This window comes from Bradyrhizobium sp. USDA 4454 (assembly GCF_054822705.1).
In genome coordinates this window covers 7,385,001-7,498,573 of the sequence record NZ_JBTRCN010000001.1, presented here as the reverse complement: position 1 = coordinate 7,498,573, position 113,573 = coordinate 7,385,001, and the positions used below count along the sequence as shown (strand labels likewise).

Here is a 113,573-nt window from a genome sequence, read left to right as displayed (position 1 = left end):
AGGCCGCAGATCGCAGCGCCGGCGTCGCCGCGCGCGCTGCCGCAGCCGGCACGCGGCGATGTCGGTTTCGACAATGTCAGCTTCGCCTATCCGACCCGGCCCAATGCGCTTGCGGTCGACGGCGTGTCTTTGCAGGTGCGTTCGGGCGAGAAGGTCGCGATCGTCGGCCCGTCCGGCGCCGGCAAGAGTACGCTGTTCCATCTGCTGCTGCGATTCTACGATCCGAAATCCGGCACCATCTCGCTCGACGGCGTGCCGATCCGGCAGGCCGATCCGGCCGAGCTGCGCGCGCGGATCGCGCTGGTGCCGCAGGATTCCGTGGTGTTCGCCGCGAGCGCCCGCGAGAACATCCGGTTCGGCCGGCCCGATGCCACCGACGCCGAGGTCGAGCGTGCGGCCGATCTTGCGCACGCCACCGAATTCCTGCGCCGCCTGCCTGAAGGCTTCGACGCCCAGCTCGGCGAGCGCGGCGTGACGCTGTCCGGCGGCCAGCGCCAGCGCATCGCGATCGCCCGCGCGATCCTGCGCGACGCGCCGCTGCTGCTGCTTGATGAAGCGACCTCCGCACTCGATGCCGAAAGTGAGACGTTGGTGCAGACCGCGCTCGAGGAATTGATGCGCCACCGCACCACGCTTGTGATCGCGCATCGGCTGGCGACCGTGCTGTCCTGCGACCGCATCCTGGTGATGGACCAGGGCAGGATCGTCGAGCAGGGCACCCATGCCGAGCTGGTCGCCGCGGGCGGCCTCTATGCGCGGCTGGCGCGGCTGCAGTTCGAGGGCATTTGAGCGCGCAAAAAGATCAAGCCGATTGACGCCGCCTTCGCGCATCGCGCGAGAGATGATCGCGCTACACCACGTCGCAACGATCCGGTCGGAGCGTCGCGATGGAAGCGATGCATTTTTGGCTGTTGGCCCGACGTCGGAGGGGACGTAAGCCTTGATTGGAGCGGCCGGCCGGGACCGCGGCTCTGGACAAGGCGGAGAGTGACGAGATGAGTGGTTTGGTGATCAGCGGCGGCCGGGTGGTGGATCCGGCCAGCGGGATGGACGCGGTCGGCGATGTCGCTGTCGTCGACGGCAAGATCGCCGCGGTCGGCACCGGGCTCGGTGGCGCCGAGCGGCAGATCGACGCGACCGGGCTCGTGGTGGCGCCGGGCTTCATCGACCTGCACGCGCATGGCCAGACCATTCCGGCCGACCGCATGCAGGCATTCGACGGGGTCACCACATCGCTCGACCTCGAGGCCGGCGTGCTGCCGGTGGCGTCCTGGTACAAGCGCCAGGCCGAGCAGGGGCGGGTGCTGAACTACGGTGCCGCCGCCAACTGGGCGTTCGCGCGGATCGGCGCGATGACCGGATCCAATTCGGAAAGCTCGCTGGAATCGTTCGGCGCCGCGATGCGCGATCGCCGCTGGATCGAGAACGTCGCGACCGAAAGCGAGGTCGGCGGCATCCTCGAGCGTCTCGCTAATGGATTGAACGAGGGCGGCATCGGCATCGGCATCCTCAACGCCTATGCGCCGGGCGCCGGCGTGCAGGAATTAACCGCGGTGTGCCAGCTCGCCGCCAATCATGCGGTGCCGACCTTCACCCACGTCGCCTACATGTCGCGCATCGACCCCGAGAGCGCGGCCGAGGCCTATATCCGCCTGATCGGCTATGCCGGCGCCACTGGTGCGCATATGCACATCTGCCACTTCAACTCGTCGAGCAAGACCGACATCGAACGCTGTGTCGCGCTGATCGCCAAAGCGCAGGCGCAGGGCCTGCCGATCACGGTGGAAGCCTATCCCTACGGCACCGGCTCGACCGTGCTGGCAGCGACCTTCTTCAGCGATCCGAAGTTCGAGGAGCGCAACGGCCTCGGTTACGATTCGGTGCAGCGTGTGACCGACGGTCACCGTTTCGGCAGCCGCGAGGAGCTGCTCGCTGCGCAAGCCGCAGATCCCTCGGCGCTGGTGCTGTGGCATGTGCTCGATATCGAGAACAATTCGCATCACCGCGACCTGCTCGACATGGCGGTGCTGTATCCGGGCGGCGCGATCGCCTCCGACGCGATGCCGTGGACGCTGTCGGACGGCCGCCCCTACAGCGGCGATGCCTGGCCATTGCCGGATGATGCCACCTCGCATCCGCGTTCTGCGGGCTGCTTCACCCGCTTCATCCGCGAATGGGTGCGCGAGCGCAAGAAGCTGTCGCTGCTCGAGGGCATCCGCAAATGCGCGCTGATCCCGGCCGAGATCCTGTCGGCGAGCACGCCGGCGATGCGTGCCAAGGGCAGGCTGCAGGCGGGTGCCGACGCCGATGTCGTGGTGTTCGACTACGAGACGCTGAGCGATCGCGCGACCTTCTCGGCGATGAACCGTCCGGCAGAAGGCGTGCGCCACCTCGTGGTCAGCGGCCAGCCGCTGATCAATGATGGCGTGCTCGATGTCGCGGCGCGTCCCGGTCGGCCGGTGCGCCGGCCCGTCACCGGGGGCTGAGGTGCCGGTCCCGATCCTGCTGGTCGCGGGCTTTCTCGGGGCGGGCAAGACCACCGTCGTCAACCATCTCTTGGCGCATGCGCAAGGCAAGCGCATCGCCGCCGTGGTGAATGATTTCGGCGCCATCAACATCGACGCCGAGCTGATCGCAGGCAGCAGCGATGGCGTGGTCAGCCTGAGCAATGGCTGCATCTGCTGCACGCTGGAAGGCGACCTGCTGCGCACGCTCGCCAATTTGCTGCGGCGTGATCCGCGTCCCGAATTCATCGTGATCGAGACCAGCGGGATCGCCGATCCCTCGGACATTGTGCGCAATCTGATGGATCCCGTGATCTGGCGGGAGGCGCCGCTGGAGACCGTGCTGTGCGTGGTCGACGCCACGCAGCCGGTGGCCGCGCTGGACGATGCGCTGCTGCGCGCGCAGCTGCGGGCCGCCGATGTGGTGGCGCTGAGCAAGGTCGATCTGGCCGATGCAGCCGCGTGCGCCGCGATCCGCGACGCCGTGCGCGCGGTGCGTCCGGCGGCGGTGATCGTCGATGCGCTGCACGGCGAGGTGCCGACGGAGCTGCTGTTTCCCGCGGATCTCGATCCGGCGCCGCGCGAGACCGCACCGCGACGGCCGGTGTCCGATCGGTTCGAGACGCTGAGCTGGACATCGGAGCGGCCGGTGCGGCTGCCGCGCTTGCAGCAGGCGATCGGCAAACTGGCGCCGAAGCTGGCGCGCGCGAAGGGATTGTTCGAAACGGTCGAGCAGCCCGGACGGCTGACGGTATTTCAACTCGCCGGCGGCCGCGCGACCTTGGCTGCCGGCGGCGTGCCGGCAGCAGGCGTGCCACGCACGCGGATCGTGTTCATCGCCGAGATGGGTGCGCTCTCGCGCGCCGAGATCGATGAGGTGATGCAGGGATGCGTCGAAGCGGAGTGAAGCGGAGTTTCCCGTCATCCTGAGGAGCCGCGAAGCGGCGTCTCGAAGGATGCACGGCCCACCAATTGACAGCCCATCCCGCACCACCTATCGTTTTTGCCGACGGTTCCCTTCGGGGATCAAAAGGGAATGCGGTGCGGGGGTGCCCCAATGCCGCAGCTGTCCCCGCAACTGTAAACGGCGAGCCTTTCGTCAATTTGCCACTGGGCTGTTCAGTCCGGGAAGGCGTCGACAGGCGATGACCCGTGAGCCAGGAGACCTGCCGTCAGTCGTGGTCACACGCGAGCACATCGGGCGGGGGCGTCCTGGTGGGATCGGAGCACTGCCCTTTCGGCAAGGCCCTGTCCGCGTTCGCGGTGACGTGCCACGTTACCGCGAGTCGTTTTCATGTCTCCGTCCGCTCCCGTTGCGCGCAAATGGCGCCTCGGTCTCGTTTGCTCCCTGTCATCGCTGCTGCTGCCGGCCGAAGGCTCAGCACAAACACCGCCACCCACCGCGCTCGATCCGATCGAGGTCGCACCCTCGGCCTCAGCGAAGCCGAAGCCTGCGGCGCGAGGCCAGAACCTGGCGGCGGCGTCGCGGCCGCGCGTCAGACCCGCGCCGTCAGCGGCAGCGGACGGCCCACCGCGTGCTGCAGCGTCGGGCACATCGGGGACGGCATCGCCGACGCTCAACGCCACCACGCAAGGAAGCACCGGCAGCCGCCTCAACCTGACGCCGCTACAGACGCCGGCCAGCGTCGAGATCGTCACGGCGCAGACCATCGCCGAACGCGGCCAGCATAATGTGCTCGATGCCGTTACCCAGAACGCGGCCGGGTTCATCGCAACACCGGCGCCCGGCAATGGCGGCCTGTCATTCAGCACCCGCGGCTTCGCCGGCAGCAACTCGGTGATGACCTTGTATGACGGCACGCGCTTCTATATCGGCTCCGGCACGCTGACGTTCCCCTACGACACCTGGTCGACGCAGCGCATCGAGGTGCTGCGCGGCCCGGCCTCTGTGCTGTACGGCGAAGGCGCGATCGGCGGCGTTATCAACGTGATCCCGAAGAAGCCGCAGAGCACACCTTACAACGAGGCCGAGGTCTCGCTCGACAGCAACATGACGCGGCGGCTTTCGGTCGACAGCGCCGGTCCGGTCAATCCCAATGTGTCCTATCGCATCAACGCCACCGGCAACATGTCGGACGGCTGGGTCGATCGCGACAAGACCGTGAACGCGGTGGTCTCCGCCGCCGTGCGGGTGCAGGCCTCGGACAATCTCGCCTTCACGCTGGCCGAGGATTATGGCGACCGCAGCCCGTCGCGCTATTTCGGCACGCCGCTGGTTGGCGGCGCGATCCAGGACGCGCTGCGCTCCAAGAACTACAACGCATCGGACAGCGCGATCCGCTACCAGGACAGCTGGACCCAGTTCAAGACCGAGTGGGACGTCATCGACGGCATCAAGCTCAACAACACGCTGTATTACCTGACCAGCGAGCGGCACTGGCGCGACATCGAGAACTACACCTGGAATCCGAACACCCGGCTGATCGATCGCACGAGCTATATCGAGATCTTCCACGACCAGGAGCAACTCGGCAACCGGATGGATGCAAGCTTCAGCGGTCATGTGTTCGGGCTCGCGAATCAGTTCGTCGCCGGGTTCGACGTCAACCGGATCGACTTCACCCACACCAACAACTCGCCCTATGGCGGCGCGTCGGCGGTCAATCCTTACGTGTTCGATCCCGGGTCGTTCTTCGCGACCACGACGGCGACCACGCCCGGCTTCAATGCGATGGTCAATCAGTATGCGTTGTTCGCCGAGGATCGTCTGTCGCTGACCGATCAATTGTCGCTCGTGACAGGCGTCAGGTACGACCGCCCCGAAGTCGACCGGACGGACTACAAGACGCCGGCGAACAGTTTTGAGACCACGCTGTCGGGCACCAGCTGGCGCGCTGGCCTCGTCTATGAGCCGATCAAGAACCTCGCGTTCTATGGTCAGTATGCGGTCGGCGTCGATCCGGTCAGCAACCTGATCTCGCTGTCGACCTCGCAGAAGACCTTTCAACTCGCGACCGGTAAGCAGACCGAGATCGGGGTCAAGCAGTCGTTCTGGGGCGGCCGCGGCGAGTGGACGCTGGCGGGCTACGAGATCGTCAAGACCGGCTTGACGATTCCCGATCCGAGCAATCCGACCGCCGGCCTGGCATTGCAGATCGGCCAGCAATCATCCCGCGGCGTCGAAGGCTCGATCGGGCTCGCGCTGAACGACGGCTGGCGCGTCGATGCCAATCTTGCGCTGCTGCGCGCCCGGTACGACAACAACAGCCAGGTGGTCGGCGGCAAGATCGTCAGCTACAACGGCAATGTTCCGGTCAACGTGCCGCAGCAGGTGTCGAACGTCTGGCTGACCTGGGATTTCGCGCCCAACTGGTCGGTCTATGGCGGCGTGCAGATCGTCGGCGCCATGTACTCCGACCTTGCCAACACCCAGTTGCGGCCCGGCTACAACGTCGTCAACGGCGGCATCAGGTGGAAACCGGATGACCGCACCACGGTCGCGTTCCGCGTCTACAATCTGTTCGACAAGGTCTACGCGGTCACCGCGAACGGCACCGGACAGTGGCTGCTCGGCATGCCGCGCACCGCCGAATTGTCCGTCAACGTGAAGTTCTGATCATGCGCAACGCTCTGATCCGGCGCGGGCGGCGATGGCTGTATGTCATCCATCGCTGGATCGGCATTGCGACGTGTCTGCTGTTCGCGATGTGGTTCATCTCCGGCCTCGTCATGATGTATGTGGCGTTTCCGCGCCTCACCGACAGCGAGCGACTTGCCGCGCTCCCGGTCATTTCGTGGGGCAAGGTGCAGGTCACGCCGGATCGGGCGATGGCGATCGCGGAGATGGAGCATTATCCCCGCGATCTCCGTCTCGCGATGATGGATGACACGCCAGTCTATCGCGTGACCGGCTGGAAGGGAGGCGCCGTCACCATTTCGGCGATCGACGGTGCTGTCATCGACCATGTCACGCCGGATCAGGCACTCGCGGTCGCTCGCCATCATCCGCATGCGGTGCGGCCGCAATTGCGCGATACGGTGACGCGCGACCAATGGTCGGTCACCGCACGCTTCGATCCGATGCGGCCGCTCTATCTGATCGGCCTCGGTGATCCCGATGTCACCGAGCTCTACGTCTCCTCGCCCAGCGGCGAGATCGCGCTCGACACCACGCGGCGCGAGCGCATCTGGAACTGGCTCGGCTCGATCCCGCACTGGATCTATCCGACCGTGCTGCGCAAGGACGGCCCGCTGTGGCGGGACGTGGTGCTGTGGATCTCGGGCGCGTGCCTCGTCGTCGCGGTCACCGGCTTCTGGATCGGCATTCTCCGGTTGCGATTGGTGCGTCGCTACGCAAGCGGCGCGATCTCGCCGTATCGCGGCTGGATGGCCTGGCATCACATCGCCGGTCTCATCGGCGGCATCTTCGTCTTAACCTGGATGCTCAGCGGCTGGCTGTCGCTCAATCCCGGCGGTGCGTTCTCCGCTCGCGGCGTCACCCGGGAGATCGCGGTGGCCTATAGCGGCCATGACGCGCCCGGCATCGTCGCGGACTTCCGGTCGTCGCCGTCGGTGCCGGCGGCGGAGGCGCGCTTCGTCTGGATTGGCGATCGCAAGCTGATGATGCTCGACGACGGCAAAGGCCGTCGCAGCCTCGCCGATCCCTCGACCGGTGCGCCCGCGACGCTCGCGCGGGACGAGATCATCGCCGCCGCCCGGCGCGCGATGCCCGGCGCCGCGGTTACCTCGGTGCTGCAACTCGATGAACCCGATGCCTATTGGTACACGCTGCACCAGGCGCGCGAGCTTCCCGTGCTGCGGATCGGCTTCGACGATCCGGCGCAGACCTGGCTACACATCTCCCCGGTTACTGGTGAAATTCTCGACCGCAGTGACGACAACCGGCGGTCCTACCGTTGGCTGTTCAATGCGCTGCACAGTCTCGACTTCCCGCTGCTGCTGTACTACTGGCCGGCGCGCGATGCTGTGGTCTGGCTGCTGTCAGCGGTCGGCACAATTGTTTCGATCAGCGGCATCGTGATCGGCTGGCGTCGGCTGCGCCGCGCTAAGGAGACCCGTGTCACCCGCGCCTGGGGAGCTACTTGACCGTCAGGTGCACGTCTGCCGCCGGCCGGTCGGGAACCCATCCCAGTGCAAAGCGCTGACCGGCAATGATCTCATAGGTCGAGAGCTTTGATGCGACTGCATCGCGGAAGCGGAGATAGGCATCGCGTTGCCGCCCGTTCGCGCGGGCCGCCGCCAGGTTGAGCCATTTGTAGGCCAGCACGAAATCCACGGGAACGCCGTGGCCCTTGTCGTAGGTCAGGCCGAGCATGGCTTGAGCGAACGGGTCGCCCTGCACGGCGCCGCGGTAGTAGCAATCGGCGGCGGCGTCATAGGCCTGCGGCACGCCAAAACCGTGCTCATACATGAAGCCAAGCAGGCCGAGGGCGCGAGCATTGCCGCGCTCGGCGGCCGGCGCGAGCTCGCGGGATGCCCTGACGTAGTCGCCGCGATGGAAGGCGGCGGTTCCGCGCGCCAGGCTGTCGGCACTGGCGCCGGAGGCACTCATGGCCCAAAGCGCGACCGCAAGCGAAGCGCAGAGGCCTTTCCGTGGCGCACGCATGCGGCGCATCCTGTCGCTCCGCTTAGTGGAAACTGGTGGTGATCGGCGCATTGGTCGATGTCGTGGCGATGCTGCCGCGCAATTTCGATCGCAGCTCCTCGGCCACGACCTGGGCGTCGGTGCCGTTGCGGATGATCTGCGGGCGGATGAAGATGATCAGCTCGGTGCGCTGGGTGCCGTTGCTCTGATGCCCGAAAGCGTCGCCGAGGCCGGGAATCTGGTCGAGCACCGGAAGCGCATTGCGGGCGCCGCTCTGCTGTTCGCTGATCAGGCCGGCCAGCAGCACGGTCTGGCCGTTGGCCACCGAGATCTGGCTCTTGACCCGCCGTTCCGACACCGTGGGCGTCAGGTTGACCGTGCTGCCGTTGCTCTGGGGAACGTTGCTGATCTCCTGCTCGACGTCGAGCCGCACCGTGCCGTTCACGCTGACGCGAGGCGACACCTTCAGGATGATGCCGGTGTTGCGATAGTCGATGGTGTTGACCACCGTGTTGCTGGTGGTCAGCACCGTCGCGCTGCCGGTCGACACCGGGACGACGTCGCCGACCTGCAAGGTCGCGACCTGGTTGTTGATCACGACCAGCGAGGGATTGGACAGCACCTTGACGCTGGTGACGGCGTGCAGCGCATCAAGGATCAGGCTCGGCTGCGTCGCGTTCCCGATCAGGAAGTTGAACCCGGGAAAGGCCTGGTTGATGTAGGCATTGGTGAGCGAGCCTGCGGCGCTGACGATCCCGGTGGTCGCGTCCGTGGTGGTCGCGGGCGCCGCGGTGGCCTGGGTGTTGAGGATCGAGCCGGTGTTCGGCTTCAGGCCGAGGTTCTGGCTGGTGAGATAAGTCTGCACGCCATAGGACAGGGTGTTGTTGAGTGTGACCTCGGCGATCGTGGCGTCGATGGCGACCTGCAGCTGCGGCTCGTCGATCTGCAGCAAGGTCGACTCGATGATGCGGTAGTTGGCCTGGTCGGCATAGATCAGCAGATTGTTGTTCACGACGTCGGGCGTGATCCGGACGTCCTGCATGACCGGCTGGCCGTTGCCGCCGCCGGCACCGCGGCCGCTGTCCAGCGCGGCGTTGTTGCCCTGGCCTTGATTGTTGGGATTGTTCGATTGGCCGCCGGCGCCAAATCCCTGGCCGAGGCCCTGGCCCGTCGAGCCGGTCCCTGACGCGCCGCGGGATGCGAAGCCGCCCATGCTCGAATTCGAGCCATTGTTGTTGAGTGACAGGCGGTCGGCGACGCTCGAACTCGACGAGGTGCCGGAGCCGGGCGCGAGCTGGCTGTCGGCGCTGTCGAGCAAATTGCCGGACGAACCGCCGAGGAACATGTCGGTCAGGACCCGCGCGATCTGGCGCGCATCGCCGTATTTGACGCGGTAGACATGGACCGTGGTGCGCGCGGTGTCGTTGCGGTCGAGCCGCTTGATCCAGGTCGCAGCCGTGTGCAGCATGTCCGGCTTCTTGGTCACGACCAGGATCGCGTTGAGGCGCGCAATCGGCATGAACTTGATGACGTTCTGGCTGAGGCCGTTCTCGCCGGAATCGACGATCTTCTCCAGCTCGGCGATCACAGGCGCGGGCGAGCCGCTCGAGATCGGGAAGATGCCGACCGATTGGCCGCGCATCCAGTCGACGTCGAAGCTGAGCACGGTGTCGACCGCGGTGCGGCGCTCGGCGCCTGTGCCTTGGATCAGCAGCAGGTTGCGGGTCGTGTCGGCGCGGATCGCGCCCGCCCTGGTGGCGAAGCTGTCGGTCAGCTTCAGCAGCGTCTGGGCGGAGACATACTGCAGGGGAACCACCGAGATGCCGAAGCCGGGCTCGGGATTGGCCGCTGCGGCATCGACGCGGCCGCCGCCGACGGCGTCGCCGAGCGGCGTCAGTCGGTAGCCTGCCGTGTCCTTGAGCAGCACCACGCCACTCAGGCGGAGCGCGTTCTCGAGCACGAAGACCATGTCGGATTTCGGCACCGGGCGGACCGACACCAGGCTCACCGTGCCCTGCACCCGCGGGTCGATGGTGTAGCCGACGTGCAGGATGTCGCCGAGCACGACCTTGGCGACGGTCGCCACCGGCGTGCTCTCGAAATTCAGGTCGAAGCCGTTGCCGTTCGACGCCGGTTGCGGCCGCGCATCGACCACCGCGGTGACTTCGCTGCCCTCATACATCGACGCGCGGACGCTGCCGTTCTGGCCGCCCTGTGTCGCCGCCAGCGCGTTCACCTGCTGCGGCTGGCGCGGCAGCAAATCCAGCGAGCGTACCTTGTCGCTGACGTCGAGCTGGGACGCATCGACGCTTTCGCTGACCGTCGCGGAATTGCACGACGCCAACAGCCCCATTGACGCCAAGGCAAAAATGGCTACCAGGCCGCCACGGATCGTCGGGCAGCGGCCCACTGTGCCTACGCGTTGCATGAAGGCCCTTCGCTTTTACTAACTGATATTTCGATTGTCCGCGACGATCGGTCCTACCCCGCAGGGACTCTTAGCGATCGAACATGACAGAAATAAATTGGTTACATGATTGTCGTTCGCGACCCTCCCCACGCATCGCACCAAGATCGTGCACCGTGTCCGCGATGCCACGTCAAGGTTTCTTGAGCGCGGCGAGCGGTGTGACTTCGCACAGCTGTCACACTTCGGATCGATAACCGCAGAACTGCCGGGAGCCGAACGTGGCGGCGCGCAGCAGCCCCTGGCACGGACTGATCCGGGATAGTGTGGCGGGATATAGGGAATGGCCAAGGACCTGTCCGTTCGGTTCGTGGATTATCTGCGTCAGAACAATCACCTGGCGCCGCTCGACGGATCGGCCGAGCGGACCGGGCCGGGCGCCGACGTCAGGCAGCTGAAGCTGTGGGAGATCACCAGTCTCTCGCCGACCGAATTCGCCGACGAGGCCGCGCGCTTCTTCGCGCTCGGCCGCCTGACGCTTCAGCACATGACCTCTGCCGAGCCGCTGGTCGGGTCGTTCTCGCCGCGTTTCCTGCGCGAGACCATGGTCTATCCGTGCCGGACGGCCGGCGGGGTCACCGTGCTCGCCGTCGTCGATCCGACCGATCAGGCAACCTTGCGGGCGGCACAGATCGTGCTTGGCGCCGGCATCGAGGTGAAGGTGGCGTCGTCGGAAGACGTCGCCATCGCGCTGAACAACTCCTCCAGCGCCGAGGAGGCGGAAGGCGCCGATCCGGCGGCGGCGCTGCCCCGCGAAGACGACATCGAGAGCCTGCGCGATCTCGCCAGCGGCGCACCGGTGGTGCGCGCGGTCAACGACCTGATCGAGAAGGCCGTCGAGCTCCGCGCCAGCGACATCCATGTCGAGCCGTTTTCCGCGGGCCTCATGGTGCGGTTGCGGATCGACGGCCTGCTGCGGCCGGTTGCGGCGCTGTCTGGCGTACTGCCGCAGGCGGTGATCTCCCGCATCAAGATCATCGCCAACCTCAATATCGCCGAGCGTCGCCTGCCGCAGGACGGCGCGGCGCGGCTGCGGGCAGGGCGGACCGACATCGATATCCGTGTCGCGATCATGCCGACGCAGCACGGCGAGTCCTGTGTCATTCGCATCCTGCCCAAGGATCGCGGCCTGCTGGTGGTGGAGAAGCTGGGGTTTTCGGGGCCTGACGAAACCAAGCTGCGGCGGCTGTTGAAGCTGCCGCACGGCATGATCGTGATCACGGGACCGACCGGCAGCGGCAAGACCACGACCTTGGCGACGATCCTGTCGATCCTCAACGAGCCGAGCCGCAAGATCCTCACGATCGAGGACCCGGTCGAATACGAGCTGCCGGGCGTCAATCAGTCCCAGATCAAGCCGGCGATCGGCCTGACCTTCGCGACCGCCCTGCGCTCGTTCGTTCGCCAGGACCCTGATGTGATTATGGTCGGCGAAATCCGCGACACCGAGACCGCGCATGTCGCGGTGCATGCGGCGCTGACCGGGCATCTGGTGCTGACGACGCTGCATACCGAGACTGCGGCGGCCGCGGTGCCGCGGCTGCTCGACCTTGGGGTCGAAGGCTATCTGCTGCGCTCGGTGCTGCGCGGCGTCATCGCGCAGCGCCTGGTTCGGCAATTGTGCGAGCGCTGCAAGACGGCGCGGCCGCTGGCAGCGGCGGATCTTACCGAGGATCCCCGGCTCGCGGCGATCGGATTTAAGGCCGGCGAGATCATTCACGAGCCTTGCGGCTGCGAGCGGTGTGGTGGGACGGGCTATCGCGGCCGCCTCGGCGCATTCGAATTGCTCGAGCTGTCCAATGAATTGCGCGAACTGATCGGGGAGCGGACCGACGGGCTGAAGATCGACACCATGGCGATCGAGGCGGGCATGACCACGATGCTCGACGACGGGGTCGCCAAATGCCGCGCCGGATTGACCTCGCCCGCCGAGATCCTCCGCGTCGCGACGGTGCGGTGACGCCGTGCCGAATTATCGCTACCGCGCGTTGACCCAGGCCGGCGAGATCGTCAACGGCACGATCTCCGCCCCGACAGCGGCCGAGGTGGCACGGCGGATCGAATATCTCAAGCTGCTGCCAATCGAGACCACCGAGGACAGGCGCGCATCCAGTGCAGCCGGCGGCCGCAGCCTGTTCGGCGGGCCGAGCGCCGCCGAGGTCACCACGTTCACGCGCGATCTCGCGCTGCTGCTGAAAGCCGGCGCGCGTCTCGACGATGCACTGGAGCTGCTGTCCGGCGATGCCGACGTCGGCCGGATGCGTCCGGTGGTGGCGAAAATCCGCGCCGCTTTGCTCACCGGCGAGAGCTTTGCCGACGCGGTGGCGGATCATCCGACCCTGTTCCAGCCGATGTACATCGCCCTCGTCCGGGTCGGCGAAATCTCCGGCACGCTGGACTCCGTGCTGGAGATGCTGGGCACCGAGCGCGCACGCTCCGAGCAGATGCGGCGCAAGCTGACCGACGCGATGCAGTACCCGGCCTTCGTGCTGGTCGCGGCATCGGGCGTGATGCTGTTCTTCCTGCTGTTCGTGCTGCCGCAATTCTCGACCGTGCTGGGCGATTTCGGCGGCAAGTCGGATACCGCGCTTGCCAGCTTCATCGCGGTGTCGGACTTCCTGCGCGCCAATGCGACGGCGGCAGGCCTGATCAGCGCGGCGACGATTGCGCTTGCGTGGTGGCTGCTGCGGCAGGCGCGGGTGCGCGCGGCGCTGGTCAACGGCATTTCGCGGGTGCCGGGCATCAGCAGCGCCTTCCAGTTCTATCGCGCCAGCCTGTTCTGCCGCAATCTCGGCGTCCTGCTCGGCAGTGGCGTCAATCTCACGGCCGCATTGCGCATCCTGGTCGACATCATGGCGGTGACCGGGAGCGAGGCGAACTGGACTGCCGCCGCCGACCGCGTCCGCCATGGCGGAAAATTGTCGGAAGCGCTCGCGGTGGCCGACAGCCTGCCGCCGATGGCGGTCCGCATGTTGCGGCTCGGCGAAGAGACTGGCCAGTTGCCGGTGCTGGCCGGGCGGGTCGCGGAATTCTACGAAGCAAAATTGCAGCGCAGCCTCGACCGGGTCGTCGGCATCGTCGGTCCGCTGGCGATCATCACGATCAGCACCGTCGTCGGCGGATTGATCGTGTCGGTCATGACAGCGCTGCTCTCGGTTACGCAGCTAGTCGGTTAGAGCAGAGGTCGTCGGTCATGATATCGCGCAACAGCATCATCGAGGCATTTTCCACGCGAGCGGCACGCGATCAGACCCGATCGCAAGCGGCAAGGCGTTCGGGCGAAGCGGGCTTCACCCTGGTCGAGATGCTGGTGGTGATCGCGATCATCGGCCTCATCATGGGGCTGATTGGGCCGCGCGTGCTCAACTATCTCAGCGAATCCAAGGTCAAGACCGCGCGCATTCAGCTGCAGAGCTTCTCCAGCGCGCTCGACCTGTTCTATCTCGACGCCGGGCGCTTCCCGTCGACGGCGGAGGGACTTGCCGCGCTGGTCAGGCGCACCCCGGGCGTGGCCGCCTGGAACGGCCCGTATCTGAAGGGCGGCAACGTCCCGAACGATCCGTGGAATCACCCTTATCTCTATCGCTCGCCCGGCGAGCACGGGCCCTACGACATCGTCTCTTATGGCGCCGACGGCCAGGAGGGCGGCAGCGGCACCTCAGCCGATATCTCGCTCGAGAAAACGACAGCCGCGAACAATGACCAGTAAGGACGCATGGCGCGCATGAATGACTGGACGCAACGTGGCTTCACCCTGCTCGAGATGGTGTGCGTGCTCGCCATCATCGCGCTGCTTTCGGCCGTGCTGCTTCCGTTCATTCCGCACCAGACCTCGCGGTCGCGCCTGCAGGCCTATGCGCTGCAGACCGCGACGCTGCTGAAGGCCGACCGCAATGCAGCCATCGAGCGCAGCACCAGCGTCGCGACGCTGGTCGACGCGCCGAGCCGGGTGATCCATTCGGGGGCGTCGCGCATGACGGTGCGGATTCCCGATGACGTGCGGTTCGACGCCGTGCTGCCGCAGAGCTGTCAGCGCCACGCGGCACTGTCGACCATTCGCTTCTTCGCCAATGGCGGTTCCTGCGGCGGCTCCATCGCGCTGACGCGGCTCGATGCGGGCTATGAGGTCCGCGTCAATTGGCTCACCGGAAGGGTTGAAATCGTTGCTCGCGACGTCGCCGCCAACTGACCGCGCGGATGCGGGGTTCACCATCATCGAAGTGCTGGTGGCGCTGGCGCTGGTGGCTGTCTCGATCGTTGCGATCGGCGCCGTGATGGGCGTCAAGACGCGCGGCGTGCGGGCCATGGAGCAGCACGTCGCGCTGATGCAGGCGGTGCGCACCTTGATGACGGTAGGCATTCCGCCGCGCGCCGAATTGCAGCCGGGCAGCTCGACCGGGCAGGCCGAAGGCTACCGCTGGACCATCGACATCAGTCCGCTCGGCGGCGACTGGACGGTGCCCGAAGGCAACGTGCCCTGGGCCCCGGAGCTGGTGCGGATTCGGGTCAAATCGCCGGGCGGTGCCTTGTCCGACATCCGCACCGTGCGCCTGATGCCGAGGTCGTCGGAATGACCCGCGCCAGCACGGCACAGCGCACCGGTGAGCGCGGCTTCACGTTGATCGAGGCCATCGTCGCGTTGGCACTGATGGGGCTGTTGCTGTCGGCCCTCGCCAGCATCACGGCGCAATGGCTGCCGAGCTGGAACAAGGGGCTCGACCGGATCCAGCGCAGCGAATTGATCGGGATTGCGCTGGAACGGATCGGCGCCGACCTCGCTGCGGCGGAATTCGTCGCCGCCAACCGCGATACCCACAAGCCGCTGTTCGACGGATCGGAGCTGTCGGTCACGTTCGTGCGGACGTCGGTGGGACCGAACGCGGGGCCTGGCCTCGACGTGGTGCGCCTCGGCGAGGTCAGGGATCGCGACGAGTTCGTTACCGTTCGTACCCAGATGCGCTTCACGCCGCTTGCCGACGGGGTGTCGCTGTCGGAGCAGGTACATCTCGGCAGCCCGGTCGTGCTGCTGCGCGCGCCCTATCGGCTGTCTTTCGCCTATGCCGGGCCTGACCGGGCCTGGAAGGGCGCGTGGAAGGATGCCGAGAAGCTGCCGGCGATGATCCGGCTGACCGTGCGTGACGCGGCGAGCCAGCGCGTGCTGTCGGTGTCGACCATCGCACCGCTTCACGTCCAGATTCCGAGCGACTGCACCAAGCCGGACGGCAATTGCGGCGACAAGCCGAATTCCGGTGCTGCTGCGACCGATCAGGGGAAGACGTGATGGGCGCGTCCGGCAACAGCGGCCGATCGCCGGCCGATCGCGGCTTCGTCATCGTCGCGGTGCTCTGGATCCTGCTTGCGCTGTCGTCGCTCGCGATCATCTTCGCGGCCTATCTGGCCGCCTCGGCACGCGCACTGGCGGCCAGCGACATCTCGTTGCAGACCGAGGCGCTGGTGTCGGCCGGGCTCGAGCTCTCCGCCTATCAGCTGACGCTGACCGACGACAAGACGCGGCCGCAATACGGCGCGTTTCATTTCGGGCTCGACGACGCCAGCGTCAATGTCAGCTTCACGTCGGAGGCCGCCCGGCTCGATCTGAACTACGCGTCGAAGGAGATGCTGAGCGGGCTGTTCGTCGTGCTCGGGGCCCGCAAGGACGTCGCCGGCGAATATGCCGACCGGATCGTCGGCTGGCGGACCCGGCCCACGCCGGGCAGCGAGAATGTCGAGACCGCACGCTACAATGCGCTGGGCTATGCGCCGCGGCAGGGGCTGTTCACCCATGTCAATGAGCTGGCGCTGGTCTCCGGCATCCCCAAGGCCTTTGTCGATCGCGTGCTGCCGTTCGTGACGGTGTTCAACGGCAGTCCGGATGTCGATCCGGCCATCGCCGCGCCGGAAGTCGCGTTGGCCGTAGATAAGGTATCGGGCAAGCAACAGGACAGTTTCGGGTCGAGTTCGCTCGGCTCGGCTGGGCCCTCGCCGAATGCCGGCCTCGCCGCGGGCGCGCAGGCGCCGAGCCCGCAGAGCGCGGCGTCGACCGCGCAAAGCCCGTGCTACCGGATCGCCGTGTCGATCCGGTTCCGCAACGGTCACCGCACCAATTCGGAGGCGGTGATTGCACTCGGCGACAAGGCCGAGCCCTATCGTGTGTTGTCCTGGCAGAACGATGTCGAACCGCGCGTGACGGTTCTGCCGCGGGGGAGAGGTTGATGGCGATACTTGCCGAAGCACGGCATTGGTTCGAGCAATGGATTGGCGCGGTTGCGACGGCCGTCGACGGCGTCGCGGGCAGGTTCATGCGCCGGCGCAGCGTCGCGCTCGACGAGAATGGTGACGGCAGCTTCACCGCCCGCCTTGCGGCGGCGAAGGACGGCTCGCCCTCGGCTCCGGTTTCGTTCCGGCTCGATCACGACGCGCCGCAGCCTGCGTTGCCGGCGGAGTGGAAGACCGCCTTCGACGGCAGCCGCATCGAGGTGCGCCTCCGCTCGGATCACATCGTCAGCCGTGTGCTCGATTTCCCGAGCCAGGCCGGCGACTTCCTGGACGGCATGATCCGCGCCCAGGTCGACCGGCTGACGCCATGGACCGCCGCCGATGCGGTGTTCGGCTGGGGCGCGCCGCAGCCGATCGCCAACGACCGCATCGCGGTCGCGTTCGGTGCGACCGCGGCGGCCAAGGTCGACCCGCTGGTCCGGATGGCGCGACTGCTCGGCGCCGCCTCGATTGCAGTTTCGGCGCCGGCGGTCGGCAGCGACGGCGCGACGCAGCAGGTGACGCTGCTCGACAAATCGCTGCGCGGCCTGGCCGGACCTCAGGTTCCCCGCCTGTTGCGCATCGGGCTGATCTCGACGGCGGCAGCCGCGGCGATCTCGCTGCTGCTCAACGTCTATCTCGGCGGCTGGCTGCAATCAGAGCAGGAGGACCTGCAACACCGGATCTCGCAGCGCCGCGCCGCATTGCGTCTCGATGCCAGTGGCGACTCGTCCGGGCTTGGGCTGCTGGCCAGGCGCAAGCAGACCACGCCGTCGAGCGTCATGGTTCTGGAAGCGATCTCGCGCGTGCTGCCTGATGCGACTTATGTGACGGAGCTCCGCATCGAGAACAATAAGGTGCAGGTGGTCGGATTGACCCAGGATGCGCCGTCGCTGATCCGCTTGCTGGAGCAGTCGCCGCAATTCACCCGCGCGACCTTCTTCGCGCCGACGACGCGTGCGGCCAATGAGACGGCGGAGCGGTTCCACGTCGAAGCCAACATCTCAGCCTATTTCGGGTCCGGCTCATGAACGCAGCATCCCGATCGCTGACCGCCGTCAGCACCTCGCCGCTGGTCGCGAGCGCGAGCTATCTCGGCCTGTTCGTGCTGCTGCTGTTCGTCGTCATCTCGTCGCTGTCCGATCTGATCGGCCTGCGCAGCGATGTGGCGGCATCGGCCGGAATGCTGGAACAGCTGGAGGGGCGCTCCAAAGCGAACACCGCGCCCGGCCAGCCCGCGATGCCGACCGGATCGGCCTATCTCGAGGGCGCGACCGTCACCGTCGCCGGCGCCACCTTGCTGCAACGCGTGTCGGGCGCGGTGATCAAGGCCGGCGGCAACGTGCTGTCGACGCAGCTCGACGTTCCCAACGCGCCGGCCAAGGCCGGCTTCATCAGCATGGTCGCGAACTCCGAGATCGAACAGGCGCAGTTGCAGCAGGTACTCTACGATCTCGAGGCCGGCATGCCGTTCCTGTTCATCGACCAGTTGGTCGTGCAGCCCGTTGCCGATGAAGCCGCCAAGGGCGCCGATCCCGGCAAGCTGCGCGTGCTGCTCGGCGTATCCGGACAATGGCGAGGAGCCAAATGATGCGACGCTTTGCAGCGACTATCGTGCTGTTGGCGGTGTCAGCCTCTTCCGCGCCGGCGGCCGTGCCGGACCGGGCCGGCGACGCCCTGGACGCCGGCATGCTCGACGACACCCGTTTGGGCGGACCGGTGCTGAGTTCGCCGCCGCCCTCCGAACCGGTGACGTCGGTCCGGGTTGCGCCCGCACCGGCCCCGACGCCGCGGCCGCTCAGCGCAAATCCGCTGTGGGGGATTCCGCTCAAGACACTGTCCAACACGCGCGACCGCCCGGTGTTCTCGCCGTCGCGGCGGCCGCCGCCAGCCGTGGTCGCGGAGCCGGAAGTCAGCAAGCCACCGCCGCCACCGCCGCGCAAGGTCGCGGCCGAGCCGCCGCCGTTGTCGCTGGTCGGCACCATCGCCGGCGGCGATGAGAGCTTCGGGATATTTCTCGACCAAACGAACAGGACCGCGTTGCGCCTGAAGCTCGGCGACGAGTTCCAGGGATGGAAGCTGCGATCGATCAACGGACGCGAAGTTACGATGCAGAAGGACGAGCAGGCGGCCGTGCTCACATTGCCGGAGCCCGGCGGCGACGAGAACGGCGATGCACGCATCGTTCCGGTCAGCACCGAGAGGATGCCGCTTGCCGCGCGGCGCCAGAAGTAATTGCGTGAGCTAGCTCAACCCGAGCCAGCTTTGCTGGGCCGGCGTCACGAGCAGCCCAAGCGCGAGAAACGGACCGAACGGAAGTGAGGTCTGGCGCTTCATTTCACGTCCTGCAAGCTGCAGGCCGCCGACAACACCAAGGGCCGCGAGCGCCGCGATCAGCAGCAGGGTCGGAATGCCCAAGGCACCGACCCAGATCGTCGCCGCGGCGAGAAACTTGACGTCACCCAGTCCCAACCCATCGACATGCCGCACGGCGAAGTAAAGCCGCTGCAACAGAAAGAACAGCAGGCCGACGAGGGCGGCGATCGCCATCGCAGGGATGGCGGCGGTCGGGCCTCCCGTGATCACGACGTTCGCCAGCCCGAGAGCCGCGATCGCAAGGTTCAGCCAATTGGGAATGATGCCGTGGCGCAGATCGATCAGCGCGACGGCACAGCAGAGCGCGCAAAGCGCGCCATAAGACGTAATGAAATAAAGAACTTCGCGATCGATCTGCATGGTGGCGGGACAAGTGTGCGGCGTGCCGGCCCTGTGTTGCAACAATACGTGCGCGTTGAACAGTGCATTTTCAATCGACCAAGCACCACGCGATATTTTGCGCGATTGTGATCGTCAACCGCGATCGCAAAGCGGAAAAGATGCGACAAAAAGTCTGCGCTGTCACAAATCCGCAGTGGATACCGACAATAGTTCGCTCCGCGACGTGCCGCGAGCCCTTCGTGGCAGATGAGTGGGTTGACTATGTACAAGATGCGAGTGGCGGCGTGCCTGGCTTTGCTGGCAGCGTCGGCAGGCGTGCGCGCCGCGAACGCGGGCGCTCTCGAGGACGGCGCCGAGCGCTATCGGCCGTATCTGATCGAGGGCGTTGCCAGCGCGCTGGCAGGCGCGCGCGCGTTGCGCGAGCGCGCCGCTGCGGCCGATCTGCCCGGCGCGAAGAAGGCCTGGCTGTCGGCACGCGCCGGCTGGGAGCGCTCGGAAGTGTTCACCGCGGGCTTCGTGCCCGAGCTCGATGCGCAGATCGACGCCTGGCCGAACGCAGACAGCGGGTTCCATGCGATCGAGGCGAAGCTGTTCGGAGCCGGCAACACCGAGGTTGCCGCCGACGCCAGCGGCCTCGTCGAGCACCTCTATGATCTTCACGGCAAGCTCAAGGATATCAAGCTGACGCCGCAGGGCCTGCTGGATGGCACCGTGCGGCTCGCCTACGAGGTCGGCGAGAGCAAGGCGGATGGCGGCGAGTCGCGCATCAGCGGCACCTCGCTGGACGATATGCGCAACAACATCGCGGGCATCGACTTCGCCTACCACACGATCTTCTCTGCCGCGCTCAACACCGTCGACGGCAAGCTCGACGAGATGGTGACCAACCGGATCGAGCAGCTCGAGGCGATCGTCGCGACGCCCGATCTGCCGCATGTCAATATCGCCGATCTGCGCCAGACCAGCGAGGAGCTGGTCGTCGCGTTGCAGAGCGCGTCCGCAAAACTCGGGCTGCAGCGCCCGACCCTGGAGGCCCAGGCGCGATGAGATCGCTTCACCTGCGTCTGGCTGCGCTGCTCTCCGCTGCCTTCGCCCTTGCGCTGCTCGGGCGTGTCGCGGCGTTTCCGGTCGACGGTGACAAGACCGTGCTGCCGGTCACGACCGAGCTGAACGAGGATGCGCTCGACAAGCCACGCGAGGTGTTCCAGTCCGAGCGGACCGGCGCCAAGTCGTATCTGGTCAATCTCGGCGATCTCGCGTTCAATTCGCCCGGGCTGCTCGGCGAGGTGGCGCGGCAGGCCGGCGTGAGCTGCGGCACCTGCCACGTCAATGGCGCGAACAACGCCAAGTTCTTCATGCCAAAGATGTCGAGCCGGCCCGGCACGTTCGACACCACGGGTCCGCTGTTCAATCCGAAGGCCAACAACCTGGCGTTCGATCCGGTGCGGATCCCGAGCCTGCGCGGCGCGCGCTATCTGGCGCCCTACGGCGCCGATGGCCGCTTCGCCTCGCTGCGCGACTTCGTCCACAACGTCATCACCAACGAGTTCGCGGGTCCCGAGCCGTCGCCGGCAACGCTCGATGCCGTCGTGGCCTATCTCCACGACATCGACTTCCTGTCCAATCCGAGCCTCGGTCCCGCCGGGCGGCTGGCCGGCAGGATCACCGACGCGGAGCGTCGCGGCGAAGCATTGTTCGCAAAACCGTTCCCGCACGATGCGGCGCTGAGCTGCGCGGGGTGCCATGTTCCATCGTCCGGCTTCGTCGACCACCAGCAGCACGACATCGGGTCGGGCGGCCTGTTCAAGACGCCGACGCTGCGCAACGCCGACTTCAACGCGCCGTACTTCCACGACGGCCGCTTCGACAATTACAACCAGGTCGTCGACTATTTCGACCGGACTTTTCAACTGGAGCTCTCGGCGCAGGACAAGGGCGACCTCGTCGCCTATCTCACGGCGATCGGCGATGGCGTGCAGCCTTACGAGCGTGACGGGGCCGGTGCGACGCTGAAGGAGATCAACGATTTCTCGTCGGTGCTCGCGACCGCGATTCCTGCCGGCGACAAGGATATTGTCGCGCTTGCGGTCGATACGATCGGGCGCGAACTACGCGAGTTGACCGAGCAATATCCCGACCGCAAGAACACCAGCGTATCCGGCGGCGAGCAGCAGCGCGTGCTGGCGCGCAACAGCCTCAAGGAGCTCGTGCTGACGCTGCGGCGCATCGAGATGGCGGTCACCGCCGGACGCAGCGCCGATGCCGCGAACGAGTTCAGGAATTATCGCAACCTGATGGCCGCCGCGGTGCCGGCGCTTTTGGCGAGCGCCGAGCCGTGGTCGCTGTTCAATCAGGATGTGCATGACCAACATTATGCTGCGCTTCGCCAGGTGATGCGCTCCAGGCATATTGCGCATTGATCGAGCTTCGCTTGCGGTGCATTTGCGATCCGCGTCGCCGCGCGGATCGCTCGATCAATTTCGATCATGGGTTGAAATGCTGACTCGTGGCCAAGCCGCGCGCGGTTGCGGCTGTCTCCACAAAAAATCTTTGAACGTTTCGAAATTTCTCGCGGCTTTCACGTAAGCGAAAAGCATGCGTCATACTGCCGCACTAAGCAGGGTGCGTTGCTAACCGCAAAACACCCTGAGGTCGACAATGAGTTTGAATTACAAAAAGCACTGGCGAACCAGCACCGCGCTCTGCATCGCGTCAACGGTGCTCGTCGCAACAGCCGCATATGCCGCTCACTATCCCGGCGGTCGCAGCGATTGGGACAAGCGGTCTCATCACAATCACCAGGCGCACGAAGAGGGCGAACGTGCAAAGCATGAGGACCATGGCCATCATGGCGACGGCGATCATGGCGTGAAGACGGCTTCGCCGATCAAGCACGTCATCATCCTGATCGGCGAGAACCGCGGCCTCGATCACACGTTCGGTGTGTACAAGCCGAAGGGCAAGGGGCAGACCATCTCCAACCTGTTGTCGAAGGGTATCGTCAACGAGGATGGAACGCCGGGACCGAACTTCGCGCAGGCGCAGCAGTACTCGGTTGCGGGCCAGAACGCCTACTATATCGGCGCGCCTGCGATCTCGAAGTCGCCCTACAACGCGACCAATTTGATGCCGCAACCGAACACCAACGGTACGCCGACCGCGCAGAGCGACACGTCGCCTCCGTTCAAGACGATCGCCGAGGCCAGCGTCGAGAAGGACATGGACCCGGCCGATCTCGATATCCTCACCACCGGCTTCAGCGGCCTGCCGACTGGTGTGCTTGATACCCGCGTTCCCGGCGCCGGCGGCCTCAACGGACCTTTCCCGCTGCAGGGCGAGCAGATCAGCGACGACGACTACACCGGCGATTCGACGCATCGCTTCTATCAGGATTGGCAGCAGGAAGATTGCAGCGCCGCCAATGCCACCAAGAAGAACAATTCGGGCTGCTTGAACGATTTGTTCCCGTTCGTGATGGCGACCTATTCGGCGTCCAACAAGAGCATGGCCAACTCGATGGGCTTCTACAACGCCCAGCAGGGTCAGGCTCCGGTCCTGAAGATGCTGGCCGACCGCTTCACCCTGAGCGACAACTTCCACCAGTCATTCCACGGCGGCACCGGCGCGAACCACTTCATGCTCGGCACCGGCGACGCGGAGTTCTGGAGCGACGGCAAGGGCAACCCGGTGACGCCGCCGGCCAACCTGATCGCCAATCCGAATCCGGTCGCGGGCTCGGTCAACCGCTACACCGTCGACGGCAATTGGAGCAATTGCTCCGATATCTTCCAGCCCGGCGTGAAGCCGATCGTCACCTACCTCAACAACCTGCCGTACGCGGCGGAGCCGAACTGCAAGCCGAACCACTACTACATGCTCAACAACGTCAATCCGGGCTATCTTCCGAACGGCGCGCTGTCGGGTGGCAACAACGTGCCGCCGTCGCCGGTTCGCACGATCGGCGATGCGCTGATGGAGAAGAACATCTCCTGGGCGTACTATGGCGGTGCGTTCAACGACGCCGTGGCGCTTTCCAACGCCGCGGTTGCCGCCAATCCGTCGAACCCGAATCTCAGCGCCGCTGCGGTCGCCGATCCGGCGCACGCGCTCGGTGTTGCCTACTGCCAGATCTGCAATCCGTTCCAGTATGCGACCTCGATCATGGCCAACCCGGCCGTGCGTCAGGCTCACATGAAGGACACTGCGGATCTGATCACGGCGATCCAGGGCAACACGCTGCCTGCGGTGTCGTTCGGCAAGCCGGACGGTCTGCTCGACGGTCACCCGCAGAGCTCGAAGGTTGATCTGTTCGAGGCCTATGTCCTGAACGTGCTCAACGCCCTGGAGAACAATCCGGAGCTCAAGGCTGAAACCGCTGTCTTCATCACCTGGGACGAGGCCGGCGGCTATTGGGACTCGGGCTACACGCAGTCGATCGACTTCTTCGGCGACGGACCACGTATCCCGACCCTGATCCTCTCGCCCTACTCGACCGGCGGCAAGGTCAACCACAACTACGCCGACCACGTTTCGCTGCTGAAGTTCATCGAGCGCAACTGGGGTCTCCAGCCGCTGACGAACCGCAGCCGCGACAATTTGCCAAACCCGAGCTACGCCAAGAACAACGAGTACGTGCCGACCAACAGCCCGGCACTGTCCGACCTGTTCGACGCGTTCGACTTCAGCAAGCCGGTCACGTTGTCCTATACCGAGTGATCGAGCGCTCGTTCGCAGCGAGCTCTTGATCCGAACCAACGCCGGCGCCGATCGAACCGATGGTTCGGTCGGCGCCGTCATGTTCTGCCCATCGACCACCCGATCGACTGGAAAACTTCAGATGAAGCGTCACGCGAAGACGAGAGCGGCACCCGGCCTGCTTGCCATAGCCATTTTGGCGAATGCCGCGACGCAGGCCGTGGCGCAGCAATTTTCCGCCGACCTCGTTGCCAGCAAAGACGGCGCGGCAACCACCGTGGGAGCCTTGCGGGTCCTGGACGGAAGGGTGCGCCTGGAGACGAGCGCGCTGCCGGACGGCTTCTTCCTGGTCGATGCGGCCAAGCCTGTAGCGGTTTTCGTCCGTCCCGGCGCACATGTTTTCATGGACGCGAGGCAGTCCAGCCCCCTGACAGGGATGTTCGTTGTCGTCGATCCCGACGATCCGTGCCGGCAATGGCAGGCGATCGCGCAGCTAGCTGCGCCGGTCGATCCTGCGACCTGGCACTGCCAGCGCGACGGCGCGGAAGCCATCGCGGGCCGCAATACGGAGGTTTATCGAATCGCGGCGCCGTCCGGTGCCGGCTTTGTCGGCTGGATCGACCGCGCGCGTCGATTTCCGGTGCGGATCAAGACCGCGGAAGGGACCGTGATCGCCGCCGATCACATCCGCGACGAGCCGCAGCCGGCGCAGGCGTTCGAAATCCCGGCAGGTCTGCGCAAGTTCGATCCGCAGGCGCTGATCCGCAGGATCCAGCAGAGCGATGTGTGGGTCGCGCCGCCGGCCTCGCAATGAGCATGCGCTGCGTCATTGCGATTGCTGGCTGGTCGCCGGCAGCATCCGACCGAGTGCGGAGTAGTGCGCCTGATGCACGTTGCTGTTGAACAGCGACCAGGGCTCGGCCTTTTTCAGGGCGACGGGAACGTCGAAATTCACCAGCTGGGCAAACTTGCGATATTCGGCCAGCGCTTCGTCGGTATGGCCGGCCGCGACTTCGAGATCGATGCGGCGCAAAGTGAGGACGAGATCCTTGAGGATCGCGCGCGCCGCCAGCCGCTCGTCCTTGCCGCCGACCGTCGCGTTCCTGATGTCGGGGATATGCTCGGTCAATTCGCGCAGTTCGGCGCCTACCCCGGTCACGGCCAGTGACACCACCGCGGTATCGGCGGCCGCGATCGCGACCTCGAGCACGCTCGAGAGCTCGAGCACTTCCTTCATCCGGAGCACGACGCCGTCCTTGTCGAAGGGGCGTTCGCCGTCGCCGACCGCATTCAGATAGGCCACGAGGTCCCGCGTGTCCTGGGCCGACAGCTCGAGGTCGAACACCCGATCGAAATGCTCGATCACCTGTTCGTAGGTGTCGTAGCGGCCGTCGTGGAAGTAGGGCGCATTGAAATTGGCGTTCAGCAAACTGGGGGTCTTGACCAGTCCGCCAGAGCCGACGTCGTGACGCAGCTGGTCGTTGAAGGTGCCCGCGGGGACATGACAGCCGGCGCAGCTCAGCTCGGCCTGCTTCGGAAACGGCTTGAAGAACAACTGCTCGCCGCGCCGTTCCTCGACACTGGCCTGCGTGCCGAGCCTGCCGCCTGGAGCAAGCTTTGGATTGGGCAGAAAATCGATGTCGTTGATATAGGCGACAAGGCCGTCGAGCACCTGGTCGCTCGGCTTCGGGCCCGAAAATTCATTGACGATGACATTATATACGAACTCGCGCAGCGAGGTGATGCGCCCGTCATGTCCGTAGGGGGCGAGGAAGCGGGCACCCCGCAGGCTCGGAATCCTGACCGGATCGAGGATGCTGTTGAATGTCTTCGCGTTGAAGACAAGGCTCGTGGTGTCGAAGGTGCCCGGGCGGGAGGATGCGCCCGGAACGAACAGCTTTGGGTTCGATGCGCCGTTGACGTGGCAGGTGCCGCAGCTCATCTCGGCCTGGCGCGCATTGCCGCCCAGGATGGAGGGCGAGTTGAACGCGAGATCGCCGAGATTGACCAGATAGGACTTTCGCCCGCCCATCGCTTCCGAATGAAACAGCTCGCGGCCGCGCCAGCGCCTCTTCGGACAATTCGGTGCCGGCCGGCAGCACGGTCTGGTCGCCGCCGAGCGGGAAGGCCATCGCGCGCAACGGAAGAAGGGAAACGGCGAGTGCCAGCAAGACGACCCGCGCCGGTCTTGCGCGATCGGCGGATGTGTCACGACATCTTCCGATGTCGGACGCCAGAATATCCCAAGCCATTGCGAGATGAATGCCCCCGTCACAATGCATATGCGCCGCCGTGCCTCGGAAGATGTCACGCGTGTGACAGTTTCCTGTCGGCAGGATCAATGACCGTCTGATTGAATAGACGACCGTTGATTGCGGTTTGATGACGGCAACCAAGCAGAAACCGATCTGCACATCTCATCGGGCAAAATTTTATCGGCGCGAAAGCGCTCCGGTGATGGGTTTGTGCGCGCGTCGAAAAACGGTCATCCCAGCGAAATGTGTTTTGCATAGCGTGTAACTCCATTTCTATTTCTTTCTGAAATCAGGAGAGCACTATGCGGCTTTGGGGAGCCATTCCGGCGCTCGCGATTGTTGCTGGCGCCGTTGCCATCTCGCCGGTGGCAAACGCCGAGAATTTGGTCGAGAAGATCGTTGATGAGTTCAAGCACGAGGTGCGGGACGAATTGCGTGACCTACGCGACCGCGGCCATGAAGGCGTGCATCAGTACAAGCACATCGTCGTCATCTATCAGGAAAACCACAGCTTCGATAACCTCTACGGGCACTGGGGCGATGTCGGCCGTGACCGGATCAACGGCACCGCCGACGCCGACCAGGCCCACACGCTGCAGGTCCGGCAGGACAATCAGACCGTCTATGCCTGCCTGCTGCAGAACGATGTCAACCTGACCTCGCCGTCGCCGCAGCCGACCACCTGCACCGACAATACGGGCTCGGTTGCGATTCTCAGCGCCTTCAAGAACAAGCCGTTCGAGATCAACGATTTCATCCCGACCTCGGCGACCACCTGTCCGAAGCCGCTCGGCGCTTTCGCGGCGCACGGCTTCCTCAACGGCACCGGCGCCCCCGGCGGCTGCACCGCTGATATCGTGCACCGCTTTTACAGCGAGCAGTACCAGCTCAATGGCGGCCGGCAGAACCGCTACATGACCGGCAGCGATGCTGCGGGCCTGGTGATGGGCTATTACGACACCAAGAAGCTGCCGATCTACACCTATCTCCACGGCCACGGCGCGCCGAACTACGTCATTGCCGACAGCTTCTTCCAGGGTGCGTTCGGCGGTTCGTTCCTCAACCACCAGTTCCTCGTCGCGGCTGCGGCGCCGCAGTTTGTCGGCGCCTTGAACGACGGCAGCGCCAACGACTTCCACTCGATCGTCGATGCCAACGGCATGCCGACCAGCACGCCGCTCTATACCCCGCTCTCCACCGTGAAGGATGCGCAGCTGACCGCCAAGTGCAACCAGACCGGTCTGCCGGCCGGCCTTGCCTGCGGCGACTACGCGATCAACACCACGCAGCCGACCTACCAGCCCTATTCTCCGGGTACCCCCGACATCAAGCGCCTGCCGCCGCTGCATACGCCGAACATTGGCGATCGGCTGTCGGCCAAGCATGTTGATTGGGCCTGGTATTCCGGCGGCTGGTCGAACGCCAACGGCGACGTCGGCGCCTCCGGCTGGACCAACGGCAGCGGCACGACCTGCACCGATCCCAACCATGCCTCCACCGCAGTGTTCCCGAACTGCCCTGACGTGGACTTCCAGTATCACCATCAGGCGTTCAACTACTTCGCCAACTATGCGCCAGGTACGCAGGCTCGCCGGGATCATCTGAAGGACGAGGCGGAGTTCATCCAGGCGGCCAAGAACGGCCGGCTCAAGCAAGTCAGCTTCATCAAGCCGATCGGCGAGGAGAACGAGCATCCCGGCTACACCAGCGAGTCCGAAGGCAGCCAGCATCTCGTCGATCTGGTCAAGGCGATCGTCGAGGGGCCGGACGGCAAGGACACCCTGATCGTCATCACCTATGACGAGTTCGGCGGTCAGTGGGACCACGTTCCGCCGCCGCCGCACAACCGCCATGGCGCCGAAGCCAGGGCTGCGGACCAGTGGGGCCCGGGCACCCGCATTCCGGCGCTGCTGATCGCCAAGCGCTTCAACAAGTCGGGCGTCGCGCATGAGGACTTCGACACCACGTCGATCCTCAAGATGCTCGAGAAGCGCTTCGACCTTGAGCCGCTGGTGACGCGCCCTGTGCGCAGCCTCTCGGCGGCGCTGAAGGCCGGCGAGGGCTGGCACTGATACGACAATGGTCTCGAGACAAAATCCTGGCCCGCGTCAACGTCTGGCGCGGGCCAGGACCTTCTGCCAGGCTTCAGGGCCTCTACAAAATCAGATCGTGCTGCACGTGCGTAACCGGGTCTGAAATGCTGCTGCCGCCCATTGCGATGATGGGCGCGGGCGCCGCGGTCGTGGTGCCCAGAATATCGACCTGAAGGCCGGCGGCGGCTGAATCGCCATCCTTGTCCGTGGCGAGCACGTCGAACAGAAGATCGGTGCCCGGAATGGTCGTCTTCTCGATATAGGTGATGTTGTTGATCGTGAAGGTGGCGTTGCCGCTTGCCGCCTGATCGTAGTCGATCTGGACCTTATTGAACTCCCCGCCAACATAGAGCGTGTAGGTCGATGTCGCGCTGTCGAAGGTGGACGTGTTGATCAGCGAGGTATCCGACGTTTCCTGCACGAAGACGGTGGCGTTGCCGCTATGTGGCTTTGGAATGTCGATGCTGAAGTCGTGTACGTCGGAGCTGCCGTTAAGCACCTTGAAGACCACGCCTGCCGTGCCATTGCCTTGCCACTGCGTCAGCATGAAGCTGATCTGTGGCTGCTCGTTGGAGAATGCGAGGTTCAACTGTTCATTGGGATCCATGCTCAGCCCGGTATCGCCGACCGCAATGCCATTGCTTGACGCCTTGACATCGATCGGATGACCGCCGTTGTCGGATCCGGTGATGACAAGCACTCCATCCGGAGCCGTCAGTGAGGGCGTGCCGCTGCCCGAGGCGCCGAACGTGGAACCGGCCACGGTCACCTGCTTCAGCACATCGACGCTCTCCAGATTAAAGGAGAAGGTCCCGTCCGGATCCATCAGCAGCTTGAAGTAGGGATCAGTCAGCGCGCCGCTAGAGTCCGACAGGTAGGCGTCCATTTCGACGCCGCCGCCCACCGCGTGGGTCGTGTAGTAGAAATTGTAGTCATCGCCATTTCCGGTGACATGCACCGAGGTGATGCCGCCGCCGAGGCTTGAGGTGGCCAGATTATAGCCGGTGTTGCCGACCGCGCCGTTGTGGACCGCAACGGACATCCCGCCGTCGCCATCCGCACCGAAATTGATGGTGTAGGTGCCGTTGACGGTCTGGTTGTCCTGAGCGGCGATGTCGGTGTCCGAGAAGCCGCCAATCGACGGGCCGTCGTCGGTGATCGTCAGCTGCTTGCCGAGGTCGAGGCTCGCGCTCTGGAAGTCACCGTCCTTGTCGGTGACGGTCGCAACCAGGTTGACGGTTCCGGCATTCAGCGCGACGGCTTCGCCGGTATCGGGGTCGGTCCCGAGCGGTTGCGTCACCGGGCGATACTCGGTGAAGGTCACGGAACCCGTCGCCGGGTCAACTTCGATGGTGAATGCCAGCGTACCGGTGGTCGAGCCGACATGTCCTTCGATCTTGTCGCCGTTCAAAACCAGTACATCGGCGAGACCGGTGTGCGAGTCGATCAGGCCGGAGGCGGTGCCGTTGCCGCCGGTGATCGTCAATGCGTAGCCGATGGATGCACCATCCGCGCCTTGAACAGAGGAGAATGCCGTCGAGAAGTCGGTCGACGTCGTCGTCAGCGACGCATTCGGCGCCGAACCGGCCGTGTTGTCGTCGAACGCTGTGGCCGTCAGATTGGCCTCGCTCAGCGTCAGCGATGGCCTGGTCCCGCTCAGCCTGATGCTCGGGCCGTCGTCGGTGATGGTCAGCTGCTTGCCAAGATCGAGGCTCGCGCTCTGGAAGTCGCCGTCCTTGTCGGTGATCGTCGCCGTGAGGCTGACGATGCCGCTGCCGAGCGAGATGCCTTCGCCGTTGTCCTGGTTGGTCCCGAACGGCTGCGTTACCGCCCGGTACTCGGTGAAGGTGACGAACCCGGTCGCCGGATCGACTGTAATGGTGAAGGCCAGGGTGCCGGTGGTCGTGCCGACGCGGCCCTCGATCGTGTTGCCATTCAGAACCAGCACGTCGGCGAGGCCGCTGTGCGAATCGATCAGGCCGGACGCGGTCCCGTTGCCGCCGGTGATTTTCAGCGCGTAGCTGATGGTCGCGCCGTCGGCGCCTTGAACCGAGCTGAACGCGGTCGAGAAGTTGGTTGATGTCGTCGTCTGTGACGCATTCGGCGACGAACCCGCGATGTTGTCGTCCAGCGCGGTCGCCGTCAGATGCGTCTCGCTCAGTGACAGCGCCGGCGTCGTCCCGCTCAGCTCGATGCTCGGGCCGTCGTCGGTGATCGTCAGCTGCTTGCCAAGGTCAAGGCTCGCGCTCTGGAAGTCACCATCCTTGTCGGTGATGGTGGCCGTCAGGCTGACGATCCCGCCGGCGAGCGTGACGCCTTCGCCGTGATCCGGATCGGTGCCAAGCGGCTGTGTCACTGCCCGGTACTCGGTGAAGGTCACGCGCCCGGTCACCGGATCAAGCGTGATGGTGAACGCCAGCGTGCCGGTGGTGGCGCCGACATGGCCCTCGATGGTGTTGCCGTTCAGGACCAGCACGTCGGCGAGGCCGGTGTGCGAATCGACCAGGCCCGACGCGGTGCCGTTACCGCCGGCGATCGCCAGAGCGTAGCTGATGGTCGCCCCATCGGCGCCCCGGAACGAGGTGAAGGCGGTCGAGAAGTCGGCTGATGTCGTGGTCTGCGCCGCGTTCGGCGCCGAGCCTGCGATGTTGTCGTCGAATGTCGTCGCCGTGAGGTGAGTCTCGCTCAGTGACAGCGATGGGGTCGTGCCCGATGTCCCGATGCTCGGGCCGTCGTCGGTGATCGTGAGTTGCTTGCCGAGGTCCAGGCTCGCGCTCTGCGCATTGCCGTCGTTGTCGGTGATCGTCGCCACCAAGTTCACGATTCCGATGCCGAAAGCGACGCCTTCGCCGGTGTCCGGGCTGGTGGCGAGCGGCTGCACCACCGCGCGGTATTCGGTGAACGTCACGCGTCCCGTCGCCGGATTGACCGTGATGGTGAACGCCAGCGCGCCGCCGGTTGTGCCGACATGGCCTTCGATGGTGTTGCCATTCAGGACCAGCACGTCGGCAAGCCCAGTGTGCGAGTCGATCAGGCCCGAGGCGGTATTGTTGCCGCCGGTGATCGTCAGGGCGTAGCCGATGGTCGCGCCGTTCGCGCCCTGAACCGAGCTGAACGCCGTCGAGAAGTCGGCAGACGTCGTCGTCAGCGCCGCGTTCGGCGCCGAGCCTGCGGTATTGTCGTCGAGCGCGGTTGCAGTCAGATGCGTCTCGCTCAGCGTCAGCGAGGGAGTGTTGCCATTGGTCTTGATGCTCGGGTTGTCGCCCGTGATCGTGAGCTGCTGGCCGAGATCGAGGCTCGCGATCTGGAAATCGCCATCGCTGTCGGTGATGGTGGCGACCAGGCTTACAGCTCCGGCGCTCAACGTAACGCCGCCCTCGGAGCTGGTGCCGGACTGCTTCACCGCGCGGTATTCGGTGAAGGTGACCCGGCCCGTAATCGGATCAAGTGCGATGCTGAACGCCAAGGTGCCGGTGGTCGTGCCGACATGGCCCTCGATCGTGTTGCCGTTCAGGATCAGCACGTCGGCCAGGCCGGTATGCGAGTCGATCAGACCTGACGCCGCGCCGTTGCCGCCCGCGATTGTCAGCGAATAGCGGATTGCCGCACTGTCCGCGCCCTGGACCGAGGTGAAGGCCGTCGAGAAATCGGCAGAGGTCGTCGTCAGCGACAGGTCCGGAGCCGAACCTGCAATGTTGTCGTCCAGCGCCGTTGCGGTCAGATGTGTCTCGCTCAACGTCAGCGACGGAGCTGTTCCGTTGGTCCTGATGCTCGGGCCATCGTCGGTGATGGTCAATCTGCTGCCGAGATCGAGCGTCACATCCTGGAATTCGCCGTCCTTCGTGACGGTCCCGATCAGGGTGACGGCCCCGGTCGCAAGCGCCACGCCTTCGCCGCCATCCGGGCTGGTGCCGAGCGGCTGTGCGACCGCGCGGAATTCGGTGAAGGTCACGCGTCCCGTGACCGGATCGAGCGCGATGGTGAATGCCAGCGCGCCGTCGATGGCGCCGACACGGCCTTCGATGGTGTTGCCGTTCAAAACCAGCAGGTCGGCGAGGCCGGTATGCGAATCGATCAGTCCCGATGCGGTACCGTTGCCGCCGGTGATCATCAGCGCGTAGCTGACTGTCGTGCCGCTCAAACCGCTTGCGGTGACGAATGCAGCCGAGAAGTCGGCCGAAATCGTCGTCAATGCCGCGTTGGGCGCCGAGCCTCCAATGTTGTCGTCCAGCGCGGTCGCCGTCAGATGCGTCTCGCTCAGCGTCAGCGCCGGCGCCGTCCCGGCCCCGATCAGCGGGCCGTGAATGGTGATCGTGATGAGCTGCGGGGTCCCGCCGATCGTGGTCACCGTGAAGCTGTCGGTCAGCACGTCACCGACCCCGAGGGCCTGAATCGTGCTGTTGTCGTTGTCGAGCGTGTAGGTCCAGACGCCGTCCGTGGTGATCGTGAACGAGCCATAGCCGCCCGCGCTTGTCGTCGGCGTGTTCACTGCCGTGAAAGTGTTGGCGGGATCGTCGACGTCGGTATCGGTCAGGGCGCCGCTTGCGATAAGCAGGTTGGGCGAGGCACCGTTGACGCCGACCGCGCCGACCACCGAACCATTGGTGACGCCGGAAATGATGGACGCGTCATCGACGCCGACGATCGTGATGTTGAAGCTCTCGCTGGAGATGAGCGTGCCGTCCGATACCGTGACGACGAAGCTCTGGATCGCGTTGACCTTCAGCGCGTTGATCGCATCGTTGTTGGGAACGAAGGTATAAGCGCCGCTCGCGCTGTTGAGGTAGAACGTGCCAAACGTGCCGACGCTCGAGACGTCGTAGTTCTGCGCGCCCCGCACCATGTTGCTTGCGACGCCGCCGACGAGGCCGAAGGTGAGTGCGCCGCCGTTGGTGGTGGAGGCGGCGAAGGTCCCGTGCGCGCTGCTGAAATCGTCGAATATCGACGTATCGACCTCCATCGGCGCCGCGCCAAGGTTCAGCTTCGGTGGCTGCGGCGGCGGGTGGTAGATGATGACATAGGGGAGGACAGCCCCGGGGAGCGGCCCGAGCTGGTTTGGCACCGGCGGGGGGTCCGGGTCGGAAAAATTGATCGGCTGCAGCAGCGGCGACCCGTTGTAGGTGGGCGCGCCGGATCCCTTTGCCCATACGCCTTTCGCGTAACCGGCAAGCGCCTCCTGTTGGGCGTAGCGCAAATCCTCCATGTGGGAAGGGCTGTTCGAGACCTGGCTCACACTGACCGACGACCCTCTTGTGGTCAGGATGACCGTGACCCCGGGGTCGTCGACGACGATATGCCGGGGGTTCGCCTCCTTGGTCACCAGTTCGAACACGCCGTGGTGCATGTCCTTGTAGGCGATGTTGTCGTCGTCCAGGAAGGTGACGTTGGGCTCGGCGGCCCGGGCGTCCTTCGCGAGGGAGAAGGTCAGCGCAGCGAACGACAGCAGGCTGAAGCCGCTGGCCCTGACGGTGCCAATCGGCGTGTCCGCGGTCAGGACACCTGGCCCGGCCAGCCGGCTGCCGATCAAGCGGAAGATGCTTCTGGTTTTGGCAAACAGGCCCCGATGCGAACTACTGCCGGAGCCCTGCGCGAAGTCGCCTAACTCCAGCCGGCTGCCGGCTGGCAGGTCGAGCATTGCCCCATCGTTCAAGCGGATTTCGACCCGTCCGCCGGCCGCGACCTCGATGATGTCGCCCTGGCAAACCGGATCGCCGGCCACGGCTGAAAGGGCGATGTCGCGCGCACGCATAATGGTGCCGCGACCGATCACCGTATCAACAATACCAACCACTCGGGGCAGCTGGCCTAAAACGGCCGAGCTCGCGCCCCCGAACGTTACGCCGGACGCGACTAACATTGGCTTTTCGCCTGCTGAACGCTCAGGCGGTAGGTGCTGCCGTCGTTTTCTTGGTCTGGCTTGCGCGCGCTGCGAGGTGAAAAAACCTCGCACCCGCAGCCATAGGCTTGCCCGCCGAAACGTCCTGATTGAAACTGTATTCGGTAGAGAAAAATCGGCTTCCAATGCGGCGGGGAGCCATCGCGGAAATGACAGACCAGCTGTCCATTATCGCGGGTGCAGCCCCACGAAATTTAGTGTATATTTACCATGAAAATTGTCCACTTATTAATTTTTAGTCGAGCGACACCAGGCCCTTAGGCCTGTTTTTGCGACAACTCGTTTGGCGGTAAAGGTCCTGCGGTCCCGGCCCGGCGGTCCAGATCATCATCGCGCCGTGACACGACAAGATCTTCTCAACGGAGGGGATCGTGCGCATCCGTTTGATTGCTCAATTGCTTACAAGTCTCGTTTTGGCGCTCGTGACGCTGACGGCTGGTCCGGTGCGGGCGCAAACCGAGCGCGCCCAACCCGCGGTTCAAACGTCCTCGGCGAACTTCATCGGGACAGTCGTGACGGCCACGGGCTCGGTCACGATCGAGCATCCGAGTGCTGTCGTCGTGCAGGCCGCTCTGTCGGATCAGCCGTCGCAGGCCAAGGTCGGCGACCGCATCTATATGGGCGACGTGGTGCAGACCGGGGCCGACGGACGGGTCGGAATCAACTTCACCGACGGCACCTCGTTCAATCTGTCGAGCAACGCCAAGATGGCCATGACCGAGTTCGTCTACGACCCGAACGGCAAGTCGAATTCGACGTTGTTCAAATTGGCCAATGGCACCTTCACCTTCGTCGCCGGCAACATCGCCAAGACCGGCGACATGAAGATCGACACGCCGGCCGCGACGATGGGAATTCGAGGCACCACGCCGCGCATCGAGATTTCCGACGATGGAACGGTCAGGTTCGCGACGCTGGTCGAAGAGGGCAAGAGCAAGCTCGTGAGAAAGCCCGCGACACGCGCGACGCCGCAATCCGAACAAAACACCTACCACAGGTTCAACCCCGGGATTTGTCGAGGGTGCTAGGCAAGCAAGGCGTCGGTCTTGTGCGGCTACTCACGGAAATCGGCGGCTTCGCGTCATCAAGACCGGAGCCAGACATGAAGCCTCGTGCGGGTCCCGCTGCGAGTGGCGGCTTGGCGGCGCTGTTGCTCCTGCTGCCGCTCGCATCGCCGGCGGCCGCGCAGAATCCGAAGCCAAAGGGCAACTATCTGCAGAATATCGAGCTGTGCAGCAGCCACGATCGCAAGGCGGTCGACGCGCGCATTGTTGCATGCACGGCGCTGATCGATGCCGCCGAGGACATGACGCCGGCTGGCCTCGCGATCGCCTACAATGATCGCGGCAACGCCTATGCGACCAAGGGGGATTACGACCGCGCCATCCGGGATTTCAATCATTCGATCGAGCTCAATCCGACCTACACCAAGCCGTTCAACAACCGCGGCGTGGCCTATTTGGGGAAGCGCGACTACGATCGCGCCACCAACGCCTTCGATCAGGCCATCAAGCTCAACCCGAACTACGGCGAGGCCTTCGCCAACCGCGCCGGCGCCCATCTGAAGAAGCATGACTATGCCCGCGCAGCCCAGGACTATGATCAGGCCATTCGCCTCGAGCCGAACCTGGACGGGGTGTGGAACGGACGCTGCTGGAGCCGGGCCATCCTCGGCGCGTTGCAGCAGGCGCTGGAAGATTGCAACAAGGCGCTGCAGTCGGAACCGGCCAACGCTGCCACCTATGACTCGCGCGGCCTGGTCTATCTGAAGACCGGCGCGCTTGGCGCGGCGATCGACGACTACAGTTCGGCGCTTCGCGTCGACCCGAAGCTCGCCAGTGCACTCTATGGACGCGGGCTCGCGAAGCTGAAGCAGGGCGACAAGACCGGCGGCAATAGCGACATCGCAGCCGCCAAGGCAATTCAAGCCGGCATCGGCGACGACTTCAAACGTTACGGCGTGCAATAGACGCGCTTGGCGAAGGAAGCCACCGTAAGCAAGGACAGCCGGCTTGCTGCCGTTGGCGCCTGCGTGGCCCGGCAGGCTAGTCCATGATCTCGACCGTCGCCGAACGGCCGGCGACCAGCGCAATGCGATCCGGCAGATGGTCGAGCGCGATGCGCACAGGGACGCGCTGCGCCAGCCGAACCCAACTGAAGGTCGGATTGACGTTTGCGAGCAGGTTCGCGCCTTGGCCGCGGTCGCGATCCTCGATGCCGGCCGCAATGCTCTCGACATGTCCGGTGAGCCGGACTGGCTCGCCCATCAGCCGGACCTGTGCCTTGTCGCCCACGTGAATGCGCGCCAGCTTGGTCTCCTCGAAATAGCCTTCGACATGCAACGTGTCGCTGTCGACCAGCGCCATCACGCCCTTGCCCGCGGACACGTAGGCACCGGGCCGCAGATCCATATTGGTGATGGTACCGTTGACCGATGCATGCACTTCGCTGCGCTCGAGGTTGAGCTGCGCCACGGCGCGATCGGCGACCGCCTGGTCGTAGGCGGCCTTGGCCTGGAGCTGCGTGGCCAGCACCTGCTCCTGCTTCTGCTGCGACACCGCATCGGTGGTCAGCGAGCTGTAGCGCTTAAGATCGGATTCGGCCTGATCCAGCGTCGCGCGATGGCCGGCGACCGCGGCATCGGCCTGCTGCAACGCCAGGGCAAAGCGCGCGCGATCGATCCGGAAAAGGATATCGCCGCGATGCACCGGCTGGTTGTCCTTGACCAGCACGTCGGTGACGAAGCCGGACACGTCGGGAGCAACCTGAACCACATCGGCGCGCACCCTGCCGTCGCGGGTCCACGGCGACTCCATATAATAAATCCAGAGTGCGCGCGCGACGGCAATGGCCGCGACGAGCGCGACCGCGGTCAACGCGACCCGGCCGAGCCAGGCGAAATTCCCTTTCATGGCAGAAACTCCGAAAGATAAACGACGCCGCCCAGGAGGCATACGTACAGTGCGAAATTGAACAGCGCGCGGTGCCACACCAGCCGGTACAGCCCGAAGCGCTGCATGATCCGGCTCACCACCGCGCTCAGCGCATAGGCGACGATGAGCCACAGCAGCAGCGCCGGGACCAGGACACCGTAGATGTCGAGCTCATATCTCATGCCGCAAAGCTCTCCTCGGGCTGCGATCGATACGCGGGCGCATCCGGAAACAGGCCGCGGCGGATGCCGACGAGGCCGAGCAGCGCATCGTCCCGTGCGCGCTCATTGGGATCCTTGATGACCGCGGTCACCGCCGCGTCGACGCGCGACAGCAATTCGGCCCGCATCTCCTCGCCGGTACGGGCGCGAAACGCCGCAGCGAGATCGTCCAGCATGTCGTCGATGGCGCGTACGGTCGAGGCAGCGAGGCCGTAGCGCGCCCGCCTGAGGTCGATGATGTTGAGCCCGATGCGCAGCTGGACCAGGCTGTCGGCATCGCGACGGTCGCTCTCGGAGATGAAGGCGATGCGCTGGACCAGCAGCCCGAGCCGATGCAGCATGAGGCCGGCAAACTGCGCCCGATCGCCGCGGCCGCGCCGCTCGGCCGCGTCAGCGAGCGTCTGCCAGGTCGATATCATCAACCGCTTGGCGATCCATTCGGCGCCGACCCCGCGCGCGATCCGCGTCACGATCTCGGCGATCACAATGCCGAGCAAGAAGGCGACGGAGCTGTTGGCGAAACTGGCGAAGTCTGCGCTGTAGGTCGATTGCAGCGCGAGCAGCGTCGCGGTGTTGACAGCGAGCGCCATGCCGATCGGCGCGGTTTTCGGTTGCGCGATCAGGACGCCGTAGGCGAGGAAGGTCGGCGCCAGCGCGGCGATCAGGACCTCGACATGGGTGATGCCCGGCACCAGCGCGAACTGATAGATCGCGACGACGACGATCGCGACCAGCGAAAACATGCCGAAGGCCCGGATGCTGCGCGCCGGTTCATCCTGCGCGGCGAAGAAGGAGCAGGCGACCGCCGCCATCATCGGCGCCGAGGCGCCATCGGGCCAGCCGGTCGCAATCCACAGGCCGCAGCAGATCAGGATCGCCACCGCCGCTCCCGCGGCCGACCAAAGCGCCATGCCGTGGTCGCGATGACGGACTGGTGCTGCCCCCGACTCCGGACGGAACGCCAGCGGGACGGTCGCGATATCCCGGCCCGCGGCAATCGCATCGCCCACCGCGCGGCAATCGGCCGAAATGTCGACAAGCTCGCGCAGCCGCAGCAGCAGGCTGATCGTGATGATGCGCTCCCGCGGTGCGAGCCCGTCGAGCGCGGATTGCCGCTCGGCGATCGCAACCCTGATCTGTTCGCCGGATTGCCGCTGGCGATCCTCTTCCACGATCCAATCGGCGAGATTGCCGAGCAGGCGCCGCAGCTCCGGCTGCCTTTGCAGTGCCGCCTCGCCGAGAGCGAGAAGCCGGTCCTCGATCGACGTGATGATCGGCAACAGCATCAGCATGCGCAGCCGGACCTCACGCAGGCCGCGCACAAGGCCGGCGTCGGCCAGCCGGTCATAGGCGAGATGGGTGGCCAGGGTATCAAGCTCGACGATGTCGGTCGCAAGGCGCAGGCGTTCGGCCCGGCGCGTCTCGGTGCTCCCGCGATCAAGCAGCACATCGCGGGACAGGCGGCGCGCATCCGCCAGCCAGCTCCGGACCCGGCCGCCGACTGCGGGTGCGACGCTGCGGGGAAACACCACGGTCGACACCAGGCTCGCACAGATGATGCCGAGCGAGATCTCTTCGACCCGCGCCAGCGCGATATCGAAGATGCTGCCCGGGGCGGATACCGACGGAAAGCCGATCAATGCGACGGTGTATCCGGCCAGCATGAAGACATAGCTGCGCGGCGTGCCGTCGAGCAGCGACAGATACAGGCAGAGCCCGACCCAGAGCGCGACCGCGAGGCACAGCAGCTCCGGCGCATCGATCAGGCTCGGCACCAGCGCGACCGTCATGCTGGCGCCGACCAGCGTGCCGATGACGCGGAAGAACGCTTTCGAGCTGGTCGCGCCGGCCAGCGGCTGCGAGGTGATATAGACCGTCGCCATCGCCCAATAGGGACGTGGCAAATCGATCATCAACGCGATGACGAGCGCCAGCATCGACGCGGCGAACGTCTTCAACGCGAAGATGAGGTCCGCGTGGCGGACCAGGAACGGCTCTTCCGCGCGCATGACTATTTCGCCTCTTGGGCAGTTGCGGCCGGAGTCGTCTTGGCGTCCTGCAAGCGGCTCGCGCGCTGCTCGATGCGCAGGAGCACCTCGAAGGTTACCGCAAGTTCCTCGCTGCCGATATCCTTCAGCAGGCTCGACCGCACGCGGCGCAGCACCCTGTTGGTTTCCTCGACCTTGGCTGCGCCGGTTGGGGTGAGATGCAACGTCTTGGCTCGCCGGTCGGTCGGGTCCTCGCGACGCTCGACCAGACCTTCAGACTGCAGCAGATCGATCAACCGCACCAGCGACGGCCCCTCGATCCCCAACTCGTCGGCCAGCACGCCCTGACGGACGTTCGCGCCCTGCCGCGACAGCACCAGCAGCGGAATCGCCGTCGCGTAGGACAGGCCGTGATCCGACAGCGCCCGATCCGACTCGCGGCGCCAGATCCGCCCAAGCCGGGTGATCAGGCGGCCGATCTCGGCGTGGATATGGGACTGCGACGGAGGCATGGAAAATTAGATAGGATACGAACTATTAGGATGCAATAATAGAATCCCGATCGGCGCGGGTGCTCACGCAAATGCGATCGTGGTCGTCAGTATTTCTGCACGGTCGACCGGAAGACGATCCAGATCGCGACCGACAGAAATCCCAACCCGCCGAGCATGAGGAAGGCTGGGCCATAGCCGACCCATTGCGCGATCCAGCCGCCGAGCGCCGGGCTCAGTGAGGCACCAATGCCTTGAATCGTGATGACCGCTCCCTGTCCAAGGTTGACGCGGCCGGTTCCGCTGAGCGAGCGCGCCACCATTCCCGGCACCGCGACGCTCTGCAGACCGGCACCGATGCCATCGAGGATCTGCACAGGGAGAACGCCCCACCAGCCCGAGAGGAAGAAGGCGAGCACGCCGCGCGCCGGCAAGGCCAGGAACGACAGCAACAGGACGGACCAATAGGTCCGGCGCTCGGCTGCGTGCATGCCGGCGATCGATGCCAGGATCATCACCGCCTGCGCAACCACGATCGTCGTCGCGACGAAGCTCGGACCATTGGCATGATGGCCGGCGACCGCGGCAAGGCCGTAAAGCGGCACGATCGCCGCGTTGCCGAGATGAAACGCGGCCAATGCGACCGCGAGCACCAGCAGCGGCCTGTGCCTGACCAGCACGGAGAAGCCGCTGGGCTGGCTGTCCGGATCCTCTTCCTTGCCGCGTGCGGCACGGTGGTCGATGCTGTCGGGCGGAATCAAGAGAACGCAAGCGATCGTGACCGCGCCGAACAAGGCGGCGAGCGCGAAGACCGCCACATAGCCATACTGCCAGCCGAGATAACCCGATGCCGCGGCGCCGACCATGTTGCCGGCGTGGTTGAAGGCCTGGTTGCGGCCGTTCTGCCGATTGAACCCGCGCTGCTTGACGATGCCGAGCGTGATACCGGTGACCGCCGGAACGATCGCGGCCCCCGCGATCGACGTCGCGACCTGGGACAGTGCCACGGCCCAGAAGCTTTGCGACATCAGGATGACTGCGGATGCCAGCACGACCGCGACGCCGGGCGCGATCACCCAGGCCCGCTTGTGGTTCGTCGTGTCGATGCAGCCGCCGATCGGCGTCGTGATCAGCATGCCCGCGATGTTACCGAGCGTCAGCGCGGTCCCGATCAGGCCGCTGGTCCAGCCGTGCAGTTGAAGGAAGACGCCGACGAACGGCCCGATTCCCGACTGCATGTCTGCCATGAAGAAGTTCACGGCCAGCAGCGGCCAAAGGCGCGCAGGCGCAGAAGATTTTTTTGCGTTGCGATCGGGCATGTTCCATGAACGCGCGGGAATGCCGAACGGACTGGTGATGAGTTGATATTTCTGCGCAACCGGCAGCGGCGCAATTTGCATGGCGCAGGCCGCTTGCTCCCACGCCTCTGCGAGGCGGAGTGGGACAGACGTTCGCCTCCTTACCGCATCAGCGTGTAGGCGAGCACGATGACCACGAGCGCGATGATCGCAGAGGTGATCATCATCCCATAGGGACGCGCCCGGATCCCCTGCGTCGTCTCGGCGGTGCTTGCGGGAGCTGGTTCAGCGGGACCTTCTCGGACCATCTTTGGCGTCCTGCTTGTCACAAAATATTCCGACACATAGTCCGACGCGACCGGTGCAGCTTCGTTCCTAACTGTGCGAGGGCCGAACCGAAGCGGCTTAGGAACCTCTATCCGAGGGCATTGTTGAAGCCTCATTCGGAGGCATGCAGATGCGCAGCGCAGCTTGCGCAAGGAGCAGACGATGGGACTGGCTCAATATGCGGTGATAGCAGCCGGCGAGGAATGGGGCGTCCTGCACGACGGCAATCTCAATGCGGGATACGCCACCAAGGAAGCTGCATTCGAGTCGGCCGCCGCTGCCGCGGCACTGGCAATCAGGCTGGGGCACGAGGTCCACGTCAGCGTTCCCGGACGCGAAGAGGGCGAGGCGGCCCTCACCAAGCGTCCGACATAGCGCGTACAAACCGCAGCGCGCGCGACGACAACGAGCATCGTCGCCGCGCGCTATTTATCACAAGCTTTAGCAGGACGTCTGCTCAACGCGCCTTACGGATCGAGCTCAGTATCCCAGTAGAGATAATCGAGCCAGCTCTCGTGCAGATAGTTCGGCGGGAAGAGCCGGCCGTTGCGATGGAGCTGATGCACGGTGGGTGCATAGGGCGTCTGCTTCGGAAACATCTTGGCCTGCTGCGGAGTCAGATTGCCCTTGCGCAGATTGCAGGGCGAGCAGGCGGCGACGACGTTCTCCCAGGTGGTCTGGCCACCCTTGCTGCGCGGAATGATGTGATCGAAGGTGAGGTCGTCGCCCGACAGGCAATACTGGCAACTGAATCGGTCGCGAAGGAAGACGTTGAACCGGGTGAAAGCGGGGTGGGTGGTCGGCTTGACGAAGGATTTGAGGGATACGACGCTCGGCAGTTGGATTTCGAACGAAGGACTTCGTACCGCGCGGTCGTAATATTCGACGATGTTGACGCGATCGAGGAACACCGCCTTGATCGCGTCCTGCCAGGACCAGAGCGACAGCGGGTAATAACTCAGCGGCCGGAAGTCCGCATTCAAGACCAGCACCGGCCAACCGCCTTGCGAGACATGTGCGTTCAAATAACGCTCCTGACTCCCATTAGCTGCGAAGCAGCATGCACTCACATACTACAGGCAGCGTGACGGGATTGTGAAGAGCAATGAGCGGCTTATCCGCCGTCCCCTGCCATGTTCCTGCCCCGATTGCCTGCCGCCCGCGAGGCCCGTAAAGGGAGCCGCAAGCCCCTCGGCCAGTGACGGACCCTGCCGATGACCGCGACATCACGCTATCTCGAGGCGCCGCGCCGGTTGCGCGCATTCGTGCGTGCGCACGAGACCAGCCTCGTGGTGCTGGCGGTGCTGATCGGCGCCATCGGCGGCCTGGTGGTGGCGGTCATGAGCGGCCTCGTCACGGTGTTGCATTCGGTGCTGTTCAATCTGCCGCTGGGCGACCGGCTGTCGAGCCAGCCCAGCATCGATCCCGTGCGCGCGCTGCTGGTTCCCACAATTGGCGGCCTGCTGCTGGGATTTGCGTTCCTGCTGCTGCTCCGGGTCCGGCCGGCCCGCGAGATCGATCCGATCGAGGCCAATGCACTCTATGGCGGGCGGATGTCGTTCCGCGGCAGCGTGATCGTGGCGCTGCAGACGATCTGGTCGAGCGGCGTCGGCGGCTCGGTCGGGCTCGAGGCCGGCTACACCCAATTGTCCAGCGGACTCGCCGCCTCGCTCGGCCGCGGCTTCCACCTCCGTCGCAACGACCAGCGCATCATGGTCGGCTGCGGCGCGGCGGCGGCGATCGCCGGGGCCTTCAGCGCACCGCTCGCGGGTGCGTTCTATGCTTTCGAACTTGTGATCGGCGGTTACACGCCGGCGAGCCTGACCCCGGTCGGCGTGGCGGCGGTGACCGGCTACTTCGTCGCCCATGCCTTCGAGCCGCTGCCGCTCGGGGTCGGCGTCGGAACCGTCGGCGACGTGCTCGGGCGCGATCTCGCGATTGCCGCGCTGCTCGGCACGGTCGCAGCGCTGACCGGGATTGCGATCATGCGCGGGGTGACGCTGTGCGAGGCGCTGCTGACGAAGACCCGGCTCTGGCCGCCGCTGCGCCCGGCGCTCGGCGGGCTTGTGGTCGGCGCGATGGCGCTGCTGACGCCGCAGGTAATGTCGTCCGGCCATGGCGCGCTGCGCTTCGCCGGCATCGTGGCGATGCCGCTCGCCTTCATCGCCGGCGTGTTCGTGCTGAAAGCGGTGGCTTCCATCATCTCGCTCGGCTCCGGCTTCCGCGGCGGCTTGTTCTTCGCCACGCTGTTCATGGGCGCGCTCGGCGGCCGGCTGTTCGCGGCCGGCGTCGACATCGTGTGGCCGGGGCTCAACCTCGATCCCAACGCCTATGCCGTCATCGGCATGAGCGCGCTGTCGGCCTCAGTGATCGGCGGTCCCTTGACGATGTCGTTCATCGCGCTGGAATCCACTGGGAATCTTTGGCTCACCACCGCAGTGCTGGTCGCGGTGATCATCTCGACCACCATCACGCGCGAATTGTTCGGCTATTCGTTCGCGACCTGGCGGCTGCATCTGCGCGGTGAGACCATCCGCAGCGCCGCCGACATCGGCTGGATCCGCGATCTCACGGTCGGCAAGATGATGCGGCAGGACATGACGACAGTGAGTGCCGCGATGTCGATCGAGGCGTTCCGCGAGGAATTTCCGCCGGGCTCGAAGACCCAGGTGGTCGCGGTCGACGGCGACGGAGGTTATGCCGGGCTGGCGCTGGTCGCCGAAGCGCATGCGCCGGATCTCGAGGCCGACAAGGGACTTGCCGGCATCCTGCGCTACGCCGACGTCGTGCTGCATCCCGGCATGAACGTGCAGGAGGCGATTGCGGTGTTCGACGCCGCCGAAGCCGAATCGCTCGCCGTGATCGAAGGCGATGACGACCGGCGGCCGATCGGCCTGCTCACCGAAGCGCACGCCATGCGGCGCTACGCGGAAGAATCCGAGCAGCGCCGCCGCGAGGTGGTCGGCGAGATTTGATGTTCGGCGTAGTCGCTTTCAACCCGTCATCCCCGCGCAAAGGCTTTGCCTTTGTCGCTGGAGGAGCGCGTAGCGCGTCTCGAAGGATGCACGGCCACCAGCCGGGCCGTGGACCCTTCGAGACGCGCGCGATGCGCGCTCCTCAGGGTGACGGGGTGAGAGTGGTCTCGACAGCTACCCCGTCACCCGCTCCAGCTTCTGCAGGCACCGCGTCACGCGCACCGCGGCCGGCATCTCGGTGTCCGGAAAGCTGGTCTTCCAGTCGGTGACGCCGACCTCGCCGACATAGATGTCGCCGCGGGAATCCAGCGCGAGGCCATGCGGCGCCAGGAATCTTCCGGTCTCGACGCCGGGGCCGTGCTCGCCGCCGAGCCGGGCGATGCGCTTGCCGGTGTGATCGACGATCGACAGCCGCGGACCGAGATTGGGCACCTTGCGGTTGACCGCCATGCCGGGGCCGAGCTCGCCGATCACGAAGTTCGGCTGCTTGCCGCCGCCGCAACAGCACAGCGCGCAAGGCCGGTGCAGATTGTTCCACTGGGTCTCGTATCTGCCGTTGCCGTCGAACACCTGGACGCGGTGGTTCTCGCGGTCGGCGACGTAGACGAAGCCGTCGGCGTCGGTCGCAATGTTGTGCACGATGTTGAACTGGCCGGGATCGGTGCCGGGCTCGCCCCAGCTTTTGATCAGTCTGCCGTCCGGCGTGTATTTGTGGACGCAGGCATTGCCGTAACCGTCGGAGACATAGATCTCGCCGTTCGGCGACAGCGCGGTATGGGTGCAGCGGTGGAACGGCTCGCCGCTCATGAACAGCGCCGGCTTGTGCGGGATGCCGATCGTCAGCAGCACCTTGCCGTCGACGGAGCATTTGCGCACGGTGTGGTCGCCATCATCGGTGCAATAGAGGTTGTCGTCGGCGTCGATATGCAGGCCGTGGGCGCGCGTGAACACGCCTTCCCCCCAGCTTCGGATGAAGTTTCCGTCACGGTCGAGCACCACCATCGGATGGTCGCCGCGGTTGAAGACATAGATGCGGTCCTTGCTGTCGACCGCGACGGAGGCGACATCGGTCAGGCTCCAGCCGTCGGGCAGCTTTGCGAAGTTCTCCACGACCCGGTAGCGGTGCTCGCCGGTGCCCAGGATGGTCGGCATTTGGCCTCTCCTCTCGGGTGTCGTTCCGGGGCGCGAAGCGAACCCGGAATCTCGAGATTCCGGGTTCGATGCTGCGCATCGCCCCGGAATGACGGTGATGGCTATGGTAGCTTCGCCACCGGCCCGACGTCGCGCGGCAGCAGGCCTTCCTCGATCGCCTTGATCTGCAGCGCGAGGTAACGCGAATTGATGCGGCATTGCGCGAGGCTGCCGGCGATGAACCACAGGCCGGGCTGCGGCGTGCGGGTGTACATGTTGCGTAGCTCCTGGCCGTCGCCAAAGCCCCAGATCGGGCCGACGCGCGCGGCCATCGCCTCGCCGAACAGCTTCTTCACCAGCTCCTCCTGCGGCCGGTAGCCGGTCGCGAGCACGATCAGATCGGCTTGCACGGTTTCGCCGGTCTTCAGTCGCGCGCCTTCGGCCACGAAGGTCTCGATGTCGGCAAACTGCTTCAGGGCGATCGCGCCGCTTGCGACGAGATCGGAGCAGCCGACATTGAAATAGTAGCCGCCGCCGCGGGTCAGGTATTTGAACTGCCAGCCGGTGCCGCCGTCGCCGAAATCGAGCTTGAAGCCCTTGCGCGCCAGGCCGTCGAGCAGCGTCTTGTCGAACTGCTTCGACTGCTCGGTTATCAGTACATGGCTGCGTTTGGCGAGCGTCAGCGGCATCGAGGTCGCAATCAGATCATTGTCCTCGAGCGAGCCTTCATTGTAGGCGGCATAGGCCAGCTGCGCCGACGGTTCGATATTGGTGACCAGGGTCGAGGAGCGCTGCACCAGCGTGACCTCTGCGCCGGAGGAATGCAGGTCCTGCGCAATGTCGTGGCCGCTATTGCCGGTGCCGATCACCAGCGCCCGCTTGCCCGCCCAGTGCTCGCCGTCCTCGTAACGGCTGGAATGCATGACCTTGCCGGAAAAATTCTTCAGGCCGGAGATCTCGGGCAGATTGGGGATGCCGCTGACGCCGGTTGCCATCACGACATGGCGCGGCTGCATCGTCCGTGTCGTGCCGTCGGCGCGGCGCAGCTCGACGGTCCAGCGTCCGTGTGCGTCGTCATAGCTGCCGCCGAGAAATTCCGTGCCGGTCCAGAAGTTCAGCTCCATGGCGTCGACATAGGATTCGAACCAGTTGGCTAGCTTGTCCTTCGGGATGTAGGTCGGCCAGTTCGGCGGGAATGGCATATAGGGCAGGTGATTGACCTGCACCTGGTTGTGCAGGGTCAGCGCATGATAGCGCTTGCGCCAATTGTCGCCGACCCGCGCCTCGCGGTCGACGATCAGCGCGTCGATCTTGAGCTGCTTGAGCCGCGCGGCAATCGCAAGCCCGGCCTGTCCGCCGCCGACGACAAGCACATCGGGGTCGCGGCCGGCATACTCGGTGGACGCCTTGCGCAGGTCGAGCCAGTTGGGGCCGCGGAAGTCGCGGGAATAGGCCTGTCCGCGCGGCCGCGTATGGCCTTGCTGCTCCTCGAACCCCTTCAGCTCCTCGAGTGCGGTCAGTAAAGTCCAGGCCTTCAGCCGGTCGCAATCGGCGGCATCGGGGATCAGCCGCACGATGCCGTGGCCGCGGCCAACAGCGGTCTCGAACTTGAAGATCGCCTCGATCGCTTCGGTGCCGGCGCGCGTCACGTGCCTCGGTGCGGCACGCTCCGCATCGATGCGGAAGTCGTGCGGCGTGCTGCGACGCGCATGCGCGGGCAGTTCCTCGATGATGGCGAAGGCGCGGTTGACGGTCTGGATGTTCCAACTCAGCGCCAGCACGTCACGCCAATAGCTGTCGGGGTGGAACAGCGGCTTCAGCAGCACATCGTCGGGGCCGGCCAACGCATCCTCGAACTGCACGAGCCAATTGTCGGCGGCGACCGAAATATCGTCCGTCTTGTCGAGCATCGAGCGTTTCTCGTCATCGGCCGCTTGGTGAGATTTTCTTGGCGGCGTTCCCTGGGCTGCAAGCCTATACCCATCGGCAAGGCCGCAGAAAGGGCGTGACGGAATAGCGCCTATTCGGCGAGCGACAGGATCAGGCCTTGATCCGGCGGCACGCGGCCTTGCAGGGTATCGAGATAGGCCTCGCGCACCGCGGCCGGGCCGCGCCGCTCGACGACATCGAGCCAATCCGGCAGCTGCGGCACGAGTTCGGCCCAGGCGGCGCCAAAGCGTTGCTCGACGCCGCCGGGCCCCCATTCCTTGGCGCGCTTGCGAATCTGGTCGGGCGCAAAGAACCACACCGGCCTGGCGCCGGGCAGCGTCGGCTCGTCCGGCTCGCTCGCGCGATGGGTCAGGCCGACCCGGCCGGAATAGACCATCTGCGCGCCGAAGTGCCGGTGCAGGCTCTCGCGCAGTGCGCTGTTGCCGGCCATGTCGACATAGGCGACCGGCTCGGCCTGCGGGATCGCGGCGACCTGGTCATAGGTGACGACCTCGTCATAGCAGCCGAGCGAGGAGACGAAATCGACATTGCCCTTCGAGGTCAGCCCGATCACGTGGATGCCCCGCTTGTGCAGCAGATGCGCGAGCCCGAACGCGGTCTTGCTCGAGGCTGAGGACAGGATGACGCGGCGCGCACCGTGGAATTCGTTCTCGGCGAGGGCGTCGTCGACCAGGAACGACAGCATGAACAGCGGCAGCATCAGTGCGCGGAAGTCGCCCTGCCGGCCGGCATAGGTCGGGTCAGCGGAGACGCGGGCATAGGCGTTGTAGACCGGTGCGACCTCCTGCCGGTGCGCGGCGCCATCACGCAGGCCGCGCTTGCTGACGTCGGCCGCCTCGATCACCAGATGGGTCGCCATCGGGAAATAGCCGAACAGCGTCTCGCCGACCGCGATCATGGGATGTTTCGAGGCCAGCACCTCGCCAAAACCCCACACCGGGATGATGCCGTAGCCGTCGGGCGCCGGGAACAGCTGCCAGTATTTCAGCTGCTCGCCGATCACGGCGTAGGTGATGTTGTTGGCGGTGAAGGCGAAGCGGGTGACCTTGACCAGCAGCGCGTCGGCGGGCAGCGTCGCGGTATCGGGCAGCTTCGTCTCGATCAGCTTGCACTGCTGCAGATCGTTGCGGATGACGATGAAGTCGGTCGCGTTCATGGCGATGATCCCAGCTTCTGGATGCGGGCGCATCGTTGCGTCGATTGCCGGCCTTTTGCAACAGCAACTAAGTTTCAAACGCCGTTCGCTTCACCGCCACCCGTTCAGCCGAGCTGTCCTTCGCGGTAGAGGTCACGCAGCTTGCGCTTGAAGATCTTGCCCGTGGCCTCGCGCGGCAGCGTGTCCATGAAGCGGATGTCACGCGGCACCTTGAAATTGGCGAGCTTGCCGCGCAGGAAATCCTGGATCGCTGCAGCCGACAGCGTGCTGCCGGCGTCCGGCTCGACGCAGGCGAACAGCCGCTCGCCATACTCGTCGTCGGGAACGCCGAACACCGCGCAGTCGCGGACGCCGTCCATGCCGATCAGGGTGTTCTCGATCTCTGCGGGATAGATGTTGACGCCGCCCGAGATCACCATGTCGCGCTTGCGGTCGCACAGGAACAGATAGCCGTCGGCGTCGAGATAGCCGACATCGCCGACGCTGATCAGGCCGTCGCGGTCGGCCTCCGTTCGCGCCTTGGCGTTGCCGTGGTAGTCGAAATCCGAGATCAATGTTTGACGCATGAAGATTTCGCCGGGCTCGCCGACGTCGCATTGCGTCCCGTCCGGCCGGAAGGTCTTGACGATGCCGCCCTCGATGGCGCGCCCGACCGTGCCGGGCTTGGCCAGCGCTTCGGCTGACGAATGCCAGACCGGGATGCCGGTCTCGGTGGAGCCGAGATATTCGTTGATCACGGGTCCCCACCACTCGATCATCGCGCGCTTGACGTCGACCGGGCAGGGCGCCGCGCCATGGACGATGAAGCGCAGCGACGACAGGTCGTAGCGACGGCGCGTCTCCTCCGGCAGCCGCAGCAGCCGCACGAACATGGTCGGCACCATGTGCATGTGCGTGACGTGGTGGCGCTCGATCAGTCGCAGCAGATCCTCGGGATCGAAGCGCGGCTCGAGCACGATCGCGCAGCCGCTGCGGAACGCGAGCATGCCGTAGGAGTGCGGCGCCGAATGGTACATCGGGCCGTTCATCAGGATCACCTGGTCCTCGTTCGGCTTGACGCCGTAGGTGAGAGCGCCGACCCGCGCGGCCGCCGCCTGCTGCTCCGGCCGCATCGGCTTGCGCCTGACGCCCTTCGGCAGTCCGGTCGTGCCCGAGGTGTAGAACATCGGCGCTGCGCCGATCGGCGCGTCGGTCAGCGGCTGATGCGTCTCGCGCCAGATGTCCCAGTCGGTCATGCCGTCTGGCACAGCCGTGAGCGCCGGCGCCACGCCATAGGCCGCGGCGATCTCCGGCGGCGTCGTCACCACCAGCAGCTTTAGTCCAGCAGGCAACCCGTCGCGGATCTGCGGCAGCAGATCGGCGTGGCAGACCAGCGTGTCGGCGCCGCTGTCGGTAAGGATGTAGCCGACCTCGTCGGCCTTCAGGTGCCAGTTGATCGGCACCACCGGACTGCCGAGCGCGGCGGAGGCCGCGACCACCTCGAACAGCGCGAAATCGTTGCGCAGCATCATGCCGATCGGCTTGCCGCCCTGCACGCCGAGGGCGCGGAAGCCGGTGGCGGCGCGCGCGATGCGGGCGTGGATGTCGGCGTAGCTGATCTGTCGGTCGCCGCTGATGATCATAATGGGCCTCCCCAGGCGGTCGTCCGGACCTCAGGCGCTGGCCTGAAGGAACTCGCTGCGTGCCGCATTAAACTCCGCTTTCAGCCGCGCCACCAGTTCGGCGACCGGCGGGGCGTCGACGATCTGGCCGATGCCCTGCCCCGAGCCCCAGATGTCGCGCCAGGCCTTGACCTTCATGTTGCCGCCAGAGCCGAAATTCATCTTGGACTTGTCGGCGACCGGCAAATTGGCCGGATCGAGCCCGGCCGCTGCGATCGACGGTCCGAGGTAGTTGCCATGCACGCCGGTGAACAGGTTCGAATAGACGATGTCGTGCGCGGCGTATTCGGTCAGCGCCTGCTTGTATTTGAGATCGGCATTGGCTTCCTCGGTCGCGATGAAGCGGGTGCCGATATAGGCGAGGTCGGCGCCGAGCGCGAGCGCGGACGCGATGCTCCAGCCGTCGGAGATCGCGCCCGACAGCAGGATCGTGCCCTTGAACCATTGCTTCACCTCGCGCACCAGCGCGAACGGCGACAGCGTGCCGGCATGGCCGCCGGCGCCGGCGCAGACCAGGATCAGGCCGTCGACGCCCTGCTCGGCGGCCTTGCGGGCATGCTTCACATTGATGACGTCGTGGAACACCACGCCGCCATAGGAATGCGCGGCCTCGACGATCTCGGACGGCGGACGCAGCGAGGTGATGATGACGGGCACCTTGTGCTTCACGCAGGTCTCCATGTCGCGCATCAGACGGTCGTTGGAGGCGTGGCAGATCTGGTTGACCGCGTAGGGCGCGACCTTCTTCTCGGGATGCAGCGCCTGGTACTCGCCGAGCTCGTTCTCGATCTGCGTCAGCCATTCGCCGAGCTTCTCGGCCGGGCGGGCGTTCAGCGCCGGGAATGAGCCGACGATGCCGGCCTTGCACTGCGCGATCACGAGCTCCGGCCCCGAGACGATGAACAGCGGGGAGCCGACGACCGGCAGTTCGAGCTTGTTGGCGAGCGACGCGGGCAGCGGCATTGTTCGGATCCTCCATGGGTGGACCGCTCGGCCGGTGGCCGGAGCGGTTCGCGATTTGTTGTGATGGCTGGAGCAGCGGCTCTCTTGCGTCGCAATATAGGGCTGGACGGCCGCGCGATGGCGTTCAATATTGAACAGTCGATTGCCCAGAAATGAACATAGGCGGACGGGCGGCATGGATTGGGAGCTTTGCAAGACCTTCGTCGCGGTGGCGGAGACGCGCAGCTTCGCCGCCGCGGCGCGGCGGCTGCGCATTAGCCATCCGACCGTCGGCCGTAACGTCGCGGCGCTCGAGAAGCAGCTCGGCACCCGGCTGTTCGCGCGGTCCAATGACGGCTTGTCGCTGACCTCGCACGGCCGCAAGTTCCGCGAGCACACGGAGGTGATGGCCGCAGCCGCCTTGCGCGCGGAAGCCTCGGCGTCCGCCACCGGCGAGCAGGCCCGTGGCGTGGTCAAGCTGTCGATCGGCGCGACGCTCGCCGCACACTGGCTGATGCCGCGGCTCCGGCCGTTCCTGCGCGATCACCCCAACATCCAGCTCGAGATCATCACGCATCCGTTTCCGGCCAGCGTGCGCCGCCGCGAGGCCGATGTCGTGCTGCGGCCGGTCGATGCCGGGGACGAGAACCTGATCGGGCGCAGAATCGGACGGCTCGGCGCCGGCTTCTATGCCTCACGTGCCTACGCAGCCGGGCGCAAGCTTCCGGAGCGGCCGGATGAATGGAAGGGCCATAGCGTGATCGGATTTGCCGACCAGGCCTCCAACGTGCGGCTGGCGCGGTGGAGCGATGTCATCACGCGGCAGGGCACGCTGGTGATGCGCTGCTCCTCGCAGGGCGACATGCTGGCAGCGGCGCGGGCCGGGCTCGGGATTTGCGCACTGTCCTGCCTGGTCGGAGCCGATTATCCCGATCTGGTTCGGGTCGCGCCGCAGAAGCTCGCAAGCCTCTCCGATCTGTGGCTGCTCGCCCATCCGGATCTGGTGGAATTGCCGTCGGTGCGCGCCGTGATCGGCTTCGTCACCGACTGCGCGCGGGAAGATCGCGTCAGGCTGCGCGGCTAGAGCGTTTTCGAGCGAAGTGGATACCGGTTCGCGTTAAGAAAACGCGTCAAAACAAGAATCTAGAGCGCCGTTCCGATTCAATCGGAATGGCGCTTTGGGCACCGTCTCAGGCGCGCGCCCGCCACAGCGTTCCCGCAAGCAGGACAAAGACTGCGCATGTCCACAGCGCCTGCCAATTCTCAACTCCTTCGTTGAGGAGCGTATAGATGGCAGCTCCGACAAAGATGCCGGCAAACATCGATTCCGCCAGCGGGCGGATTCCCTTGGTCGGCGGATTGAGCAGCGTCATCGCCGCAAACGGCACCGCCGCCATGGTGAGCGGCGCAAACGGGAAATCGATGAAGCGCGGGTCGAACACCAGGCCGATCGCGGCCGCCGTGCCGACCACAACGGTGACGATCAGGGCCAATCCGTGCAAGGTTACCAGCACTGTTTCGGTGTGGTAGCCCTGCGGTCCCAACAGCTCCTGGAAACTGGGCGGTGCGCGGCCCGATATCAGGGCGTTGGCGGCGAACAGCGGTGACGCCGTCGCTGCCACCAGAAGCGAGCCCCAAATAAGCCAGCCTCCCGTTCCGTAGCTTTCAGAGATCATTCGCTGGGCGGCGACCCCAAACAGGATTCCGGCCGTGGTCGCCGATACGCCGACCGCAAGCCATGAGGCGAGTTCGGGTGTCGTCGGCTTGCGGCGCAAGCCCAGCCATGCCGCGCCGAACACCAGGATCGCCAGCGCCATTCCGCCAGCCATCTGCAATTTCCAGGACGGAAAGTTGCTGATCGGCATGCCGGCCGGATATTTCAGCGTGCGCTGTTCGGAATCGAACAGGCCCCAGGATCCGCCAATGGTGCCCTCGATCTCGCGCTTCCAGCCTTCGTCATAGGCCTCGAACAGGTTGACGCGGAACTGCTCGCGGCGGGCGAGGTCGAGCACTTCCGAGACCACCCGTGCCTGGTTGATGCGCGACGGCAGCGCGGATTCGCGCATGCGTCCCTCGCTCGGCCAACCGATTTCGCCGATGAATATCTCCTTGCCCGGAAAAACCGCGGCGACCTGCCGGCGCATCTCGTCGGCGTGCGCGGCGGCATGTTCCGCGGCGATTGGAATATTCTCCCAATAGGGCAGGATGTGAATCGTGACGAAGTCGACGGCGTCGGCCAGTTCGGGGTTGCTCAGCCAGAACTCCCAGACGTCGGCATAGGTGACGGGGACGGCGACCTGCGCCTTGATCGCGCGGATCGTGGCGGCGAGGTCGGACGCCGACATTTCCTTGCGCAACAAAACTTCGTTGCCGACTACGAGTGCGATGATCGTGTCCGGATACTGCCTGGCGAGGCGGATCGCCGTTGCGACCTGCGTCGCGTTCTTCTTGCGATCCCGGTCGAGGAAAATGCCCTGGATGACTTTCAGGCCCGCCTTGGCTGCGAGGCCGGGAATCTGATCGAGACCGAGATCGGTCGCATAGGTCCGGATGCAATGGGATATCTTGGCAAGCTGGGCCAAATCCTCCGCGATCTGTTGCGGCGAGACCTGCGTCGCCGGCGAAAGTGATGTCTGATTGTTTCGGAACGGCGCGTACGAGATGCACTGCACCTTGTCGTTCGGATCGATCGGCGCGCGCGCGAGGTTCACCGGGATGCCCAGCCACCACCACGCAGCGGCGATGGCGCCCAGCGAGATCGCGAGCAGCGTCAGCGGGATACGGGGAGAAACCAGGTCCGTCCTCCTTGCCGGAAGGATGTGCTGGGCGTGCTGAATGGGCAGGGCCGGCAAATTGAAAAAGTATCTGTCGGCTGATGCTATATCACGCGATCGCGTGACGGTATGTTTTTCTTGGTGACAGCTACTTCGCCGCGGCGATCACGCCCTCGCGGTTTTTCAGCACGCGATAATACGCCCACCACAGATGGGCGGCAGCGCCGCGCAGCGGACGCCATGGCTCGGCGAGCGGCGCCATCTGCTTCGGCGTCGGCCGCTCCTTCAACCCGAGCCCGACCTTGATCGCCTCCTGCACGGCGAGGTCGCCCGCCGGCCATGCGTCGCCATGGCCGAGACAGAACAGCAGATAGACGTCGGCGGTCCACGGGCCGATCCCGGGCAGCGCGGTCAGCGTGTTGTGCGCGGCATCGGCCTCCTCGTTGGCGAGCACGTCGAGGTTCAGCCGCTCCTCGGCGAGTTCGCGCGCGATGTGCTTCAAGGTCTTGATCTTGGCCGCCGACAGCCCGAGGCGGCCGAGCCGGTCGGCGCGCGCCTTGCGGATCGCATCATGATGGAACGGGTCGATCGCCTTGCTGACGCGCGCCCAGATCGCCGCGGCGCTTGCGGTCGAGAGCTGCTGGCCGCAGATGATCGCGGCGAGCCCGGCAAACCCGGGCTCACGCTGCCGGATCGCCGGCATGCCGGTGGCTTCGAGGATCGGGCGCAGGCGCCGATCCTGGTCGACCAGTTTCTGAACCGCGTCGTCGAGGTCGGCTTGGGTTTCGAGATGAATCAGCATTGCGGGATGCTTCCTCAGACGGGCGCTCGCAGCAGCTCGGGCTCCACGCCTTGTGGACGGTTCAGGGGGGGTCAGAGTATGACAACACTAGTTGATTTCGGAAGTGCTCGATGAGCTTGAGAAGCATTCCTGCCGACATGGACGCAGGAAAGGTCGCGGCGATCGATGCGATGCTCGACGGCATCGCGGATGAACACCGGGTTTTCTTGCCGCTGGCCATCGAGAGTGGAAGCCGGGCGTGGGGCTTTTCGTCACCCGATAGCGACTACGATTGCCGCTTCGTTTATGTCCGCCGCGCCATCGATCATATTACGCCCTGGACCGTACGGGATGTGATCGAGCTTCCGCTCGAAGGCGATCTGGACGCGAATGGCTGGGATTTGCGCAAGGCGCTTCAACTGCTACTGAAGGGCAACGCGGTCATCGTGGAGTGGCTCTGTTCTCCGGTGGTCTATCGCGGGCAGGTCTGGTTCCGCGACAGCTTTCTCGAATTTGCGCGGCATGCGGCGAGCCGGGAAGCGATCTGCCGTCACTACCTGCATCTCGGCGAACGGCAGCGCAGGGTCTATTTCGGCGACGAGAGCAGTATTCCGCAGAAAAAGGTGTTCTATGCGCTCCGGCCGGCGGCGGCGCTGCGCTGGTTGCGGATGCATCCGACCGAGGCTGTGGCTCCGATGCATTTCCCGACGCTGATGGCAGAGTGCGCGCCTCCGGCCGAGTTGGCGGAGGAGGTAGGTGACCTGATGGCCCGCAAGGCCGTCACGCACGAACTGGGAACCACGCCGTTGTCGCCTGCGGTTGCGAGCTTCATCGATTCAGAGTTTGAAATTGCACGTAATGGGTTCGAGAACGGTGCGACAGAAACCCCTGAGGAGATGATGCTGGAGGCTGGACGGTTCTACCGAATGGTCGTCGAGCGGTTGGAACGGGAGACGGGAACCCCATCCGAGGTGTTTCGTCACGCCGGCTCGGTCTGATGCCGCCACCCGTTTTCCGTTTTGCGCCGAGTCCGAACGGCTATTTGCATCTCGGCCACGCCTTTTCGGCCTTGCTCAACCATGACCTCGCACGGCAGACCGGCGGGCGCTTCCTGCTGCGGATCGAGGACATCGACCCGGCGCGCTGCCGGGTCGAATTCGAGCAGGCGATCTATGAGGACCTCGCCTGGCTCGGCCTCGCCTGGGAAACTCCGGTGCGCCGGCAGTCGGAGCATTTCGCCGCCTATGGCGCGGCGATCGACCGCCTGTCGGCACAGGGGCTGGTCTATCCGAGCTTCGAGAGCCGTGCCGAGATCGCGCGGCTGGTCGCCGAACGTGAGGCCAATGGCGCCTGGCCGCGCGATCCGGATGGCGCGCCGCTCTATCCGGGGACGGCCAAATCGCTCTCGGCCGGGGAGCGCGACCGGCTGACCGCGCAGGGCGCGCCGTTCGCGCTGCGGCTCGACATGGCCGCGGCCGGCGCGAGCGCCGGTGGCCTGCGCTGGCACGAGGCGGGCGAGGGGCCGGCCGGCGAGAGCGGCGACGTGATGGCCCGGCCGGAGGCCTGGGGCGACGTGATCCTGGCGCGCAAGGAGACCCCGACCAGTTACCATCTCTCCGTCGTGATCGACGATGCCTTGCAGGGTGTCACCGATGTGGTCAGGGGCGTTGACCTGTTCTGGTCGACCAGCGTGCATCGGCTGTTGCAGCGGTTGCTCGGCCTGCCTGTGCCGGCGTACCGGCACCACCGGCTGATCCGGGACGCCGCCGGCCAGAAACTGTCGAAATCGACCCGGGCGACCGGACTGCGCGAATTGCGGGCGGAAGGCGCGAGCCCGGCCGATATTCGCCGCCTGGTCGGTCTGCCGTAACGCGGCTGGTGACGATCATCGCGCTTTGCGGCGGACGGGACCGCAAACGCCGCCGTGACTCCGGGACGCCTGGCATGCCATGTTGTCGTCCGGGGCGGGGATCACGGAAACCATGGCGTCAAAATCGCGCGCACGGCGCAGCAAGCGGCCATCCAAAAGGCCGCCGCCGAAGACCCGCGCCGCCAAAACGCGCACGGCCAAGACCAGCGCCAAGACCAGCGCCAAGACCGGCGCCGCGAAGCCGGCAACCAAGCCACGGCGTAAGCGAGCCGCACCAAAGGCGGCCGCGAAGGCCAGTGCCGGCATGGTCGAGACTGCGCTTGCCGCCTTTGCCCATGAGGTCCGGACGCCGCTGACCGGCATTCTCGCGATCAGCAATCTGCTCGCGACGTCGGAACTCGGCGAGCGCGAGCGGCGCTGGGTCGATACCATCAAGGCCGGCGCCGAGCATCTGGCGAGCCTTGCGACCCTGTTCGTCGATGCCGCCCGCAGCGAGGGGCCGGGGCTGGAGATCCGGCAGGACTTCTTCGACCTGCGCACGCTGGCGCGCCATGCCGGGGATTCGCTGGCCGGCCGCGCCGCCGCCAAGGGGCTGCAAGCCTCCGTCGTGATCTCCGACCAGCTGCCGGCGTTTGCGGTCGGCGATCCCGTCCGGTTGCGCGCGGCGCTGGAAAACCTGATCGACAACGCAGTCAAGTTCACCGAGCAAGGCAGCGTCGAGCTCCATGTCGCGCCGGTGCACGCGGCCAAGGGCAAGATCGGCGGCAAAAACGGCGGCAAAGTCGGCGTTGCCTTTGCAATTTCCGACAGCGGCATCGGCCTGACCCTGGCGGAGGTCAAGCGCCTGTTCCGGCCGTTCTCGCAGGCCAATGTCTCGATCGCCGCGCGGTTCGGCGGCGCCGGGCTCGGCCTGTCCTCGGTCAGGCAGCTCGCGCGTGCCATGGGCGGCGACATCGTCGCGGCGCAGCGCGCCGGCGGCGGCACCGTCTTCACGCTCAATGTCGTGCTGGCCCGGGCCGGAGCGCCGGCCGGTGCCGTGTCGAGCGAAGGCGCCGCGGTGCTTGCGCCGCAGGGGTTGCGGCTGCTCAGCGTCGAGGACAACCCGTTCGGCCGCGTCGTGCTCAACACGATCCTGACCGAGCTCGGCCACCACGCCGAATTCATCGGTCAGGGCGAGGCCGCGCCGGATCGGCTCGGACAGGGCGCGTTCGACGCCGTGCTGATGGACATGGTGCTGCCCGGCATCAGCGGCGTCGAGGCGATCAAGCGCATCCGCGCGCTGCCGCCACCGCACGGCCGCATCGTGATCGTCGGGATTTCCGGGCGTGCCGAGGACGAGGCGGCGGCGCGCGCCGCCGGCGCCGATGCCTTCCTGGTCAAGCCTGTTTCTCCGCGGGCACTCGCAACTGCGCTGCATGAAGCGACACGCCGTGCGGGAGCTGCGACTTCATGATTGCGGCGTTCAACTCGCCGCCGAACACGAAGATCGCGGCGATAAAATACATGAACACCAGCGCGATCACCACCGAGGCGAGCCCCGCATACATCGTCACGTAATTATTGGCGAAGCGCGCCAGGTACATGCCGAAGCCGATGCCCGAGATCAGCGACGCTACCATCGTGAAGATGATGCCGGGCAGGATCTGTGTGAAGCTGCGGCGGCCCGCCGGCAGCCAGGCATGCAGGATGAACAGCGCAACCACCAGCGCCAGCATCGTGATGCCGTAACGGGCGGTGTTGAGCAGGCTCTCGTTGGATTCGACGAAGAACGGAATATAGCGCCGCGCCGCCTCGATGATCAGCGGCCCGAGCACGATCAGGAACGCCATCGCGAGCGAGGTGAACGCCGCGACCAGCGTGTAGCCGATCGACTCCAGCCGCAGCCAGTACCATCGCCGCGGCTCGATCACGGCATAGGCGCGGTTCAGTGCCACCCGCAGCGCCTCGACGCCATTCGAGGCGAAGTACACCGCGAGCACCGCGCCGATGGTCAGGATATCGCCACGGGTGTTGGTCAGCACGTCGTGGATCTGGCCGGACAGCGCGCCTGCGACCTGATCCGGCCAGACTTGCAGGAGCAGCCCGACCGCCTGGTCGGCGAGCTGCTTGGAGCCGAAGAAGCCAGCCACCGACGTCAGCACGATCAGGAACGGAAACAGCGCCATCAGGGTCGACAGCGCGATGTGGCTCGCGATCGCCCAGCCGTCATCGGCGAGGAACGTGTAAAAGGCATCCATCACGACGTGGGTGACGTAACGAAGCTGATTCACATTCCACCCGGCATTGTCGACAACCGCTCGGTCCGAGGACGGACCCAGCATCTGATATTACGCCTTGAAAAGCCAGTTGGTTGCATCGCGGAGCTGTGTGGAAGTCAGCGTCCTGCGGTGTTATGTACCGCAGATGACATCCGTCCTCAGCACGATCATTCTTCCCATTGCCGTCGGCGCAGTAGCCCTGGTGCTCCTGCTCGGCCTCATCAACATGATGAAGGGCGGCTCGCCGAACACGTCGCAGAGGCTGATGCGACTGCGTGTGCTGTTGCAGTTCGTCGCCATCGTCATCGCGATGCTCGCGGTGTGGGCGATGGGGCGCTAGCTGAGGTACACTTTTCACCTCTCCCATCGAAGTCGGATGTATCCGACTTCGATGGGAGACTCGAACACTGGAGCCAGCCATGGTCGTTCTCAATCGGATCTATACGCGCACCGGTGATGACGGGACCACCGCGCTCGGCTCCGGCGAGCGGCGGCCGAAATACGATCTGCGCGTCGCCGCCTATGGCACCGTCGACGAGACCAATGCCGCGATCGGCGTGGTGCGGCTGCATCTCGCCGGCAGCCCCGAGGTCGATGCGATGCTCGGCCGCATCCAGAACGACCTGTTCGATCTCGGCGCCGACCTGGCGGTGCCCGAGCGTGAGGGCAAGGCCGAGCGTCTGCGTGTGCTGGCAAGCCAGGTCGAGCGGCTCGAACGCGACATCGACAGCCTGAACGACCAGCTCGCGCCGCTGACCTCGTTCGTGCTGCCCGGCGGGACGGCTGCGTCGGCATATCTGCACCTCGCGCGGACGATATGTCGCCGCGCGGAACGGATGATGGTGGAACTCGCTGCCCGGCCCGACGAGCCGGTCAATGCAGCTGGCATTCATTATATGAACCGGCTGTCGGATTTCCTGTTCGTTGCCAGCCGCTTCCAGAACAACAAGGGGGCGGGGGACGTGTTGTGGGTGCCGGGCCAAAACCGCTAAACTGGTTCAAAACCGGGGGACGGTTTTTTGGCTTTGGCGCGTTGACCGGGGGAAACGGGACCTTTAGGTTCCGCGCCAGCCAACCGAAACCCATAAAATCAAAGCGAAAGAGGATCGATGAAGGTTCTTGTGCCGGTAAAGCGGGTCGTCGACTACAACGTCAAGGTCCGCGTCAAGGGCGACGGGACGGGCGTGGAGCTCGCCAACGTCAAGATGTCGATGAACCCGTTCGACGAAATCGCCGTCGAGGAAGCGCTGCGGCTGAAGGAAGCCGGCAAGGCGACCGAGGTGGTGGTGGTGTCGATCGGACCGGCGCAGGCCTCCGAGACCATTCGCACCGGGCTTGCGATGGGCGCCGACCGCGGCATCCTGGTCAAGGCCGAAGGCAATGTCGAACCGCTCGCGGTTGCCAAGATCCTGAAGGCGGTGGTCGAGGCGGAGCAGCCTGGCCTCGTCATTCTCGGCAAGCAGGCGATCGACGACGACTCGAACCAGACCGGCCAGATGCTGGCCGCGCTGCTCGGCTGGTCGCAGGCGACCTTCGCCTCCAAGCTCGAGGTCGAAGGAAGTGACTTCAAGGTCACGCGCGAAGTCGACGGTGGTTTGCAGACCATCAAGCTGAAGGGCCCGGCGATCGTCACCACCGACCTGCGCCTCAACGAGCCGCGCTATGCGTCGCTGCCCAACATCATGAAGGCGAAGAAGAAGCCGATCGACGACAAGAGCGTTGCTGACTACGGCGTCGATGTCACGCCGCGTCTGGAAGTGCTGAAGACCGCGGAACCCTCAGGCCGCAAGGCGGGCGTCAAGGTCAAGGACGTCGCCGAACTCGTGAACAAGCTCAAGACCGAAGCCGGGGTTCTCTGATGACGACGCTGTTGATTGCCGAACACGACCACGAGACCCTGAAGGACGCGACCAACAAGGCGCTGACTGCGGCGAGCCAGCTCGGCGGCGACGTTCATGTGCTGGTTGCCGGTGGCGGCCAGGGCACCAAGGCGGCGGCGGAAGCGGCCGCCAAGCTTGCCGGCGTCAGCAAGGTGCTGGTGGCAGAAGGCCCTGCCTATGAGCACGACCTCGCCGAGCCGCTGGCTGCGCTGATCGTCGCGCTGGCGCCCGGCTATGACGCGTTCGTCGCGCCCGCGACCTCGCGCTTCAAGAACGTGATGCCGCGCGTCGCAGCGCTGCTCGACGTCATGCAGGTCTCCGAGATCATCAAGGTCGTCGCGCCCGACACCTTCGAGCGGCCGATCTATGCCGGCAACGCGATCCAGACCGTCAAGTCGAAGGACGCCAAGAAGGTGATCACGGTCCGCACCTCGACCTTCGCCGCCGCCGGCGAAGGCGGCAGCGCGGCGATCGAGAACGCCGCATCCGCGGCCGATCCCGGCCTGTCGACGTTCGTCGGCGAGGAAGTCGCCAAGAGCGACCGTCCGGAACTGACCTCGGCCAAGATCATCGTTTCGGGTGGCCGCGCCATGCAGAGCCGCGAGAACTTCGCCAAATACATCGAGCCGCTCGCCGACAAGCTCGGCGCCGGCGTCGGCGCCTCGCGCGCCGCGGTCGATGCCGGCTATGCGCCGAACGACTGGCAGGTCGGCCAGACCGGCAAGGTGGTGGCTCCGGAACTTTATGTCGCGGTCGGCATCTCCGGCGCGATCCAGCATCTGGCCGGCATGAAGGACTCCAAGGTGATCGTCGCCATCAACAAGGATGAAGACGCGCCGATCTTCCAGGTCGCCGATTACGGCCTGGTCGCCGACCTCTACCAGGCGGTTCCGGAACTGACCGAGGCGCTCGGCAAGCTCGGAAAGTAAGCGACAAGACACCGGCCGGGTGGCTAAGCTCCGGCCGGTGTTGTTATTTTCGAGGCAATGATCCGGAAACGTTTTTCCGAAAGGATCATGCTCGACGGGGAGAATGGGGTCCTGACGTGATGACGTGTCATCACATCATGGTCCCGGGAAGCGTTTCCGGCCGGCGGATTGGGCAACCCGGAAGGCTTCACTTCGGGTATCGTTGGGATTGGGCAGGCGCGACATGCGCGCCGTTCCGGTGGATGACAAGATGACGGTGGCAATCAAAAAGGTCGGCGTGATCGGTTCGGGCCAGATGGGCAACGGCATTGCCCATGTGGCTGCACTGGCCGGCTTCGACGTGGTGCTCAATGACGTGTCCGGCGACCGGCTGAAGTCGGCGCTGGCGACCATCAACGGCAATCTGACCCGCCAGGTCACCAAGAAGGCGATCAGCGAAGCCGAGCGCAAGCAGGCACTCGACCGCATCGCCCCCGCCGAGACGCTCGATGCGCTGGCCGATTGCGACCTCGTGATCGAGACCGCGGTCGAGAAGGAAGAAACCAAGCGCAAGATCTTCCAGGAGGTCTGCGCAGCGCTGAAGCCCGAGGCGATCGTCGCGACCAACTCGTCGTCGATCTCGATCACACGGCTCGCGGCCTCGACCGACCGCCCGGAGAAATTCATCGGCATTCACTTCATGAATCCGGTGCCGGCGATGGAGCTGGTCGAGCTGATCCGCGGCATCGCCACCGACGACACGACTTTCGACACCGCCAAGGCGTTCGTCGCCAAGCTCGGCAAGCAGGTCGCGGTGTCGGAGGATTTCCCCGCCTTCATCGTCAACCGCATCCTGCTGCCGATGATCAACGAGGCGATCTACACGCTGTATGAAGGCGTCGGCAACGTCGAGGCGATCGACGCCGCGATGAAGCTCGGCGCGCATCATCCGATGGGCCCGCTCGAGCTCGCCGATTTCATCGGCCTCGACACCTGCCTGTCGATCATGCAGGTGCTGCATGAGGGGCTCGCCGATTCCAAGTATCGGCCGTGCCCGCTGCTCGTGAAGTATGTCGAGGCCGGCTGGCTCGGACGCAAGAGCCAGCGTGGCTTCTACGACTATCGCGGCGACAAGCCGATCCCGACGCGGTAGTCGCTGCGTCGTCAGGTCAGTGCCCGCAGCAGCGCGAGCGTCGCGGGCACGAGGCTGACGATGACAGTCGCACCCATTCCAAGTCCAAGCAGATGCGCGGCCAGCGCGAGACGCTGGCCGTATCCCTGAGGCATCATTGCAGGGCCTCGCAGGCGCGCTTCAGCCGCCTGGCGGCCTCCTCGATGGTCGCTGACGGGTTGGCGAAGCTTATTCGGACGTAGGGCGACAGCCCGAGATCCTCACCGGGAAACACCACCACATCGGCCTGTTCAAGCAGATAGGCCGAGAAATCGCGGTCGGTCGCGACGACCTTGCCGTCGGGTGCGCGCTTGCCGATCACGCCGGCGCAACTGACCAGCAGATAGAAGGTGCCGTCCGGCGGCGTGCAGGACAGGCCTGCGCATCCGTTCACGAGTTCGGCAAAGCGGTCGCGCCGCGCGCGAAGGATGGCAGCGCGCTCGGCCAGCACATCATGGGCGTTGTTGAGCGCGGCGACCGCGGCAGCCTGGCTGATCGACGATGCGCCCGACGTGGTCTGCGATTGGATCGTGATCATCGCGCGGATCAGCGCCGATGGTCCGGCGGCATAGCCGATCCGCCATCCCATCATCGCGTAGCTTTTGGCGAGGCCGCTGACGGTCAGCGTCCGCGGCTTCAGGCGCGGCTCGATCTCCGCGAGCGTCGGCGCCGGCATGCCGTCGAACGTGATGTGCTCGTAGAGCCCGTCGGCAAGCACCCAGATCTCCGGATGCCGCGACAGGACCGCGGCGATCTCGGAGAGATCCTCGCGCGAATACAGCGCGCCGGAGGGATTGACCGGATTGTTGAGCACGATCCAGCGCGTGCGCGGCGAAATCGCCGCCTGCAAATCCTCCGCGCGCAGTCTGAAGCCGTTGTTCTGCGTGCACGGCACGACCACCGGCACCCCGGCTGCGAGCCGCACCTGATCGAGATAGGGCGCCCAGTAAGGTGCGGGGATGATCACCTCGCCGCCAGGTGCCAGCGTCGCCAGCAGTGCGTTGAACAGCGCCTGCGTCGAGCCGTTGGTGATGACGATCTCATCCAGCCGATAGTCGAGACGATGGTCGCGCAGCAGCGCGGCCTGCACCGCGCGCTTCAGCTCCGGCGTGCCGTCGACGTCGGTGTAGCGGGTTTCGCCGCGCAAGGCCGCGTCATGCGCTGCCGCGATGACATGCGCAGGCGTCGGGAAATCCAGATTGCCCGACGACAGCTCGATGACGTCGCGCCCATTGGCGCGCAGCTCGCGGGCCCGGCGCCGCAGCACCGATGCGGGCGAAGCCTTGATGCCGCTCATGCGCGGCGAGAGGGTCGGGATGGCCAGAGTGGGTCTCCTGAGGTCGGTCGTTGTCTGCCGCTTAAGCCTAGGAGCTTCTTGATCATTGGAAAATCGTATGGAATGTTATTTCAATGATTGCATTTTCCAATGAATGGCCATGAAGGCTCTCGATCTCGAGGCGGTGCAGGCCTTTGTCCTGGTCGCCGACCTCAGCAGTTTCACCCGTGCGGCGCTGGTCATGGAGACCACGCAGTCCGCGGTCAGCTTGAAGATCAGGCGGCTGGAAGACGGGCTCGGCCGGCGGCTGCTGGAGCGCACGCCGCGGCTGGTTCGGCTGTCGGCCGAAGGAGCGGCCTTTCTCGGCGCGGCGCGCAATCTGGTTGCCGCGCATCAATCGGCGATCGGGTCGTTCGCGGTCGCGCATCGGCGGCTGGTCGTCGGCATCAGCCACCACATCGTCGGAACGGAGCTCGCCTCGCTGTTGAAGCGGATGAACGCCACCGATCCTGGCCTCGTAATCCAGCTGCACGTCGACACGTCGCGCGCGGTGCTCGGCGCATTCGACGACGGCAAGCTCGATGCCGCGATCGCGCTGCGCCACGACGCCAAGCGCCGCGACGGAGACGTGCTGTTCGAGGAGCCGTTTGGCTGGATGGCCGCGCCCGATTTTCACCACCGCCCGGGCGAGCCGCTGCGCTTGGCGACCCAGGCCGAGCCGTGCAGCGTCCGCGCCATGGCTGTCGAAGCGCTCGACGCCGCCGGCATCGCCTGGACCGAGGCGTTCGTCGGTGGCGGGCTTGCGACGATCGGGGCTGCGATATCCGCAGGACTTGCGGTCGCCGCGCTGGCGCGCCGGGTGGCGCCGTCCGATACCGTCGACCTCGGGCCGCGGCTTGGCCTGCCGCCCTTGCCGTCGCGCGACGTCATGCTGCATTCGAAGCTGTCGGATGCCCGGACCCGGCAGGCGCTGCGCACCCTCGGCGCGGCCTTCGCGGCGAATGCGGCCTGAGCCTTATTCAGACGATGCGTCAGCCTGACGCGGCCGTCCGTTACCCATGCCTTAACTTTCGCGCGCTACGCCAAGTCCGGAATTGGGAGTACCGCGTATGGACACGATGAGCTTGGTCACCAGCATCCTGTCGATGCAACAGGGCAACCTGCAGGGTGAGATCGCGACCCGGGTCACGAAGCAGAACCTCGACGCGGAAAAATTCGCGGTTCAGACCCTGCTCGGCACGCCGTCGACCGCCAATCTCGGTCCCGGCATCGGAGGCAATCTCAACGCCGTCGCCTGATTAGAACCCGGCCGCGGCCGGGGCGAGCGCCGCCTTCACCAGCTTGATCGCATCGTCGCTCGCCCATTCGGCGGGGCCGGCGATGTTGGCGATTTCGCAGCCTTTGCCGTCGACCAGCACCGAGGTCGGCATCCCCAGCGCCTTGCCAATGTTCTTAAGATCCTGAAAGACCTTGGCTTTCTGGTCGCTGAAATAGTCGAGCCTGGTCAGATTGGCCTCTTTGAGGAAGGTCTTCGGCTTGTCCGGGTCGCGGGTGTCGATGTTGATCGCGACCACCTCGAAATCCTTGCCGCCGAGCTTGGTCTGCAGACTGTCGAGCGCCGGCATCTCCTTGCGGCAGGGCACGCACCAGGTCGCCCAGAGGTTGACCAGCACCGTCTTGCCGCGCCAGTCCGAGAGCTTCTTCGGCTGGCCGTTGGCGTCCTCGAAGGCGAGGTCGGGCAGCTTAAGCGGGGTGGTGGCCATGGTGAGCGCCGCGACCTCGCCATGGGCGAGTGGGGCGATCTTCTTGGCCAAATCCACTGCACTGTTGCAGGCGATGTCGCCGCCCGGCGGATGCTTGAGGCCGGAGACCCCAACATAGCCGATCACAGTCCCAACCAGCACGGCGCCGATCACCAATGGGATGCGCCATTTGGCCGTCGGCTTGGCGGTCGGCTCGCTCGGGGTCGTCTCGGGCATATCGTTTGTCATCCAGCGTCAGATGTGGCTAAGCAGTGCCGGGACTACGACCGGAACCACCCTGCCGTTTCGCCGCCTTGGCGTGGGAACAGCACGGCCTGAAATACAAATTCGTGAGCGAGATGTCATGAGCAACAAGATGTGGGGCGGCCGGTTCTCGGAGCGTCCCGACGCGATCATGGAGGAAATCAACGTCTCCATCGACGTCGACCGGCACCTTTATGCCCAGGACATTGCCGCGTCCAAGGCCCACGCCGCGATGCTCGCCGCGCAAGGCATCATCACGTCAGCTGATGCGAAAAATATCGGCAAAGGTCTAGACACGATTTTGTCAGAAATCGGCAAGGGCGATTTCGACTTCAAGCGCGCGCTCGAGGACATCCATATGAATGTCGAGTCGCGGCTGTCCGAGCTGATCGGGCCCGCGGCGGGCCGGCTGCACACCGCGCGCTCACGCAACGACCAGGTCGCGACCGATTTCCGGCTCTATGTCCGCGACACCATCGATGAAACCAACGCGGCGCTGGCCGCGTTCCAGCAGGCGCTGGTCGCCCGCGCGCTGGAGCATGCCGGAACCGTGATGCCCGGTTTCACTCATCTGCAGACCGCGCAGCCGGTGACCTTCGGCCATCATCTCTTGGCCTATGTCGAGATGGCCGGGCGCGACCGCGGCCGCTTTGCCGATGCGCGCAAGCGGCTCAACGAATCGCCGCTCGGTGCCGCCGCGCTCGCCGGCACCTCGTTTCCGATCGACCGCACGGCGACCGCCAAGGCGCTCGGCTTCGACCGGCCGATGGCCAATTCGCTGGATGCGGTGTCCGACCGCGATTTCGTGTTGGAGACGCTGTCGGCGGCCGCGATCTGCGCCGTGCACATGTCGCGCTTCGCCGAGGAGATCGTGATCTGGACCTCGCCCTTGGTCGGTCTCGTCAAGCTCAGCGACAAGTTCACGACCGGCTCGTCGATCATGCCGCAGAAGCGCAACCCGGACGCCGCCGAGCTGGTGCGCGCCAAGACCGGCCGCGCGATCGGCGCGCTGACCGCACTGCTGATCGTGATGAAGGGCCTGCCGCTCGCCTATCAAAAGGACATGCAGGAGGACAAGCAGGGCGCGATGGAGGCGTTCGAGGCGCTGTCGCTCGCGATCCGGGCCATGACCGGCATGGTCGAGGACCTGGTGCCGGATGAGGCGAAGATGAAGGCCGCCGCCGGCGAGGGCTATGCCACCGCGACCGATCTGGCAGACTGGCTGGTGCGCACCCTGAAAATGCCGTTCCGCGACGCCCATCACGTAACCGGGCGTATCGTCGGCCTCGCCTCGAAGCAGGGCGTGGCGCTGCACGAGTTGCCGCTCAAGGCCATGCAGGAGGTCGAGCCCAAGATCACCGCTGACGCGCTCAGGGTGCTGAGCGTCGAATCTTCGGTGCAGAGCCGGACCTCGTTTGGCGGCACGGCGCCGAAGAATGTGATGGCGCAGGCCAAGGCCTGGGCCAAGCGGCTGGAAAAAGAGCGAAAATTGGGCTGAACCGGAAAATTTGGCGGTGATTTCTCAGGCCTCGGCCTCTCGCCAGAGCACGTCAATGTTTGTATGGTGCCGCCCGAATTGGGGAATTCGTCGTGATTAGCAAGAACCGCCTGACCCCGTCGGGATGGGCCATCATTGTGCTGAGCGTATCCGCGCTTGCGCTCGGCGGCTGCGGCCGCAAGGGACCGCTCGACCTGCCGCCGACCGCCAACGCCGCGCCGGGCGCGGCTCCGACCGACACCGAGGCCGAGCGGGCGGCGCAGCCGAGCGTTTTCAATCCGACCTACGGCTCGGATGCCGCGCCGGCCGCGACGAGAGGTAATAAACGGTCTTTCGTCCTCGATCCGCTGCTCGGCAATTAGTATCTGGAGCATGATCCGGAAAAGTGGAAACCGGTTTCCGAAGAGATCATGCTCGAACAATAAAGCGTGTCATGAACCATTTCGACTATCGCAACGGCGTGCTGCATGCCGAGGCGGTCAATCTCATTGAGCTCGCGGAAGCCGTCGGCACGCCGTTCTACTGCTATTCGACCGCGACGCTGGAGCGGCACTACCGCGTCTTCAACGAAGCCTTCGCCGGTGAGAAGGCGCTGGTCTGCTACGCCATGAAGGCGAACTCCAACCAGTCGGTGCTGCGCACGCTGGCCAAGCTCGGCGCCGGCGCCGACGTGGTGTCGGGCGGTGAATTGAAGCGGGCGCTGGCGGCCGGGATTCCGCCGTCGAAGATCGTGTTCTCCGGCGTCGGCAAGACCGAGGACGAGCTGCGTGCCGCGCTTGCCACCGACATCCTCTGCATCAACATCGAGTCCGAGCCGGAACTCGAAATGCTGTCGCGCCTTGCGGTCGAGATGAAGAAGACCGCCCGCATCTCGGTGCGGGTCAATCCCGACGTCGATGCCCGCACCCATGCCAAGATCTCGACCGGCAAGTCGGAGAACAAGTTCGGCATCCCGATCGCCCGCGCCCGTGAAGTCTATGCCCGCGCGGCGAAGCTGCCGGGCATCAAGGTCACCGGCACCGACGTGCATATCGGCAGCCAGATCACCGATCTCGGCCCGCTGGAGGCCGCCTTCCGGCTGCTTGCGGAATTCGTCCAGACGCTGCGCGCCGACGGCCACGATATCTCGCATGTCGATTTCGGCGGCGGCCTCGGCATTCCCTACTACATGGACCGCGCCGCGCCGCCGGAACCTGGTGCCTATGCCGCGATGGTCAAGCGCGTCACGCACAATCTCGGCTGCACGCTGATGTTCGAGCCGGGGCGCATGATCGTCGGCAATGCCGGCATCCTGGTTGCCCGCGTGATCCACGTGAAGCCGGGCGACGCCAAGAACTTCGTGATCATCGACGCCGCGATGAACGACCTGATCCGGCCGACGCTGTATGAAGCGCATCACGACATTTTGCCGGTGCGGCAGCCCGCGCAGGGCACGCCGACCATGGTCGCCGACGTGGTCGGCCCGGTCTGCGAGACCGGCGACTATCTCGCGCTCGACCGCGCGCTGCCGCAACCGAACGCCGGCGATCTCCTGGCGATCATGACCGCCGGCGCCTACGGCGCGGTGCAGTCCGGCACCTACAACACCCGGCCCCTGGTGCCGGAGGTGCTGGTCAAGGACGACCAGTACGCCGTGGTCCGCCCGCGCATCGACGTCGACGCCCTGATCGCGATGGACAAGCCGGCGCCGTGGCTGTGATGGTCCGGGTCGCGCTTACGCTTGCCTGGGACGACACCGTCTATTGTATCGACAGCGTCACTTCGCCGCGTGACTGCCGCCTTTGCCGCCACCTACGATCACGCCCGCGGCCTTCTCGATCGGCTTGATCGCAGCCGTGAAGTCCGACTCCGGTCCTTCGTCGCGGATGATGACTTCCCAGAGCCGGCCGACCGCTTCGGCGACCTCCATTGAGAGCCCGAGCGCGCGCATCTCCTCGACCGCGAGCCGCACGTCCTTCACCATCAACCCGGTGGCGAAGCCGAAGTCGAAACTGCGCGGCAGCACCGAGCGCGGAAACTTGTCGCGGCTTGCGGTGTTCAGCCCCGAGCCGGCATTGATGACGTCGATCATCACGGCCGGATCGAGCCCGGACTTCACACCCATCACCACCGCTTCCGAGGTCGCGACCATCGCGGTCGCCGACAGGAAGTTGTTGGCGAGCTTCATGGTCTGGCCGGAGCCCGGCTTGGTGCCGATGAAGAACACCTTGCCGATGACGCCGAGCGCGCTCTTCACCAGCTCGAAATCGGCGCGCGGGCCCGACACCATCACCGCCAGCGTGCCTTTCTCGGCGCCGGAGACGCCGCCGGACACCGGGCTGTCGATCTGCACGATGCTCTTCTTGGCCAAGAGGTCGTGGATCTTCACCGCCATCCGCGAGCCGACGGTGGAGAGATCGATGAAGCGCTTGACGCGCTTGCCCTCGATCACGCCGCCCGCACCGGTTGCGACCTCGAGCGAGGCCTGCAGCGAGGGCAGGCTCGCCATCACGGTCTCGACGCGGTCGGCGACGTCCTTGGGCGACGTCGCGGCCGCAGCGCCGCGCGCGACAAGCTTGTCGAGCGCACCCTTGTTGATGTCGAACGCGGTGAGCGTGTGGCCGGCCTCGATCAGCCGGCGCGCCATCGGGAAGCCCATCTTTCCGAGGCCGATGAATCCGATTTCCATGGTTCGTTTCCTTTACGTCGTTATTCGCGAGGTTGCCCCAAATTCAATGTCGTCCCGGCCTAGTGCGCAATTGCGCACGGGGGGCCGGGACCCATTGCCACCGCGCTTGATTGCCTTGCTCGCTGGAGCTCCAGCGTGTTCTCACTACGAAAGCCTGTGGTTATGGGTCCCGGCCTTCGCCGGGACGACGATGCGGAGGCAGCGTGCGCCTCACGCCTTGCTGTCGAGCTCCGAGAACACCTCGCGCGCGATGCGGAAGCTGTCGACGCCGGCCGGGATGCCGGCATAGATCGAGACCTGCATGAAGATCTCGCGGATCTCGTCGCGGGACACGCCATTGGTCAGCGCACCCTTGATATGCGCCTTCAATTCGTGCGGCCGGTTCAGGATCGAGATCATGGCGAGGTTGAGCATGCTGCGGGTCTTGCGCGGCAGTTCCTCGCGGCCCCAGACCGCGCCCCAGCAATATTCGGTGACGAGTTCCTGGAAGGGCTTGTTGAAGCTGTCCGAATTCTTCAGCGCATTGTTGACATAGGCCTCGCCGAGCACCGCCTTGCGGATTTCGAGCCCCTTGTCGTGCGTCTTCTGGTCCATATCGTTTCCTCATGCGTTAACGCGTTGGTTCGGGCTGGGAAGTTACGGGGCCGAACCGCCGCAGTCACGCCTTCGTGTTATGCGTATTTCCCGGTGTGGGTTACGTCGGGGAACGGGTGCCTCAAAGCTGCCGCCGTGCTAGGCTGTCCTGCCGGCTACCCCGGAGATCTTATTGAGCGGAGCCAACATCGACCCGTCTGACAACGCCTCTCACGCCGTCCGTGACAGCGATGCGATCGCGCGACTGAAGCTGACCGAGGCTCTACAGCGGGCAAGAGTAGCGATTGCGTGGGAACGGGCGTGGCCGCATCTGGCGCGGTTCCTCACGGTCGTAGGCCTGTTCCTGGTCGCGTCCTGGGCCGGGCTGTGGCTGGTGCTGCCGTTTGCCGCACGCCTGGCCGGCGCCGGGCTGTTCGGCTTGGTCGCGCTTGCAGCGCTGTGGCCGCTGGTGCGCTTCCGCTGGCCGAGCCGCGAGGAGGGCCTGAGCCGGCTCGACCGCGGTGCCGGCATTCGCCACCGTCCGGCGACCACGCTGTCCGACACGCTCACCAACAAGGATCCGTTCGCGCTGGCGCTGTGGCAGGCGCAACGCGAGCGCACCCTGGCCTCGATCAAGCGCATCCGCGCCGGCCTGCCGCGGCCGCGCGTCTCGCTGCACGACCCCTGGGCGCTGCGCGCGCTGGTCATCGTGATGCTGGTCGCGAGCTATGTCGCCGCCGGCGACGAGCGCGGCCTGCGGGTTGCCTCCGCATTCGACTGGAACGGGATCATGGCTCCGGCCAACGTCCGGGTCGACGCCTGGGTGACGCCGCCGAACTACACCGGCAAGCCGCCGATCATCCTGTCGAACGCCAACAAGGACGCTGCCGCGGCGGACACCACCCCGCTCGCGGTTCCGGCCGGTAGCACGCTGCTGGTGCGCTCCAGCGGCGGCACCATCGACGTCGTGGTCGGTGGCGGCGTTGCCGAGGTCGCGCCGGAGGGACAGGCGCCCAAGGGCACCAATGAGCGCCACTTCAAGATCAGCGGCGACGGCACCGCGCATGTCCGCGCGCCGGCCGGTCAGCCGCAGTGGAAATTCACCGCGACGCCGGACCGTCCGCCCTCGATCGCGCTTGCCAAGGATCCGGAGCGGCAGGCGCGCGGCGCCTTGCAGATGTCCTACCGGCTCGAGGACGATTACGGCGTGACCGAAGCGCGCGCGCAATTCGCGCCGCGGCCGACTGATGCGCCCAAGGATGTAGCGAAGGATGCAACGAAGGATGCCGATGGCAAGGCCACCCAGCCGCGTCCGCTGTTCGAGCCGCCGCAATTTCCGCTGGTGCTGCCCAATGCGCGGACCCGCAACGGCGTCGGCCAGACCGTCAAGGACCTCAGCGAGGATCCCTATGCCGGCGCCGACGTGACGCTGACCCTGACCGCAAAGGACGAGGCCGGCAATGAGGGCAAGAGCGAGCCGTTCACCATGCGGCTGCCCGAGCGCCTGTTCACCAAGCCGCTGGCGCGGGCGCTGATCGAGCAGCGCCGGATCCTGGCGCTCGACGCCAACCAGAACGGCCAGGTCTACGCCGCGCTCGACGCCCTGATGATCGCGCCCGAAATGTTCATGCCGGAGACCGGCTATTATCTCGGCCTGCACACCGTGGCCCGCCAGCTCGAGGCGGCGCGCACCGACGACCAGCTGCGCGAGGTCGTCGCCAGCCTGTGGGCGCTCGCCGTCACCATCGAGGACGGCAACATCAGCGACGTCGACAAGGCGCTGCGCGCGGCGCAGGACGCGCTCAAGCAGGCGCTGGAGCGCGGCGCGAGCGACGAGGAGATCAAGAAGCTTACCGACAATCTGCGCGCGGCGCTGGACAATTTCCTGCGCCAGATGGTCGAGCAGTTCCGCAACAACCCGCAGCAGCTCGCCCGGCCGCTCGATCCCAACGCCAAGGTGCTGAGCCAGCAGGATCTCAAGAACATGCTCGATCGCATGGAGCGGCTGTCGCGCTCCGGCGACAAGGATGCCGCACGGCAGTTGCTCGAGCAGATGCAGCAGATGCTGGAAAACCTGCAGATGGCGCAGCCCAATCAGGGCGACGACGACATGCAGCAGTCGCTCAACGAACTCGGCGACATGATCCGCAAGCAGCAGCAATTGCGCGACAAGACCTTCAAGCAGGGCCAGGATTCCCGCCGCGATCGCATGCGCGGCAAGCAGGGCGAGCAGTCGATGGGCGACCTGCAGCAGGATCAGCAGGCGCTGCGCGACCGCCTGAAGAAGCTGCAGGAAGAGCTCGCCAAGCGCGGCATGGGCCCGGATCAGCGCGGCCAGAAGGGCCAGCAAGGGCAGAAGGGCCAGGGTCAGAAGGGCGACCAGGCGCAGCAGGGCGACCAGGGCGGCGATCAGGGCGATGACGGCGGTGATGGGCTCGACCAGGCCGATTCCGCGATGGGCGATGCCTCCGGCCGGCTCGGCGAGGGCAATGCCGACGGCGCGGTGGACTCGCAGGGCCGTGCGCTCGATGCACTGCGCAAGGGCGCGCAGAGCCTGGCGGACGCGATGCAGCAGGGCGACGGCGACCAGCCGGGCGACAGCCCCGGCAACCGCGCCGGCCGGCAGCAGAGCGGCGGCAACCAGACCGATCCGCTCGGCCGCCCGCTGCATGGCCGCGAATTCGGCGACGACTACACCGTGAAGATCCCCGGCGAGATCGACGTGCAGCGCGTCCGCCGCATCCTGGAAGAGCTGCGCCGCCGCCTCGCCGACCCGTCGCGGCCGCAGATCGAGCTCGACTATATCGAGCGCCTGCTGAAGGACTATTGAGCCCGGCCGCCAGGCCGGCTCGCATTTGGACGGGGGCGAGCAGGTCCCGGAGGCGGCCCCGCTGCCCGCACAATTTCTTTAAAACTCTCGGGTTCCCGTTGGCGCGCATTTAAGTCGCCTGCGTCATTCTGTTTCGGATAATTGGCATGCGTCTCAGGAGATCACATGAGGCAGTGCAGCCGTCTATTCATTGCATCGTCATGCCGGCCATTATTTGAAGCGCGCCGGAACCTCGAGAAGACCAGCCTGCTCCGACGCTTCGTTCGCGACCAGTCGGGCAGCTATGTCATTATTTCAGCGCTGCTGATGCCGGTCCTGGTGGGCACCGCAGGGCTCGGCACCGAAGTGGGCTGGTGGTACTATAAGCACAAGAACATGCAGAGCGCGGCCGACTCGGGGGCCGTCAGTGCTGCGACTGCGGCCAGTGCAGGCGCCGACCTGTTGTCCGAAGCCAACGCGGTGACGGCAAATTACGGCTACGCCAACACGGTCAACAACGTCACGATCACCGTGAATCAGCCGCCGAAGGCCGGAAATTTCACGTCCAATCTGCAGGCGATCGAAGTCGTCGTGACCCAGCCGCAACCGCGGCTGCTGTCGGCCTTGTTCGGCTCGAATCCGGTCATGGTCACCGCGCGCGCGGTCGCGCTGCCGAATTCCGGGACCGGCTGCGTCCTTGCCCTCAATCCGACGGCGAGCCCCGCCGTCAATGTGAGCGGCGGCAATCAGCTCAATCTGATCAAGTGCAACCTCTATAGCAACTCGGGCGCAAGTCCGTCCCTCAACGTCGCCGGCAGTGCGACGGTTTCCGCCAATCAGGTCGGGGTCGTCGGCGACGTCTCCGGCGCGAGCAGCATCACCACGACCAACGGCATCAGGACGCACATCCAGCCGATCGCCGATCCGTATGCGAATATCTCACCCCCGTCGGAGCCGAGCTGCACCAACGCCAAGATCACGGTGAACTCCAACGGAAAGACAAATTCGCTCAGCCCCGGCTGCTACAAGGGCAACATCACGGTCAACGCCGGCGCAACCCTCAGTCTTGATCCCGGCATCTATTACCTGGACGGCTCCAATCTGAGCGTCGCGGGCAACGCCACGATCACGGGCAGCGGCGTGACCCTTGTCTTTACGGGGTCGGGAAGCAACTGGGGCACCGCTTCAATCGGCAGCAACGCGATCATCGACCTGACGGCGCCGACCTCCGGCGCCACGAAGGGCATCGTCATGTACGGCGATCGCAACATGCCGGTCGGCACGGCCTTCAACCTCACCGGTGGCGCGACCCAGAACTTCGGTGGCGCGATCTACCTGCCAAGAGCCAATCTCAGCTTCAGTGGCGGCAACGGCACGAGCACATCCTGCACCAAGATCATCGTGGACACCTTGACGCTCACCGGCACGTCGAACCTTCAGGTCAATTGTGCCGCGCTCGGCACCGCGACGATTGGCACGCAAACCGCGCAACTCATCGAATGAGGTAGGCCGATGCAGACCCAGAGATGCTTATCCAACCGTCACAGCCGAGTGCTTCGCCCTCTCATGCGGCGCCTGCGCGCCGGCGTTCGCGACCGACGCGGCGTCGCGGCGATCGAATTCGGTGTGATGATCCCGTTGCTGACCCTGATGGTGGTCTCGGTCACCGACATCGGGCTTGCGCTGTTCCGCAAGATGCAGGTCGAAAATGCCGCACAGGCGGGAGCGCAATACGCGATCGTGCGCGGCTTCGATACCACCGGCGTGTCCAACGCCGTGATCGCCGCCACGAATTCCACGGCCATCACCGCCTCGCCCCAGCCGCTGCAGTTCTGCGGATGTCCAACGAGTGCGGGAATCAGCACCGTCAACTGCGGCGCGGTGTGCCCGAGCGGCGCGCAGGCCGGGACCTATGTAATGGTCTCGGCGCAGGGGACCTACTATACGCTGATCAACTATCAGATCGTCGCGGCCACCTACACCTACAACGCCCAGTCGACTGCGAGGCTGCAGTGAAAAGCACGGCGTTGTGGCACGACGATCGCGGAGCCTCTGCGCTGGAATTTGCCCTGACCGCTCCCGTGTTCTTCCTGTTCATCTTCGGGATCATTGAATTCGGGTTGCTGTTCTGGACCCAGCTCGGGCTTCAGCACGGCACGGAAATGGCGGCGCGCTGCGCAACCGTCAACAGCACGCTCTGTCCGAACAGCAACGCGATCACGACCTACGCCGCGCAGCAGGCGTTCGGCCTCACCTTCCCGACGCAGACCTTCACCCATGCCGCGTCCGCCTGCGGCAATCAGGTCACCGCCAGCTACACGTTTCAGTTCATGCAGTTTCTCAACGTGCCGCCGATCGTGCTGACGGCCCAGGCGTGTTTCCCAAGCTGAGCTCACTCAAGCATGATGAAATTGGGTTGAGCTGGAACGGCGTCGGAACTTTACCTCTCCCCAACGGGGAGAGGTGGATCGAGACCGCGCCAAGCCGATTCAACGCAATCTCATCGCGCTACCTTCCGCGCCGCCAGCGCGTCCGCGACCGCGGTGCGGATCGCGGCCACCGAAAACGGCTTGGTCACCACGTCATGCACGATCGCCTCGAGGCCGGAGGCGCGCTCGCGCTGATGGGCGAAGCCGGTCATCAGCAGGATCTTCAGCGCGGGGAAGTCGCGCGCCGCGGTCAGCGCCAGCGCGATGCCGTCCATGACAGGCATCTGGATATCGGTGAGCAGCAGGTCGAACGCGCCTTCATCGCGCGTCAAGACCTCCAGCGCCTCGGCGCCGTCCTGCGCGGTGACGGTCTCGTGGCCGTCCATGGCGATGGCGCGCGCCACCAGCGAGCGCATCGAGTCTTCGTCGTCGGCGATCAGAACACGGGTCATGGTGATGGGTCAGGTCCCGAAAGTGTAAGCGGCCGGCTCAGGCGCGGCCGCCGGTGAGGTCATGCTTGTTGAAGAAGCGTACGTCGATATTGCGGCCTTCGGGCGGCGGCGAGGCGAGGCGCGACTTGAAGAAGGCGCGCTCGCCGGGATTGAGCACCGGCTGTTCCAGCACCGCATTCCAGGCGTAGATTTCGGCGCCCTTGGCGTCGCGGACCGAGAAGCGCAGCCGCGGCAGTTCGACCGGCTTCCTGGTCTGGCCGACGATCGCGCCCTCGATCACCAGCACCGGCTTGCCGTCGACGGTCTCGTTGGTGATCTTGAGGTCCTTGAAGGCGAGCCCGCGCAGATTCACGTCGAGCCCGACCATCTTGTAGAACAGCGCGGTCTGCGGCAATAGCCGCACCACGTCGTTGCGCCAGACGAACAGCGCGACGATCAGCGCGGCCATCGCAGCGCAGGTGGTCGGCAGGGCGCCGATCACAGGCATGAACGGAATTCGGGGCAGCCGGAACAGCCGGGGGAGCCGCGGCAGGCGGAAGCGGCGCCGGGTTCCGGCCGGTGCCTCACCGTCGGCATGGGCCGCGGCATCCGCCGCGGCGACCGCCGGCCAGTCCGTGGCGGCATCGCTTGCCTCGGGCAAATCGGCCGAAATCGAGGGGCTGTCCACCACCGGGGTCGCGTCGGCCTCCTCGCGGCCCATCGCCTCCCATTCCGCGGCGAGAGCGGAGCCGGCGGCCTGATAGGCCAGGGTCGGCGCGGTCGCCCCGATCGCATCCTCCGGCCGGGCCAGCCACACCTCGCGGCAGCGGGAACAACGGACCGTGCGTCCGGCCTCGCCCAGGGTGGCCGGATTGATGGCGTAGGATGTTGTACAATGCGGGCAAACGATATGCATGGAGCCGAATCTCCACCGTGTGGTATGCCCGGATGCTACTGAGCGACCGTTAACGAATCGGAAACCATAACCGTCGCACAAGCTTTCCGTGCGGTTCGCGGCTGCTCGGCGGGGTGTTCGGGCCGCCGTTATAGAGCATGATCCGGAAAAGTGGAAGCCGGTTTTCCGAAAAAATCATGCTCAAACAAAGAGGTGAGAGCATGATGCGATTCCGTGGAAACGCATCATGGTCTAGTGTTGGGTATTGGGCCACAGGCCCTCTCGAACGGAGCTAGCGCATTGGTTCGGTTCGAAAATGTCGGTCTGCGCTACGGGCTCGGCCCGGAGATTTTGCGCGACCTGTCCTTCATGATCCCGGCGCACTCGTTCCAGTTCCTCACCGGGCCGTCCGGCGCCGGCAAGACCTCGCTGCTGCGGTTGTTGTTCCTGTCGCTGCGGCCGACCCGCGGGCTGGTCAATCTGTTCGGCAAGGACGTCTCGCTGCTCAACAAGAACCAGGTCGCCGACCTGCGCAAGCGGATCGGCATCGTGCTGCAGGATTTCCGGCTGCTCGACCACATGACCACCTATGAGAACGTCGCGCTGCCGTTCCGCGTGATGGGCCGCGAGGAATCCAGCTATCGCCGCGAGGTGATCGACCTGCTGAAATGGGTCGGCCTCGGCGAACGGATGGACGCGCTGCCGCCGATCCTGTCGGGCGGCGAGAAGCAGCGTGCGGCGATCGCGCGCGCGGTGATCTCGCGGCCGCAATTGCTGCTGGCGGACGAGCCGACCGGCAGCGTCGACCCGACGCTTGGGCGCCGCCTGCTGCGGCTGTTCATCGAGCTCAACAAATCCGGCACCGCAGTGATCATCGCGACCCACGACATCACGCTGATGGATCAGTACGAGGCGCGGCGGCTGGTGCTGCATCAGGGACGGCTGCACATCTATGAGTAGGGGCGGCGACGAGAAGGTGTCGTTGGTCGATCTCGGGCGCGAACGCCCGCAGGTCCCGGCCACCGCGCGCAACATGTCGCCGATCGTGCCGCGCGCCTCGATCTCCGGCCGCGCGCTGGTCGCGGTGGTCGCGATCATGACCTTCCTCGCCTCGCTGACGACGGGCACGGTGCTTTTGGTCAGCGCCTCGGCGGCCGAATGGCAGTCGGAAGTGTCGAGCGAGATCACCATCCAGGTGCGCCCGTCGCCCGGCCGCGACCTCGATCGCGACGCGCAGGCGGCGAGCGAAACGATGCGGGCGCAGTCCGGCATTCTCGAGGTCCGGCCGTTCAGCAAGGAGGAATCCGCCAAGCTGCTGGAGCCGTGGCTCGGCAGCGGGCTGTCGATCGATGATCTGCCGGTGCCGCGCGTCATTGTGGCGCGGGTGCAGCCCGGCACCACGCTCGATCTCGCCGGCTTACGCGCGCGCCTGACCCAGGCAGCGCCGACCGCAAGCCTCGACGATCACCGCGCCTGGATCGAACGCATGCGCTCGATGACCGGCGCCACGATGTTTGCCGGCGTCGGGATCCTGATCCTCGTCATCGTCGCCACCATCATCTCGGTGTCGTTCGCGACCCGCGGCGCGATGGCCGCCAACCGCCCGATCGTCGAGGTGCTGCATTTCGTCGGCGCCGGCGACAGCTTCATCGCCAACCGCTTCCTGCGGCACTTCCTCCGGCTCGGGCTCGAGGGCGGACTGATCGGCGGCGGCGCGGCGATGCTGGCGTTCGGCTTCTCGGAATCGATCGCCAACTGGTTCTCCGGCACGCCGGTGGGCGACCAGTTCGCGGCGCTGCTGGGCACGTTCTCGCTGCGCCCGTCCGGCTATCTGGTGCTGGCGATGCAGGCGGTGCTGATCGCGGCGATCACCGCATGGGCGTCGCGGCGTACCCTGTTCGCCACGCTCGATGACATCGACTGACCGGCTTGCGACAGTGCAATCATGGAGCCGATTTCGTGATCGCGTTTGGTTCGCCTGAGTGTGCTTCCGCGTGCATGCACGCGGCCCGGGCCGCGGCAAAACCGGTTTCCACTTTGCCGGATCATGCCTTAAAATCGCCCGGGGGGAAGGACGACCGCATCACATGAGTTTGCAGCACGACGATACGTCGCCGAACGGCCATGCCGCGCGCCCGGCTGGCTGGCTGCGCGCCGTCATCGTCGCGCCGCTGGCGCTGGTGTTCGTCGCCGCCGCGGTCGGCTTCATCGGCTTCCTGTCGCAACTGCGCGGCGTTGAGACCGATCCGCCGCACAATGCCGACGGGATCGTGGTGCTGACCGGCGGCTCGTCGCGGGTGTCGGATGCGATGGAGCTATTGGCCGCCGGCTACGGCAAGCGTCTGCTGATCTCCGGCGTGCACCCGACCAACGACGCCGGCGACATTTCCCGCTCGGTGCCTGACAGCAAGGGATTGATGAGCTGCTGCGTCGATCTCGACCGTTCGGCGGTCAACACCCGCAGCAATGCGGCGGAGACGCGGCGCTGGGCGCGCGAGCGCGGCTTCAAGTCGCTGATCGTGGTGACCTCGAACTACCACATGCCCAGGGCGATCGTGGAACTGTCACACGCGATGCCGGAGGTCACGCTGATCCCGTTCGCGGTGATCGGCGACAAATGGCGCGACGAGCCGTGGTGGACGAGTGGCGGAACCTTCCGTCTCTTGCTATCGGAATACGCCAAATATGTCGCCGCGGAGGTCCGGGTGCGGCTGGCCGATCTCGGCCTCGACCTGACTTCGGATCTTGCCGAGCCGGCAGCCGCGCCACGCCGCCCGGCAACGGCGCAGGCGAATTGATATTGTTAGCATCGTCATTCCGGGATGGTGCGCCAGCACCAGACCCGGAATCTCGAGATTCCGGGTTCGATGCTTCGCATCGCCCCGGAATGACGGTGTAGAGGATAGTGCTGAAATGACTTCGATCTTCCTGCGCTCGCTGATCTTCAACGTGCTGTTCTATCTGGTGCTGGTGATGCTCTGCATCGTCGCGCTGCCGACACTGCTGCTGCCGCGCGGCGCGCTGATGGCGCTGGAAGCCGCGTGGGCCAACACCAGCCTGTTCCTGATGCGCGCGATCTGCAACATCAGAATCGAGTTTCGCGGCGTCGAGAAGATTCCGGCGGGACCGCTGGTGGTCGCCGCCAAGCACCAGTCGTTCTGGGAGACCTTTGCGCTGATGCGCTTCTTCGACCACCCGCTGTTCATCCTCAAGCGCGAGCTGATGATGATCCCGGTGTTCGGCTGGTATTTGAAGAAGGCCGGCATGATTTCGGTCGAACGCGGCGGCGGTCCGCGCTCGCTGATCAAGACGCTGAAGCGCGCCGGGGCCGAGGTGAAGCTTGGGCGCCAGCTCGTGATCTTTCCGGAAGGCACCCGCACCGCGCCGGGCGCGCCGCCGAACTACAAGGCTGGCGTCGCGCAGATCTATGCCGAGAGCGGCGTGCCGTGTTTGCCAATCGCGCTCAATTCTGGGCTGTTCTGGCCGCGCCGCACCTTCATGCGCTATCCCGGCACGCTGGTGGTCGAATTCCTCGATCCGCTGCCGCCGGGCCTGCCGCGCGACGAGTTCATGACCCGCCTGCGCGAGGCGATCGAAACCGCCACCACCCGCATCGTCGACGCCGGCCGCGCCGAGCAACAGCGGCTGTTCGGCGAGGTGCCGAGTAAGACAAAGGCATAAGCGGCCTTGAAAGCAACCGGCACCGCGCCTATTCGGCGACCGGATCGTGCCGCGCCAGATGATTGCTGAGCTGGTCGGCGAATTTTGCGGCGGCCACGGATAGCGCTCGGCCTCGCAGGTGGCCAAGCACAATCTGGATCGGTGGAAGGTCGCGAGGGTCGATCGGCCTCGCATAGATGCGGCGATCCTCGCGCGGAACGGCGCTGAGGGCGTGAAAGGTCACCGCGTGCTCGCGCATGACAAAGTTGCGCAAGAACTCGAGCGACCCCGACTCGACCTGGGTGTTCGTCGCAATCTGGCGCCGGGTCGTTGCGACATCCAGTAAATGACGGATCGCAAGCGTCCGGTCCGGCATCGCCGTCGGAAACGCAAAGCAGTCCCGCAAGCGCACCGAACCGGGAATCGCCAATGGGTGGTCGGCGCGAAAGACCGCGCAGAGCGGCTGGTCGGTCGAGAGCAGCACGCGCATGTCGGCGACCGGCGGCGGATTGAGCAGCAGCGCAAGGTCTGCCTCGAACGTGCTGAGCGCCGTCGCCCCCAGGATGTGATCGCGAACGACGACCGAGAACGTCACTTTGGGGAATTTGGCACGGTAGGTTGCGATCTCGTCGGGCAGCACATTGTCGACAAAAGCCTGGCTGCAGGCGACCGAGACGTGGCCGAGGCGGACCCCGGAAAGGTCGGCGATCTGCGACCGCAGCCGTTCGAAATCCGCCCGCTGGTCCCGGATATGCCGGATCAGCAACTCGCCGGCCGAATTCAAGCGCATGCCCTGGGGCAGCCGCTCGAAGATCGCCGTGCCCAGTTCATCCTCGAAATCCTGGATCTGGCGGGTCAACGCCGATGGTGTGAGATTCAAATGCTCAGCCGCGCCCCGAATCGAGCCGCGGCGGGCAACCTCCGCGATGTAGAGCAGGATTCTCTGGTGACGCATGGAATGCTCTCGGCGCGACGTGGTCCTGTTGCGTTTCTAGCAACGGCTTGGTCGGAATCAAGCACTGGCTTGCAACGGTCGAGTAGCTATCGTTTGGCCAACCCAAAGCGCCCGATGAAACCGCTGACCTCCGGCGGTCGGCGCCCCCTCAAGGAAAGTGTGGCCATGCGAACCGTCCTCCACCGCCGACACGTGATTGCGGGACTAGGTGCAAGCCTCGTTGGCACAAGTCTCGTTGGCGCTCCTGCGATCGTTCGCGCTCAGGATTCTGTCGTGATCCGCGTGGGCGCGCTGAAACTGATCCATTCGATCGCGCCGTATTTCTATGAGCGCTTCGTTCCGGCCGGCTTCAAGGTCGAGGTCCTCCCGTTCGAGACGCCGACCGAATGCAAGACCGCCGTCGTCACCAAGTCGGTCGACTTCGGCGCCTTCGGCATCGCCGCCGGCGAGCTTGGCGCCGCGGCTGGCGAGCCGATCGTCGTGATCGCTTCGACCTGCAATCGCGGGATGGCCATCGTCGCCAAGAAGGACAGCCCGATTCACGCGCTCAAGGATCTCAAGGGCAAGCGGGTGGCGGTATTTCCGGGAACGACGCAGGAAGTGTTCTTCCTCGAGCGGCTGCGGATGGAAGGCATGTCGATCAAGGACGTCGAGCCGGTCCGCGTCTCGTTCAGCGAGATGCATATCGCGCTGGCGCGCGGCGATGTCGATGCGTATGTCGGCGCCGAACCGGGGCCCGGCGTTTCGCTGTCGACCGGCGTTGGCCAGCTGGTGGAATATCCGTATTCGACGGCCATGGGGTCGTTGAACATGGTGTTCGGCACCCACCGCGACATCGTCACCGGCAAGCCGGACCTGGTGCGCACGATGCTGAGCATCCATCAGCAGGCCACGGATTTCGCGACCAATAATAGGGACGAAATGGTCGCGCTGGCATCCGCCAAGCTTGGCCAGAAGAAGGAGGCGATCGAAGCCTCGATTCCAAACGTGGAGCTGACCTGGCGGTTCGGTCCGACCCAGGTCGAGCAGGCCAAGGTCTATGCCGAGCACATGCTGGCGCTCAAGCAGATCAAGCGTCTGCCCGACTTCAACACCTTCATCGACACCAGCTTCGTGGACGCCTTGAGGCCCTCATGAGCAGCATTCTGGTGTCGACGTCGGAAAAGGCGGCTGGCCAGCTGCGTCCGTCGATCGTCTCGGCGACCGCCAGGCGGCGTGCGGTGAGGCTTGCACAGGCCTTGGCGCTGCCGGTCGTGTTGCTTGCGATCTGGCATGTCGCGACCGCAGGGCGCCCGGCAAGCCTCATTCCGCCGCCGCTGGACGTGTGGATCGAGCTTCGCGACCTTGCGGTCGGCGGCATCAACGACGACGCCTACAGCGGCACGCTGATGACCCACCTCATCGCGTCGGTCAGCCGCGTGCTCGGCGGTTTCGGCCTCGCAATGATCGTCGCCCTTCCGCTCGGGATGCTGATCGGGCGGGTCGAGCTCGTCCGGCGCTTCCTTGAACCGCTGCTGCAGATTTTGCGCCCGATCCCGGTCACGGCATGGCTGCCGCTCGCCATGATCATCTTTGGATTGGGCCCGCGTTCGGCCTTCTTCCTGGTCTTCCTCGGCGCGTTCTATCCGATCCTGCTCAACACCGTGCTCGGCGTGCGCTCGGTCGAGCCGCGTCTGTTCGAGGCTGCGGCCATGTTGGGCTGTAAGGGAACGGCGCAGTTCTTTCGCGTCGTCCTGCCCGCGGCGTTGCCTTCGATTTTCACAGGTCTTCGCCTGGGCCTGGGCTTTTCCTGGGTGGTCATCGTCGTCGGCGAGATGACGGGCGTGCCGACGGGTCTCGGGGCCATCATCATGGAAGCGCGCCAGCTGTCACGCACCGAAATCGTAATCTGCGGAATGCTCGTCATCGGCGTCTTTGGCTTCCTGTCTGATCAGATCGTCATGCTGATCGGTCGGCGCCTGCTTGCCTGGAGTCCCTCTCATGTCTGACAGCGCGCTTCCGATTCTCGAAATCAAGCACGTCAACAAGACCTTTGCCCTCAACGGGCAATCGATCGAGGCTTTACGCAATGCCAATTTGATGGTCCGCAAGGGGGAGTTCATTTGCCTGATCGGTGCGTCCGGCTGCGGTAAATCCACCTTGCTTCGCATGGTCGCGGGGTTCGAAACGGCGACCAGCGGCGAGGTCCTGATGTGGGGCACGCCGATCACCGGTCCCGACCCGTCCCGCGGCATGGTGTTCCAGGATTACGGGCTGTTTCCGTGGCTCACCGTCAAGGACAACATCGGCTTCGGTCCCAGATCGCGCGGGCGGGCCGCCAAGGAGGTCAAGCAGACGGTGGAGACATTCATCGAGCTCGTCGGCCTGCAGCGGTTTGCCGACGCCTACCCGCATCAGTTGTCGGGCGGCATGAAGCAGCGCGTTGCGATCGCCCGTGTGCTGGCAAACGACGCCGAGATCGTGCTGATGGACGAGCCCTTTGGCGCGTTGGACGCCATGACGCGCGAGCGCCTCCAGGATGAGCTGGTGGAGATCTGGTCGCGCACCAAGCTGACGGTCTTGTTCGTCACCCACGCCATCGAAGAGGCGATCTTTCTGGCCGACAGGGTCGTCGTCATGTCGCCGGGCCCGGGCCGAATCGACAACGAGTATCTCATCGACCTGCAGCGCCCCCGCGACATCGCAAGTCTCGAATTCAACCAATGGCGCGGCATGCTATCGGGCAAGCTGCACAGCCATCACGGCCGGAAGGTCGCTTGACCGGCGCCGGACGGCTCGCTTGCGGCCGCGCGTGAGCCATAAGACCGCGAACCCAAACGAAAGACGTTGCAATGCTGACGACGGAAACGGCTGTCATGCTGGCGAATTATAGCAACTGGGCCGACCAGGTGTTGTTCAAAGCCATGACCGAGCTGCCGGAAGACGCGATCTATCGCACACGGCAGACGCTGTTTGGCTCGATGATCGGCACGCTCAATCACAACTACGTGGTGGATCTGATCTGGCGGGCGCATCTTCTCGGCGAGCAGCACGGCTTCTCGACACGCCGCGATCTGTTGCATCCGGACCTCGGCGCTCTGATCGGGGAGCAAACCAAGATCAATCGCTGGTACATCGATTGGGCCGGGCGTCAGAATGTCGAAAGCCTGAACGAGCGCCTGAACTTCAGCTTCGTATCGGGCAAGTCCGCCGAGATGACGCGCGGCGGCATGTTCCTGCATATCGTGAACCACAAGACCTATCACCGTGGCTGGGTCAGCGAGATGTTCTTCGAGTCCAACATCAACCCGCCAGAAACCGACCTTTGCGTGTTCCTGTGCGAGGATGCCTGACGAACGGATTGACCGGCACGTCGGCAAGACCGGCGCTCTGTCAACGGATAGCGGCGCTTGACGCGGCCCGCCGTGCGCGGCGCGCGGCGCGGCGCCGCTGGGTCCAGAGCCGGGCACGGTCGAGATAGAGATAGACCACCGGCGTGGTGTAGAGCGTCAGGATCTGGCTCAGGATCAGTCCGCCGAAGATCGCGATGCCGAGCGGCTGACGCAGCTCGCTGCCTTCGCCGAGCCCGATCATCAGCGGCACCGCGCCGAACAGCGCCGCCAGCGTCGTCATCATGATCGGGCGGAAGCGCATCAGGCAGGCCTCGTAGATCGCATCGCGCGACGACAGTCCGCGCAGCCGCTCGGCATCGAGCGCGAAGTCGATCATCATGATGGCGTTCTTCTTGACGATGCCGACCAAGAGGATCACCCCGATCGCGCCGATCAGGTCGAAATCGGTGTGCGACAGCATCAGCGCCGCCACCGCGCCGACGCCCGCCGAGGGCAACGTGGACAGGATGGTCAGCGGGTGGATGTAGCTCTCATAGAGCATGCCGAGCGAGATGTAGATCGTCGCCAGCGCAGCGAGGATCAGGAACAGCTCGTTCGCCAGCGCCTGCTGGAAGATCTTCGCGGAACCGGCGAACCCGCCATTGATGCCCGCCGGCATGTCGATGGCGTGCATCGCAGTCTCGATCGTGGTGGTCGCCGTGCTCAGCGAGACGCCCGGCGGCAGATTGAACGAGATGGTGCTGGCGACCAGCAGATCCTGGTGGTTGACCGAGAGCGGCGTCTCGCCATGCTCGAAGCGCGCGACGCTCGACAGCGGGATCATCGTCTCGGCGCTGGTCGAGACCGCGGTCCCGGTCGAGGCGACGCCCTTGCCGGTGGCGCCGATCGAGTTGGTCGCCTGGTTGCGCACCACGTTGGCGGCGATCGAAGAGACCGAGCTCTTCTGCGACGATGAGGCCACCGTTCCCGCCACCGCATTGGTGCTCTGGGTGCCGGTCGCCGATCCGCCCGAGGTCGAGATATAGACCTCCTTCAGGGTCTGCGGGTCCTGCGAGAAGCGCGGCGCGACCTCCATGATCACGTGATACTGGTTGCGCGCGACGAAGATGGTCGAGACCTGGCGTTGCCCGAACGCGTCATACAGCGTGTTGTCGAGCTGGGCGACCGTGATCCCGAGCCGCGAGGCGGCGTCGCGATCGATCGCCAGATTGGCCTGCAGCGCCTTGTTCTGCTGGTCGCTGTTGACGTCGGCGAGCGTCGGCTCCTTCTGCAGGGCGGCGACGAGCTTCGGCGTCCACTCGTTCAGCTCCGCGAAGGTCGAGCCTTTCAGCGTGTACTGATACGCCGCGTTACCCGAGCGTCCGCCGGCGCCGAGATCGCCGATCGATTGCAGGAACAAAGTGGCGCCGGCGACGCTCGTCAATGGCTCGCGCAGGCGCTCGATCACCTTGTCGGCGCGCAGCTTGCGCTCGCCCATCGGCCTCAAGGAGGCGAACACCGTGCCGGTGTTGGTGCCGCCCGGGCCGATGCCGCCGCCGCCGGTGAAGCCGACCGCGGTCTCGACCGCCGGATCCGACTTCACGATGTCGATGAACTGGGTCAGTTTCTGCCGCATCAGCTGGAACGAGGTGCTCTGGTCGGCCTGGATGGAGCCGACCAGCAGCCCGGTATCTTGTTGTGGGACGAAGCCCTTGGGCACGACCTTGTAGAGGTGGACGTTCAGATAGAGCGTCGAGCCCAGGATCAACATCACCAGCAGCGGATGGCGCAGCGCCAGGCCGAGCGTCGTGCGGTAGCCGTTCAGCATCAGCTCGAAGATGCGCTCGCTGATCCGGTAGACCCGGCCGTGCGGCTCGCCTTCCTGCTTGCGCAGCAGCACGGCGCACATCATCGGCGTCGTGGTCAGCGAGACCACCAGCGAGATCAGAATCGCGATGGTGATGGTCATAGCGAATTCGCGGAACAGGCGGCCGACCAGCCCGCCCATCAGGAGGATCGGCACGAACACCGCGACCAGCGACACGCTCATCGACAGCACGGTGAAGCCGACCTCGCTTGTGCCGAGCAGCGTCGCCTCCAGCCGCGACAGCCCGGCGTCCATGTGGCGGGTGATGTTTTCCAGCACCACGATGGCGTCGTCGACCACGAAGCCGGTCGCCACCGTCAGCGCCATCAGCGAGAAGATGTCGAGCGTGTAGCCGAGCAGGTACATCACCGCGAAGGTCGCGATCAGCGACACGCCGACCGCCACGACAGGCACCAACGTCGCCCGCGCATTGCGCAGGAAGGCGAACACCACCAGGATCACCAGCGCGACCGCGATCAACAGCGTGATCTCGACATCGTGCAGCGAGGCCCGGATCGTCTTCGAGCGGTCCATCGCCAGCGTGATGTCGACCGCGGGCGAGACCGAGGCCTTAAGCTGCGGCATCAGGCCCTTCACATTGTCGACCATCTTGATGATGTTGGCGCCGGGCTGCCGGTACACGATCATCACGACGGCCGGCTTGCCGTTGGCGAGCCCCAGCGTGCGGACATTCTCCACGGAATCGATCACGTCGCCGACGTCGGTCAGGCGCACCGCGGCGCCGTTGCGGTAGGCGACGACCAGCGGCCTGTAGTCCGCCGCCTTGCGGGCCTGGTCGTTGGCGTAGATCTGGTAGCGCTGGTCGCCGACGTCGATGCCGCCTTTCGGGCTGTGCGCATTGGCGCTACTGAGCGCAGCGCGGACGTCCTCGAGCCCGATGCCGTATTTGTAGAGCGCCGGCGGGATCAGCTCGACGCGCACCGCGGGCAGCGAGCCGCCGCCGACCGAGACTTCGCCGACGCCCTCGACCTGCGACAGCTTCTGCGCCAGCACGGTCGAGGCGGCGTCATACAGCTCGGCCGGCGTCAGCGTGTCCGAGGTCAAGGTGTAGATCAGGATCGGCGCCGAGGCCGGGTTGAACTTGCGGTAGGTCGGATTGGTGCGCAGGTTGGTCGGCAGGTCGGCGCGCGCCGCGTTGATCGCGGCCTGCACGTCGCGCGCGGCGCCGTTGATGTCGCGGTCGATGTCGAATTGCAGCGTGATGCGCGCCGAGCCGAGCGAGGACTGCGACGTCATCTCGGTAACGCTGGCGATCTGGCCGAGGTGGCGCTCCAGCGGGCTCGCGACGGTCGCCGCGACGTCGGCCGGGCTGGCGCCGGGCAGCGTCGCCTGCACCATGATGGTCGGGATGTCGACGTCGGGCAGCGGCGACACCGGCAGCTTGAAGAACGCAATGATGCCCGCCACCACCAGTCCAAGCGACAGCAGCGTGGTGCCGACCGGTCGGCGGACGAAGGGGGCGGAGAGGTTCATTGCATCAGCAAGCGATGTTTGCGGATCAGCTTCTATCCGTCTGCGCCGCGATGCAAAAGCCTAAATGTCACAGGGCGCCGCCTTAGAGAAGCCGCGATGTGTCGGATGTGCCGTGCCGCTGACCGAAAAAGCACGATCTGGCAACAAGCCGTTTACAAAACCCGATCGAGGCTGTGATCGCGATTGGGCGCGCAGTGGCCGCGCGGATGATTGTGTAGGATGGGTGGAGCGAAGCGATATCCATCATTCGCTCTGTGGAGAAAATTGATGGGTATCGCGGAGTTTATCATCGGGCCGCGCGTTGCGCGGACCCGTTGGCCCCAACCATCCTACGAGATCGGCCTGATGCAGCGATAACGCCGCTCGGCCGCGCCTCAGTTCGGATCCACGCCATCCGCCGCGCGCCCATCCCGGTGCAGCGGGCCTGCATCGTGCAGCATCGCCGCAAGCTGGTGCAGCTGCGCATCGCGAAACCCCTGCTTCTCGATCGCGGCCACCGTCGAGAGCACATAGTCGCGGTTGTTGCCGGAGCGGCCATGGCCCTGCAGCACCAGGCGCTGCTGCTCTGCCAGCGACAGCCGCCCGGCATATTGCACATGGCCGCGATCGACTACGTAAGCCAGCGCGGAGACGCGATCGCGCGCCGCATTCTCCAGCCACACCGAGCGCATCACCTCGCGATAGACGTTGGTGGTCTGCTCGCGCGAGCGCAAATAGGCGATGGTGTCGTGGCGCAGCCGGGCGGCGACGCGGAACGCGATGCCGCGGCAGGCGCCGCCGCGGTCGAGTCCGAGCACCAGGCCCGGCTTCTCCGGCGTGCCGCGGTGGTCGAACGAATAGACGCAGAGCGCGCGATGCTCGCCGATCAGCCGCGCCGGCATCTGCTCGAGATACTCGAAGCCCGGCTTCCACATCAACGAGCCGTAGCCGAACACCCAGAGATCGCCGTCGGTTTCGGAATGGGGAGGATTTGCTGCCATCGCGCTGATGGGCTAGCAGAACAGCTCATCGAAGCGAAGCAAATTCCGTGATGTTTCCAAGAGTTGCGCAAGGGGTACCCCATGGTTGTGTCGGGGTTGCCCACGGCTTGCCGCCGCTTAGATTTTGACAAATTCGCCCGCCAAAGGACCCGCATGTCCGATATCACCTCCGCCCCCCGCCGCCGCTCGCGCTTCGGCCTCTACGCCGTCCCCGTCGCGGTCCTGATCGCCGCGGTCGCGTGGAGCGGTTTCTGGTTCTTCGCCGCCTCGCAGGTCGGCGTGCAGGCCGACGCCTGGCGCGCCCAGGAGGCGAAGGCCGGCCGGGTCTATGATTGCGGCAACCGTTCGGTGGCGGGGTATCCGTTCCGCTTCGAGGTCCGCTGCACCGATCCGAGCGTGATGCTGGTCTCGCAGACCGCTTCGCCGCAGATGGCGTTCGTAGCGCGGCTCGCCGAGATCCTGGTGGTGGCGCAGGTCTATGACCCCAAGCTCGTGATCGCCGAGTTCAAGGGCCCGGCCACGATCGCGGAGCGCGGCGCGCAGCCCACGCTGTTGGTCAATTGGAGCCTTGGGCGCAGCAGCGTGGTCGGCCTGCCGGCGGTGCCGCAGCGCGCCTCGCTGGTGTTCGACAATCTCGCGATCGACCGCACCGGCGGTCCCGCGCCGACGCCGCTGATGCGCGTCAATCACATCGAGCTGCACGGACGGCAGGTCGATGGCTCGGCCCCGGACAACCCCGCGATCGAGACCGTGCTGCAGATCGCAGGCGGCACCTTGCAGGAGGTGCATCCGCTGCTCACCCAGCCGTTCAACGCCGACATCCATGCCCGGCTCAACGGCCTGAAGGATTTCTCGCCAAAACCGTGGCCCGATCGTTTCCGCGAGATCCAGGCGGCCGGCGGCAGCGTCGAGATCCAGCAGTCGCGGATCGAGCAGGGCGACGTGCTGTCGGTCGCGGCCGGCACGTTGCGCCTCAATGCGCAAGGCCGCATCGACGGCGAGTTGCAGATGACGGTCGCCGGCCTCGAACGCGTGATCCCGGCGCTTGGCATCGACAAGATGCTGGAGGAGGGCGTGCCGCAGTCGACGCTCGATCGCGTCGCGCCCGGCGTCAAGAGCCAGGACCTCAGCAATCTGTTCGGTGCGCTGGATCGCGCGATCCCCGGCCTCGGCAAGGTGATCAAGCAGAACGCCAATGCCGGCATCTCCGCCGGGATCAATTCGCTCGGCACCGAGGCCGTGCTCGAAGGCAAGAAGGCACGCAGCTTCCCGCTGCGCTTCGCCGACGGCGCGGTGTTCCTGGGCCCGCTGAAAGTCGCGCAGATCCCGCCGCTGTTCTGAGCGGCGCGCTCAGTATTGTAGGGCGGATTAGCGTCAGCGTAATCCGCCGTCCTTCAGCTCGGTTACATGGGGATTACGCGGAGCCTGTCATCGGACCGCGCTTCGCACGGACCCGTTGGCTAATGCGCCCTACGTACCTTCGGCCGGGATGAAGCGCAACGTGCCGGCGCGACGGGTCGGCTTGCCGGTGTCGTTGGTGTGGTTGACGCCGTCCATGACCGGCACTTCGGGGAAATCGAACGGGCTGACGCCGTCGAGGCAGGCGACGTTGACGGCGTAGAGGCTCTGGTCGGATCGCCGCTGGTGATGGGTGTAGATGCCGCAGCGGGAGCAGAAGAAGTGCTGCGCCGATCCGGTGTGGAAGCGGTAGCTGGTCAGCCTGTCCTCGCCTTGCAGGAACCTGATCCCGCCCATTTCCGCCATGGCGACGACGGCGCCGCGCATCCGGCAGTAGGAGCAGGTGCAGCGGCGGATCGAATGGAAGCCGTCGCTCAGCGTCACCTCGAAGCGCACTGCGCCGCAATGGCACTGGCCAGCCCGAACGTTCGCCTTGTCCGCCATGTCGTGTGTCCCTGTTGATCGCCTGATCGCGACATGACGTATCGCCAAAATCCGAACCGGACAATCCTGCAAAACTCGCGCATAGCGCGAGAAAAACTCACGCGAAGGCGCGACGCTTGTGTCGTAGGGCGGGTTAGGCGAAGCCGTAACCCGCCGCGGCTATGGCGGATTACGCTCTCCGCTAATCCGCCCTACTATTCATGATTCCCTCGCGCGCGATATCGTCCGTCGCGGCAAACTATTCCCGCAGTCGCGATGAGAAAAACGTGACCGGAATATTGCGGCCGACTGCGAATATCATTCCCCGAGTGCCGCTCTCTCGCCTGAGGAAACAACCTCGTGTGGAGAATGCGATGCGAATTCTCGGGGGAATTCTGCTCGGCAGCAGCATGCTGCTGTCGGCAGGTCCGGTGTTGGCTGAGGACGATGCGTCCGAGCTGAAGGCGTTGAAGGCACGTCTCAAGCAGCTCGAACAGAGGATGGAAGTGCAGGCGCGCAAGGAGGAGGCGCTGGCGGCAAGGCAGAGCGCGATACAGAACACGCAGATGGCGGCGAAGGCGCCGGTGCCGTTCGATCCCTGCGCTTCGGGCAAGCTCTGCTACAAGGGCGTCACCTTCACCTTTGGCGGCTGGGTCGATCTCACCGGCATCTATCGCACCCGCAACCTCGCCTCCGATTCGGGCTCGATCTACAACTTCATTCCGTTCCCGCAGAGCAAGAACTTCAACACCGGCGAGTCGCGCTTCACCGCGCGCCAGACCCGCTTCTCGGTGCTCGCCGAAGCCAATGCTACGGAGACCATCCACGTCGCCGGCTATGGCGAGCTCGATTTCGAGGGCGCGGCGCAGACCGCGAATTCGGTCGCGACCAACTCGTTCAACCCACGGCTGCGGCAGGCCAGCATCGAGATCGACCGCAGCGATCTCGGCCTGCACGTGCTCGCCGGCCAGTCCTGGTCGCTGAACACACCGAGCAAGGCGGGCATCGATCCGCGTGGCGCCGATACGCCCGGCGTGATCGATTTCGAGCTGGTGCCGGGCTTCCTCGGTGCGCGGCAGCCGGGCGTCCGTGTCTGGCAGGATATCGGGCCCGAGTTCAAGCTCGCGGTCTCGGCCGAAAACCCGCAAACCTCGTTCTTCGGAGGCAATACGCCGCTGGTCGGCACGCCCGCGGTCGGGCCGCAGGGCGTTCTCAATCCGAACCTGCTGGTGAACCTGACCGGCCCGGGCGGCAGCTTCTTCAACAGCCTGAACAATGTCAGCCTCAACCACGTGCCTGATGTCACCGTGAAGGGGGCGTGGGATCCGCGGCTCGGGCCGTACAAGGTGCATGTCGAGGCATGGGCGCTGTATCGCGACTTCTATGATCGCTTCAACTTCGCCAATCACGACGTCAACACGGTGAGCTTCGGCGGCCATCTCTCGGCCGAGATCGTGCCGAAGACGCTGGAAGTGCAGGCTTCGGCATCCTACGGCGCGCTCGGCCGCTTCACGGCGACGCCGTTTCCGGATGCGACGGTGCGCCAGGATGGCTCGATCCAGCCATTGCCGATCACGGCCTTCCTGGTCGGCTCGGTCTGGCATACGACGCCGGAGCTCGATCTCTACGCCTATGCCGGGCTCGAGAAGACCAAGGCGACCTTCTCCAATGTCGGCACGGTGCCGTTCGGCTATGGCAATCCGCTCTACAACAATCTCGGCTGCAGCATCGAGAACTCTCCGGCCGCGACCTGCAACGGCAACACTTCGGAGGTCAGGCAGTATACCGTCGGCTTCTACGACACGATCTTCAAGGGCGCCTACGGCACCATCAAGGCCGGCGCGCAATATTCCTACACCCAGCGCTTTGCCTTCGAGGGCGTCGGCGGCGCGCCGAGGACCGACGATCACATCATCATGTCGCAGCTCCGCTACTACCCGTTCTCGCCGTAGCAACCTGCAGATGGAGCGCTGCGCCGGCAAAGGAGATCGCACATCGTGACCAGACCGAGGGGAGGGCCGTGATCGCCCGCGAGATAATGATGGTCAGCGGCGCCGCGCATCTGCTGCAGCGGACCGGGCTGGCGATGGCCGGTGCCATGGGCCGCACCTTCGTCGCCGCCCAGCTCGCGAAAGGGCACGTCGCTTTCTTCGGTACGCTTGTCTTCATCGCGACGACGATCGTGATCGGTGCCGTCGGCTTCTATATCGGCATTAACCGCCGGCCTCGTCGCGCGCCTGCGGCCGGCACAGAAAATCGCGGCGACGTCGGCCGGACCGATCCGGGATTAGCGGCTGCCACGGCGACGGTCGCGAGCCCAGAGCCTGTCGTTCCGATTTACAGAATTTAACTTGACATTGGACCCAACTCAGATGTTCAATATGCGCGTCTCACCCGATCGAGGGGCGCTGCGCATCGTCAGGAGTGTTGCGGTGAGATGCGGTGGACGCTGCTTGCGCACTGACGACGTGCACAATGAGGCGGACGGCGAAGTCGTGCAGACCTGACGCCCTAGCGGCAGGTGTCTCCTAGCGGAACGCGCAAGCGTTCTCGCGAAGGACGGTGACAAACAAGCCCAGTCTCACCGGGGCGAGCACGTATAAGCCGTAAAACCATCGCGCAGGGAAAGCCGGGATGTTTCCGGTTACACCTGTGGTCCGACCTCCGGTGCTTTTTTATTTGCACCGGACCCATGGGTGCGATCGGCACCCGGCTTTCCCTGCGCCCTCTGTCTCCGGAGCGGCGAAACGAAATGTAAAGCTCGGGCAAATCATGTCGCGAGAATGCGGATGTTTGCGCAAACGTATCCCCGTCATCCTGAGGAGCCGCGAAGCGGCGTCTCGAAGGATGCACGGCCCGACTGGTGGCCGTCGATCCTTCGAGACGCGCATTCCGCGCTCCTCAGGATGACGGGTTGAGCTCTACCGCGCGAACTATCCGCCTCGTCGTCCCGGCGCAGGCCGGGACCCATAACCACAGCCGATCATTGTTGTGCAATGCTGGAACGACGAGTCTCGTTCACGACACAGGCCTCGGCGTATGCGTCCCGGCCTGCACCGGGGACGACAGCGAGCATGTGGGCCGAAGCCCATCCTACTTCTTCAAATTCGCATGCGGGCGGCCGAAGTCGGGCGCGGCGGAATCCTGGCCGGTCTCGACGATGCCGCGGCGGATGGCGCGGGTGCGGGTGAAGTGGTCGAACAGCGCTTCGCCGTCGCCGCGGCGGATCGCGCGGGTCAGCTTCGACAGGTCCTCGGTGAAGGTGCCGAGCATCTCGAGCACGGCGTCCTTGTTGGCGAGGAACACATCGCGCCACATCGTGGGATCCGACGCCGCGATGCGGGTGAAGTCGCGGAAGCCGCCGGCGGAGAATTTGATGACCTCGGATTCCGTCACCTGCGCCAGCTCGTCGGCGGTGCCGACGATGGTGTAGGCGATCAGATGCGGCAGATGACTGGTGATCGCGAGCACGAGGTCATGATGATCCGGCGTCATGATCTCGACCTTGGCGCCGAGCCCGGCCCAGAACGCGCGCAGCCGGTCGGTCGCAGCGGGATCGGTTCCGTTGGGCGGCGTCAGGATGCACCAGCGGTTGATGAACAGCTCGGCGAAGCCGGAATCCGGCCCCGAATGCTCGGTGCCGGCCACCGGATGCGCGGGCACGAAGTGCGCGGTGTCAGGCAGGTGCGGGCGCCATGTCCTTGACCACCGCGCCCTTCACCGAGCCGACGTCGGAGATGATCGCACCCGGCTTCAGATGGCCAGCGATCTCGGCCGCGACCGCGCCGCAGGCGCCGACCGGGATGCAGAGGATGACGAGATCGGCGTCCTTCACCGCCTCGATGTTGGTCTCGACGACGCGATCGACGATCCCGAGTTCGGCGACACGCGCGCGCGTCTTCTCCGAGCGGGCGGTGGTGACGATCTCGCCGACCAGCCCCTGCGCGCGGGCGCCGCGCGCGATCGAGCCGCCGATCAGGCCGAAGCCGATCAGCGCGATGCGGTTGAAGAGCGGAGCGGTGGTCACGTCGATGTTCACTTTCCGGCCAGGAAGTCGCGCAGCCCCTCGACCACGAGACGGTTGGCTTCCTCGGTGCCAATGGTCATGCGCAGCGCATGCGGCAGCTTGTAATTGTTGAGCGCGCGCAGCACGAGGCCGCGCCGCGTGAGATAGGCATCGGCCTCCGCCGCGGTCCTGCCCTTGTCGGTCGGGAAGTGGATCAGCACGAAGTTGGCGACGCTCGGCGTCACCTTCAGTCCGAGCTTGCCGATCTCCTCGGTCAGCCAGTTGCGCCACTGTCCGGTGTGGGTCCGCGACATCTGCACATGCGCGGTGTCCTCGATCGCCGCCACCGCCGCCAGCATCGCCGGCGTCGTGACGTTGAACGGGCCGCGGATCCGGTTGCAGGCATCGACGATATGCGCCGGGCCGAACATCCAGCCGACCCGAAGCGCGGCAAGGCCGTGGATCTTGGAGAAGGTGTGGGTCACCACCGTGTTGTCGGTGGTCGCGACCAGCTCGATGCCGAGCTCGTAGTCGTTGCGCGAGACATAGTCGGCGTACGCCGCGTCGAGCACCAGCAGCACGTGCGAGGGCAGCGCGGCGCGCAGCCGCTTGACCTCGTCGAACGGGACATAGGTGCCGGTCGGGTTGTTCGGATTGGCGAGCCAGACCAGCTTTGTGCGCGGCGTCACCACCTTGAGGATGGCGTCGACGTCGGCGGTGAAGTTGGTTTCAGCCGCGATCACGTTCCTGGCGCCGTTCGCCATGGTGGCGATCGGGTAGACCAGGAAGCCATGGGTGGTCGAGATCGCTTCGTCGCCGGGGGCCAGATAGGTGTGCGCCAGCAAATTGAGGATCTCGTCGGAGCCGGCGCCGCAGATGATGCGGTCGGGATCGAGCCCGTAGGCACGGCCGATCGCCTCGCGCAGCACCCGCGAGGTGCCCTCCGGATAGTCCTCGAGATGGTCGGCAGCCGCCTTGTAGGCCGCGATCGCCTTCGGCGACGGCCCGAACGGGGTCTCGTTGGCGGACAGCTTGAACACCTTGCGGCCCGGTTCCGGCACCGGGCTCTTGCCGGGCGTGTAGGGCGCAATATCGAGGATGCCGGGGTTCGGCACGGGGCGGGACATCATCAACTCCGATTAGAGCGTTTTCCAGCGAAGTGGATACCGGTTCGCGTCAAGAAAACGCGTCAAAACAAGAATCCGTACGGGCGGCTAGCCTTTGGCCGACCCGTTAGAGGGCACCGTATAGCGCGTTGCGTGGCTGCCGACGAGGGCCGAAGAGCGCACCGAGGCGCCGGCCTCGATCAGGGCAAGCTTGATGGTCTCGAAATCGTGTCCGGTGACCGAGACCAGCAGCGCCGCGCCATCGAAGGCGGTGTCGGGGACCGCCACGATCTCGGCGAGCGGCGCCAGCGCGCGGGCGACATCGGCGTTCCAGCCGGACACGCGGACGCTCCACATCTGGACCTCCGTCACCATCGCATCGTCGGCGACCCGCGAGACCAGGAACACCGGCAGCGCGGCGGGATGGTCGGCGCGCTCCAGGAACGGCAGCCGCGCGATGATCTTCGGCGCGCCCTCGGCCTCCAGCGCATTCCACCACGGCGTGCGGCTTGCGATCGCGGAGACCAGCGCGAGGTCGCCCTTCGATTTCGCCACCGCCTCGACTGCGGCCTGCGCGCTGAAATGCGAGACGTAGGGCACCACGAAGCCGAAGTGAAACCGCGCCGAGTCGCGCATGGCGGACTCGCCCACCGACACATCGGCATGCACCGCGAAGGGCGCCTGCACATAGGTGAAGGTCGAGATGATGACGCGCCAGATGCCCTCGATGGTGTCGAGCGGCAGGATGCCGCGATGGCGCTGCACCAGCTCGCGCATCATGCTGGCCTCGCGCGCCGGGCGGAATGCCGAGCCGACCTCCTGGGTCTTCTTGACCTGGATCAGGCGGTCGATGATGTCGCCGCGCGCCATCAGCAGGCGATGCACCTGCGCGTCGATCGCATCGATCTCCTTGCGCAGCTCCTGCAGCGTGGGCGGCGACGGGGGTGGGTTGGCCATGCTCTCAAACCTTGTCGTCAGGGCGGCCCGTTGCCGCGTCGGACAGGGTCCCTGATTAGGAAAGACGGCCGCCGAAAGCAAAGAGAAACGTCGCAGGCGTGCCTTGCGCATTCGGTTAACCATCGGCGCCCGGCAGGGGGGCGCTCGCTGGCCGCCTTGACGGCGGGGGGCCCGGGGACTAGGTTCGTTGCACTCCGTGGTCATTTGAGCCGGCCGGCTTGCAGCCACGTTAAACAACTCGCTAAACAGGCCGGGGACAGATCAGCTCCCGGCCGAACCTATGTTCAGGCCGGGTTTTTTTATTGGCCTGATTTCTGTTCGAGGCCTCCCGCGCGGGAGGCAGGGTCGCTGAGATGAGCAACGTGCGTCCGATAACGAGCCCGCAAACCCAGAGCGATGATCGCGCCCATGAGGCCGATCATCCGTCGTCATTGGTGGCGAAGTTCGGCATGGACCAGCCGCTCAAGCTCGATTGCGGCGTCGATCTTGCGCCGTTCCAGATCGCCTATCAGACCTATGGACAGCTCAATGCCGACAGGTCCAACGCGATCCTGATCTGCCACGCGCTGACCGGCGATCAGCACGTCAACAACATCCATCCGGTTACCGGCAAGCCCGGCTGGTGGGAGACCATGGTCGGCGCCGGCAGGCCGATCGATCCCGACAAATACTTCATCATCTGCTCCAACGTGATCGGCGGCTGCATGGGCTCGACCGGCCCCGCCTCGCTGAATCCTGCGACCGGCAAGGTGTGGGGGCTGGATTTCCCGATCATCACGATCCCCGACATGGTGCGCGCGCAGGCGATGCTGATCGATCGCCTCGGCATCGCGACGTTGTTCTGCGTGGTGGGCGGCTCGATGGGCGGCATGCAGGTGCTGCAATGGACCGCGGCCTATCCGGAGCGCGTGTTCGCGACGCTCGCGATCGCCTGCTCGACGCGCCACTCGGCGCAGAACATCGCGTTCCACGAACTCGGCCGACAGGCCGTGATGGCCGATCCGGACTGGCGCGGCGGCCGCTATGTCGACGAAGACACCCATCCGCATCGCGGGCTGGCGGTGGCGCGGATGGCCGCGCACATCACCTATCTCTCGGATGCCGCGCTACACCGCAAGTTCGGGCGGCGGATGCAGGACCGCGAGCTGCCGACCTTCTCGTTCGATGCGGATTTCCAGGTCGAGAGCTATTTACGCTACCAGGGCTCGTCCTTTGTCGAGCGCTTCGACGCCAATTCCTATCTCTATCTGACCCGCGCGATGGACTATTTCGACATCGCCGCCGACCATAACGGCGTGCTGGCGAAGGCGTTCGCCGGCATCAAGACCCGGTTCTGCGTGGTGTCGTTCACCAGCGACTGGCTGTTCCCGACCTCGGAATCGCGCGCGCTGGTGCATGCGCTGAATGCGTCGAGCGCGCGGGTCTCGTTCGCCGAGATCGAGACCGACAAGGGACACGATGCCTTCCTGCTCGACGTGCCCGAATTTCTCGACATCTCCCGCGCCTTCCTGCTGTCCGCAGGCAAGGCGCGCGGATTGAAGGACGGCGGCCAGTCATGAGCATGCAGCAGACACTGCCCTTGCCGGGCGTCGCGCCGGAGCGGACCGGCGGCTATCGCAGGGATCATCTTCTGGTCGCCGAGATGGTGCGGCCGGGCTCGCGCGTGCTCGACGTCGGCTGCGGCGATGGCGAGCTGTTGCAGCTCCTGGAGAGCCGCGGCATCGACGGTCGCGGCATCGAGCTGTCGCGCGAGGGCGTCAATGGCTGCGTCGCCAAGGGGCTCGCAGTGGTGCAGGGCGACGCCGACACCGACCTCGTCAACTATCCCGATGACGCATTCGACTACGTGATCCTGTCGCAGACCCTGCAGGCGACGCGGCAGCCCAAGGTGGTGCTGGAAAACCTGCTGCGGATCGGCCAGCGCGCCATCGTCTCGTTCCCGAATTTCGGATTCTGGAAGATGCGGCTGCAGCTCCTGATCGGCGGTCACATGCCGCGCACCGAGAATCTGCCGGCGAGCTGGTACGACACATCAAACATCCATTTCTGCACCATCAAGGATTTCGTGGAGCTCTGCGAGCAGATCAACGTCAAGATGGAGCGCGCGGTCGCGCTCGATCTCTACGGCCGCCCGGTGCCGCTCAACCTGCCGTGGTGGGTGTGGAACATGTTCGGCGAGCAGGGCGTGTTCCTGCTCAGCCGGGGCGGGCAGGGGAAGTAAGGGCTGCGCCACCAACCACTGTCGTCATTCCGGGGCTCGCGAAGCGAGAGCCCGGAATCCATCGGGCCGCAGCCGCGGTGGATGAATGGATTCCGGGTTCTCGCTTCGCGAGCCCCGGAATGACGGCCTGACGGCCTACACCGGTGCCTTCACCAGCGACCTCGGATCGCGCACCGGCCAGCGGCCGGCCTCGACCAGCGCGATGAAGCGCTCGACAATCTCGTTGAACAGCGCCGGCTCCTCGAGATTGAGCACATGGCCCGACTTCGGGAAGAACGACAGCCCGGCAGCCGGCAGATGCTGCTTCAGGAACAGGCTGGGCGCGATGCAATTGTCGTCCTCGTCGCCGCACAGGATCAGCGCCGGCGTCGCGGCGCGCCTGATGGCGTCGGTCATGGTGTAGATCGAGGGCCGGCCGCCCTGAAAGCTGCGCATCGTGTTGGCCGAGCCCTTGGCGTCGTGGCGGGCGAGGGCGGCGTAGAAGTCGACATGGCCGCGCGGATCCTTCACCAGGAATGGGATCCGGCTCGGCGCCTCCCGCGTCACCTTGGCGACCTCGGCCGAGCCGATCGCCTCATATTGCTCGGCATTGGCACGGCACTGCGCGCGGAAGGCCTCGAGGTTCTCGAGCGACGAGCCGGAGCCGACCGCGGCGAGCGTCATCGACAGCGCGCGCTCCGGCGCGTTAAGGGCGACTTGCAGCGACGAATAGGAGCCCATCGAGAGGCCGATGAAATGCGCACGTGCGATGCCGAGATGATCGAGCACCGCAAGCGCGTCGGTGTAGAAATGCTTGTAGGTGTAGACCTCGGCACTCGCAGGCACGTCGGACGGCGTGTAGCCGCGCGCGGAATAGGCGATGCAGCGGTGGCCGCGCGAGAAGTAGCGCATCTGCGGCTCCCAATTGGTGTGATCGGCTGCGAACTCGTGCAGGAAGATGATCGGGGTGCCGTGGCCTGCCTCCTCGAAATAGAGGCGGACATGATCTTTCGTGGTGGCGTAGGGCATTGGAATTCTCCTCTCGTTGGCCGCTCCCAGCTTTGCAGTTAATTTCCGCGGCCGCAATGCGGCAGTTCCGGTTCGTTTCCGGTCATCGAATCATCGCGGAATGACCCAGAAATCGTTTCCGCAGCGCCGCACGAAATCTTCCTCTCGCCACATCCGGATTTTCAATACCACCGCCGCGTTTCCCAAGGGAACTGCAAGGGGAATGCGACGGGGAGTTGGGGGGCGTTACAGAGGATCTCGTGAAGTATGGTTCAGTTGCTTGCGTATCGCCGGTCGCTTCGTGTCTTGGCGCTGGCTCTGTGTTCGCTCACCCTTGCCGTCGTTTCGGTCTCTTCGGCATCCGCCCGTCCGCATCATTCGCGTCACGCGCATTCGGCCCATGCCGGTCATCACGCGCGCCACTCGGTCCGTCATCACATCAGGCTGACGCGCGCCGAGCGCCGCGAGCGGCAGATGCAGCCGAGTGATTTCACCGAGGCCAATGCGGCGGTGTTGCCGGGGAACGATGAAGCCGTGCCCAACACCGGCGGTGTGAGCATGGCGGGCGGCTTCGGCTCGACCGGCATCGTCGCCGCGGCGCGCCGCTATCTCGGCGGCGGCAACCCGACCGGCCGCTCCAGCCTGTGGTGTGCGCGCTTCATGAACATGGTGCTGCAGCAGACCGGCCACCGCGGCACCGGCTCCGACATGGCGAGCTCGTTCGCCAGATACGGGACCCGCGTCTCCGGCCCGCAGGTCGGCGCCATCGCCGTGATGGGCCGCCGCGGCGGCGGTCATGTCGGCATCATCACCGGTGTCGACGCCAGGGGCAATCCGATCATGATCTCGGGCAACAGCAGCCATCGCGTCCGCGAGCTGCCGGTCTCGCGCGGCCGGATCTATGCCTATGTGATGCCGACAAGCTGAAGCGGGACCATCCACCTCTCCTCGGGGAATGCGGGAGAGGTGGTTACGCGCGGCGAAGTCAACCGGCGCTGCCGGCTGGCCTCACTTCTCGTGCTCCTTCGCCTCGATCGTGTCGACGTTGGTGGCCTCGAGGTTGCTCAAGGGCACTTCGACCGCGGCGGGTTGATACCAGGCGAATTGCGAGAAGTAGTTCGCCAGCACCTGATCCTTGAAGAACCGGCCATGCCGCGCGAAAATCTCGTTTCGCGCGATGCGCAGCTCGGTCGTCGACATGTCCTTGAGATCGGCGTCGGTGAGAAATCGCCGATCGGAATCCGGGAAGAGGAAGCCGTCATGCGCCTTGGCGCGCTGCGTGACCGACGCCGGCACGGCCGGCGGCGTCGTGCGCTCGATGGTGGCCTGGTCATCCTGTCCGCCCGGCTTCACCACGGTATGCTCGAACGCCGGCCCGACGGTCCAGACCGCCAGCGCCAACGCCGCGGCGGCGACGCCCGCGCCGTACTTCCAGTAGCGCTTGATCGGCGAAACCTCGCGCAGTGGCGATTGCCCGGCCTCGCTCAGGACGACGCTGCTGCCGCTGCTGGTGAATGGCGCGGTTCCGCGGCGATGGTGTCGCCGACGGCCGCGCCGCCATCGCTGATGATCTCGGCGTAGATGCCGCATTCATTGTTGCCGAAGCGCTGCATTAGGGTGTTCGGGACCGAGAGGTCGCGCACGCCGGTATCGGGATCGACGTTGACCGCGGCACAGCGTGTGATCCGCTTCACAACCTTGGCGCGCGCGCTGCCGATCGCGATGGTCTGGTCGAGCAGGCTGGCTTCATGCCAGGCCGGCCAGCCCTCGACATAGAGGTTGGCTCGAAAGCGCAAGGGATGCACCGGCGCCTGTACCATCTCCTCGATCGCCCGCAGGCTCGCCAGGTTGATGATCGAGACCACCTTGCGCGGGACATCGGAGAAACTGTGGCCGGGGCTCACCAGCACCTTGGGCGGTCCCTTGATCTGATCGGCATGGCGGTCGGCGAAATAGCGCTCGATCGCCGCGCGCCCTGCCTCGGTCTCGAGATCGCCCTGGGCCAGCATCGCGCCGTCCCGGCGCAGCGTCAGCACGTGGCTGTCATCGTCGAAATGGGCCTGCAGCGGCGCCAGCCACTCGTCCCGCTGCAGCATCAGGAAATGCGGCTTCGCCAGCCAGGTCGGCGCCGAGGCATCGAACCCGCTCGGCCCGTTCTCGATCGCGTAGCGGCGATCTGAGCGCAGCGTCTCGCCGACCTTAAGCTCTGCACGGGGCAGGGACTCGGGCGTCAGGCCCTTGACGGGGTAGCGATAGATGCCGGTGATCCTGGCGGAGGAGGTGTGCGTGCTGTCCATCCACTCGCTCTAGCTTGTTTGGCGGGCGAGGAGAACTGCCGGGAGCGCTGAGGCAGCTAGTCGGGCCGCGACGCGCCAGGTCTGTCCAGCACGCGCTGCATGAACACGAGTTCGAGCCAGCGACCGAACTTGCGCCCGACCTCCGGCATCCTCGCGACCTCGACAAAGCCTAACTGCGCGTGCAGCCGGAGCGAGGCGGGATTGCCTCCGTCGATGCCGGCGATCATGACGTGCTTGCCGAGCGCGGTGGCCGCGGAGATCAACTCGTCGACGATCACCCGGCCAAGGCCGCGGCCGCGATGGTCGGCGTGGATATAAACGCTGTGCTCCACGGTGTAGCGGTATCCCGGGAAGGCCCGGAAATCGCCGAACGTGCCATACCCAAGCACCACAGGCCCTTCGGCCGCGACCAGCACCGGGTAGCCTAGCGCCAGCCGGGCCTTCATCCAGGCCAGCCGCTCGGCCTCGGAATCCTGCTTCTCCGTCCAGATCGCGTTCGAGTTGGCGACCGCCTCGTTGAAGATCGCGGTGATCGCAGGGATGTCCTGCTCGGTGGCGGCGCGGATAATCATTGGTTCCTCGACAAGCCTCTTGAATGGACCGCATCGTCTACTATATAAGACGATATGTCAATTATAGAGGATAAGGCTGATGAGGCTCTCGGGCGGCGGGTTCGTGCCGAACGGGAGGGGCGCGGCTGGTCGCTGGCGGAACTGGCCCGGCGGGCGGGTGTGTCCAAGGCCATGCTGAGCAAGATCGAGCGGGCGGAGGCCAGCCCGACAGCGGCGACGCTGTCGCGGATTGCGACCGCCTATGGCCTGACCATGGCGGCGATGTTCGAGGTTGCGCCAGCCGGTTCCCGCCTGCAGCGGGCCGAGGACCAGCCGGTGTGGCGCGATCCGAAGGCGGCCTATCTGCGGCGGCAGGTGTTCCTGCATCCGGCCAATCCGCTGGAACTGGTCGAGGTCGAGCTGCCTGCCAAGCAGGAAGCCGGCTTTCCCGCCAGCGCCTATCACCTGATCCGTCAGGTGGTCTGGGTGATCAGCGGCCGCCTCACCTTGATGGAAGGCGCGGAGCGCCATGAGCTCGCTGCGGGTGACCGCGTCGAGCTCGGCCCGCCGTCCGACATCGTCTTCCGCAACGAAACTGCTCAGCCCTGCCGCTACCTTGTCGCCATTGTGCGGCGCTGAGATCGAACAGGCGAAATCGCAGAGTGGCTCTTCCGTTTTGGAACCAAGTGCCCACATCTGTGGCAAGCCTGAAAAATGATGGCGACGACCAGAGGCTGGTTGAGGAACGTCAACGCGGCCCGCGGAAACCCAATGAAGATGCTGTTGTCATGCCTGCATGGGTGACGACGGCAGGCCGAGGGAAAACGAAATGAACATTGAGAAGTACACCGAGCGCGCGCGCGGATTCATCCAGTCTGCCCAATCGCTCGCAATGCGCGACGGTCACCAGCAGTTCTCACCGCTGCATCTGTTGAAGGTGCTGCTGGACGACAGTGAGGGGCTCGCCGGCGGTCTGATCGACCGTGCCGGCGGCAATTCCAGAGCGATCCTGAAATCGACCGAAGAGGCGCTGAACAAGCTGCCCAAGGTCTCGGGTAGCGGTGCCGGACAGGTCTACCTGTCGCCGGAGCTGGCGCGCGCCTTCGATGCGGCGGAAAAGGCCGCCGACAAGGCCGGCGACAGCTTTGTCACCGTCGAGCGGCTGCTGCTCGGGCTCACGCTCGAGAAGGGCAGCGAGGCGGCGAATATCTTGAGCAACGGCGGCGTCACAGCGCAGAACCTGAACGCGGCGATCGAAGCGCTGCGCAAGGGCCGCACTGCGGACAGCGCCACCGCCGAGAATGCCTATGACGCGCTGAAGAAATATGCCCGCGACCTGACCCAGGCTGCGCGCGACGGCAAGCTCGATCCCGTCATCGGCCGGGACGAGGAGATCCGCCGCACCATCCAGGTGCTGTCGCGGCGGACCAAGAACAATCCCGTCCTGATCGGTGAGCCCGGCGTCGGCAAGACCGCGATCGTCGAGGGCCTGGCGCTGCGTATCCTCAACGGCGATGTGCCGGAGAGCCTGAAGGACAAGAAGCTGCTGTCGCTCGACATGGGCGCCTTGATCGCAGGCGCGAAATATCGCGGCGAATTCGAGGAGCGGCTGAAGTCCGTGCTGCAGGAGGTCTCGACCGCCGAGGGCGGCATTATCCTGTTCATCGACGAGATGCACACGCTGATCGGCGCCGGCAAGACCGACGGCGCGATGGACGCGTCCAACCTGTTGAAACCTGCGCTCGCGCGCGGGGAGCTGCACTGCATCGGTGCGACCACGCTCGACGAGTACCGCAAGCATGTCGAGAAGGATGCGGCGCTGGCCCGCAGGTTCCAGCCGATCTATGTCAGCGAGCCGACGGTCGAGGATACCATCTCGATCCTGCGCGGCCTGAAGGACAAATACGAGCAGCACCACGGCGTGCGCATCGCCGACTCCGCGCTGGTGGCGGCGACCATGCTGTCGAATCGCTACATCACCGACCGCTTCCTGCCCGACAAGGCCATCGACCTGATGGACGAGGCGGCGGCGCGGCTGAAGATGCAGGTCGATTCCAAGCCGGAAGAGCTCGATTCGCTGGATCGCGACATCATCCGGCTGAAGATCGAGCAGGAGGCGCTGAAGAAGGAGAGCGATGCCGGTTCGAAGAGCCGCTTGCAGACTCTGGAGAAGGAACTCGCCGAGCTTGAGGAGCGGTCGGCGGCGCTGACGGCGCGCTGGAGCGCGGAGAAAAACAAGCTCTCCAACGCCCAGAAGCTGAAGAGCGAACTCGATGCGCTCCGCGTCGAGCTCGCCAATGCGCAGCGTCGCGGCGAATTCCAGAAGGCGGGCGAGCTGGCCTATGGCCGGATCCCCGAGCTGGAAAAGAAGCTCGCCGACATCGAGGCCAGTGAGGACGCCAAGTCGGACGGCGGCGAGATGGTGGAGGAGGCGGTCACCGCCAACCACATCGCGCAGGTCGTCTCGCGCTGGACCGGCGTGCCGGTCGATAAGATGCTCGAGGGCGAAAAGGACAAGCTCCTGAGAATGGAGGACGCGCTCGCCAAGCGCGTCGTCGGCCAGGCCGAAGCCGTGCGTGCGGTGGCAACCGCGGTGCGCCGCGCCCGCGCCGGCCTGCAGGATCCGAACCGGCCGACCGGCTCGTTCATGTTCCTGGGGCCGACCGGTGTCGGCAAGACCGAGCTGACCAAGGCGCTCGCCGCTGACCTGTTCAACGACGAGACCGCGATGGTCCGCCTCGACATGTCCGAGTTCATGGAGAAGCACTCGGTCTCGCGGCTGATCGGCGCGCCTCCCGGCTATGTCGGTTACGACGAGGGCGGTGCCCTGACCGAAGCCGTGCGGCGCCGGCCCTACCAGGTCGTGCTGTTCGACGAGATCGAGAAGGCGCATCCGGATGTCTTCAACGTGCTGTTGCAGGTGCTCGATGACGGCCGCCTGACCGATGGTCAGGGCCGCACCGTCGATTTCCGCAACACGCTGATCATCATGACCTCGAACCTCGGTTCGGAATTCCTGGTGAACCAGCCCGAAGGCGAGGACACTGCTGATGTCCGCGATCAGGTGATGGGCGTCGTGCGGGCGCATTTCAGGCCGGAATTCCTGAACCGCATCGACGAGATCATCCTGTTCCACCGGCTGCAGAAGAGCGAGATGGGCCGCATCGTCGAGATCCAGTTCGCGCGGCTGACCAGGCTACTCGAGGATCGCAAGATCGAGCTGACGCTCGACGCCAAGGCGCGGGACTGGCTCGCGGAGAAGGGCTGGGATCCGGCTTACGGCGCCCGTCCCTTGAAGCGCGTGATCCAGCGCAACGTGCAGGATCCGCTGGCCGAGATGATCCTCGCCGGCGAGGTCAAGGACGGCGATCGCGTGCTGATTTCGGTGAAGGGCAACGTGCTGACCTTCAACGGTCAGGTGTCCAAAACCGCCGAGATCGTGCAGTTCGACGCCCCGGTCTCGAAGCGCAAACTGAACTGACGGCTCAACAGCCAGAACCCTCTCCGCAGATTGCGGGGAGGGTCTTCATTTTGCGAGTCATTCCTGCGGGACGATCGGCGGTGAGGGGTCGTCATCCTCGACGGGCTCCAGCTCGGCGAGGATATCGACCAGGTCGCGAGCGCGGCCCGTGGCCAGCGGCCTGCCGTCATTCATCAGCGGTTCGTCATTGGCAAGCCAGGCCTTTGCCTCGGCAAGCTCGGCGGGGGTCGCTCCGGATGCGATGATTCTCGCGATCGTGACGTCGTCGGCATTGCCGACGGCTTTCAGCACGTCATCACGGGTGAGGCTGGCCATGCGCACCTCCTCTGCAAGGGGGGGTCTTTGCCGGGACAAGCCGAATCGACGGCGGATCGTTCCGTTCGGAACGGTCTGAAGCAGGTTCCGCCGTTAGCGGTTGGTGGTGGAGCGGGTCTGCGACGTCGAACTCGTGGCATCCGAGACGATGCGCGAGCTGCCGCGGCTGGACATCTGGGCTTCGATCTTGTCGCGGGCCTGTTCGAAGCTCGCCAGCATCGGGCCTTCGAGCGAGCGGCCGCGCGGCAGTTTCACGCGCATCGGATCGACGAATCGGCCGTTGACCAGGATTTCGTAATGGACGTGGGGTCCGGTGGACTGGCCGGTCGAGCCGACGAAGCCGATCACTTGGCCCTGCCGCACCTTCTTGCCGATCTCCATGCCCTTGGCGAAGGCCGACATGTGGCCGTAGGCCGTCTCGTAGCCATTGGCATGCTTCATGCGGATATATTTGCCGTAACCGCCCTCGTATCCGACCTTCTCGAGCACGCCGTTGCCGGACGCGAAGATCGGCGTGCCGTAGGCGGTGGCCCAGTCGACGCCGGTGTGCATCTTCACATAGCCGAGGATCGGATGGCGGCGGCCGCCGAAGCCCGAACGCATGATCGCGTTGTTGACCGGCTTGCGCACCAGGAACTTCTTCGCGCTCTTGCCGGTCTCGTCATAGTAGTCGACGAGGCCGTCGTCCGAGCTCTGGAAACGGTAGTATTTCTTGGTTTCGCCGCCGACCGTCAGCGAGGCGTAGAGCACTTCGGTCTTTTCGGTGCTGGTGACGCCTTCGTCCTCGCCGGCGAAGAACACGTCGAACGAATCGCCGGGCTGCACCTTGCGCTGGAAATCGACGTCATAGGAGTAGATCTTGACCATGTCCTCGATGACGGTCGGCGGCACCTTGTTGCGCAGCGCGGTCTCGTAGATGCTCTGATAGAGCCGGACGCCGCTGCCATCATCCTCGTCATCGTCGCTGGAAGTGTCGGCGGTGTCCGTCGTGGTGTTCATGCTCTGCACGTCGACCGCGACGTATCTGCCGAGATCGGACAGTGCGGCGACGGCCTCGACCACGGAATCGTTGGCGACGACGACGCGATAGGGCTGCAGCCTGACATTCGGTCCGGGAGCTGCCGGCGCCATCAGGATCCGTACCTTCTGGCCTTCCTTCAGGCCGCCGTCGCGGCCGCGCGGGCCGAGCGTTGCGGCAATCGCCTTCGCCTCGTCGGCCGTTGCACCCTGATCGCGCAGGATCGAGGTGATGCTGTCGCCCTTCTTGACGACATGAATCCGTTCACCGACCGGGTTTCCGCCGGTGACCTGCTCCTTGGTCTTCGGCAGCAGGGTGACGTTTTCCGGCACCACGCGGGTCTCGAAGCCGGCATAGGGATCGGAAGTGTTGCCCTCGGTGGCGTAGGCCATCCGCATATCGGGGCCGGCGCCGCTTGCATCGGCCGTGGCATTGGCCAGCGAGGCGTAGCGCACTGAATTGCCGGAGCCGCGCCAATTGGCGGCGTCGCGCACCCGCATCAGCACGTCGTCGAGCGCGACGACGGCGGCGAGCTTGGCTTTCGGCAGCACCGATCCGAGATCCTTGGTGACGAAAGAGACCTCGGCGTCGGGCTCGGCGGCGTCGGCCGCATTCGGATCCTCGGCGGCCGCCGACGTGTCGGAGCCGACATCGGTCAACAGACGCTGTGCATTGAACGGCGGGATCTTGGACGACAGATCGCTCGTGGTCATCGAGAGATTGCCGGAAATCCGGATGAAGGGCCGCACCCGCATGACGTCGCGATTGCCGACACGGGTCACGGTCGAGACGCGCACCAGGCTGCGCGAGGCGGAGGATTCGCTCGGCGGCGGCAGGCGGTCACCCTTGTGCAGGTTGACGACGCGATCATTGCCGGTGAAGGCGCCGCGCAGCGCGCCTTCGACGCGCTCCGGCACCTTGGCGAAGGTCATCTCGCCGTCGAGCGACGCAAAAACGGCGCCGCCGATCAGGGCCGCGCCACACAGTCCGGTCAGAATGGTGCCGCTGAACCATTGAACGGAGACACGGCGGCGATCGATCACCGCGGCCTCGGTGCCGTCGACTGAGAGCGGCGGTTCGTGACCGAGATCGATCATCCCGGTCTCGCGCCCAATGCCGCTTCCGCGTGACGCCCGTTGGCTCAACCCGATGTCCCCCCAAATTCCAGCAACTGCGATCGTCCTCTGCTCGTCCTCATCTCCGCCTCGCTCCCTCCGAGAGGGATTTCGGCAGCGTGGCGAGCCACACGCATCGAAGTCGAAGAGACGAAGGCCATTCGCTGGCCGCACTCTCGAACATCAATGGTGTGCAGATCTCTCGATATTGCTCGGCCGCGTAGGGACGAGGCGACGGGTTCTCGAAGAAATCGCCTGGTCCCCAGAAAACCCCCCGTGCCCCCACAGGTTACGAGCGGTTCAGTGCATCTCTTATAGCCAGAACGTCGCAGGATTGTGGCTCAAGTGCGGCATTTAAGGTGGAAAAGTTTCCTGAAGCAGGTCGGTGCCGCCGCCCCGCCTGGAGCGGCCCGGAACCCGTTCCGAGGGGGCCTGACGGGCTCCCCGTAGACAAACTTTTTTTCAAGTTTTTTGCCACGCGCGTCCGGCGGCGAGTTTTTACCTCCGACCTAAGTCTCGGAAAGAACGAGAGTTTCTTCGCACTGCACAAGCGATTTGGGCGTGCGACGATTTGTTGACAATGGCCGTTGACAATCCGGAGGGGTGGGGACTATAAACCAACCACTGAGCGCGGCGCCGCCGGGTCACTGACCAAGGCGAGCGAACGCGCCTCTGATGCTCCTCACTTAGATGAGTGACACAACAACCGACATAAATCGGTTGAGGTTCACTGTCTGCCGGTGAAGGGTAGAACCACCCTCTAAGGGTGTGGGGTCGTCCGATCCCGGGCTGTTTGACAAGTGAAGATGAAGAAAGAGAAACGTGGACGGCGGAGTCCTTGCGTCTCTCGGAATACTTGAAAGCTTCGGCTTTTGATTTCTGAGAGTGGACGAAAGACTTCGGCGGTACACGTTTAAAGGTTACACCATCGCTGCCAACGATGTGAATCGCAGGCGGCTCGTAGACTTCGGTCGACGAAGAATGGTGGGACCTCGTCAAACGTTGTGATCAGCCGGTTCAAAGGTTTCAAGTCCAACTTGAGAGTTTGATCCTGGCTCAGAGCGAACGCTGGCGGCAGGCTTAACACATGCAAGTCGAGCGGGCATAGCAATATGTCAGCGGCAGACGGGTGAGTAACGCGTGGGAACGTACCTTTTGGTTCGGAACAACTGAGGGAAACTTCAGCTAATACCGGATAAGCCCTTACGGGGAAAGATTTATCGCCGAAAGATCGGCCCGCGTCTGATTAGCTAGTTGGTGAGGTAATGGCTCACCAAGGCGACGATCAGTAGCTGGTCTGAGAGGATGATCAGCCACATTGGGACTGAGACACGGCCCAAACTCCTACGGGAGGCAGCAGTGGGGAATATTGGACAATGGGCGCAAGCCTGATCCAGCCATGCCGCGTGAGTGATGAAGGCCCTAGGGTTGTAAAGCTCTTTTGTGCGGGAAGATAATGACGGTACCGCAAGAATAAGCCCCGGCTAACTTCGTGCCAGCAGCCGCGGTAATACGAAGGGGGCTAGCGTTGCTCGGAATCACTGGGCGTAAAGGGTGCGTAGGCGGGTCTTTAAGTCAGGGGTGAAATCCTGGAGCTCAACTCCAGAACTGCCTTTGATACTGAAGATCTTGAGTTCGGGAGAGGTGAGTGGAACTGCGAGTGTAGAGGTGAAATTCGTAGATATTCGCAAGAACACCAGTGGCGAAGGCGGCTCACTGGCCCGATACTGACGCTGAGGCACGAAAGCGTGGGGAGCAAACAGGATTAGATACCCTGGTAGTCCACGCCGTAAACGATGAATGCCAGCCGTTAGTGGGTTTACTCACTAGTGGCGCAGCTAACGCTTTAAGCATTCCGCCTGGGGAGTACGGTCGCAAGATTAAAACTCAAAGGAATTGACGGGGGCCCGCACAAGCGGTGGAGCATGTGGTTTAATTCGACGCAACGCGCAGAACCTTACCAGCCCTTGACATCCCGGTCGCGGACTCCAGAGACGGAGTTCTTCAGTTCGGCTGGACCGGAGACAGGTGCTGCATGGCTGTCGTCAGCTCGTGTCGTGAGATGTTGGGTTAAGTCCCGCAACGAGCGCAACCCCCGTCCTTAGTTGCTACCATTTAGTTGAGCACTCTAAGGAGACTGCCGGTGATAAGCCGCGAGGAAGGTGGGGATGACGTCAAGTCCTCATGGCCCTTACGGGCTGGGCTACACACGTGCTACAATGGCGGTGACAATGGGATGCTAAGGGGCGACCCTTCGCAAATCTCAAAAAGCCGTCTCAGTTCGGATTGGGCTCTGCAACTCGAGCCCATGAAGTTGGAATCGCTAGTAATCGTGGATCAGCACGCCACGGTGAATACGTTCCCGGGCCTTGTACACACCGCCCGTCACACCATGGGAGTTGGTTTTACCTGAAGACGGTGCGCTAACCGAAAGGGGGCAGCCGGCCACGGTAGGGTCAGCGACTGGGGTGAAGTCGTAACAAGGTAGCCGTAGGGGAACCTGCGGCTGGATCACCTCCTTTCTAAGGATGATCCTTCAGCGAGCTCACGCTCACTATCGGATCGTTTTAGAAACATTCAGGGGCCAACAGTTTCAGGATTGTTGAGCTCCATTGGCGGGATTTCGCCGTCTTCGTTTCTCTTTCTTCGCGGACGAACACGCGCCAGGGGCTGAGCGCTGTGCGATGCATCGACTTCACGTCGGGTGCGCGCCGGCATGTCTCTCGTGTTAGGGGCTTGTAGCTCAGTTGGTTAGAGCGCGCGCTTGATAAGCGTGAGGTCGGAAGTTCAAGTCTTCCCAGGCCCACCATTTTGATCGAGTGCGGAGCATTCGTCTTCTGGTACGGGGCCATAGCTCAGCTGGGAGAGCGCGTGCTTTGCAAGCATGAGGTCGTCGGTTCGATCCCGTCTGGCTCCACCAGATGGTTTGATCACCAACGGCGTTACCGTCGTCCGCGAAACATCACTTCGCACGCATTGGTCCGGATGGACGGTGACGTGCGTGTTTTCTGACATCGTAAAGAGGAGATCGATCCGAGTTTGGATCCAGCGAAGCAATTCGCGGGTACCATTCCTAATCTCCAGATCGTTTTCGGCGCTCGCGCATCGCAGCTCATCGCAAGATGAGTGAGGTGAGCGAGTTGTAAAACGATCTTTGTAGCGAAGCTTGACCGCCTCGCTATCGGGCCGATCTTACGAAGCAAGCTGGTCTTTCTAGTCAATGTCCGGCTGCGCAATCGCATTCATCGAGGATGCGCGCCTGAGACTTCGGTCTTTGGGCAATTGTGCAGACAACATTCTGCCGAGTGTGTGGACATTGATAATGAGAGCAATCAAGTGCCTTAAGGGTGTTCGGTGGATGCCTTGGCGCTGAGAGGCGATGAAGGACGTGCTACGCTGCGATAAGCCGTGGGGAGCTGCGAAGAAGCTTTGATCCGCGGATTTCCGAATGGGGAAACCCACCTTCGATAGCCGGAACTCCAAGACCTTGTGGTTTTGGGGTTTGACCAGAAATGATCGGAACCATGACCTCTCGAGGTTTTGGATTTCCGGTTATCAAGAGAAGGTATGAGACTTCCGAATAAAATAGGAGGTTTTAAGCAAACCCAGGGAACTGAAACAT

Annotated in this window: 97 protein-coding genes, 2 tRNA genes, 2 rRNA genes, 2 pseudogenes and 2 riboswitches (2 of these 105 cut by a window edge); of the genes and pseudogenes, 62 read left to right on the top strand and 41 right to left on the bottom strand. The window is 65.1% G+C overall.

Annotation, left to right across the window (positions count from 1 at the left end):
- The 5 genes from ACVIW0_RS34920 to ACVIW0_RS34900 form a co-directional block, all read left to right on the top strand.
- A protein-coding gene (locus tag ACVIW0_RS34920; RefSeq protein ID WP_461356479.1) for an ABC transporter ATP-binding protein/permease crosses the window boundary here: on the top strand, positions 1–789 show its 3' portion. The gene continues 1,068 nt to the left of window position 1, outside the view; only the last 789 of its 1,857 coding nucleotides appear in the window; its start codon lies off the left edge, out of view; it ends in the stop codon at positions 787–789.
- 206 nt (positions 790–995) lie between these two features.
- Entirely contained in the window at positions 996–2,486 is a 1,491-nt protein-coding gene (locus tag ACVIW0_RS34915) for an amidohydrolase family protein (protein WP_461356478.1), read from the top strand.
- On the top strand, positions 2,434–3,411 hold the full coding sequence (locus ACVIW0_RS34910) for a CobW family GTP-binding protein (protein ID WP_461356477.1): 978 nt from the start codon (positions 2,434–2,436) through the stop codon (positions 3,409–3,411). The genes ACVIW0_RS34915 and ACVIW0_RS34910 overlap by 53 nt, the downstream gene beginning before the upstream one ends.
- 86 nt (positions 3,412–3,497) lie before the next feature.
- Positions 3,498–3,692, top strand: a riboswitch (cobalamin riboswitch).
- A 106-nt stretch (positions 3,693–3,798) separates the two neighbouring features.
- Entirely contained in the window at positions 3,799–6,081 is a 2,283-nt protein-coding gene (locus ACVIW0_RS34905) for a TonB-dependent receptor (protein ID WP_461356476.1), read from the top strand.
- 2 nt (positions 6,082–6,083) lie between these two features.
- Positions 6,084–7,571: a PepSY domain-containing protein gene (locus tag ACVIW0_RS34900; protein ID WP_461356475.1), complete on the top strand. Its 1,488-nt coding sequence runs from the start codon at positions 6,084–6,086 to the stop codon at positions 7,569–7,571.
- Here the strand turns inward: ACVIW0_RS34900 and ACVIW0_RS34895 are convergent.
- Together ACVIW0_RS34895 and gspD are read right to left on the bottom strand one after the other, a co-directional pair.
- A complete protein-coding gene (locus ACVIW0_RS34895) occupies positions 7,564–8,037 on the bottom strand; it encodes a tetratricopeptide repeat protein (RefSeq protein WP_461357511.1) in 474 nt (157 codons plus the stop codon). The genes ACVIW0_RS34900 and ACVIW0_RS34895 overlap by 8 nt on opposite strands.
- A 76-nt stretch (positions 8,038–8,113) precedes the next feature.
- A complete protein-coding gene (gene gspD / locus ACVIW0_RS34890; protein WP_461356474.1) occupies positions 8,114–10,498 on the bottom strand; it encodes a type II secretion system secretin GspD in 2,385 nt (794 codons plus the stop codon).
- A 322-nt stretch (positions 10,499–10,820) separates the two neighbouring features.
- On the opposite strand from gspD, the gene ACVIW0_RS34885 reads away from it, so the two are divergent.
- Genes ACVIW0_RS34885 through ACVIW0_RS34840 form a run of 10 tightly spaced genes read left to right on the top strand, consistent with a single transcriptional unit; the run spans position 10,821 to position 19,027 of the window.
- Positions 10,821–12,497 carry a GspE/PulE family protein gene (locus ACVIW0_RS34885; protein WP_461356473.1) on the top strand — a complete coding sequence of 559 codons (1,677 nt, stop codon included), beginning with the start codon at positions 10,821–10,823 and terminating at the stop codon, positions 12,495–12,497.
- A 4-nt stretch (positions 12,498–12,501) separates the two neighbouring features.
- Positions 12,502–13,713 (top strand): type II secretion system F family protein, encoded by a 1,212-nt coding sequence (locus tag ACVIW0_RS34880; protein ID WP_461356472.1) that lies wholly within the window; start codon positions 12,502–12,504, stop codon positions 13,711–13,713.
- Positions 13,714–13,730: 17 nt separating this feature from the next.
- Complete coding sequence (gene gspG, locus ACVIW0_RS34875; protein WP_461356471.1) at positions 13,731–14,246, top strand: type II secretion system major pseudopilin GspG; 516 nt, start codon at positions 13,731–13,733, stop codon at positions 14,244–14,246.
- Positions 14,247–14,261: 15 nt separating this feature from the next.
- On the top strand, positions 14,262–14,726 hold the full coding sequence (locus ACVIW0_RS34870) for a prepilin-type N-terminal cleavage/methylation domain-containing protein (RefSeq protein WP_461356470.1): 465 nt from the start codon (positions 14,262–14,264) through the stop codon (positions 14,724–14,726).
- The gene (locus ACVIW0_RS34865; RefSeq protein WP_461356469.1) at positions 14,701–15,111 is read left to right on the top strand and encodes a prepilin-type N-terminal cleavage/methylation domain-containing protein; all 411 of its coding nucleotides are present in this window, start codon (positions 14,701–14,703) and stop codon (positions 15,109–15,111) included. The genes ACVIW0_RS34870 and ACVIW0_RS34865 overlap by 26 nt, the downstream gene beginning before the upstream one ends.
- Positions 15,108–15,818, top strand: a complete 711-nt coding sequence (locus ACVIW0_RS34860) for a PulJ/GspJ family protein (protein WP_461356468.1) — start codon at positions 15,108–15,110, stop codon at positions 15,816–15,818. The genes ACVIW0_RS34865 and ACVIW0_RS34860 overlap by 4 nt, the downstream gene beginning before the upstream one ends.
- Complete coding sequence (locus tag ACVIW0_RS34855; RefSeq protein ID WP_461356467.1) at positions 15,818–16,750, top strand: type II secretion system minor pseudopilin; 933 nt, start codon at positions 15,818–15,820, stop codon at positions 16,748–16,750. The genes ACVIW0_RS34860 and ACVIW0_RS34855 overlap by 1 nt, the downstream gene beginning before the upstream one ends.
- Positions 16,750–17,823, top strand: a complete 1,074-nt coding sequence (locus tag ACVIW0_RS34850) for a PilN domain-containing protein (protein ID WP_461356466.1) — start codon at positions 16,750–16,752, stop codon at positions 17,821–17,823. The genes ACVIW0_RS34855 and ACVIW0_RS34850 overlap by 1 nt, the downstream gene beginning before the upstream one ends.
- Positions 17,820–18,383, top strand: a complete 564-nt coding sequence (gspM, locus tag ACVIW0_RS34845) for a type II secretion system protein GspM (protein WP_461356465.1) — start codon at positions 17,820–17,822, stop codon at positions 18,381–18,383. Before ACVIW0_RS34850 ends, gspM begins: the two co-directional genes overlap by 4 nt.
- Entirely contained in the window at positions 18,383–19,027 is a 645-nt protein-coding gene (locus ACVIW0_RS34840; protein WP_461356464.1) for a hypothetical protein, read from the top strand. The genes gspM and ACVIW0_RS34840 overlap by 1 nt, the downstream gene beginning before the upstream one ends.
- Positions 19,028–19,036: 9 nt before the next feature.
- Here the strand turns inward: ACVIW0_RS34840 and ACVIW0_RS34835 are convergent, their stop codons facing one another.
- Positions 19,037–19,528, bottom strand: coding sequence for a prepilin peptidase (locus ACVIW0_RS34835; protein ID WP_461356463.1), 492 nt, complete (start codon positions 19,526–19,528; stop codon positions 19,037–19,039).
- 243 nt (positions 19,529–19,771) lie between these two features.
- On the opposite strand from ACVIW0_RS34835, the gene ACVIW0_RS34830 reads away from it, so the two are divergent.
- The 4 genes from ACVIW0_RS34830 to ACVIW0_RS34815 all read left to right on the top strand — a co-directional run bounded on the left by ACVIW0_RS34830 (position 19,772) and on the right by ACVIW0_RS34815 (position 25,019).
- Positions 19,772–20,557 carry an EfeM/EfeO family lipoprotein gene (locus tag ACVIW0_RS34830; protein ID WP_461356462.1) on the top strand — a complete coding sequence of 262 codons (786 nt, stop codon included), beginning with the start codon at positions 19,772–19,774 and terminating at the stop codon, positions 20,555–20,557.
- Positions 20,554–21,930: a cytochrome c peroxidase gene (locus ACVIW0_RS34825; protein ID WP_461356461.1), complete on the top strand. Its 1,377-nt coding sequence runs from the start codon at positions 20,554–20,556 to the stop codon at positions 21,928–21,930. The genes ACVIW0_RS34830 and ACVIW0_RS34825 overlap by 4 nt, the downstream gene beginning before the upstream one ends.
- Before the next feature lie 238 nt (positions 21,931–22,168).
- Positions 22,169–24,226, top strand: a complete 2,058-nt coding sequence (locus tag ACVIW0_RS34820) for an alkaline phosphatase family protein (protein ID WP_461356460.1) — start codon at positions 22,169–22,171, stop codon at positions 24,224–24,226.
- A 121-nt stretch (positions 24,227–24,347) separates the two neighbouring features.
- Positions 24,348–25,019: a hypothetical protein gene (locus tag ACVIW0_RS34815; protein WP_461356459.1), complete on the top strand. Its 672-nt coding sequence runs from the start codon at positions 24,348–24,350 to the stop codon at positions 25,017–25,019.
- A 12-nt stretch (positions 25,020–25,031) separates the two neighbouring features.
- Here the strand turns inward: ACVIW0_RS34815 and ACVIW0_RS34810 are convergent, their stop codons facing one another.
- Positions 25,032–26,237 carry a cytochrome c peroxidase gene (locus tag ACVIW0_RS34810; RefSeq protein WP_461356458.1) on the bottom strand — a complete coding sequence of 402 codons (1,206 nt, stop codon included), beginning with the start codon at positions 26,235–26,237 and terminating at the stop codon, positions 25,032–25,034.
- 525 nt (positions 26,238–26,762) lie between these two features.
- Here ACVIW0_RS34810 and ACVIW0_RS34805 point away from each other — a divergent pair.
- A complete protein-coding gene (locus ACVIW0_RS34805; protein ID WP_461356457.1) occupies positions 26,763–28,532 on the top strand; it encodes an alkaline phosphatase family protein in 1,770 nt (589 codons plus the stop codon).
- 82 nt (positions 28,533–28,614) lie between these two features.
- On the opposite strand, the gene ACVIW0_RS34800 is transcribed toward ACVIW0_RS34805, so the two are convergent.
- Positions 28,615–34,344, bottom strand: coding sequence for a DUF5801 repeats-in-toxin domain-containing protein (locus tag ACVIW0_RS34800; protein WP_461356456.1), 5,730 nt, complete (start codon positions 34,342–34,344; stop codon positions 28,615–28,617).
- A gap of 476 nt (positions 34,345–34,820) precedes the next feature.
- Here ACVIW0_RS34800 and ACVIW0_RS34795 point away from each other — a divergent pair, with 476 nt between their 5' ends.
- Together ACVIW0_RS34795 and ACVIW0_RS34790 are read left to right on the top strand one after the other, a co-directional pair.
- Positions 34,821–35,477 carry a FecR family protein gene (locus ACVIW0_RS34795; protein ID WP_461356455.1) on the top strand — a complete coding sequence of 219 codons (657 nt, stop codon included), beginning with the start codon at positions 34,821–34,823 and terminating at the stop codon, positions 35,475–35,477.
- A 74-nt stretch (positions 35,478–35,551) separates the two neighbouring features.
- Complete coding sequence (locus tag ACVIW0_RS34790) at positions 35,552–36,418, top strand: tetratricopeptide repeat protein (protein WP_461356454.1); 867 nt, start codon at positions 35,552–35,554, stop codon at positions 36,416–36,418.
- A 76-nt stretch (positions 36,419–36,494) separates the two neighbouring features.
- Here the strand turns inward: ACVIW0_RS34790 and ACVIW0_RS34785 are convergent, their stop codons facing one another.
- From ACVIW0_RS34785 to ACVIW0_RS34760, 6 genes are all read right to left on the bottom strand, one after another.
- Positions 36,495–37,361 (bottom strand): efflux RND transporter periplasmic adaptor subunit, encoded by an 867-nt coding sequence (locus ACVIW0_RS34785; RefSeq protein ID WP_461356453.1) that lies wholly within the window; start codon positions 37,359–37,361, stop codon positions 36,495–36,497.
- On the bottom strand, positions 37,358–37,564 hold the full coding sequence (locus ACVIW0_RS34780) for a DUF1656 domain-containing protein (RefSeq protein WP_461356452.1): 207 nt from the start codon (positions 37,562–37,564) through the stop codon (positions 37,358–37,360). Before ACVIW0_RS34780 ends, ACVIW0_RS34785 begins: the two co-directional genes overlap by 4 nt.
- Positions 37,561–39,612 (bottom strand): FUSC family protein, encoded by a 2,052-nt coding sequence (locus ACVIW0_RS34775; protein ID WP_461356451.1) that lies wholly within the window; start codon positions 39,610–39,612, stop codon positions 37,561–37,563. Before ACVIW0_RS34775 ends, ACVIW0_RS34780 begins: the two co-directional genes overlap by 4 nt.
- Before the next feature lie 2 nt (positions 39,613–39,614).
- Entirely contained in the window at positions 39,615–40,103 is a 489-nt protein-coding gene (locus tag ACVIW0_RS34770) for a MarR family winged helix-turn-helix transcriptional regulator (RefSeq protein ID WP_461356450.1), read from the bottom strand.
- Between the two features lie 86 nt (positions 40,104–40,189).
- Positions 40,190–41,401: an MFS transporter gene (locus ACVIW0_RS34765; RefSeq protein WP_461357510.1), complete on the bottom strand. Its 1,212-nt coding sequence runs from the start codon at positions 41,399–41,401 to the stop codon at positions 40,190–40,192.
- A 140-nt stretch (positions 41,402–41,541) separates the two neighbouring features.
- Complete coding sequence (locus tag ACVIW0_RS34760) at positions 41,542–41,688, bottom strand: hypothetical protein (RefSeq protein ID WP_461356449.1); 147 nt, start codon at positions 41,686–41,688, stop codon at positions 41,542–41,544.
- Positions 41,689–41,869: 181 nt separating this feature from the next.
- On the opposite strand from ACVIW0_RS34760, the gene ACVIW0_RS34755 reads away from it, so the two are divergent.
- Entirely contained in the window at positions 41,870–42,082 is a 213-nt protein-coding gene (locus ACVIW0_RS34755; RefSeq protein WP_461356448.1) for a hypothetical protein, read from the top strand.
- A gap of 92 nt (positions 42,083–42,174) precedes the next feature.
- Here ACVIW0_RS34755 and ACVIW0_RS34750 read toward each other — a convergent pair whose 3' ends face one another.
- Complete coding sequence (locus tag ACVIW0_RS34750) at positions 42,175–42,732, bottom strand: HNH endonuclease (RefSeq protein ID WP_016845270.1); 558 nt, start codon at positions 42,730–42,732, stop codon at positions 42,175–42,177.
- 189 nt (positions 42,733–42,921) lie between these two features.
- On the opposite strand from ACVIW0_RS34750, the gene ACVIW0_RS34745 reads away from it, so the two are divergent.
- On the top strand, positions 42,922–44,682 hold the full coding sequence (locus ACVIW0_RS34745; protein ID WP_461356447.1) for a chloride channel protein: 1,761 nt from the start codon (positions 42,922–42,924) through the stop codon (positions 44,680–44,682).
- A 174-nt stretch (positions 44,683–44,856) separates the two neighbouring features.
- Here the strand turns inward: ACVIW0_RS34745 and ACVIW0_RS34740 are convergent, their stop codons facing one another.
- The 5 genes from ACVIW0_RS34740 to ACVIW0_RS34720 form a co-directional block, all read right to left on the bottom strand.
- Complete coding sequence (locus ACVIW0_RS34740; protein WP_461356446.1) at positions 44,857–45,834, bottom strand: peptidyl-alpha-hydroxyglycine alpha-amidating lyase family protein; 978 nt, start codon at positions 45,832–45,834, stop codon at positions 44,857–44,859.
- A 101-nt stretch (positions 45,835–45,935) separates the two neighbouring features.
- On the bottom strand, positions 45,936–47,723 hold the full coding sequence (locus tag ACVIW0_RS34735; RefSeq protein ID WP_461356445.1) for a flavin-containing monooxygenase: 1,788 nt from the start codon (positions 47,721–47,723) through the stop codon (positions 45,936–45,938).
- Between the two features lie 110 nt (positions 47,724–47,833).
- The gene (locus ACVIW0_RS34730) at positions 47,834–48,919 is read right to left on the bottom strand and encodes a DUF2855 family protein (protein ID WP_461356444.1); all 1,086 of its coding nucleotides are present in this window, start codon (positions 48,917–48,919) and stop codon (positions 47,834–47,836) included.
- A 104-nt stretch (positions 48,920–49,023) separates the two neighbouring features.
- Entirely contained in the window at positions 49,024–50,541 is a 1,518-nt protein-coding gene (locus tag ACVIW0_RS34725; RefSeq protein WP_461356443.1) for an acyl-CoA synthetase, read from the bottom strand.
- Positions 50,542–50,571: 30 nt separating this feature from the next.
- Positions 50,572–51,543 (bottom strand): NAD(P)H-dependent flavin oxidoreductase, encoded by a 972-nt coding sequence (locus tag ACVIW0_RS34720; RefSeq protein ID WP_461356442.1) that lies wholly within the window; start codon positions 51,541–51,543, stop codon positions 50,572–50,574.
- 175 nt (positions 51,544–51,718) lie between these two features.
- On the opposite strand from ACVIW0_RS34720, the gene ACVIW0_RS34715 reads away from it, so the two are divergent.
- The gene (locus tag ACVIW0_RS34715) at positions 51,719–52,606 is read left to right on the top strand and encodes a LysR family transcriptional regulator (RefSeq protein ID WP_461356441.1); all 888 of its coding nucleotides are present in this window, start codon (positions 51,719–51,721) and stop codon (positions 52,604–52,606) included.
- Positions 52,607–52,712: 106 nt separating this feature from the next.
- Here the strand turns inward: ACVIW0_RS34715 and ACVIW0_RS34710 are convergent, their stop codons facing one another.
- Together ACVIW0_RS34710 and ACVIW0_RS34705 are read right to left on the bottom strand one after the other, a co-directional pair.
- Positions 52,713–54,275: a glycoside hydrolase family 17 protein gene (locus tag ACVIW0_RS34710; protein WP_461357509.1), complete on the bottom strand. Its 1,563-nt coding sequence runs from the start codon at positions 54,273–54,275 to the stop codon at positions 52,713–52,715.
- A 169-nt stretch (positions 54,276–54,444) separates the two neighbouring features.
- The gene (locus ACVIW0_RS34705; protein ID WP_461356440.1) at positions 54,445–55,098 is read right to left on the bottom strand and encodes a DNA-3-methyladenine glycosylase family protein; all 654 of its coding nucleotides are present in this window, start codon (positions 55,096–55,098) and stop codon (positions 54,445–54,447) included.
- 110 nt (positions 55,099–55,208) lie between these two features.
- On the opposite strand from ACVIW0_RS34705, the gene ACVIW0_RS34700 reads away from it, so the two are divergent.
- The 3 genes from ACVIW0_RS34700 (at position 55,209) to ACVIW0_RS34690 (ending at position 58,400) form a co-directional block, all read left to right on the top strand.
- Positions 55,209–56,075 carry a nucleotidyltransferase domain-containing protein gene (locus ACVIW0_RS34700; protein ID WP_461356439.1) on the top strand — a complete coding sequence of 289 codons (867 nt, stop codon included), beginning with the start codon at positions 55,209–55,211 and terminating at the stop codon, positions 56,073–56,075.
- Positions 56,075–56,947 carry a tRNA glutamyl-Q(34) synthetase GluQRS gene (gluQRS, locus tag ACVIW0_RS34695; protein WP_461356438.1) on the top strand — a complete coding sequence of 291 codons (873 nt, stop codon included), beginning with the start codon at positions 56,075–56,077 and terminating at the stop codon, positions 56,945–56,947. Before ACVIW0_RS34700 ends, gluQRS begins: the two co-directional genes overlap by 1 nt.
- 112 nt (positions 56,948–57,059) lie before the next feature.
- On the top strand, positions 57,060–58,400 hold the full coding sequence (locus ACVIW0_RS34690; protein ID WP_461356437.1) for an ATP-binding protein: 1,341 nt from the start codon (positions 57,060–57,062) through the stop codon (positions 58,398–58,400).
- On the opposite strand, the gene ACVIW0_RS34685 is transcribed toward ACVIW0_RS34690, so the two are convergent.
- Entirely contained in the window at positions 58,324–59,184 is an 861-nt protein-coding gene (locus ACVIW0_RS34685) for a YihY/virulence factor BrkB family protein (protein ID WP_461357508.1), read from the bottom strand. The genes ACVIW0_RS34690 and ACVIW0_RS34685 overlap by 77 nt on opposite strands.
- Positions 59,185–59,350: 166 nt before the next feature.
- Between ACVIW0_RS34685 and ACVIW0_RS34680 the strand changes: the two genes are divergently transcribed.
- The 5 genes from ACVIW0_RS34680 to ACVIW0_RS34660 all read left to right on the top strand — a co-directional run bounded on the left by ACVIW0_RS34680 (position 59,351) and on the right by ACVIW0_RS34660 (position 63,146).
- The gene (locus ACVIW0_RS34680) at positions 59,351–59,545 is read left to right on the top strand and encodes a twin transmembrane helix small protein (protein ID WP_461356436.1); all 195 of its coding nucleotides are present in this window, start codon (positions 59,351–59,353) and stop codon (positions 59,543–59,545) included.
- 79 nt (positions 59,546–59,624) lie between these two features.
- Positions 59,625–60,197 (top strand): cob(I)yrinic acid a,c-diamide adenosyltransferase, encoded by a 573-nt coding sequence (locus tag ACVIW0_RS34675; protein WP_461356435.1) that lies wholly within the window; start codon positions 59,625–59,627, stop codon positions 60,195–60,197.
- A gap of 117 nt (positions 60,198–60,314) precedes the next feature.
- A complete protein-coding gene (locus tag ACVIW0_RS34670; RefSeq protein ID WP_461356434.1) occupies positions 60,315–61,064 on the top strand; it encodes an electron transfer flavoprotein subunit beta/FixA family protein in 750 nt (249 codons plus the stop codon).
- Entirely contained in the window at positions 61,064–62,014 is a 951-nt protein-coding gene (locus ACVIW0_RS34665; protein WP_456796776.1) for an electron transfer flavoprotein subunit alpha/FixB family protein, read from the top strand. The genes ACVIW0_RS34670 and ACVIW0_RS34665 overlap by 1 nt, the downstream gene beginning before the upstream one ends.
- A 250-nt stretch (positions 62,015–62,264) precedes the next feature.
- Positions 62,265–63,146 carry a 3-hydroxybutyryl-CoA dehydrogenase gene (locus tag ACVIW0_RS34660; protein WP_461356433.1) on the top strand — a complete coding sequence of 294 codons (882 nt, stop codon included), beginning with the start codon at positions 62,265–62,267 and terminating at the stop codon, positions 63,144–63,146.
- A gap of 11 nt (positions 63,147–63,157) precedes the next feature.
- Here ACVIW0_RS34660 and ACVIW0_RS34655 read toward each other — a convergent pair whose 3' ends face one another.
- Both ACVIW0_RS34655 and ACVIW0_RS34650 read right to left on the bottom strand, forming a co-directional pair.
- Positions 63,158–63,283 carry a hypothetical protein gene (locus ACVIW0_RS34655; RefSeq protein ID WP_461356432.1) on the bottom strand — a complete coding sequence of 42 codons (126 nt, stop codon included), beginning with the start codon at positions 63,281–63,283 and terminating at the stop codon, positions 63,158–63,160.
- Positions 63,280–64,461 (bottom strand): pyridoxal phosphate-dependent aminotransferase, encoded by a 1,182-nt coding sequence (locus ACVIW0_RS34650; RefSeq protein WP_461356431.1) that lies wholly within the window; start codon positions 64,459–64,461, stop codon positions 63,280–63,282. The genes ACVIW0_RS34655 and ACVIW0_RS34650 overlap by 4 nt, the downstream gene beginning before the upstream one ends.
- A gap of 133 nt (positions 64,462–64,594) precedes the next feature.
- Between ACVIW0_RS34650 and ACVIW0_RS34645 the strand changes: the two genes are divergently transcribed.
- Entirely contained in the window at positions 64,595–65,452 is an 858-nt protein-coding gene (locus ACVIW0_RS34645) for a LysR substrate-binding domain-containing protein (RefSeq protein WP_461356430.1), read from the top strand.
- A 97-nt stretch (positions 65,453–65,549) separates the two neighbouring features.
- Positions 65,550–65,738: a YjfB family protein gene (locus ACVIW0_RS34640; protein ID WP_461356429.1), complete on the top strand. Its 189-nt coding sequence runs from the start codon at positions 65,550–65,552 to the stop codon at positions 65,736–65,738.
- On the opposite strand, the gene tlpA is transcribed toward ACVIW0_RS34640, so the two are convergent.
- Positions 65,739–66,431, bottom strand: a complete 693-nt coding sequence (gene tlpA / locus ACVIW0_RS34635; protein ID WP_461356428.1) for a thiol:disulfide interchange protein TlpA — start codon at positions 66,429–66,431, stop codon at positions 65,739–65,741. It lies immediately after the preceding gene.
- A 115-nt stretch (positions 66,432–66,546) separates the two neighbouring features.
- Between tlpA and argH the strand changes: the two genes are divergently transcribed.
- From argH to lysA, 3 genes are all read left to right on the top strand, one after another.
- Entirely contained in the window at positions 66,547–67,944 is a 1,398-nt protein-coding gene (gene argH / locus ACVIW0_RS34630) for an argininosuccinate lyase (protein ID WP_461356427.1), read from the top strand.
- 92 nt (positions 67,945–68,036) lie between these two features.
- Positions 68,037–68,306, top strand: a complete 270-nt coding sequence (gene lptM / locus ACVIW0_RS34625; RefSeq protein ID WP_461356426.1) for an LPS translocon maturation chaperone LptM — start codon at positions 68,037–68,039, stop codon at positions 68,304–68,306.
- 71 nt (positions 68,307–68,377) lie between these two features.
- Positions 68,378–69,643: a diaminopimelate decarboxylase gene (gene lysA, locus ACVIW0_RS34620; RefSeq protein ID WP_461356425.1), complete on the top strand. Its 1,266-nt coding sequence runs from the start codon at positions 68,378–68,380 to the stop codon at positions 69,641–69,643.
- A gap of 57 nt (positions 69,644–69,700) precedes the next feature.
- Here lysA and ACVIW0_RS34615 read toward each other — a convergent pair whose 3' ends face one another.
- Positions 69,701–70,612: an NAD(P)-dependent oxidoreductase gene (locus ACVIW0_RS34615; RefSeq protein WP_461356424.1), complete on the bottom strand. Its 912-nt coding sequence runs from the start codon at positions 70,610–70,612 to the stop codon at positions 69,701–69,703.
- 210 nt (positions 70,613–70,822) lie between these two features.
- The gene (locus tag ACVIW0_RS34610) at positions 70,823–71,206 is read right to left on the bottom strand and encodes a carboxymuconolactone decarboxylase family protein (RefSeq protein WP_461356423.1); all 384 of its coding nucleotides are present in this window, start codon (positions 71,204–71,206) and stop codon (positions 70,823–70,825) included.
- A 172-nt stretch (positions 71,207–71,378) separates the two neighbouring features.
- Between ACVIW0_RS34610 and ACVIW0_RS34605 the strand changes: the two genes are divergently transcribed.
- The 4 genes from ACVIW0_RS34605 to ACVIW0_RS34590 all read left to right on the top strand — a co-directional run bounded on the left by ACVIW0_RS34605 (position 71,379) and on the right by ACVIW0_RS34590 (position 76,384).
- Positions 71,379–74,015, top strand: coding sequence for a TIGR02302 family protein (locus tag ACVIW0_RS34605; RefSeq protein ID WP_461356422.1), 2,637 nt, complete (start codon positions 71,379–71,381; stop codon positions 74,013–74,015).
- A gap of 165 nt (positions 74,016–74,180) precedes the next feature.
- Positions 74,181–75,497 (top strand): TadE/TadG family type IV pilus assembly protein, encoded by a 1,317-nt coding sequence (locus ACVIW0_RS34600; protein WP_461356421.1) that lies wholly within the window; start codon positions 74,181–74,183, stop codon positions 75,495–75,497.
- 63 nt (positions 75,498–75,560) lie between these two features.
- A complete protein-coding gene (locus ACVIW0_RS34595; protein WP_461356420.1) occupies positions 75,561–76,010 on the top strand; it encodes a TadE/TadG family type IV pilus assembly protein in 450 nt (149 codons plus the stop codon).
- Positions 76,007–76,384 (top strand): TadE/TadG family type IV pilus assembly protein, encoded by a 378-nt coding sequence (locus ACVIW0_RS34590; RefSeq protein WP_461356419.1) that lies wholly within the window; start codon positions 76,007–76,009, stop codon positions 76,382–76,384. Before ACVIW0_RS34595 ends, ACVIW0_RS34590 begins: the two co-directional genes overlap by 4 nt.
- Before the next feature lie 110 nt (positions 76,385–76,494).
- Here the strand turns inward: ACVIW0_RS34590 and ACVIW0_RS34585 are convergent, their stop codons facing one another.
- Positions 76,495–76,875, bottom strand: coding sequence for a response regulator (locus tag ACVIW0_RS34585; RefSeq protein ID WP_461356418.1), 381 nt, complete (start codon positions 76,873–76,875; stop codon positions 76,495–76,497).
- A gap of 37 nt (positions 76,876–76,912) precedes the next feature.
- Complete coding sequence (locus ACVIW0_RS34580; RefSeq protein ID WP_461356417.1) at positions 76,913–77,770, bottom strand: MJ0042-type zinc finger domain-containing protein; 858 nt, start codon at positions 77,768–77,770, stop codon at positions 76,913–76,915.
- 279 nt (positions 77,771–78,049) lie between these two features.
- Here ACVIW0_RS34580 and ftsE point away from each other — a divergent pair, with 279 nt between their 5' ends.
- From ftsE to ACVIW0_RS34560, 4 genes are all read left to right on the top strand, one after another.
- Positions 78,050–78,709 carry a cell division ATP-binding protein FtsE gene (ftsE, locus tag ACVIW0_RS34575; RefSeq protein ID WP_461356416.1) on the top strand — a complete coding sequence of 220 codons (660 nt, stop codon included), beginning with the start codon at positions 78,050–78,052 and terminating at the stop codon, positions 78,707–78,709.
- On the top strand, positions 78,702–79,673 hold the full coding sequence (locus tag ACVIW0_RS34570) for a cell division protein FtsX (protein ID WP_461356415.1): 972 nt from the start codon (positions 78,702–78,704) through the stop codon (positions 79,671–79,673). The genes ftsE and ACVIW0_RS34570 overlap by 8 nt, the downstream gene beginning before the upstream one ends.
- A 163-nt stretch (positions 79,674–79,836) precedes the next feature.
- Entirely contained in the window at positions 79,837–80,547 is a 711-nt protein-coding gene (locus tag ACVIW0_RS34565; protein ID WP_461356414.1) for a YdcF family protein, read from the top strand.
- A gap of 115 nt (positions 80,548–80,662) precedes the next feature.
- A complete protein-coding gene (locus ACVIW0_RS34560; protein WP_461356413.1) occupies positions 80,663–81,430 on the top strand; it encodes a lysophospholipid acyltransferase family protein in 768 nt (255 codons plus the stop codon).
- A gap of 28 nt (positions 81,431–81,458) precedes the next feature.
- Here the strand turns inward: ACVIW0_RS34560 and ACVIW0_RS34555 are convergent, their stop codons facing one another.
- Both ACVIW0_RS34555 and ACVIW0_RS34550 read right to left on the bottom strand, forming a co-directional pair.
- Complete coding sequence (locus tag ACVIW0_RS34555; protein WP_461357507.1) at positions 81,459–82,049, bottom strand: LysR substrate-binding domain-containing protein; 591 nt, start codon at positions 82,047–82,049, stop codon at positions 81,459–81,461.
- Positions 82,050–82,235: 186 nt separating this feature from the next.
- Positions 82,236–82,364 (bottom strand): annotated as a pseudogene (locus ACVIW0_RS34550) (helix-turn-helix domain-containing protein); the annotation flags it as partial.
- A 165-nt stretch (positions 82,365–82,529) separates the two neighbouring features.
- Between ACVIW0_RS34550 and ACVIW0_RS34545 the strand changes: the two are divergent.
- The 4 genes from ACVIW0_RS34545 (at position 82,530) to ACVIW0_RS34530 (ending at position 85,696) form a co-directional block, all read left to right on the top strand.
- Positions 82,530–83,501, top strand: coding sequence for an ABC transporter substrate-binding protein (locus tag ACVIW0_RS34545; RefSeq protein ID WP_461356412.1), 972 nt, complete (start codon positions 82,530–82,532; stop codon positions 83,499–83,501).
- Positions 83,498–84,352, top strand: coding sequence for an ABC transporter permease (locus ACVIW0_RS34540; protein WP_461356411.1), 855 nt, complete (start codon positions 83,498–83,500; stop codon positions 84,350–84,352). The genes ACVIW0_RS34545 and ACVIW0_RS34540 overlap by 4 nt, the downstream gene beginning before the upstream one ends.
- On the top strand, positions 84,345–85,124 hold the full coding sequence (locus ACVIW0_RS34535; RefSeq protein ID WP_461356410.1) for an ABC transporter ATP-binding protein: 780 nt from the start codon (positions 84,345–84,347) through the stop codon (positions 85,122–85,124). Before ACVIW0_RS34540 ends, ACVIW0_RS34535 begins: the two co-directional genes overlap by 8 nt.
- 95 nt (positions 85,125–85,219) lie before the next feature.
- On the top strand, positions 85,220–85,696 hold the full coding sequence (locus ACVIW0_RS34530; RefSeq protein WP_461356409.1) for a DinB family protein: 477 nt from the start codon (positions 85,220–85,222) through the stop codon (positions 85,694–85,696).
- Between the two features lie 40 nt (positions 85,697–85,736).
- Here the strand turns inward: ACVIW0_RS34530 and ACVIW0_RS34525 are convergent, their stop codons facing one another.
- Together ACVIW0_RS34525 and ACVIW0_RS34520 are read right to left on the bottom strand one after the other, a co-directional pair.
- Complete coding sequence (locus tag ACVIW0_RS34525; RefSeq protein ID WP_461356408.1) at positions 85,737–89,036, bottom strand: efflux RND transporter permease subunit; 3,300 nt, start codon at positions 89,034–89,036, stop codon at positions 85,737–85,739.
- 374 nt (positions 89,037–89,410) lie between these two features.
- Positions 89,411–90,016 carry a gamma-glutamylcyclotransferase gene (locus tag ACVIW0_RS34520; protein WP_461356407.1) on the bottom strand — a complete coding sequence of 202 codons (606 nt, stop codon included), beginning with the start codon at positions 90,014–90,016 and terminating at the stop codon, positions 89,411–89,413.
- 153 nt (positions 90,017–90,169) lie between these two features.
- On the opposite strand from ACVIW0_RS34520, the gene ACVIW0_RS34515 reads away from it, so the two are divergent.
- A complete protein-coding gene (locus ACVIW0_RS34515; RefSeq protein WP_461356406.1) occupies positions 90,170–91,357 on the top strand; it encodes a DUF2125 domain-containing protein in 1,188 nt (395 codons plus the stop codon).
- A gap of 129 nt (positions 91,358–91,486) precedes the next feature.
- On the opposite strand, the gene ACVIW0_RS34510 is transcribed toward ACVIW0_RS34515, so the two are convergent.
- Positions 91,487–91,918: a GFA family protein gene (locus ACVIW0_RS34510; protein WP_461356405.1), complete on the bottom strand. Its 432-nt coding sequence runs from the start codon at positions 91,916–91,918 to the stop codon at positions 91,487–91,489.
- 353 nt (positions 91,919–92,271) lie between these two features.
- Between ACVIW0_RS34510 and ACVIW0_RS34505 the strand changes: the two genes are divergently transcribed.
- Both ACVIW0_RS34505 and ACVIW0_RS34500 read left to right on the top strand, forming a co-directional pair.
- Complete coding sequence (locus ACVIW0_RS34505) at positions 92,272–93,849, top strand: hypothetical protein (protein ID WP_461356404.1); 1,578 nt, start codon at positions 92,272–92,274, stop codon at positions 93,847–93,849.
- 68 nt (positions 93,850–93,917) lie between these two features.
- On the top strand, positions 93,918–94,247 hold the full coding sequence (locus tag ACVIW0_RS34500) for a hypothetical protein (protein ID WP_461356403.1): 330 nt from the start codon (positions 93,918–93,920) through the stop codon (positions 94,245–94,247).
- A 743-nt stretch (positions 94,248–94,990) separates the two neighbouring features.
- Here ACVIW0_RS34500 and ACVIW0_RS34495 read toward each other — a convergent pair.
- The 3 genes and pseudogenes from ACVIW0_RS34495 to ACVIW0_RS34485 form a co-directional block, all read right to left on the bottom strand.
- Positions 94,991–95,924 (bottom strand): annotated as a pseudogene (locus tag ACVIW0_RS34495) (prephenate/arogenate dehydrogenase family protein).
- Positions 95,925–95,932: 8 nt separating this feature from the next.
- On the bottom strand, positions 95,933–97,030 hold the full coding sequence (gene hisC / locus ACVIW0_RS34490) for a histidinol-phosphate transaminase (RefSeq protein ID WP_461356402.1): 1,098 nt from the start codon (positions 97,028–97,030) through the stop codon (positions 95,933–95,935).
- 87 nt (positions 97,031–97,117) lie between these two features.
- Positions 97,118–97,966, bottom strand: coding sequence for a chorismate mutase (locus ACVIW0_RS34485; protein WP_461356401.1), 849 nt, complete (start codon positions 97,964–97,966; stop codon positions 97,118–97,120).
- Between the two features lie 186 nt (positions 97,967–98,152).
- Positions 98,153–98,232: riboswitch (SAM riboswitch) on the top strand.
- 87 nt (positions 98,233–98,319) lie between these two features.
- Between ACVIW0_RS34485 and metX the strand changes: the two genes are divergently transcribed.
- A complete protein-coding gene (metX, locus tag ACVIW0_RS34480; RefSeq protein WP_461356400.1) occupies positions 98,320–99,525 on the top strand; it encodes a homoserine O-acetyltransferase MetX in 1,206 nt (401 codons plus the stop codon).
- Entirely contained in the window at positions 99,522–100,187 is a 666-nt protein-coding gene (metW, locus tag ACVIW0_RS34475) for a methionine biosynthesis protein MetW (RefSeq protein WP_244068453.1), read from the top strand. Before metX ends, metW begins: the two co-directional genes overlap by 4 nt.
- 135 nt (positions 100,188–100,322) lie before the next feature.
- Here metW and ACVIW0_RS34470 read toward each other — a convergent pair whose 3' ends face one another.
- Entirely contained in the window at positions 100,323–101,195 is an 873-nt protein-coding gene (locus ACVIW0_RS34470; RefSeq protein WP_461356399.1) for an alpha/beta fold hydrolase, read from the bottom strand.
- A gap of 246 nt (positions 101,196–101,441) precedes the next feature.
- Between ACVIW0_RS34470 and ACVIW0_RS34465 the strand changes: the two genes are divergently transcribed.
- Complete coding sequence (locus ACVIW0_RS34465; RefSeq protein WP_461356398.1) at positions 101,442–102,101, top strand: TIGR02594 family protein; 660 nt, start codon at positions 101,442–101,444, stop codon at positions 102,099–102,101.
- Between the two features lie 81 nt (positions 102,102–102,182).
- Here the strand turns inward: ACVIW0_RS34465 and ACVIW0_RS34460 are convergent, their stop codons facing one another.
- The 3 genes from ACVIW0_RS34460 to ACVIW0_RS34450 all read right to left on the bottom strand — a co-directional run bounded on the left by ACVIW0_RS34460 (position 102,183) and on the right by ACVIW0_RS34450 (position 104,043).
- Positions 102,183–102,575 carry a YARHG domain-containing protein gene (locus ACVIW0_RS34460; protein WP_461356397.1) on the bottom strand — a complete coding sequence of 131 codons (393 nt, stop codon included), beginning with the start codon at positions 102,573–102,575 and terminating at the stop codon, positions 102,183–102,185.
- Positions 102,576–102,658: 83 nt separating this feature from the next.
- The gene (locus ACVIW0_RS34455) at positions 102,659–103,471 is read right to left on the bottom strand and encodes an MOSC domain-containing protein (RefSeq protein ID WP_461356396.1); all 813 of its coding nucleotides are present in this window, start codon (positions 103,469–103,471) and stop codon (positions 102,659–102,661) included.
- Positions 103,472–103,527: 56 nt separating this feature from the next.
- The gene (locus tag ACVIW0_RS34450) at positions 103,528–104,043 is read right to left on the bottom strand and encodes a GNAT family N-acetyltransferase (RefSeq protein ID WP_461356395.1); all 516 of its coding nucleotides are present in this window, start codon (positions 104,041–104,043) and stop codon (positions 103,528–103,530) included.
- 54 nt (positions 104,044–104,097) lie between these two features.
- Here ACVIW0_RS34450 and ACVIW0_RS34445 point away from each other — a divergent pair, with 54 nt between their 5' ends.
- Both ACVIW0_RS34445 and clpB read left to right on the top strand, forming a co-directional pair.
- The gene (locus tag ACVIW0_RS34445) at positions 104,098–104,661 is read left to right on the top strand and encodes a helix-turn-helix domain-containing protein (RefSeq protein ID WP_461356394.1); all 564 of its coding nucleotides are present in this window, start codon (positions 104,098–104,100) and stop codon (positions 104,659–104,661) included.
- 190 nt (positions 104,662–104,851) lie between these two features.
- Positions 104,852–107,503 (top strand): ATP-dependent chaperone ClpB, encoded by a 2,652-nt coding sequence (gene clpB, locus ACVIW0_RS34440; RefSeq protein WP_461356393.1) that lies wholly within the window; start codon positions 104,852–104,854, stop codon positions 107,501–107,503.
- Between the two features lie 57 nt (positions 107,504–107,560).
- Here the strand turns inward: clpB and ACVIW0_RS34435 are convergent, their stop codons facing one another.
- Both ACVIW0_RS34435 and ACVIW0_RS34430 read right to left on the bottom strand, forming a co-directional pair.
- Positions 107,561–107,818, bottom strand: a complete 258-nt coding sequence (locus ACVIW0_RS34435) for a hypothetical protein (protein WP_461356392.1) — start codon at positions 107,816–107,818, stop codon at positions 107,561–107,563.
- A 93-nt stretch (positions 107,819–107,911) separates the two neighbouring features.
- Positions 107,912–109,981, bottom strand: a complete 2,070-nt coding sequence (locus ACVIW0_RS34430) for a peptidoglycan DD-metalloendopeptidase family protein (RefSeq protein WP_461356391.1) — start codon at positions 109,979–109,981, stop codon at positions 107,912–107,914.
- Positions 109,982–110,984: 1,003 nt separating this feature from the next.
- Here ACVIW0_RS34430 and ACVIW0_RS34425 point away from each other — a divergent pair.
- The 4 genes from ACVIW0_RS34425 to ACVIW0_RS34410 form a co-directional block, all read left to right on the top strand.
- Positions 110,985–112,473 (top strand): 16S ribosomal RNA (locus ACVIW0_RS34425).
- A 210-nt stretch (positions 112,474–112,683) separates the two neighbouring features.
- Positions 112,684–112,760 (top strand) — tRNA-Ile (locus ACVIW0_RS34420).
- 35 nt (positions 112,761–112,795) lie between these two features.
- Positions 112,796–112,871 (top strand) — tRNA-Ala (locus tag ACVIW0_RS34415).
- 410 nt (positions 112,872–113,281) lie between these two features.
- Positions 113,282–113,573, top strand: a 23S ribosomal RNA gene (locus ACVIW0_RS34410) (it continues 2,552 nt past the right edge of the window).
- The 16S and 23S rRNA genes sit together here with 2 tRNA genes alongside, the layout of an rRNA operon.

Coding starts and splice junctions, on each gene's coding strand:
- ACVIW0_RS34915 (WP_461356478.1), top strand. CDS start 996: ATGAGTGGTTTGGTGATCAGCGGCGGCCGGGTGGTGGATCCGGCCAGC.
- ACVIW0_RS34910 (WP_461356477.1), top strand. CDS start 2,434: ATGTCGCGGCGCGTCCCGGTCGGCCGGTGCGCCGGCCCGTCACCGGGG.
- ACVIW0_RS34905 (WP_461356476.1), top strand. CDS start 3,799: ATGTCTCCGTCCGCTCCCGTTGCGCGCAAATGGCGCCTCGGTCTCGTT.
- ACVIW0_RS34900 (WP_461356475.1), top strand. CDS start 6,084: ATGCGCAACGCTCTGATCCGGCGCGGGCGGCGATGGCTGTATGTCATC.
- ACVIW0_RS34895 (WP_461357511.1), bottom strand. CDS start 8,037: ATGAGTGCCTCCGGCGCCAGTGCCGACAGCCTGGCGCGCGGAACCGCC.
- gspD (WP_461356474.1), bottom strand. CDS start 10,498: ATGCAACGCGTAGGCACAGTGGGCCGCTGCCCGACGATCCGTGGCGGC.
- ACVIW0_RS34885 (WP_461356473.1), top strand. CDS start 10,821: ATGGCCAAGGACCTGTCCGTTCGGTTCGTGGATTATCTGCGTCAGAAC.
- gspG (WP_461356471.1), top strand. CDS start 13,731: ATGATATCGCGCAACAGCATCATCGAGGCATTTTCCACGCGAGCGGCA.
- ACVIW0_RS34870 (WP_461356470.1), top strand. CDS start 14,262: ATGAATGACTGGACGCAACGTGGCTTCACCCTGCTCGAGATGGTGTGC.
- ACVIW0_RS34860 (WP_461356468.1), top strand. CDS start 15,108: ATGACCCGCGCCAGCACGGCACAGCGCACCGGTGAGCGCGGCTTCACG.
- ACVIW0_RS34855 (WP_461356467.1), top strand. CDS start 15,818: ATGGGCGCGTCCGGCAACAGCGGCCGATCGCCGGCCGATCGCGGCTTC.
- ACVIW0_RS34850 (WP_461356466.1), top strand. CDS start 16,750: ATGGCGATACTTGCCGAAGCACGGCATTGGTTCGAGCAATGGATTGGC.
- gspM (WP_461356465.1), top strand. CDS start 17,820: ATGAACGCAGCATCCCGATCGCTGACCGCCGTCAGCACCTCGCCGCTG.
- ACVIW0_RS34840 (WP_461356464.1), top strand. CDS start 18,383: ATGCGACGCTTTGCAGCGACTATCGTGCTGTTGGCGGTGTCAGCCTCT.
- ACVIW0_RS34835 (WP_461356463.1), bottom strand. CDS start 19,528: ATGCAGATCGATCGCGAAGTTCTTTATTTCATTACGTCTTATGGCGCG.
- ACVIW0_RS34830 (WP_461356462.1), top strand. CDS start 19,772: ATGTACAAGATGCGAGTGGCGGCGTGCCTGGCTTTGCTGGCAGCGTCG.
- ACVIW0_RS34825 (WP_461356461.1), top strand. CDS start 20,554: ATGAGATCGCTTCACCTGCGTCTGGCTGCGCTGCTCTCCGCTGCCTTC.
- ACVIW0_RS34820 (WP_461356460.1), top strand. CDS start 22,169: ATGAGTTTGAATTACAAAAAGCACTGGCGAACCAGCACCGCGCTCTGC.
- ACVIW0_RS34815 (WP_461356459.1), top strand. CDS start 24,348: ATGAAGCGTCACGCGAAGACGAGAGCGGCACCCGGCCTGCTTGCCATA.
- ACVIW0_RS34810 (WP_461356458.1), bottom strand. CDS start 26,237: ATGGGCGGGCGAAAGTCCTATCTGGTCAATCTCGGCGATCTCGCGTTC.
- ACVIW0_RS34805 (WP_461356457.1), top strand. CDS start 26,763: ATGCGGCTTTGGGGAGCCATTCCGGCGCTCGCGATTGTTGCTGGCGCC.
- ACVIW0_RS34790 (WP_461356454.1), top strand. CDS start 35,552: ATGAAGCCTCGTGCGGGTCCCGCTGCGAGTGGCGGCTTGGCGGCGCTG.
- ACVIW0_RS34785 (WP_461356453.1), bottom strand. CDS start 37,361: ATGAAAGGGAATTTCGCCTGGCTCGGCCGGGTCGCGTTGACCGCGGTC.
- ACVIW0_RS34780 (WP_461356452.1), bottom strand. CDS start 37,564: ATGAGATATGAGCTCGACATCTACGGTGTCCTGGTCCCGGCGCTGCTG.
- ACVIW0_RS34775 (WP_461356451.1), bottom strand. CDS start 39,612: ATGCGCGCGGAAGAGCCGTTCCTGGTCCGCCACGCGGACCTCATCTTC.
- ACVIW0_RS34770 (WP_461356450.1), bottom strand. CDS start 40,103: ATGCCTCCGTCGCAGTCCCATATCCACGCCGAGATCGGCCGCCTGATC.
- ACVIW0_RS34765 (WP_461357510.1), bottom strand. CDS start 41,401: ATGCCCGATCGCAACGCAAAAAAATCTTCTGCGCCTGCGCGCCTTTGG.
- ACVIW0_RS34760 (WP_461356449.1), bottom strand. CDS start 41,688: ATGGTCCGAGAAGGTCCCGCTGAACCAGCTCCCGCAAGCACCGCCGAG.
- ACVIW0_RS34755 (WP_461356448.1), top strand. CDS start 41,870: ATGGGACTGGCTCAATATGCGGTGATAGCAGCCGGCGAGGAATGGGGC.
- ACVIW0_RS34745 (WP_461356447.1), top strand. CDS start 42,922: ATGACCGCGACATCACGCTATCTCGAGGCGCCGCGCCGGTTGCGCGCA.
- ACVIW0_RS34740 (WP_461356446.1), bottom strand. CDS start 45,834: ATGCCGACCATCCTGGGCACCGGCGAGCACCGCTACCGGGTCGTGGAG.
- ACVIW0_RS34735 (WP_461356445.1), bottom strand. CDS start 47,723: ATGCTCGACAAGACGGACGATATTTCGGTCGCCGCCGACAATTGGCTC.
- ACVIW0_RS34730 (WP_461356444.1), bottom strand. CDS start 48,919: ATGAACGCGACCGACTTCATCGTCATCCGCAACGATCTGCAGCAGTGC.
- ACVIW0_RS34725 (WP_461356443.1), bottom strand. CDS start 50,541: ATGATCATCAGCGGCGACCGACAGATCAGCTACGCCGACATCCACGCC.
- ACVIW0_RS34720 (WP_461356442.1), bottom strand. CDS start 51,543: ATGCCGCTGCCCGCGTCGCTCGCCAACAAGCTCGAACTGCCGGTCGTC.
- ACVIW0_RS34715 (WP_461356441.1), top strand. CDS start 51,719: ATGGATTGGGAGCTTTGCAAGACCTTCGTCGCGGTGGCGGAGACGCGC.
- ACVIW0_RS34705 (WP_461356440.1), bottom strand. CDS start 55,098: ATGCTGATTCATCTCGAAACCCAAGCCGACCTCGACGACGCGGTTCAG.
- ACVIW0_RS34700 (WP_461356439.1), top strand. CDS start 55,209: ATGAGCTTGAGAAGCATTCCTGCCGACATGGACGCAGGAAAGGTCGCG.
- gluQRS (WP_461356438.1), top strand. CDS start 56,075: ATGCCGCCACCCGTTTTCCGTTTTGCGCCGAGTCCGAACGGCTATTTG.
- ACVIW0_RS34690 (WP_461356437.1), top strand. CDS start 57,060: ATGGCGTCAAAATCGCGCGCACGGCGCAGCAAGCGGCCATCCAAAAGG.
- ACVIW0_RS34685 (WP_461357508.1), bottom strand. CDS start 59,184: ATGGATGCCTTTTACACGTTCCTCGCCGATGACGGCTGGGCGATCGCG.
- ACVIW0_RS34680 (WP_461356436.1), top strand. CDS start 59,351: ATGACATCCGTCCTCAGCACGATCATTCTTCCCATTGCCGTCGGCGCA.
- ACVIW0_RS34675 (WP_461356435.1), top strand. CDS start 59,625: ATGGTCGTTCTCAATCGGATCTATACGCGCACCGGTGATGACGGGACC.
- ACVIW0_RS34670 (WP_461356434.1), top strand. CDS start 60,315: ATGAAGGTTCTTGTGCCGGTAAAGCGGGTCGTCGACTACAACGTCAAG.
- ACVIW0_RS34665 (WP_456796776.1), top strand. CDS start 61,064: ATGACGACGCTGTTGATTGCCGAACACGACCACGAGACCCTGAAGGAC.
- ACVIW0_RS34660 (WP_461356433.1), top strand. CDS start 62,265: ATGACGGTGGCAATCAAAAAGGTCGGCGTGATCGGTTCGGGCCAGATG.
- ACVIW0_RS34655 (WP_461356432.1), bottom strand. CDS start 63,283: ATGATGCCTCAGGGATACGGCCAGCGTCTCGCGCTGGCCGCGCATCTG.
- ACVIW0_RS34650 (WP_461356431.1), bottom strand. CDS start 64,461: ATGAGCGGCATCAAGGCTTCGCCCGCATCGGTGCTGCGGCGCCGGGCC.
- ACVIW0_RS34645 (WP_461356430.1), top strand. CDS start 64,595: ATGGCCATGAAGGCTCTCGATCTCGAGGCGGTGCAGGCCTTTGTCCTG.
- ACVIW0_RS34640 (WP_461356429.1), top strand. CDS start 65,550: ATGGACACGATGAGCTTGGTCACCAGCATCCTGTCGATGCAACAGGGC.
- tlpA (WP_461356428.1), bottom strand. CDS start 66,431: ATGACAAACGATATGCCCGAGACGACCCCGAGCGAGCCGACCGCCAAG.
- argH (WP_461356427.1), top strand. CDS start 66,547: ATGAGCAACAAGATGTGGGGCGGCCGGTTCTCGGAGCGTCCCGACGCG.
- lysA (WP_461356425.1), top strand. CDS start 68,378: ATGAACCATTTCGACTATCGCAACGGCGTGCTGCATGCCGAGGCGGTC.
- ACVIW0_RS34615 (WP_461356424.1), bottom strand. CDS start 70,612: ATGGAAATCGGATTCATCGGCCTCGGAAAGATGGGCTTCCCGATGGCG.
- ACVIW0_RS34610 (WP_461356423.1), bottom strand. CDS start 71,206: ATGGACCAGAAGACGCACGACAAGGGGCTCGAAATCCGCAAGGCGGTG.
- ACVIW0_RS34600 (WP_461356421.1), top strand. CDS start 74,181: ATGAGGCAGTGCAGCCGTCTATTCATTGCATCGTCATGCCGGCCATTA.
- ACVIW0_RS34595 (WP_461356420.1), top strand. CDS start 75,561: ATGCGGCGCCTGCGCGCCGGCGTTCGCGACCGACGCGGCGTCGCGGCG.
- ACVIW0_RS34585 (WP_461356418.1), bottom strand. CDS start 76,875: ATGACCCGTGTTCTGATCGCCGACGACGAAGACTCGATGCGCTCGCTG.
- ACVIW0_RS34580 (WP_461356417.1), bottom strand. CDS start 77,770: ATGCATATCGTTTGCCCGCATTGTACAACATCCTACGCCATCAATCCG.
- ACVIW0_RS34570 (WP_461356415.1), top strand. CDS start 78,702: ATGAGTAGGGGCGGCGACGAGAAGGTGTCGTTGGTCGATCTCGGGCGC.
- ACVIW0_RS34565 (WP_461356414.1), top strand. CDS start 79,837: ATGAGTTTGCAGCACGACGATACGTCGCCGAACGGCCATGCCGCGCGC.
- ACVIW0_RS34560 (WP_461356413.1), top strand. CDS start 80,663: ATGACTTCGATCTTCCTGCGCTCGCTGATCTTCAACGTGCTGTTCTAT.
- ACVIW0_RS34545 (WP_461356412.1), top strand. CDS start 82,530: ATGCGAACCGTCCTCCACCGCCGACACGTGATTGCGGGACTAGGTGCA.
- ACVIW0_RS34540 (WP_461356411.1), top strand. CDS start 83,498: ATGAGCAGCATTCTGGTGTCGACGTCGGAAAAGGCGGCTGGCCAGCTG.
- ACVIW0_RS34535 (WP_461356410.1), top strand. CDS start 84,345: ATGTCTGACAGCGCGCTTCCGATTCTCGAAATCAAGCACGTCAACAAG.
- ACVIW0_RS34530 (WP_461356409.1), top strand. CDS start 85,220: ATGCTGGCGAATTATAGCAACTGGGCCGACCAGGTGTTGTTCAAAGCC.
- ACVIW0_RS34525 (WP_461356408.1), bottom strand. CDS start 89,036: ATGAACCTCTCCGCCCCCTTCGTCCGCCGACCGGTCGGCACCACGCTG.
- ACVIW0_RS34520 (WP_461356407.1), bottom strand. CDS start 90,016: ATGGCAGCAAATCCTCCCCATTCCGAAACCGACGGCGATCTCTGGGTG.
- ACVIW0_RS34515 (WP_461356406.1), top strand. CDS start 90,170: ATGTCCGATATCACCTCCGCCCCCCGCCGCCGCTCGCGCTTCGGCCTC.
- ACVIW0_RS34510 (WP_461356405.1), bottom strand. CDS start 91,918: ATGGCGGACAAGGCGAACGTTCGGGCTGGCCAGTGCCATTGCGGCGCA.
- ACVIW0_RS34505 (WP_461356404.1), top strand. CDS start 92,272: ATGCGAATTCTCGGGGGAATTCTGCTCGGCAGCAGCATGCTGCTGTCG.
- hisC (WP_461356402.1), bottom strand. CDS start 97,030: ATGTCCCGCCCCGTGCCGAACCCCGGCATCCTCGATATTGCGCCCTAC.
- ACVIW0_RS34485 (WP_461356401.1), bottom strand. CDS start 97,966: ATGGCCAACCCACCCCCGTCGCCGCCCACGCTGCAGGAGCTGCGCAAG.
- metX (WP_461356400.1), top strand. CDS start 98,320: ATGAGCAACGTGCGTCCGATAACGAGCCCGCAAACCCAGAGCGATGAT.
- metW (WP_244068453.1), top strand. CDS start 99,522: ATGAGCATGCAGCAGACACTGCCCTTGCCGGGCGTCGCGCCGGAGCGG.
- ACVIW0_RS34470 (WP_461356399.1), bottom strand. CDS start 101,195: ATGCCCTACGCCACCACGAAAGATCATGTCCGCCTCTATTTCGAGGAG.
- ACVIW0_RS34465 (WP_461356398.1), top strand. CDS start 101,442: ATGGTTCAGTTGCTTGCGTATCGCCGGTCGCTTCGTGTCTTGGCGCTG.
- ACVIW0_RS34455 (WP_461356396.1), bottom strand. CDS start 103,471: ATGGACAGCACGCACACCTCCTCCGCCAGGATCACCGGCATCTATCGC.
- ACVIW0_RS34450 (WP_461356395.1), bottom strand. CDS start 104,043: ATGATTATCCGCGCCGCCACCGAGCAGGACATCCCTGCGATCACCGCG.
- ACVIW0_RS34445 (WP_461356394.1), top strand. CDS start 104,098: ATGTCAATTATAGAGGATAAGGCTGATGAGGCTCTCGGGCGGCGGGTT.
- clpB (WP_461356393.1), top strand. CDS start 104,852: ATGAACATTGAGAAGTACACCGAGCGCGCGCGCGGATTCATCCAGTCT.
- ACVIW0_RS34435 (WP_461356392.1), bottom strand. CDS start 107,818: ATGGCCAGCCTCACCCGTGATGACGTGCTGAAAGCCGTCGGCAATGCC.